The sequence below is a fragment of the Agarivorans sp. QJM3NY_33 genome (assembly GCF_050870865.2).
Taxonomy (GTDB): Bacteria; Pseudomonadota; Gammaproteobacteria; order Enterobacterales; family Celerinatantimonadaceae; genus Agarivorans.
In genome coordinates, this window is the sequence record NZ_CP194039.2 from 4,124,081 (window position 1) to 4,239,423 (window position 115,343).

The window sequence follows — 115,343 nt, forward strand, 5'->3', positions numbered from 1 at the left end:
CGCTATAACACGCAGTCTGCAAAAACAAAAAAAGCATGCTTTAGCATGCTTTTTTATTACATGAGATCCAACCTAGCTCTAACGACGCTCGCGTACCAAACCTTCTTGAATGGTAGAAGCCACTAGCTTACCCTCTCGGGTATAAAACTGTCCTCGAACTAAACCCCTTCCCTGAGACGCCACCGGGCTATCAACCACATATAACAACCAATCATCTAAGCGAAAATCGTGATGAAACCACATACTATGATCAATCGTTGCGGCTTGTATTTCCGGTTCAATAAAGGAGCGGCCATGGGGCTGCAAGGCGGTCGGTAAGAAGTTAAAATCTGAAGCGTAGGCCAGCAGATAACGATGAATACGACTATCATCGGGCATTTGACCATTCGCCTTAAACCATACACAGCGTTTTGCAGCTCGTTTTTCTGGTAATAAAGGGTTAACAAACTCGACCGGACGCATTTCTAAAGGTTTATCACAAATAAATTTGTCGCGCACCGCATCGGGCAGCATCTCTCGTAACTGAAATGCATACTCTTGTTCAGAGAGTAGATCTTCTGGAGCGGGAACCTCTGGCATCGCATCCTGATGCTCAAAACCAGCAGACACCTCTTGGAAAGAAGCCGTCATGTAAAAAATTGGCTTGCCAAATTGAATCGCTTTGATTCGGCGAGTAGACACACTGCGTCCATCACGAATGCTTTCAATATCATATACAATCCGGTGATTCGGATCGCCTGGCCTTAAAAAATAAGAGTGAAATGAATGCACCTGGCGATTTTCGGCTACCGTTTCTTTGGCTGCCGACAATGCCTGTCCCATCACTTGCCCACCAAACACTGCACCAAAACCTAAATCTTGGCTTTGGCCACGAAATAGTCCTTCTTCTATGCGCTCTAAGCTCAAAAGTTCGAGCAGATCTTTTAACACTTTACTCATAATAATCGTAATTTTTGAGGTCAATCGGTGCAATATGCGCGAGAAGTTTGCAAAGATCAACTCAGCCAAAGCGAATAACAGTTAATGTTAAAAACGTAAATAAAGTATCCCGAGACAGATTGTTGGGACGAGCGTCGATGATGTGAGCAGACCTGAAAATAACGGTAGACAGTGCGCTCGGTAAACTTGAAAGCCTCAGCTTGGTCAATTTTGATTCTCGCTTGAAACTCTTAACCAAGAGAAAAACCATATAGACTAGAGATTTAAGTGATTAATGATAACCAGCCCTTTAAGTAAGATAAATAAAAATGTGCGTAAATTGATGAAGATTTCGTTTGCTTTGCTCAGCTTTATTACTGTTTCAATAACGAAACGCATTCCAAAACGACCACTTGCATAGCAGCCTCCCAAACACAAAAAAAAGCAATGGGTTTCACACCCATTGCTTTTTTTAACGAAGCCGAAAATTAAATTATAAGCTCAGTAATAAAGCTCTTAATTGTGCGAAATCTGCAGGCATCTGCTTCGACAGTAAATCTAGATCCGCACGATCGGCAAGCGGTTTAGGAATATCGATTTTGCGCTGCAAGATCTCTTCAACACTTTCCTTAAATTTAGCCGGGTGAGCGGTACACAGAAATAAACCTTGTTCGCCATCCATCAGCTGTTCGCTCAATTGCTGATAAGCGATTGCGCCATGCGGCTCACATAAATAGCCCTGCGCATCCAAAGCTTTAAGTGCCTCCGCAGTCTGTTCATCGGTCATCACCCCCTTGGCTAGGTCACTTAAAGACCAACCTTGAGTTTTAAACAGCTCTTCAACGCGTGGCCAGTTATTGGGCTGGCTCACATCCATCGCATTGGAAAGCGTAGCCTGAGTCGGCTTAGGCTCCCATTGACCAGAAGCAAGATAACGAGGCACCGTATCATTCACATTAGTCGCGGCAATAAAACGCTTAATCGGCAAGCCCATAGCTTTGGCGATTAAACCTGCGGTGAGGTTACCAAAGTTACCTGAAGGCACTGAAACCACCAGCTGTTGCCGCTCTGCTTTACTTAACTGTGCAGCCGCTTCAAAGTAGTAACACACTTGCGCAGCCAACCGGCTAATGTTGATCGAATTCGCCGAATTCAAACCAATCGCAGTTTTTAGAGACTGATCATCAAAGGCCTGTTTCACCATCGCCTGGCAGGCGTCAAAGTCCGACTCAACCGCCACCGTAGTAATATTGCCACCAAGGGTACAGAACAACTTTTCTTGCAATGGGCTGATTTTTCCTTTGGGGTAAAGCACCACCACATTGATATTTTCCATACCGTAAAATGCGTGTGCCACTGCCGCCCCTGTATCCCCCGAAGTTGCCGTTAAAATGGTGGTTTTTTTACCTTCGGAGAACTTGGCCAAACACTGCGCCATAAAACGTCCACCAAAGTCTTTAAAGGCCAAAGTCGGTCCGTGAAATAACTCTAATGCACTGATCTGCTCGGTCACTTTTGCCAAAGGTGCTGGAAAAATAAAGGCTTTAGTGACCATTTCCAATAGGCTTTGTTCAGACAATTCGTTATCGAGTAACGCAGCCAATAGCTTGGCACAACGAGGATGAAAATCGAGTTCAAGCAAACTATCGATATCATCAAAGTGAGGAATCGCTTCAGGGAAAAATAACCCTTGTTGTTTACCTAAACCTTGTTTTACCGCTTGGGTAAAACTAACCTGCTCGTCGTTACATTTTAAGTTGTATAAATTCATAGCGATGTTCCTGTTACTCGAGTGCCTTGTTCATCAATTTTACAGATATGGCAAAATCCATCTTGATTTTGAATAAAATGTTGCTCTAACCAGTCTTTTAGACGCTGCGCCTGTTCCAGCACTGGCGTGACCACAAATACCGTCGGACCTGACCCAGAAATACCACTCGCCAATGCACCACTTTGTGCTGCATAGCTGCGAACGTCAGTAAAACCAGGGATCAATTCAGCCCGATAAGGTTCAGCAATCACTTTGTCTTTTAGCAAAGACGCAGCAAGTTCAGGCTGTTTGCTGTAACTGGCATGAACAAACCCTGCAAGATTTCGCCCGTATTCCAAGGTATCTTGGCGACGATACTGGGCGGGTAGAATCGCCCGAGCTTGGGCAGTGGAAATATTAATGCCTGGATAGGCGACAATCCAATACCAATCCTCAAAATGTGGTATCGCTTGGCTGGTTGCTCCAGCTTGTTGCAGCATCAATTGCATCCCACCGAGATAGCATGGTGCCACATTATCATAATGCACACTGCCACTAATTTGCCCTTCGAGCTCCCCCATCATCAGTAGCATTTGTTCTTTATCGAATGGGAAGTCTAAATAGGCATTCAAGCCTTCTAAGGCTGCGACCACCGAACAAGCGCTCGAGCCTAAACCACTGCCGATAGGCAAGTTCTTTTCCAAGGTCATTTTAACGCACCCCAGCACTTGCCCATGATGCGCTAACAACTGCTGAGCAAAATAATGGTAGCAGTCATAGAGAATATTTTGTTTCGGGTCAGCGGGTAGCTTATGCGCGTAAGGCCCTACATTCTCGATCAACACATCAGCGCCATCGGCCGCCTCAATTTGTACTCGGTCGCCCAATAATTGTCCATCTATCGGTGATAGGGCCGCGCCTAGAGAATCAAAACCAACACTCACATTAGCCGTTGAAGCGGGTGCGTAAACCACAATACTCATGTTACACCTCCTGCTTCCAGTTGAGTGTTCGAAGCACATCGGCGAATACCCCAGCAGCCGTTACCGCCGTGCCCGCACCGTAGCCACGCAAGACCAAAGGAATAGGCTGATAGTAACGGCTATAAAAAGCCAGCGCATTTTCGCCATCTTTTACTCGGTTAAGCGGATCGTCGGCAGCAACCGCCGCCAGCGAAACTTTACAAACGCCTTGATCGATACTACCTAAATAACGCAATACCTTCCCCTCAGCTGCCGCATCCTGTTGTAACTTGGCGAAATACCTGTCAGCCTCGGGGAGGCGCGCCATAAAGGCTTCGGTATCACCACTGGCATCGAAGTTAGGTGGCAGCGCCTGCTCGATTTGGATATCATCAAGGTTTAGTGGCATACCCGCTTCGCGTGCCAAAATCAGCAACTTACGGGCGACATCCATGCCCGATAAGTCATCTCGCGGATCAGGCTCGGTAAAGCCGTTTGCTCGGGCGATGGAAGTCGCTTCAGAAAAACTCATCCCTTCATCTAACTTACCAAAGATGAAAGAGAGTGAGCCAGAAAGGATCCCGTTAAAACGCTCTAACTTATCCCCCGCCTTGAGCAGGTTCTGCAAATTCTCAATCACCGGTAAACCAGCACCCACGTTGGTATCGTATAAAAACTTACGACGCATCGACAACGCAGTTTTACGCAGTTGCTGATAATACTCGAGACTTGAAGTATTGGCTTTCTTGTTCGCGGTCACCACATGGAAACCATTGGCCAAAAATTCAGCATACTTGCCAGCAACATCATCATTACTGGTACAGTCAACGATCACCGGATTAATTAAATGACTTTGTCCCACTAATTCATTCACATTGGCCAGCGTAAACCCACCATTCTCGCTGCAATTGGCCAGTTGCTGCTGCCAATCGTCTAGCGCGAGGCCTTTAGGATCGAGTAATAGTTTGCGGCTATTAGCCAAGCCACAAACGCGGATCGCGATTTGTTGATCTTTTAGATGCGCCTGCTGAGCATGAATTTGCTCTAACAACGCGCCACCCACGCCACCCACGCCAATTAAAAATAAATCGATGTAATGCATGCTCTCAAAGAAATTTTGATGACAAGCTCGGATCGCCTCCGCCACTTTATCTTGGGAAACCACCGCCGAGATAGAGCGTTCGGAAGAACCTTGCGCAATCGCCACAATATTAATCCCAACTTCCGCTAACGAAGTAAAGAAGCGTGCCGCAACCCCTTTACTACGGCGCATGCCATCCCCCACCAGCGAAATAATCGCTAATTGGTCGATGGTCTCAATCGGCTCCAGCAATTGATTGGCTAATTCCAGCTCAAACTCTTCATTTAAAGCCGCTAAGGCGCGGACCGCATCAACACTATGAATACAAAAGCTAATGCTATACTCGCAGCTCGATTGAGTAATCAGCGCCACTGAAACATGACTACGAGAAATGCTTTCAAAAATACGGCCAGCCATGCCCACCATACCTTTCATGCCAGGACCTGAAACCGTCAACATAGTCAGTTCGGCAAGGCTAGATAAAGCTTTCACGGGTAAATCATCTTGCCCTTGGCTTTGTGCGCCAATTAATGTTCCTTCCCCCTGAGGATTAAAGGTATTCTTAATTAGGCAAGGGATATGGTACTGAGCAATCGGGGCAATGGTTTTGGGATGCAGTACCTTAGCGCCAAAATAGCTTAACTCCATGGCTTCTGGATAGCTTAAACTACGTAACAAACGGGCATCTTCAACCAAGCGAGGGTCGCAATTATATACGCCGTCGACATCGGTCCAAATTTCACAGCATTCTGCATCTAAACAGGCCGCTAATACCGCGGCGCTATAATCGGAACCATTACGGCCAAGCACCACGGTTTCACCCTGCGCGTTACCCGCCGTGAACCCAGGCATCAAATAAATTAGCTCTTGCTGAAGCATGCTCTGATTCAAGCGCTGCTTACTGGCCTGAATGTCGACCACCGCCTCCAAGTAGCCCCCCGAGCTGGCCAGCAACTTTTGCTGAGGAACAATGATTTCTGCACTATGGCCACGCACTGCTAGCAGATAACTCATGGTGTGAATGCTCAGTTTTTCGCCTGTAGACAATACCTTAGCGCGAATATTATCTGGGCATTGTTGCAGTAAGGCGACCCCTTTCAGTAACTGGCGTAATTCACCCAACTCTTGGTGAATCATCAACTGCATTTGCTCAATGGCAAAACCTGCATATTTATTCTTTAATTCACCGAGCAATTGCTGGAAGGTGGTTTCAATACGATTTAATAAACCCTCTCCATCGTTGCCGTGACTAACCATATCCACCACTGCAACTAAATCGTTGGTGACTCCCGCTGGAGCAGAGAGTACCACTGCCAATTGTGACTGATGTTGGTTACTTAATACTATATCGGCTGCGCGATTAAAGCGCTCAGCGTCGGCTAAAGATGATCCACCAAATTTTAAAACTCGCATTGTTCCTCCCAAAAAAAAACCCGTATCGTGATTGATACGGGCTTTCTTCAATGTAGTTTATCGCTACAACAAGCCCGTCCCGCATGTGGTGGTGCGGGTAATAATACCGGTGGTTGTGTAAGCAAAATATACTGACATCTGAATAAAAATTTAAATTCCAATTATGTTCATACCATAACCAGCTGGGCTAAAGAGTCAAGTTTTATTTAGCTCAAAACTCATCCAAGTCAACAATCATTTCCGAGATAAAAATTTGAACGCCCGTTTAAATCCTGCCATAGTGGATAAAAAAACAACAATAAGAAAACGCCGATGAAAAACTCGATGGAACACATCGCAGCAGAAACGATGCTGCAACGCTTCAACAGCTTCTACCAATGTTTCTTAGAAGTCACCCGCGGTGCGAAACAACGCTTCGAAACCGCTGACTGGATGTCTGTACAACTCGCATCTAGAGAACGGATCCGGCTATATGATCATCATGTCACCGAAGCGAGGGCAGCCATCAAACAACTAACTGGCCATCTACAACGTAGCGCTCAATTTTGCGCCGCAGTAAAATATCGGTATTCCCAGTTAATTAGCCAACATGAAAATTTTGAAGTCGCTGAATCTTTCTTTAATTCGGTGTATCAAAGACTATTTCATCATCGCTACATCGAAGAAGACCAACTATTTATTCGACCAAGTCGTAGCAGCAAACGCTTTGACTATCAATTACTCACCCATCGTTACCAACATACCGAGCTGCAACAGCTACTGGTCGACTTATTTAAAGACTATGACTTCGCCATTCCATACGAAGACTTATCACGCGATATCAATTTTATCCAACAGCGACTCCAGCAGCAGCCTCAGCTCAAGCAGCAACCATTACACCGCATCACCATGCTGCAGCCAGTGTTTTATCGGAACAAAGCCGCCTATTTGATAGGCCACTATCAAAGCGAAGCGCTGTCTTTCCCCATCGTATTTCCATTACTCAACCAGCAAGCCCAGGTTGCGATAGACACCGTGTTAATCGATAGTGATCAGGTGAGTATTATCTTTGGCTTTGCCCGCGCCTATTTTATGGTCGACGCCCCTGCACCAAGACGAATTGTAAACTTTTTAAAGCAGCTACTCCCCAATAAAACCGATTATGAGCTGTTTACCGCAATCGGCTGTCAAAAACATGCTAAAACCGAATTTTATCGTCACTACTTAAACCACTTACACAACTCCAAAGACCAATTTGAACTCGCCCCCGGAATTAAAGGTATGGTAATGAGCGTATTTACCTTGCCCTCTTATGACGTTGTATTTAAAGTGATAAAAGATCGCTTCACTCCCCCCAAAGAGGTCAGTCGGGCGGTCGTCAAAGAGAAATACCGCTTGGTCAAACAACACGATCGTGTCGGCCGAATGGCCGATACTCAAGAATTTACTAATTTTGAATTCCCTTTAGCCCGCTTTAGCCCTGAGTTACTTGCAGAACTGGAACTCGTCGCGCCGTCTGCGCTCAAAATAGAAAATGACGTACTCACCATTAAACACCTCTATACCGAACGCAAAATGATCCCGCTAAACATCTACCTAGAGCAAGCCGACGAAACGCAAACTCGGCAAGTGATCGATGAATATGGCAACGCCATCAAACAACTAGCCGCAGCCAATATCTTTCCTGGAGATATGTTATTTAAGAACTTTGGGGTCACTCGGCATGGGCGAGTCGTATTTTATGATTACGATGAAATATCCTATATGACGGAGTGTAATTTCAGAGAATTTCCACAATCCCCCTATCCTGAAGACCAATGGGCCGTACATCCTAGCTATTCTGTTGGTCCCTATGATATTTTCCCAGAAGAATTTGCAACGTTCTTGCTAGGGAAACCAGCCGTAAAACAAGCATTTAGAGAATTGCATGCGGAACTGTTTCAGGCCAGCTATTGGCAAAGTTTGCAACGCAACATAGAAAATGGTCAATTTGAAGATGTCTTTCCTTACCGTAGGCATTGCCGATTTATCAACCGTTAGCTACCAACTTTCAAGCCGTGACTCGTTCCGCCATCGCGTAAATATTTTTTGTGATCGACCGTGATCTTCTGTATGAGATCGACCATAATAGTTATTGGGAAAAATAATAATAAGGGGCAGCAGTGACTAAGTTTAGTTTTAAGTATTATTTTGCTGCTCTTTTGATGATCACGGGTCGTTCAGCGTTCGCTGCAATCCCAAATATTGATAACCAATTAAGTATTAGCTACGGTGATGGCCAACATCTACAACTATCAACCCGCAGTCAAATTAAAAACTGGTATGTAACAGGCTATAACAACAAACAATTTATTTACACAGGGCCCCGGGATCAAACTCAATCATGGTTTTTTAACGGCGGTTACCAGCATCAACTGCGTAACGAATTCTCACTCTTTGTCGAAGCAGGGGTGAACAATCAATACGACGATATTGCGACACGTAGAGGCTTTAATCTTTCGACAGGCTTAAATTACCAGCCGCTACGGCACCTATCACTTCAAAGTAAATTGGTACAAATTCACCAACCTGATGATGACACCACCGAACAAAGCCTCGAGGTATCGAGTACATTACACCTACTCAATAACATTGATGTAAAAGCTGTCTATCAAATTGAAGCACAAGATAAGCAAACCCAGCAACAGCTTCAATTTGGTTTAGGTTATCGCTTTTAAGCGAAGCCTTCCGGCAGATTTAAGGCCTGTTCGCTCAGCAAGATCCCATTCTCATCCGCATACAAATACATCCCCGGTAGAATTTTTACACCAGCAAAATTCAGCTCGCAATTAACATCCCCGACACCTTTTCGCTCGGTTTTCATCGGGCAAGCAGCTAATGCCCTTACTCCCAAGTCAATCGTATTAATCGTCGATACGTCTCTAATCGCACCGTGGATGACCACCCCAGACCATCCTTGAAGATAAGCCGAATCCGCGATCAAGTCGCCCATCAATGCATGTTGAATATCGGCACCACCATCCACCACTAATACTCGCCCTCGGCCCGCAGTGGCTAATAACTCTTTGACTCGACTGTTGTCTCGCCAACATCGAACCGTCACCACTTCACCGAAAAAGCAAGTTTTCAATCCATAAGACCGAAAAATAGGGGTTAACAGCTGAACCTGTTGCGGATAGAGATCACATAATTCCGGCAATAAATCTTGCATTCTGATACTCCTTTATCATTTGTTGATATCCCTGTGGATTATCAAACCAACGACTCGCGGTATTGCCGAGACATGAGTATGCTCGGCTTATATCATTACTATCATAGAGATAACAATCACCATCAAGCCAGTAAAAAGCTCTTTGTTTGAAAACCTTTGCTACATATTGCGCATCAATTAACGAACATTCAACAACCGCGCTAAATTCGTAATGATTAAGATCAATAGCGCCTGCAAAGACCCAAGAACAAGGCATTTTATGGACACGCAAATATGTAAGTAAATGACAATCTAACCAGCGATTAAACTGCTGAGATCGGGTAACCCTTTAGGATTGTTCGCGGTAATAACAGCAAGCCCATGATATTTAAGGGCTGTATCTGCCAAAAATATAGTGTTTTTATACAAATTAAACATGTAGTTTATTTTCAGTAATGACGCGTATAAATTGCCATTATGACCATTTCCGATTGATTTGAATCAAATCCGCTTCAAAAAACGTAAGCTTTTTTCAGACTCAAGTTGTTATATCACTGTTAAGCCCATAGAATATGTTCACTGCTTGTAACGAATCATGCATACAGAAGATCTCTTACGCTGACTTACGTCTCGTTTTGAGCACACTATTTGTTTATTTTTTTTGCCATATGAGAAGTTTTAACACAAACTCAACATGGCATTGTAGCTAGTGTTTACTTCATCTTCTATAAAACACCGAACAGTTCGCAAGCCAACTTTTTTCTATATAGCATTGGGGAAGACCATGACACCAAATATTCTAATTGTCGAGGACGAACTGGTCACTCGTAATACGCTAAAAAGCACTTTTGAAGCCGAAGGTTACAACGTGTTTGAAGCGATTGACGGCAATGAAATGAACAGCGTACTTGAAGCTCATTCAGTTCACTTAATTATCATGGACATTAATCTTCCAGGTAAAAACGGTTTATTGCTTGCCCGTGAACTTCGAGATCGTGAACAAATCGCGTTAATGTTTTTAACTGGTCGCGACAATGAAGTTGATAAGATTTTAGGTTTGGAAATTGGGGCCGACGACTACATCACCAAGCCTTTCAACCCTCGCGAATTAACCATTCGTGCGCGCAACCTACTAAATCGTACCATCAATGGACAATCGGCTAATGAAGACAAGGGCTCTGTAGAAGAGTATCGCTTTAACGGCTGGACCTTAGATATTAATAGCCGATCGTTAGTAAGTCCTAACCAAGAAACCTACAAACTGCCGCGTAGCGAATTTCGTGCAATGTTGCACTTTGTAGAAAACCCTGGACAGATTCAAACCCGTGCAGATTTATTGAAGAAGATGACAGGGCGGGAATTGAAGCCGCATGACCGGACGGTTGACGTAACCATTCGTCGGATCCGCAAGCATTTCGAATCAATACCAGAAACACCAGAAATTATTGCAACCATTCATGGTGAAGGTTATCGTTTCTGTGGTGAAATTGAATAAGCAGCTCACTTACAAAAAACCTCGCAGTTTCGCGAGGTTTTTTTATACTTGTGAGGCGCTCAAATAACGAGCAACATGAATAAAGGTGACGAAACTCAGACAACTCACAATCATGTTGCTGAGGTAAAAAATCGTCAATGTTTTGATCGATGTTCTGATTTGTAGTTATTTTTCTACATATTCTTTTGTTATCAATCTTGTATAATATGCGCAGAATTTTTTAACAGCATCCTTAACGGAGAGTCACTTCAATGAAGAAAACAAAAATAGTTTGTACCATTGGCCCAAAAACTGAGTCAGTAGAAATGCTAACTCAATTAGTTGAGTCTGGCATGAACGTTATGCGCCTTAACTTCTCTCACGGCGATTTTGCCGAGCACGGTACTCGAATCAACAATCTACGTGAAGTTATCAAGAACACCGGCAAATCTGCCGCTGTTTTATTAGATACCAAAGGCCCTGAAATCAGAACGATTAAACTAGCTGGCGGCAACGACGTAAGCTTAGTCGCCGGTCAAGAATTCACGTTCACGACCGACCAAACTATTATTGGTGATAAAACTCGCGTAGCCGTTACCTACCCAGGTCTTGCTGCAGACTTAAAAGTTGGCAACATTATCTTAGTTGACGATGGTCTTATCGAAATGGAAGTTATTGCCGTTTCTGATGACGAAGTGAAGTGTACTGTTCTTAACAACGGTGATTTGGGCGAGAACAAAGGTGTTAACTTACCTGGTGTAATCGTACAACTACCAGCTCTATCAGCAAAAGATAAAGGCGACTTAATCTTTGGTTGTGAGCAAGGTGTTGATTTCATCGCTGCATCGTTCATCCGCAAGAAAGAAGACGTTCTAGAAATTCGCCAACTGCTTAAAGAAAATGGCGGCGAAACCATTCAAATTATTTCTAAGATCGAAAACCAAGAAGGTGTTGATAACTTCGATGAAATCTTAGAAGTATCTGACGGTATCATGGTTGCTCGTGGTGACCTAGGCGTAGAAATTCCTGTAGAAGAAGTTATCTTCGCTCAGAAAATGATGATTGAGAAATGTAATCGTGCTCGTAAGCTAGTGATTACAGCCACTCAAATGCTTGACTCAATGATTAAAAACCCACGTCCAACCCGCGCAGAAGCTGGCGACGTAGCCAACGCAATCTTAGACGGTACCGATGCGGTTATGCTATCGGGTGAGTCAGCTAAAGGTAAGTACCCTGTAGAAGCAGTCACTATCATGGCTACTATCTGTGAACGTACCGATGCCGTGATGCCTTCTAACCTAGATCCTGCACGTGATAGCGGTAAATTGCGTATCACTGAAGCGGTATGTAAGGGTGCAGTAGAAGCTTCTGAAAAATTAGCGGCACCACTTATCGTGGTTGCTACTGAAGGTGGTAAGTCAGCGAAGTCAGTTCGTAAATACTTCCCACAAGCAAATATTTTAGCGATTACCACTAACGCAAAAACTGCTGCTCAGCTTTGTTTATCTAAAGGTGTGATTCCTCACGTTGTAGAAAGCATCGATAATACTGATGCGTTCTACATGCTTGGTAAAGAACTTGCGATTGAATCAGGGTTAGCCAATAAAGGCGACATCGTGGTTATGGTTTCAGGTGCACTCGTACCATCAGGCACCACCAATACGTCTTCTGTTCACGTATTATAATCACTCGCTTGATTGCTATCCAAAAAGGCGCCTCAGGCGCCTTTTTTTATGAGTTCTGATCCAAAGGATGAAACCCACTTAAGTGCTCCATGTCCAGCAAAATAGAATCAATTTGTTCCAAGGCTAAAGCATCGATATTCATGGCTCGAGGATAAATAGGTTGATGCCGGTCATCCAACCAATGACTCACCCAGTAATTTGTAGAGAGCAAAAATTCCCGAGCATATTGCTCACTGACTTCCAAGCAACCACGTAAACAAACATCGAGATAAGATTGTAAAATAGGGCTATTCGCTTGAGGGTGCCAATATTCATGAGCCACATAAGTATAAATTTTCACAGCAGCCTGCGGTAAGGGATGTAATAGCTCCAACTGCTGTAAGTTTAAGCAAACTCGCTCATAATCTCGTTCTCGCTCATCTAATTCGGGCAAAAACTTTTCATCAAATGGGATCAATACCCCATTCACCGTTGCTTGCGGCTCAGGACTAATCACCACTGCAGAACGATCATTACCGCCTTTCAAACCGCTCCAATAGCGCTGATAACCATGTAAACGGGCGGCATAAGCCTGTTCCCCTGGAAAAGTTCGTTGCCGACAATCGGCGTCAATTAAACTACCGTAGCCAAATATGTAAATCATTGCACCTTCCTCAGTAAAGCCACTCAATAAATACATTAATCAACGGCGGCACAGCAACCCAGCTAAAGACCTTCATTCTAAGCCCTTGTAACAAATAAACAATGACCAATGAAATAATGACAGCACAGCTTTATCTTATCGGTCATCCGACTAAATCAGGGCCTTTTGTAATATTCACGATCTAATCAATAAACCTTACAAGGTTTGTCGCTTCACATCCTAGCGACGAACTTATTTCTGCCGCTAGCTAATAATCAGCACAAACAGTACCATAGCTCGCATAATCGCAATTTATTTATTGGTAGTTAAGAGGGAATATGGACACAACAACCCGCACCATGCAAGTCAGTAAACGGATAGCCTTAGTGGCACACGACCACAAAAAAGGCGCCTTAATGAATTGGGCCAAAATTCATCAGGACGAACTGAAAAAACACCAATTATTTGGCACTGGCACCACCGGGACTCTTCTTTGTCAACAAGGCTTTGAAGTCACCGCTTTACTCAGTGGCCCAATGGGTGGCGACCAACAATTAGGAGCGATGATCGCAGAAGGAAAGATCGACCTAATGATCTTTTTTTGGGACCCTCTCGACGCAGTGCCTCATGATCCTGATGTGAAAGCCCTACTTCGCCTAGCTGCCGTTTGGAACATCCCCATGGCAACCAATCAGGCAACGGCTGACTTCATTCTCTCCAGCCGTCATTTTAACCAAGAGTTTACTGTTGATGTTCCCGATTATGCTGGCTATCTAAAAGATCGGACTAAATAAGCCAAAGTTAAGCAGCCGTTCTGCCATCGCTATTGTCAGCACGGATCCGAAATAGCTTACCCGAGTGAGTTCGATTGGCCTTATAATCAGCTTGCAAAAAACGAGGACGGATAGCCTTTAAATGCTCTATTTGTTCCTCGTTGAGTTTTCCCACCGGTAAACCCAAAGCCTTGTAACTAAGCATCGGGCGGGCAGCAAGATTGATCATCATATCAACGTTTGTCCGTTGCTCTTGAATGTGTTGCAGCTCCATCGCTTTCAACACTCCATTTTCGAGTAAGTTTTTCACCGCAGGCTCCGCCAAAGGCAGATGAAGGACACTCCGTCGGGTAATCACAAACTCACGTAACACCGCTCGCTCTGAATGGTCTAAACAAGCAATCATCGCAGCTAAACGGGTGTGTTCGCGGCGCTCATTTAAATGTCGCCCCACAGCCGTCGCGATTAATAGTAAGCTACGGCTGATAAAATAAGCCAACCCCACCACACAACTTATAGTAAATACCAAACTTAGCTGAGCATTAAAACCCATTTCGGGTAACCAATAACTCGGGATCAACAATAATAAAGCGCTTGTCACCACTAGCCACGCCATTAAAATGTCTAATATGCCCCAACGCGCAATTAAACGACTGAGAAATTCCATTGTTGCACTCTCCTGCCAAAAACCTGACTCTTCGAGGATAGTGATAGCAAGGCTTATGCCAAACAATGATCAAGCGCTGAGAGATTTCGAGCCAAAGGGGCGGTAAAGCAACAAACTTAAGTCGCGAGCGACTCAGGCACCCTTGCTAATGCAGCTTGCATGACCTCAATGCCTGCGCCTGCTTTATGGGCATTCTCACTCAGGTGGCGTCGCCAGGATCGCGCGCCGACACAACCTTGAAACAAACCCAGCATATGCCGAGAAATATGCTGTAAACGACCGCCGTTAGAAAGATGCTGTTCAATATACGGATACATTAACTGAACCACTTGATGACGCGAAGGCTGTTGCCGCTGAACGCCAAAAATCCGTTGATCCACAACCGCCAATAAATAGGGATTCTGATAGACCTCTCGACCGAGCATCACCCCATCGAGTTGTTCGAGATGTTGCTCAGCTTGCTCTAAACTATTAATGCCGCCATTCACACTTATCGTTAACTGCGGATAATCTCGTTTCACTTGATAGGCCCGGGTATAATCCAAGGGAGGCACATCTCGGTTTTGCTTAGGGCTTAAACCCGACAGCCAAGCCTTACGAGCATGAATAATAAAAGTACTACAACCTGCTGCTGCGACAGGCTCAATAAAATCGGTTAAAAATGAATAGCTATCTTGCTCATCAATACCGATCCGAGTCTTAACTGTCACTGGTATCCTAATGTGTTGTTGCATGGCATTCACACACTCTGCAACCAAGCTGGGTTCAGCCATTAAACAGGCGCCAAAACGGCCATTTTGCACCCGATCCGAAGGACAGCCAACATTCAAATTGACTTCATCGTAGCCCAACTGCTCCGCTTGTTTAGCACACTCCAGCAGATCTCGAGGATTAGAGCCGCCTAATTGCAATGCAAGCGGATGCTCCTGCTCAGAAAAACCTAAATAGTCACCTTTCCCATGTAAAATCGCGCCCGTGGTCACCATTTCGGTATACAACAAGCTATGCTGACTCATCAAACGATAAAAATAACGACAATGCCTATCAGTCCAATCGAGCATCGGGGCAACAGAAAAGCGATGTGCGGGGTATAAGTAAACTTGGGTCATGGGCTCAACATATTAAAAATAATTAAAACAACGACACTAAGTTATTCCCTAGCATCTAAAAGTAGGCGGTCAGGTTTGGAGCCCCCTACTGACAACAAGCGGACGATTATACCCCCCTCTGAACTAACTTGGTAATGTTTGACTCTGTTACGCATCGTTTCACTGATCATAAACATCTCTCAAACAAACTTTTTCTCACCCTATAGCCAACTTAATTCGCTTGATTTTTCACTAAAAATAGCTAGTTTTCATCTATAATGGTGAGAAGACTCGTAAAGTTTTGAGTTAAAGTTGCAGCGCTTCTGATCTCATGCGATTCTTATTAAAACTACTCAAATATTGATTCGTGGCTTAGCGATGCTCTTTATCAGCAAACTAAGACCACCAGTAACAGGAGCGCATTAGCCCTTATGGACGTAAATTTTGTAAATCCTTTTCTCAGTTCTCTTCTTAATGTCCTAGAAACGATGGCTCAGTTGGAGCTAAAACCCGGAAAACCCGGGTTGAAGAAGGATGAGATTGCACGTGGTGATGTCTCGGGACTCATCGGCATGGTAGGCCAACAAACCAAAGGTTCGTTATCGATTAGTTTTGAGAAAGATCTTGCGATTGAGATCATGCGCCGCATGTTAGGCGAAGCTCCGGATTCTATCAACGAAGAAGTGACCGATATGGTTGGCGAAATTACCAATATGGTCACCGGTGGCGCGAAACGCTTGTTAGCCGATAAAGGTTACGATTTTAATATGGCGACCCCTGTCGTTGTATCCGGTCCCTCCCATACCATTACCCATAAAACTGAAGGCCCTAAAGTACTAATCCCATTCACTTCTGTTTATGGCTCAGCCACCATCGAGATATGCTTTGAAAACACTTAGTAAACCAGCCTAAGCGAATAAAAAAAGCCCACTAAAGAGTGGGCTTTTTGTTCTCGAATAAATTTTAGATTTACAAACCTTCGGCGTTCGCTGACAAATACTTAGCAACACCCTCTGGGCTCGCATCCATTGCCTCTTTACCCTGTTCCCATTGTGCAGGACAAACTTCACCATGCTCTTCATGGAAGTTTAGTGCATCAACCATACGTAGCATTTCATCGATATTACGACCAAGCGGTAAATCATTCACTACTTGGTGACGAACTACACCCGCGGTATCAATTAAGAAAGAACCACGGAAAGCGACACCCGCTTCAGGATGTTCCACGTCATAGGCTTTACAGATCTCGTGTTTCACATCGGCAATCAATGGATATTGAACCGCACCAATACCACCATCTTCGATTGCAGTGTTACGCCAAGCGTTATGAGAAAATTGAGAATCGATAGAAACACCGATCACTTCAACACCTTTTGCTTGGAAGTCTTTAAAACGATGATCGAAAGCAATAAGTTCAGAAGGACAAACAAAAGTAAAATCTAGTGGGTAGAAGAATACAACTGCAGCTTTGCCTTTGATATGCTCACTTAAAGTAAAACTATCAACGATCTCACCATTACCTAACACGGCAGCAGCAGTAAAATCTGGAGCAGGACGACCAACTAAAACACTCATTTCATTATTCCTTGTTAAATACGTTACTAATATTCGCTACAAATAATGCACTAATTTACTAAAATAAACGAATTTATCTAATAAATTAATTCGATTGGACTATTTTTTTAAATAAAAGCTCAATAGAGCAGCATTCAACTAATAGTCTAAAAAACATGACTTGTAAATACTATCTAACATAACTGAGTTGAACTCGAGAGCTCAGTTTGGTCACTAATTCATATGCACTGGAACCCACGGCTGCCGCAACAGTTTCTACCGGTAGTTCCGCTCCCCATAACACCACTTTATCACCGACTTGGTCGCAGGCTTCAGGCCCCAAATCAACACATAACATGTCCATCGATACCCGACCAACCACAGGAACCACACGACCATTTACCCACACAGGCGTGCCATTTGGCGCACAACGTGGATAACCATCCCCATAGCCCATAGCCACAACCCCCAACTGAGTGTTCTGCTCGGCATACCAATTCGCACCATAACCAACACTTTCACCTTTCGGCTGTTCACGTACTGCGATCAATTGAGATTGCAAGGTCATCACAGCTTGTAAGTTAAAATCAGCCCCCTGGGTATCAACTTGTGGTGAAATACCATACAGCGCAATGCCAGGACGGTTCCAGTCAGCATGGGTTTGTGGCCATAACAAAATTCCCGCCGAATGAGCGATAGAACGTTCACAATCTAACCCTGAAGACAATTCGCTAAAACTATGAATTTGTCTGCGAGTTAAAGGATGCTCTAAGTCATCAGCACAGGCTAAGTGGCTGATTAATTTATAATCGGGTAAAATATTCGGGCAGGCTAGGATCCGCGACAACAGTTGCTTAAACTGTTGAGGCAAAAAACCTAAACGATGCATTCCGGTGTCCAATTTTAACCAACAATCGAGTGCTTGCGGCAAGCTAATCTGCTCGAGTACAGCCAGTTGTTGTTCACTATGAATAACACAAGAAATATTCTGTTCAGCAAACTCTTGCGCTTGTTTTTCGTCGAAAAAACCCTCTAGAGCTAAAATTTTAGACTCGATCCCCGCAGCACGTAAAGTCAAAGCTTCTTCTGCTCGAGCCACAGCAAAGCCATCGGTCAAATCACGTAAAGCTTGAGCGATCTCGAGCATGCCATGACCATAAGCATTAGCTTTAATCACCGCTAAAATTTTACTGTGTGGCGCGCGCTGCTTTAAGACCAAAAAGTTATGTTGTAGCGCTGAGAGCGACACGAAGGCCTTTACTATATTCATAACAGCCTATTCATCATCAAAGAATTCCCCAGCCCAATTATCAAAGCGCGAAAAATGTCCCTGGAAAGTAAGAGGAACTCGGCCAATTGGGCCATTCCGTTGTTTACCGATAATAATTTCGGCCATGCCTTTATTTGCCGAGTCTTCGTGGTAGACCTCATCACGATAGATAAACATAATTAAGTCCGCATCCTGCTCGATAGAACCCGATTCACGTAAGTCGGAGTTGATCGGACGTTTATCGGCACGCTGCTCCAAACCACGGTTGAGCTGCGATAAGGCCACCACTGGCACATTCAGTTCTTTAGCGAGAGACTTGAGTGAGCGAGAAATCTCTGCAATTTCCAGAGTCCTATTTTCACTTAAGCCAGGCACCTGCATCAATTGTAGGTAATCGATCATGATCATGCTCAAACCACCAGACTCCCGGGCAACCCGACGAGCGCGAGAACGGACCTCAGTCGGGGTTAAACCCGATGAGTCATCCACATACATTTTCGACTTTTCGGCCATTAAACCCATTGTCGAAGACAAGCGAGCCCAATCATCATCGTCTAAACTACCGGTTCTGATTTTAGTTTGATCGATCCGCCCCAATGAGGCCAACATCCGCATCATAATTTGTTCTGAGGGCATCTCTAAGCTAAAAATCAACACTGGCTTATCTTGGGTCATCGCGGCATATTCACACAAGTTCATCGCGAAAGTGGTTTTACCCATGGAGGGTCGGGCCGCCACAATAATCAAATCAGAGCCTTGTAAGCCACTGGTTTTTTTATCCAAATCGGCAAAACCAGTCGAGACCCCTGTCACCCCATCATTGGGCGCTTTGTATAACTCTTCAATTCTATCGATAGTATCTGCGAGCAAACTTTTAACTTCAACGGGACCTTCATTGGCATTGGCGCGCGATTCAGCAATTTTGAATACTTTACTTTCTGCAAAATCTAATAAGTCACTACTCTTACGGCCCTGTGGTTCGTAGCAACTATCGGCAATTTCGTTGGCAACCGCAATCAACTCGCGGGTCACCGCCCGTTCTCGTACAATTTCAGCATAGGCGCGAATGTTAGCCGCACTAGGCGTATTCTTGGCAATTTCACCTAAATAGGCAAATCCACCAATATCCTCTAAATGCTCTTGACGTTCCAGCTCTTCAGAAACGGTCACTAAATCGATGGGCTGGCCAGCTTCGGCCAAACGAGTCATTGCGGCAAAAATATGCTGATGGGCGCGTTGATAAAAGTCCTGCTCAACCACCTGCTCGGCCACATTATCCCAAGCATTATTGTCTAGCATTAACCCCCCCAACACCGCCTGCTCTGCTTCAATCGAATGGGGAGGGGCTTTTAGTTGGTCAAGTTGTGCATCTTTCGGCTTTTTATCTGTATTCTTAAATCTACGAGAGAGCTCGCTGGCTGCCATAATCTATCAATGTGGTTGTTTATTACAGCCGACTATTATGCGCCAATATCAGCATCACACCAAGTAACATTTATCGGAAGTGAAGAAACAACAAAGCCAGCGTAAGGCTGGCTTTGAGACGCAAGGGGGGACTTACATTTTTGAAAAATAGGCTGCTAATTCAGCGATCTCTGCATCATTTAGCAAAGCTGCTTGGGCTTGCATAATCGCAGCTTGCCCTCCATTACGCTGTTTCGCCTTATAGGCGTTTAGCGAAGAGATCAGATACTGCTCGTTTTGCCCCGCCAAATTAGGATACCCCGGAATAACAGCTTTACCATCCGCGCCATGACAAGCCGCACAAATCATGGCCTTAGCTGGGGCGGCATTGGCTGTTGATACGACAAATGAGAGTATCAGCGCCATTGAAAATATCAATTTATTCATTATGTTCCTCATTATTGTTATTGATGAAACCAGGACATGCCAGACACTCTCCACAAGCTTAACCCCAGCTAAATTGAGCTTAGCAAATAATCTAAAATAGCAACAGCTTAAGCCTAACAAGCCGTGAACCAAGCTCAAAAAATTTGGAGTGCCGACGCTTGCAAGCAATCTTCTACATCATGAGTCACCACAATCGCGGGAATATTTAGCGCTTCTATTTTATCTTTCACAAACTGACGAAACTGCTGGCGAAGTGGCGTATCTAATTTACTAAAGGGCTCATCAAGTAATAATAGTTGCGGCTGTGCCAGTAAACTTCTTAACACGCTGATCCGTGCGCGTTGCCCTCCAGAGAGACTTGCAACATCTCGCTGCTGATAACCCGCCATGCCAGCATCAGCCAGCGCCTGCGCAATGATAGATGACGCCGCAGCTTGCTCCCGTTGAGCTAAAGCAAATTGCAGATTCTGCGCCACATTAAAATGCGGAAACAGGAGGTCATCTTGAAATAGCATTCCAACTCGGCGCTGTGCTTGCGGGAGCTTACTAATCTCCCGATTGGCCAACTGAATAGTTCCACTACAAGTAAAATTACCATCCAGCGTGCCTGCTATAGCCGCCAACAAGCTCGATTTACCACAGCCACTAGGGCCCATGAGGGTGACAATTTCTCCCCGCTCCACCCTTAAGTGAAAACCACTTAACAGCACCTGTTTCGCCAAATACAAATTAAAATCATCGATTAACAACATCAGTTCTGCATTCCTCGATAGTGACGATAACGCCATTTAGGCCAAGAAATCACCGCAACATAAACTAATAAAGGCAATAAGCTCTGCCAAATGACCATCACTGCCGTCACCCTCCGGTCGCCTCCAGAAGCCAGCGCTACCGCTTCGGTCGTGAGAGTTGGCACCCGTCCTCCTCCAACAAATAAGGTGGGTAGATACTGCGCGATGCTCACTGCAAAACCAATGGCAAAGGCAAGGCCTAAAGGCTTACTCAGCATCGCCAATTTAACCCGCCAAAAACTACGCCAATAACTATGTGACAAGCTCACTGCTGCTTGCATAAAGCGAACATCAAAGCGACGATAATTATCAGCCAAAGTTAAATAAACGTAAGGTAAAACAAATAGTAAATGCGCCCATACTACCGCAAGCATCGTGCCGTCTAAACGGTATTTGAACAACTGCACCTGAACCCCAAATAAGAATACCACTTGCGGTAATAGCAGTGGCAAATACATGAGCACCGACCACCACTTAGAATATTTGAGCTGTCGCATTTGATATTCTAAGCAACCCACCACTAACAACAAACTGATGCTAGCCGAACTCAACGCGATGATCAGACTATTCAGCAACGGCTGAGATAAATAGCTCCCCGCTTGCAGCCAGTAGTGTGCGCTCCATTGTGCAGGCAGGCTGTCAGGGAAGCGCCAGTGCCAAGTAAAGGACCAAATACTTAACAACAGCAAGCAACTCAGTAATAGCAGCACCAGAAATAGCAATAAGGCCCGAGCAGGCTTCACATTCGAAGCCGCTCTGCGGCGTCCTTGCATACTCAAGCGCAAATTACACCGCAGATATAATTTCTCCAATACTAACGCTAAGGCCAAACTTAAAATAACCAAGCCGAGTAACAATAAGGCTCCGGAGGTTCCCATCAATCGGCGTTCAATATCGCTATCGCTAAGCCATTGCCATATCTGCATCGCAAAAGTAGTCGGTCTACTCGGACCAATGATTTGTGCTACATCAACCACGGTTAAAGAAAATGCGAGCACCGTAAAAAACGCTAACCTCAAGCGAGGCAGCAGTTGGGGGATTAATATGCTTCGCCATAGCTGAACGGTCGAATAACCATAACTTTGGCCTAAGGCGAGACTACGTTGCACCGCAATTTGCGAGCAACTCGCCATTAACACAAACAGTAAAAAAGGTAACTCTTTCGCCCACAGAGCCAAAATTAAGCTGATTCCCCAGCTATCTTGAGTGCTTTGCCACATCGGTGGATAAGCAAAGCCAGTCAACCAAGGGGAAACAAGGCGCATCAACCAACCGCTAGGCGCCAATAAGAATAATAGCGCAATGGCTAAAGCCGCATGAGGAATGGCTAAAAATGGCGCGAGACTGCGCTCCAAAAAACGCCACCAAGAACTCCCATAACAGTGCATCGCCAACCATAATGCGGTAAACAGCGACAAGAGACTTGCCACCCAACCGGTCAGTAACGACAAACCAATCGAAGCCCATAGAGAAGGCTGAGAAAATAGTGCCTGCCACTGAGAAAGATTCGCTTGGTTTTTTCCAGCAATCGGAAAATAATCGAAAGCTGGCAACACCGTCTCGATAAAACCAAATAACAAGGGCACTAACAATAGTCCCCCCGTCAATATAGGAAATATCGCGCTAAACTTACCCCATCCACTTCTCATCTAGAATAACGACGTAACCACTCTGCTTCTAATAACGCAACCCAGCTTGCATGCGGCTCTGCAAGTACTTTAGCTCGATCGGCAGAACTTAAACTGGCCGGGCTTGATTGAGCCTTGGCAAACAACGCGCGCTGCGGCTTGGTCAATTTATTCAAAGACAATACGCTAGGATCTCCCCAATAAGCCAAATCGGCTTTACGCGCTTGCGCCTCTGGTGACAATAAGAAATTCGCCACCACCATCGCCGCAGCGGACGCATCACTATTGAAAGGAATCGCCAAAAAGTGAGTATTTCCCAAAGTTCCATTTTTATGAACATAACTTTCTACTGTATTCGGCAGCAATCCTTGTTTAACTGCTGCGGCAGCATCATTAGGATTAAAACTAAAAGCAATGGTTAATTCACCATCATTCAATAATTGTTGCATTTGACCACTACCGCTCGGAAAGCTCTGCCCCCCCCGCCACAATAAAGGGTGTAATTGGTCTAAATAGGCCCAAAGCGGGGCGGTGAGCGCACTAAATGTTTGCTTATCAACCGGATGATAAAGCCGCTGAGGATCCTCAATTGTTTCTAACAGTATTTGCTTAATGAAGGTCGTCCCATAAAAGCTAGGTGGTGCGGGATAACTGAATAAACCAGGATGCATCTGCAAATAGCTTAATAAAGCTGGTGCAGAATCGGGTGCCTGATTAAGCCGCTCAGCGTCGTAGTAAAAGGTAAGTTGGGCACCGCCCCATGGGGACTCATAACCCTCAACTGGTAGGGTAAAATCAAATTTAAGTGCTGGACTACTTTGATCGGTTAACGCCAGATTGGGTAAGCGTTGACTAAAAGGCCCATACAACAGTTGCGCCTGTTTTAAGCTGCGAAAGTTCTCACCATTCACCCAGACTAAATCAACACTGCCACCATCAACTCGGCCACTGCTTTTTTCAGCTAAAATTCGACTTACCACATTGGCGGTGTCGTTAACTTTCACATGCACCAAGTTAATCTGATAACGCTGTTTCACTTGCTCACCAGCCCAGCGAATATAAGCATTAATGTTATCGGCCCCCGCCCAGGCATTGAAGTAAACGGTTTGTCCTTTGGCCTGCTGCTCAATGTCCGACCAACTCGAATTGGCAAAACTCACTGAACTTATAAAAATGGCTACCACCAGCATCATTAACCGCACGTTCACGCTCCCTGTTATTGTGTTAAATAGCGCGATAATCACATCGCTTTATCTAGACTTCAGCCCTGAGCTGCAGCACGATGGACTCAGCCAAATCATCGCTAAGCAGTTCACAAGCAACTCGAGTTAAACTCACTAATTAAGATAACCGGAGTAATCCCTACAATCTTTCAAAACTTAATAAAATCATAGTCTAAAAACACAAAAACCGCGCCGAGGCGCGGTTTTTAATAGTCGTGGCTGAGAATTTTATTCTGCAGCGACAACTTGTAAAGCAATCGTTGCACTGACTTCACCGTGAACTTGAACAACAATGTCAAATTCACCTGTGTTGCGCAATACACCGTTAGATAAACGTACTTCTGATTTCGTTACTTCAACCCCAGCCGCAGTAATTGCGTCAGCGATATCACGAGTCCCGATAGAACCAAATAGTTTACCTTCTTCACCCGATTTTGCAGAGATAACGATTGCTTCTAGAGCATTTAGTTTCTCAGCGCGAGCTTCAGCTACTTTTAGAGTTTCAGCTAATTTAGCTTCTAATTCAGCACGACGAGTTTCAAAAACTTCGACGTTTGATTTAGTTGCTGGTACAGCTTTACCTTGAGGGATCAAGAAGTTACGTGCGTAACCTGCTTTCACATTAACTTGGTCGCCCAAACCGCCTAAATTAGCGATTTTGTCTAATAAAATAATTTCCATTACCTTTCCTCGAATAATCTCGGTTGAGTTAGGCTAATGCCAAAGATTTACTTATGTAAATCAGTGTATGGCAATAGAGCCAGGTAACGAGCACGCTTAATAGCACGTGCAAGTTGACGTTGGTATTTAGCGCTTGTACCAGTAATACGACTCGGTACAATTTTACCACTTTCAGTGATGTAGTTTTTCAATGTTGTAGTATCTTTATAATCAATCTCTACAACACCTTCCGCTGAAAAGCGGCAGAATTTACGACGACGGAAAAAACGTGCCATAACATTATCCTCGTGATAACAAATCAATTTCAGAAGCATGAAGTACCAATCGATAACTACCGTTGGCCGCTTTGTGGCTATTTAAAAAGCCACTTACTTTTACCTCACACCCCATACTTATATGCGATGAATCTTGCTTCAAAATATCGCCACTTGCGACTACTGCTATTTGGCAATAGGCCTGACGAGAAAATCCAGCTTCTTGCTGCTGCGAACGATGCTCTAACCAAAATTGGCAATGAGCAACACCGGCTGGACTGGTAGAGCGTTTTGGTGCGCGAATTACCCGCCCCTGCAAAACCAACCTATTTTCAGACATTCGTCTTATTCTTCGCTAGCTGACTCTTCGTTAGCTTCAACTACTGGAGCTTCTTCAGTTACTGTAGCTTCTTCACGACGAGCTGGACGCTCATCATCACGACGAGCTGGACGCTCATCTCTAGCTTTAGCAATTGCAGACATTTCTGTCACAGCAGCTTTAGTGCGCATGATCATGTTGCGGATAACAGCATCGTTGAAACGGAAAGCAGTTTCCAATTCATCAATAACTTCTGCGCTGGCTTCAATGTTCAAAAGAACATAGTGTGCTTTATGCAGCTTCTCGATTGGGTAAGCCAATTGACGACGGCCCCAATCTTCCAAGCGATGGATGTTTCCGCCGTTATCATTAATAACAGCAGAATAACGTTCGATCATACCTGGAACTTGTTCGCTCTGGTCTGGGTGGACCATGAATACGATTTCGTAATGACGCATGATTGCTCCCTACGGGTTATAGCCTCGTTCATGGTACAGTCAAACCGAAGAGGCAAGGAACTAAAAATAAAATGACTGTTTTAGGGGCGCTGATTCTATGTGAAGGCGAGAATTTAATCAAGCTAAATTAAAGCCACCGTAAGATTAACTATGCGGTGGCTTTTAATCAGCTTTTATAAAAGAGCGAATTCAGGCCTAACGGCGCTGGCGAACCGCTTCAAACAAACAAATACCTGCAGCAACCGATACATTCAAACTGGATACTGCGCCTAACATCGGCAGTTTCACGAGTTCATCACAGGTTTCCCGAGTTAAGCGGCGCATACCACTCCCTTCTGCGCCCATCACTATCGCCATTGGCCCTTGCAATTTGGTATCGTAAATAAATTGCTCAGCTTCACCCGCCGTTCCCACAACCCACACTCCTAGCTGTTGTAACTCACGCAAGGTTCTAGCGAGATTAGTAACCACGACTAATGGCACGGTTTCGGCAGCACCACTGGCGACTTTACGTACCGTCGCATTTAACTGCACCGAGTTATCTTTCGGCACAATCACCCCCACAACTCCCGCGGCATCGGCGTTACGTAAACAAGCGCCTAAGTTATGCGGGTCCGTAACACCATCTAAGATTAAAAATAATGGTGCCGTCGATGATTCAACCAATGATTTAAGATCGTGCTCATTATATCCGCGACCGGCTTTCACTCGTGCCACAATACCTTGGTGCTGAGAGCTTTCGGCTTTATCGTCCAAAGCCTTACGTGGCATAAATTGCACCGAAGCGCCCAAACGACGCAGCTCGTTCAGTAAAGGAAGTAAGCGTTCATCTTGGCGACCCTTTAAGGCAAAAACTTCAATAATGCGCTCGGGACTGCGTTCTAATAATGCTTGCACCGCGTGCAGGCCATAAATTACTTGTTGGCTCATAATCTGTTCTTCTGTTGTTTAGCGGCTGTGCGCTCTTGTTTTCCAGGGCGTTGCTTGCGTTTTTTCTTCGGCTTTTTACGCGGCTTCGCCTGAGACTCAGGACTTGGCTTGGCTTTTTTTGCTGCCGGATCCCGTTGCTGCCAAGGGCTAAAGCCACCTTTATTCTCCGCACTGCTATCTTGCGTACTGCTCGCGCTGGGCTGACGTCGTTTCCCTTTGTTTTTAAGGTCGCGATGCCGCGGCTTTTTACCTTTTCCTGCACGCTTACTCGTTTCGTCTCGCTCACCGGTTTTAACAAAGCGCTTACCACGCCCACCATCTTTACCTGCACGTGTGGGGCGCTCAAATTCGTCGGCCAGACCATCTTTATTGACCAAGATAAATTCCATCTTGCGATCAGCCATATTCACCGAAGCAACCTTCACTATTAGCGAGTCACCAATACGGAAGCGCTTGCCCGTTTTTTCACCAACTAACAATTGGCGAGCAGCATCATAATGATAATAGTCACCACGTAAAGAGTTGATATGCACTAAACCGTCAATATGAAACTCGTCTAGCCGAGCAAAAAAGCCGAAACCAGTGACCGCAGCAATCGTTGCAGGCAATACTGTACCGACATGGTCAAGCATATATTCGCACTTTAAACTATCAGAGACTTCACGCGTCGCATCATCGGCACGGCGCTCGGTCATCGAACAGTTTTCTCCAAACTTGTCCATCTCATCGACTTGGTAACAATAGCCACCACTGCTCGTCCACTTATTTGTTAAAGTTTGACCAGCCGCTTCAGCAGCCTGTTTATCCACCAAATATTTAATCACTCGGTGTAATAATAAGTCAGGGTAACGACGAATTGGCGAGGTAAAGTGGGCATAAGACTTCAGCGCTAGACCAAAATGACCAATATTATCGGGCTGATATACCGCTTGCATCATCGAGCGTAATAACATGGTTTGGATCAGCTCGAGATCGGGCCGCTGTTGGATCTCGGCGACCAACTTGAAGTAGTCTTTAGGTTGAGGCTCTTCCCCACCAGCCAGTGATAGTCCTAACTCATTAAGAAAACCTTTGAAATTGGTCAATCGCTCTTTTCCAGGACGATCGTGCACTCGATACAAAATCGGCTGTTGATGTTTCCCGACAAATTTAGCCGCCGCCACATTTGCCTGAATCATACATTCTTCGATCATCTTGTGCGCATCGTTACGCGTCAGCGGCACAATTTGTTCAATTTTACGCTGTGCATTAAAAATGAAGCGGGTTTCTTGAGTTTCTAACTCGATACCGCCGCGCTCAGCTCGGCTGATTTTTAATGCGCTATATAAACGGTGTAGCTCTTGTAAATGAGGAACTTGCTGGGCATAACGTGCACTCAAGGCTTCATCACCATCGAGAATAGCGGCCACCTTGTTATAGGTGAATCGAGCATGGGAGTGCATCAGCGCCTGATAAAACTTATAGCCCGATAAGCGCCCTGCCGCCGAAATAGTCATTTCTGCCACCATGCACAAACGATCCACCTCGGGGTTTAACGAGCACAAGCCATTAGATAACTGCTCCGGCAGCATCGGGATCACCTGATCGGGAAAATAGACCGAATTCCCGCGATTGAGAGCTTCTTTATCTAAGGCTGCATCGGGGCGAACATAATAGGATACATCGGCTATTGCCACCCATAAACGCCAGCCGCCAGATTTTTTCGCTTCACAATAAACAGCATCATCGAAATCGCGAGCATCCTCCCCATCGATGGTAACCAATGGTAACTTACGTAAATCAACCCGATTTTGTTTAGCCGCTTCATCAACTTCTTCTTCAAGCTTATTCACCGCCTTAATCACCGATTTAGGCCACTCGTGTGGTATATCGTGATTGCGCAGCGCTACCTGAACTTCCATCCCCGGCGCCATTTTGTCACCAAGAATATCAATGACTTTACCAACAGCAAGCTTCGGAGCCGAGGGACGACTCAACACTTCAATCACCACTACTTGGCCTTGACGCGCCCCGGCAGTATCATTTTTAGCAATTAAAATATCTTGATTAATCCGAGGATCTTCCGGTACCACGTAACGGTGGTTGCCTTCAACAAAATAGCGCCCCACCAGTTTAAGCTTACGCAGCTTAAGCAGCTTGATAACTTGTCCTTCGCGACGACCACGCTTATCAATACTGGATGGAGCGGCCAGCACAAAGTCATTATGAAAAACCTTACGCATTTCTTTGGCCGACAAAAATAGATCCGGCCCTTCTTGAGTCGTATTCAAAAAGCCAAAGCCATCACGGTGACCAATCACCGTGCCAGTAACCAAGCCCAAACGCTCTGGCAAGGTATAAGCGCCGATCCGAGTAGTGACTAATAGGCCTTCTTCTAATAAGTGTGCCAAGGTCGCAGTGAATTGAGGTGCCTGTTCTGGCGTCACTAAAGCTTGTAACCACTCTATAGAAACGGGAGCCATTTCTTGTTCTAGCGCCGCTAATAAACTGACTTTGAGAGTGGCCGATACAGCCTGATTTTGCATTAACTAACCTGCTAAGTTGAGCAAATAAAGGGATATTCCTTATAGAATAGCCCTATGGTAATGCTTTAAGTAAGGCTTTAGTAGGGTTGGTTGCTTGCTTTAGCTTTTTCGACCACATAATCAGGCATTTTTTGGGCCAAAGACGCCAATAATTGACTGGCCTGAAGGTGAGTCTTTTTGTCTGCAATAATCGAATGATGTAACCAACGATAGGCATCTTCGTAATCATAAGGACTGCCCTCGCCCTCAACGTACAAGGAAACCAAGCGCAACTGAGCAGGTAAAAAACCCTGACCAGCCGCTTCACGTAGCAAGGGAATAGCCTTGGTCACGTCTTGTTGCACCAACGTTCCTGTCGCATAATAACGACCCAGTTGTTCCATCGCTGCCGCTAAACCTTGATTGGCGGCTCGCCACATATACATGATACCTAGTTCAGGGTTTGCTTCCACGCAGACCCCCCAAGCCAGCATATCCCCCCATAAAAATTGATAGGCAGGAATTGCAACTTTTTCGGCGCGAGCCTCAATATCTTCGACCAACTGACAATCATCGGCTTTAACGCGAGCCAGATGCTGATTTTTATTAATCCAAGAAATCAGCTCCCCTTGTTTATAAAGCTGAACCGCGTCAATATCAGAAGGGCTAGTGTACTCTGTGGAATCAACTATTTGAGTTGGTGCAGCAGTTTGCTCGGATTCAGCATCCACCGACAAGGGCTCGATAGGTTCAGCCAAAACCGGAGTCGTTAAGCTCGCCAACAGTAACAATGGGGGAAGATACTTGTTCATTTGCCGTTCCTATACCGTTCACCTCTAGGCTATCGGCACTTTGAAACAAAACTAAAGCGACTTTTCAAATACAAAAAAGGAGTGCAAGCACTCCTTGACCTGAATTCGCTAAGATTAACTCACAAATTCAATTCCTTTATCGATATCACCATGTAAGGTATCTAACATGCCATCGATAGCTGATTTTTCAAAGCTGCTAATTTCACCATAAGGTAAAATTTCAACCACGCCTTGCGGACCTAAGCGAACTGGTTGAGCAAAGAACTGAGCGTGCTCACTGCCGCCATCAACATAGGCACATTCAATCACGTCTTCACCTTGCGCAGCTTTCACTAAAGAGAGACAAAAACGTGCTGCGGCCTGCCCCATCGAAAGCGTAGCACTGCCACCACCAGCTTTGGCTTCCACGACTTCGGTGCCCGCATTTTGAATTCGCGTGGTCATGGCAGCGATTTCATCATCGCTAAATTCAATACCGTCTAGTTGCGATAGCAAAGGTAAAATTGTCACCCCGCTGTGACCACCAATCACATTAAGTTTTATATCTGCAGGGTTGAGGCCTCTGGCTTCCGCAATAAAAGTTTCTGAGCGGATCACATCGAGGGTTGTCACCCCAAAAAGTTTACTCTTATTGTAAACACCCGCCTTTTTTAGTACTTCCGCGGCAATAGGCACAGTCGTATTGACAGGGTTGGTGATAATACCAATACACGCGCTTGGGCAAGTCGCGGCAACTTTTTCAATTAAATTTTTAACAATACCTGCATTAATGTTAAATAAATCAGAGCGATCCATTCCAGGTTTACGCGCCACACCCGCTGAAATTAATACAATGTCAGCACCTTCCAAGGCAGGTGTCGGGTCTTCTCCTGCAAATCCTTGTATTGCGACTTGAGTCGGGATATGGCTCAAATCAACCGCAACCCCAGGAGTAACAGGAGCGATATCATAAAGTGAAAGTTCAGAACCCGCAGGTAATTGAGTTTTTAATAGTAATGAAAGGGCTTGACCTATTCCGCCAGCGGCACCTAATACGGCTACTTTCATCCAACTTCTCCATGCTTTTTTATTGTGGTAGAGGGGTAATCTTTAAAGACACACACAAGATAGCGGAATCTATAAAGAAATACAATTTAGCAACATTTTTAAAGCAACTATAAAACACTAAAAGACCGACTCAATCACACTTTAACAACTCGTTTTAGACCTTGGTCTAACTGTATTTGCTACTTAAAATAAGCTTGGTAGATAGCCTGATACTCGCCATTACTTTTTAACACTTTCAATGCATCGTTAATTTTCTGGAGTAAACGCTGATCTTGTTTCGACACAGCAATACCTAAACCACTTGCTGGATAAGTTCTATCAGTTTGGAGCACATATTGTGGGTGTTTTACTAACCAATAATGCGCCGCAGCAGAATCCAGCAGCACAGCATCAATACGATCTTGCAGCAAATCCTGCAAAGCCAATTGATAACTAGGGTAAGAAATAGAGAATATGGCTTTACGTTGGCGACGCAAGAAACGCTGGAAACTGGAACCATTCTGTACTGCAACCACCGACTGAGATGTGAGCTTATACTCAGCTTTGGTAATATAGACTGCGATATTGTCAAAATAAGCGTGGCTAAAATTCACTAAACGCTGGCGAGGCTCAGTAATATCCAAGGCTGAAATCGCAAAATCATAGTGCCCGACCGCCACACTGCCCAATAGACTATCGAAGGGTTGGTGATAAAACTGACACTCTCTTTTCATCTGCATACAGAGGGCCTTCGCGAGATCGATATCAAAACCCACCAGCTGCTTATTTTGGTCAAACGACTCAAAAGGCGGATATGAAGCTTCGGTGACAACCCGTAATGGTAGCTCCTCTGCCTGAGCAAAATGTATCAATATTAAGGATAGAAATAACAAAAATTTGCAGCGCATAAGTGATTACTCATCATGTCTTTACAACTATGATAATGCAGCTTTGCTCACTCGAACAACTCATAGCGAGAACTTCACTACCGAATAGTGTGCCAAACTATGCATTTATATGCACAAAAGGGGAATAAAGTTGATATAAGAGTTAAAGTTGGCGACAATAACTGCGGATTTATAAGCTCGGATCACCGATGAAATATAGCGATAAACAAGAACAGTTAATAAAAGCCTTTAAATCACTGTTAAAAGAAGAACGATTTGGTTCGCAAGCTGAAATCGTTACCGCCTTGCAGGAGCAAGGTTTTGAAAACATTAACCAATCTAAAGTCTCACGAATGTTGAGCAAATTTGGGGCGGTTCGCACCCGCAATGCCAAGATGGAAATGGTTTACTGTTTACCTGCCGAATTGGGGGTCCCGACCGTTTCTAGCCAACTTAAAATCTTGGTTTTAGAAATGGACTTCAACGATGCACTAATTGTCATTCATACCAGCCCAGGGGCTGCACAATTAATTGCTCGCCTATTGGATTCTTTAGGTAAGGCCGAAGGGATCCTTGGCACCATTGCCGGAGACGATACCATTTTTATCACCCCTACCCGTCAAATTGACATTGCTGACGTATTTCAATCAGTCAAAGAACTATTCGAAATCAGTTAGCACCTAATGGCCCCTTCCCCAAACTAAGCTTTGGGGAAGACAAAAGCCGCTAAATGTTCCACCGATAACCAAACTTTAACCCCAGGTTCAGCCTGCCAATGATCGCGCATGCGAGCATGTAAAACCTGCTCTGGTAGCGCGGCTAATCGCAGCCTAAAATGGGTTTCGTTACCCATGGGATGAACTGAAATGATAGTTGCTTCAATCATCTCACTATTTTCGAGTTGATGAACCATGACATCTTTGGCCCGCACGATCACTTCAACTGCTTGCTCGTCGGCAAATTGCTCTGCCGCAAATGAGCCCAGAGCCGTCACCACTTTTCCTTGCCGCACCTTGGAGGAAAATCGATTACTCGGGCCAAATAAAGCGGCAACAAAAGCATTCTTTGGCTGATTGTAGAGTTGTTGTGGCGTGTCATCTTGAATGATTTTACCCTGCTCCATCACGACAATTCGATCGGCAATAAACATTGCCTCGAAAGGATCATGGGTGACCATTAACGCCGGCGTATCACTCTTCTTTAAAATATCGAGGGTTTCTTCTCGCACCTGTTGACGTAAATGCTCATCTAAGGCCGAGAATGGTTCGTCAAGTAGCAGCGTACTTGGCTCAGGAGCAAGCGCCCGAAGTAAGGCGACACGTTGCTGCTGACCTCCGGATAAAGTGTGTGGGAAGCGCTCCAGCAAACCGTTCATGCCCATGTTTGCTAAGCTATCTTGAACCCATTGACGTCGTTGCGGTAGGTCTTGACGAGTAGCGAAACCATATTCAATATTAGCGCGAACAGTCATGTGCGGAAAGAGCGCGTAGTCTTGGAACATCATGCCTATCGCACGTTGCTCAGGAGGCAGATGAATCCCTTTAGCGGGCGCTGCCACTAATTTTTGTTGCAAATAAAGCTCACCGCTTTGCAAACGTTCTAAACCTGCAATCAATCTTAGTAAGGTGGTTTTTCCACAACCTGATGGCCCAAGTAAGGCAACAATTTGGTGGCTATCCACCGTTAAACTAACATCTTTTAGTGCTTGCTGCTTACCGTAGTAATGATTAACTTGGCGTAACTCTATACTCATGGAGGCTAAACTTCCTTATCGACGAGGCTCTGATAAACCAATATTGCGACTCATGATGATCACCGGAATAATACCAGCCAGCAAAATGGTGAGTGCCGCCAAAGCACTCTGTTCTAACTGTTCTAATGAGGCTAAGTCCCACACTTGGGTGGACAAAGTATTAAAATTGAATGGTCTTAGAATAAGAGTGATGGGCAGTTCCTTCATGCTATCGACAAAAACCAACAACATCGCCGTCAGTAAGCTTGGTCTGAGCAAAGGGAAGTGAATACGCCATAAGGTTCTTCCCGAACGACTGCCTAATACCCGCGAAGCATCATCCATCTCAGGGGTGATTTTAGTCAAACTGGCATCTAGCGTTCGATAACTTAAGGCGATAAAACGCAAGGCGTAAGCCAATACCAATGCAGCACTGCTGCCCGTAAATATTAATCCAACCGGATGTTCCAGCCAGGCGATCATCAAACCATCGATGGCGTTGTCTAGTAAACCCAAAGGATAGAGGATCCCTACCGCTAATACCGCCCCCGGAATGGCATAACCTAGAGTCGCTAGTTCAGCTAAACTGCGCATCTTATGGCTTTTCGATAGGCGAACACCGTAAGCCAGCAGCAAACCTAAAGCCGTTGTAAACAACGCTGCCATGGCTGCTAAAGAAAAGCTATTCCAAGCATTACTTAAATATTGTTCCAGGCCAGCGTCAAGATTACCCAAAGCATAATGAATCAGCACCGTTACTGGTAATATAAAACCGAGACCGATTGGCAATACACACAGAAAGGTGGCGAGATAGGCTTTACTGCCAGTTAGCGGCTCAGCAAACATGGCAGTGGATTGGCCAGTCAATTTATAAAACTTGCCCGCATGCCGGCTATAACGCTCTAAAGCAAGTAAAATAATCGAAAAACTAACTAACATTAAAGCCAGTTGCGCTGCAGCAGACAAACTACTCATGTTAAGCCAGACATCGAAAATCCCTGCGGTCAATGTTGGCACCGCAAAAAACTCCACCGTGCCAAATTCATTAATAGTTTCCATCAATGCTAAGGTAACCCCGACAATAATCGCGGGTCTGGCTAAGGGCAAAGCGACTCTAAAAAAACTTTGCGTCTGGCTTTTACCCAAACAACGACTCATCTCATACAACTGCGCTGCTTGCTCAACAAAAGCCGCCCGAGCCAATAAATAGACATAGGGATAAAGCACTAAACTTAGTACTGTAATTGCCCCTTCAATAGAGCGGATCTCAGGAAACCAATACTCGCGCGCTGTCTGCCAGCCAAACAGCAGTCTTAAGCTTTTTTGAACAAAGCCTGCGTACTCAAGCTGATCGGTAATCACAAAGGCTAAGATATAACTGGGCACAGCTAGCGGCAGTAATAAAGCCCACACCAGTAACGACTTTAAAGGGAAATCAAAGCGCGTGACTAACCATGCTGCACCAGTTCCAATGACACTAGTGAATAGTGCAACGCCCAGGCACAGTATTAAGGTGTTTTTTAAATAAACCCAAAATACCGTATCCAATAGATGCTGCCAGATCTGCTGATTGCTTGCCCAGGCTAAAGTGAACAAAGTAGCAATAGGCATCAGTGCCAACAATGCGATAACCAAACCACACCAAACCCAAGGATCGGTCAGCACCCATTTTGCCAAAAAACGCCTCTGCGTAAACTTGGTAACGATGTTCATAGTTTCCTAAATACGATGACGGCGGATTGAATCGCAAAAGCTGACCAAGGGCCAGCTTTGATTCACTAACAAGGAGCTAAGGCTTAAACATGCCTTACAGGTCGAAACCCACTCGATCCACGAGACGAGCAGCTGCAGCACGCTGCTCAGCCACGGCTTGTAAAGAAACTTGGTCAATTTTAAACTGACCAAAACTCTCAATATACTCGTCAGTTTGGATCCCTTGACGAACCGGCTCTTCAAAATTAGCAGTTGCGTATAAGGTTTGCGCTTGTTCGCCCACCAAAAATTCCAGCAACTTAATTGCATTTTGTTTGTGTTTAGCGGTTTTCAGTAAACCCGCCCCCGAAATATTGATGTGCTGACCGCGCCCACCCACTTGTTGATCCAGATATACAACTCGCACCTGTTCGGCCCATTCTTGCTGCTCAGGACTCTTAGTGTTGTAGTACATTTTTCCCATATAATAAAGGTTTGCAATAGCCAGATCACATTGACCTTCAAAAATCGCTTTGGCCTGAGCACGGTCATTCCCCTGAGGTTTACGCGCTAAATTGGCCTTTAAGCCACGTAACCAACTTTCCGCAACAGCCTCGCCATCTTCAGCAATCACTGAGGCGATCAGACCAATGTTATAAACATGTTTACCTGAGCGAGTACAGATCCGCCCCTTCCACTTTGGATCGGCTAAATCATTCAAGGACTGGAGTTCACCTGGAGCGACGCGATCTTTGTCGGCATAAACCACCCGAGCCCGGGTAGTAAGCGCAAACCAAAGATTGTCTGGCTGACGTAGATTGGCAGGAACAACCGAATTTAGGATGGGAGAGTCAACCGCGGCAAATAAACCCGCCGCGCGAATTTCTTCTAAACGACCGATATCGACAGTAAGAACCAAGTCAGCTGGATTGTTCGCCCCAGCGGCTTTAATTTTCTCGACTAAGCCTTTTTCAGCATGCACCACGTTCACTTTAATTCCCGTTTGCTGGGTAAAAGCGTCAGTTAAAGGTAGCAATAAACTAGGTTGACGGTAAGAGTAGAGATTGACTTCCTGCGCTGCAAATGAGGGCTGAGCCAGCAGACTAGTCAACATCGTTATAATTAAAAACACTGAATATTTCACAACACCATCCTTGTCATACAGATATTAAATAAAAACGATTTGCATTTAACTTAATGTTAACATGGGTTCGTTAAATCCACCATCTGCAAAAAACAAAAAAGGCTCGCAGATGCGAGCCTTAATGATAGCATTTAGAATTTAGCTAGAAGACTTAACCGTAACAAACTCAGGATAAGCATCGATACCACAGTCATGCATATCCATACCGCTCATCTCTTCTTCTTCAGAAACTCGGATCCCCATGACCGCTTTCAAGATACTCCATACGATGAAGCTCGCTGCGAATACCCAAACAAAGATGGTTAATGCACCCGCTATTTGACCCGTAAAGCTTGTACCATCATTAGTCAATGGAACAATCATCAAACCAAATAGACCAACCACACCATGAACCGAGATAGCTCCGACTGGATCATCAATCTTAACTTTATCAAAGAACACAATTGAAGCAACAACCAATACACCAGCAACCGCACCAAAAATACTTGCTTCAAGCGCTGTTGGCGTAGAAGGCTCAGCAGTAATCGCGACAAGACCGGCCAAGGCACCATTTAATAACATAGTTAGGTCAGCTTTGCCCCAAGTCAATTTGCAGACGATGAGCGCAGAGATAGCACCAGCGGCCGCAGCAGCATTGGTGTTCAAGAATACCATTGCAACTGAGTGAGCGTTGGCAGCATCGGCTAATTTCAACACCGAACCACCGTTGAAACCAAACCAACCCATCCATAAAATGAAGGTACCAACTGTCGCCAATGGCATGTTAGAACCAGGAATTGGGTTAACCGCACCGTTTTTGCTGTATTTCCCCTTACGAGCACCCAGTAATAAAACGCCAGAAAGTGCCGCAGCTGCGCCCGCTAGGTGAACAATACCAGAACCTGCGAAGTCAGAGAAACCAAGGTCGCCTAAGTTGTATAAACCAAATACATCAGCACCGCCCCAAGTCCAGCTACCTTCTAGCGGATAGATGAAACCAGTAAGAACAGCGGCAAATGCTAAGAATGCCCAAAGCTTCATACGCTCAGCTACAGCGCCCGATACGATTGACATTGCGGTTGCCACAAATACCACTTGGAAGAAGAAATCTGAAGCCGCTGAATAAACACTACCACCGTCAAAGCCTGCTTCTTGCTTAGCTGACAAAACACCCGCCAAATCGAAGGCTTCTATACCAGAGAGGAATATACCGCCGCCATACATGATTGAGTAACCACAAATCAAATACATGATACAAGCGATTGCGTAAAGCGCGATATTTTTGGTTAAAATTTCAGTGGTGTTTTTAGCTCGAACCAAGCCAGCTTCTAACATTGAGAAACCAGCAGCCATCCACATCACCAGCGCGCCACACACCAAAAAGTAAAAGGTGTCCATCGCATATTGCAGTTGATAAATTTCGTTTTCCATAATTATTACTTCCCCGTAATCCTTATTAAATAGCTAGTTAAGTTGTACTTAAATAGCCTCTGCATCCATTTCGCCAGTACGAATCCGTACCACATTGCTTAAGTCGTAAACAAAAATCTTACCGTCACCGATCTTGCCGGTGTAAGCCGCGCTAGAAATTGCCTCGATAATGCGATCGACATTTTCAGAGCTGGTTGCAATTTCCAGTTTAACTTTGGGTAGAAAATCTACTTGGTACTCTGCACCGCGGTATAATTCGGTATGACCTTTCTGACGACCAAAGCCTTTCACCTCTGATACAGTCAAACCATCAACACCTACTTCAGCAATGGCTTCTCGCACGTCATCCAATTTGAATGGCTTGATTATCGCGCTTATTAGTTTCATTTGAGCTCCTCCAAAGAGTCATCGATTAACGTTTCTCATATAAGTACTAACAAACGCCATGCCAATACGATTTTAAGCATTAGATTCAATAAGTTAACAATATATTGTATTCGGATGAAATAGTTGTTCGCACCAATTAGGTGCTATTATTTTTCTGCTTGACCCAAGTTGGGTCACACTGTCGCAGGTATCCATTGACAAGCACTAATTAAGTGCACTTGGCTGTCGTTGATGGAAATATGAGCCAAATAACAAGCTCGAATGAAGTCGCTAAGTCAATCAATAGGAAAGGGTCCTAGATGAAGATCTATACAAAGATCTCAAATAGAAGAAAGGTGACAGCTTCTAGCATAAACCCAGGAGAAAACTGAACCGTCGCAGGAACAATTTAGCACGAGAAAGCAAACGGGGGGGTGGCTTGAACGACTCAAGCATCCAAGTTGAAAAACTATCACAATAAAAATTAGCTTTATTGATGTTCAATCGCAGATATAGTTAGTTGAGGGCTCTGAACCTTAAGACAAGCCCTCAAACACCTCATTAGGCAAACCATCTTCTGGATACCAGTCATAAAATAGTTGCCAGATAACGCCCTTTAATAGCGAATGATGGCCTGTAACAAGGCAATGAAATCTTCATATCCACAGGCACTCTGCGCGGTATCAAGGTTCAATTCATGCTCGAAAGCTTGCGATGACTCGCTGATGCCATCGGTCGATATCGAAATCACGACTTCATCAAGGTTTGCTACAAACCGAAACTCAGCACTATCGATACGCAGTTCATCTAAGGCCTTTAATGATTCAAGCTGTTCAAGCAAATGCTGAACAAAATGCTGATCATGATTAAGCTCACGCTCCAACCACATCGAAAAGCAGCGTTGTTCGTCTCCACAATCAATAAAAAAAACGCCGTCTAAAGAACGGCGTATTGTCAATTCCATAAGTTTTAATCTAATTACATATACAGGGTGTCTGTAAGCTTACCTCGACACGACTATGAAGCAAAGTAGGCACTAACTCATAAGCAGCATTTGGCTTCAGTTTAAAACGAGTCAACATAGCTGATTTAATCTGTTTTTCAAGTAACGCACCATTGAATGGCTTTAATACTAAGCCTTGTACGTCCATTAATACATTAAATCCAAGTAGTTGATTATTAGCTTCAGAGGATACAGCTAATATTGCAATATCAGAACTAAGCAAGCTTTGGCCAGTACGGGTAGTTTTAATCAACTGAGGCCCAGCACCTTGCGGTAGATCCATATCAACAATAATGACTTGGTATTCATTAACCATTAAATGTTCTGGTAAGCGAGCAATGTCGGAAAACGTATCGAGGCCTTTCAGCTCGCCTTCACTTTTCATCGTTCGAACCAATTGGCAAGTTTTCAGATCACTAAGCAATAAAGCCTTCGGCTGAGTCACCACCAACTCAGGTTTACTGCTGGCTTGTTTAGCAAGCGTTTCACAACGCGCAATGTAGCCCTTCTTTGGAATCGTTGCGATAGTTAAATCAGTATTATTTAAAGTGGTAATCACCTTACGTAACTGGGATATGTGCTGATTAATCGTATGGTCGGAAACGCTGCGCCCCCATACGGCGTCAGACAAGTCATCTCTTCCTACAACTTGATTCACGTGTTTACACAAATATCCCAACAGGTGGGTTCTTAATGGTCCCAAGTAGGCACTTTTATCCTTAAACGCAATACTATTTTGACTCATATCTACGGTCAAAGGACCGACTATAACAACATCATTAAAGGACATATTGTTTCCCAAAAGCAAGCAAATGAGCTAGTCAAGTCTAGCTCACCCTTTATACCAGTAAATGCTAAAGTTATCCAACATCGGTAGTGTATAATATCGTTTATTATGAAAATTTTATGATTTATCATTAAATGTTTTACAAAAATATACTATTTCGACAGTAAATCTAATGATTTTTTTATAAATTAAGAAAAAAAAACGCAGCCTTAAGCTGCGTTTTAGTGAACAACGGCATTTAATTTACACTGCGGTTTGAATAATCACCTCATCCGCCACCTTGGTGTAGTCCCCTATTTGATCAAAGTTTAAATAACGATAAGTGTCAGCAGCCGTTGCATCGATCTGCTTCGCGTAAGTTAAATACTCTTCTGGTGTAGGCAACTTCCCTAAAATAGCTGCAACCGCAGCCAACTCGGCCGATGCCAAGTATACATTGGCCCCGGTGCCAAGACGATTTGGAAAGTTACGAGTAGAGGTTGAAACTACCGTAGAATTATCGGCAACACGAGCCTGATTCCCCATACACAAAGAACAACCCGGTATTTCGGTACGTGCGCCTACACGACCATAAATACCATAGTAACCTTCCTCAGTAAGCTGTTTTTGATCCATCCTTGTCGGTGGCGCAACCCACATCCGAGTTGGCAGCGCACCTTTATGCTTATCGAGCAACTTACCTGCGGCACGGAAATGACCAATGTTAGTCATACACGAACCGAGGAAAACTTCATCGATTTTTTGCCCTGCAACGTCTGATAACAAACGCGCATCATCCGGATCATTAGGCGCACACAGTACTGGCTCAGAGATGTCGGCTAAATCGATTTCAATCACTTCAGCATATTCAGCGTCTTTATCTGCTTCCATCAACTCTGGATTAGCGATCCACTCTTGCATCGCAGTCACACGTCGCTCAATGGTCCGACGATCACCATAACCCTCGGATATCATCCATTTCAGCATCACAATGTTCGAGTTTAAGTACTCTATAATCGGCTCTTTCGCCAATTTAATGGTACAGCCCGCAGCACTGCGCTCTGCTGAAGCGTCAGATAGCTCAAAGGCTTGTTCAACTTTTAAGTTCTCTAAACCTTCAATCTCTAAAATACGACCCGAGAAAGCATTTTTCTTACCTTGCTTCTCAACCGTTAACAAACCAGACTTAATTGCCGCATAAGGGATCGAGTGTACCAAGTCTCGTAAAGTGATCCCCGGTTTCATTTCTCCCTTAAAACGAACCAAAATAGATTCAGGCATATCTAAGGGCATCACGCCAGTCGCGGCCGCAAACGCAACTAAACCAGAACCCGCAGGGAATGAGATACCAATAGGAAAACGAGTATGCGAATCCCCACCAGTTCCCACGGTATCAGGCAACAGCATCCGATTTAGCCAAGAGTGGATCACCCCATCCCCTGGGCGTAACGACACGCCACCACGATTCATAATGAAATCGGGAAGAGTATGGTGAGTGGTCACATCAACTGGTTTTGGATAGGCAGCAGTATGACAAAAAGACTGCATAGTGAGGTCTGCAGAGAAGCCCAAACAAGCCAAATCTTTTAACTCATCGCGGGTCATTGGCCCAGTGGTATCCTGTGACCCAACAGTCGTCATTTTAGGTTCACAATATTGACCGGGACGAATACCGTCAACACCACAGGCTTTACCGACCATTTTCTGCGCTAAGGTGAAACCTTTGCTAGAAGCGACAACATCTTGCGGACGCTTAAATACCTCTGAAGGCGCCAAACCCATTGCTATACGCGCACGATCCGTTAGGCCACGACCAATAATCAGTGGGATCCGACCACCAGCGCGAACTTCATCGAGTAATATGTCGGTTTTCAGTTCAAAAGTCGTAATCAGCTGATCGGTTCCAGCTTTTTTTACTTCTCCAGTGAATGGGTAAATGTCGATCACATCCCCCATATTCAGCGCTTCAACATCAAGCTCAATGGGTAAGGCTCCAGCATCTTCCATGGTGTTAAAGAAGATTGGTGCAATTTTTCCACCTAAACAAAAACCACCCGCTCGTTTATTAGGAACATAAGGAATATCATCCCCCATTAACCACAATACTGAGTTAGTTGCCGATTTACGTGAAGATCCGGTTCCCACAACATCACCCACATAAACTAAAGGATGGCCCTTCTGTTTAAGTGCTTCAATTTGTTTCATCGGACCGATATTACCTGCATCATCGGGCTCAATACCATCACGAGCATTTTTCAGCATCGCCAGCGCATGTAAGGGAATATCAGGGCGCGACCACGCATCGGGGGCTGGAGATAAGTCATCGGTATTGGTTTCGCCAGTCACTTTAAATACCGTTAACGTAGACTTTTCGGCGACTTGAGGACGACTCAGGAACCAATCGGCATCGGCCCAACTTTGCATCACCTGCTGGGCAAAAGAATTCCCCGCTTTGGCTTTTTCTTCCACATCATGAAAGGCATCAAACATTAATAAGGTATGTGATAATGCTTTAGTCGCAATCGGAGCGAGTTGCTTGTTCTCGAGCAAACTAATTAAAGGTTGGATATTATAGCCACCTTGCATAGTGCCTAATAACTCGGTAGCGTAACTCGGAGAAACAATAGGTGAGCTAACTTCCCCGGCAGCTACAGCAGCAAGAAAGCCTGCTTTAACGTAAGCGGCTTCATCAACACCTGGTGGAATTCTATTGGCTAATAAATCTAGTAAGAATGCTTCTTCGCCAGCAGGGGGAGCTTTTAATAACTCGACCAATCCGGCAGTTTGTTCAGCATTGAGGGGGTTAGGTACTATACCTTCAATAGCACGCTCTTCGACGTGTTTACGGTAGCTTTTTAGCACGACTCACTCCTTATTGTAATAATGCCCCTAAGGGATATCCGTATTCATATGCCATAGATATGGCTGGCGAACAGGCTAACATTATAGCCTTTTTAACCATAAATTAAAATATAACGCTCATAGCTAAAACGCCAGTAAAATCATTTAACTCTTATATAACAATAGATTAAGATTAATATTATACTTTAGCCACAGAGCTAAAAGTTACAATTTGTTCACATTTAGTGGATTTTTAGAAGTCATTGCCAATAAATATATATAAGGATTGCTGTTGCCGATTATGCCCATAGGACAAGACCACAGGGCCCAATAAGCTGGTATCTAAGGCGACAAAAACACTACCGGCCCAAATTGAACTCCCCAGAGAGATATCTGCGGACTCGTTCCAAACACCACCATTTTCCAAAGAACCACCAACAAACATCGGTGCCTGCAATATCGGGGATTGATAATCGTGCAACTGATAAAAGTACATCAAACCACTCAAGGCCTTATAACGTCCAGATAAGCGTTCATATTGAAAACCCGATAAACGTAAGAAGCCGCCTAAATCTTGGGCGTCAGTTGGAATAATAAAGTCACTACCGGTACTACCGTATTCACCAAACCAATTAAAATGATGTTGATCTTGACCAAAGGGCAATTTCCAGCGCGCCTCAAAGCTAGGCGCAAAAGCACTGGAGTAGTCATCAATATTTTCGTGATCAATATACAAGCTGGCCTCAAATAATTTACCGTCCGTAGGAAAGGCCCAACTATTTAAGGTATCGAAACTAAAGCTGAAGTAAGGCCCGTACAACCAATAATTGGCCGCTGCATTCACACTTGCAGCTTTAACCTCCCCTCGTGTAACCGCGACCCCCATCACCCATTCCTGCCAAGGTCTTCGATTCCACGCCAGCTCGCTAGCTAAATTGGTGTCGCTAAAGTCTGCATCAATATACTCACTACCTTCTATCTCGTCATATAGTCGGCGACTGCGTTTTTCATATTCAGCTGAAAGAGCCCAAGAATAACGCAAATTATCACTCATTGGCGTGTAAAACTCAGTAAAGACTCGTTTTATCTCGCCCATCTCGATTTCGCTTCGCCATTCGGCCCCTAAATCATTTAAGTTGCTTAAGCTAAACCCCAAGCCCAAATTAACCTCGGTTCGATCGACAAAGTTCTCTTGTAAAGCAAACTTCATATCGAAATAGCCAGGTCCCCAACTTTTTTCTTGGGTGTCGAGGTAGATGACATTATCGCCATGGTCGCTACTGATCCGGTAATCAACCCGTTCAAAGGTACCCAAAGCATATAGTTGCCGGATCCGCTGTTCCAATTCGGCCTTCGATAACAACTCCCCGGTTTGCAGCTGCAAACGGGTTAATATCACTTGGTCACTTAAAGCTGAATGATTATTTAACTCAACCCGACTGACGAGGAAGCGCTCATGCAGCTTCAATTGTGCCCGTCGCTGAGCCACCTGTTGTTGATACTTAGCATAGTCTTCAGCTGGTGCAGATAAGTTTAAACGTTTAGCTAATTGTTCGATGTGATCACGCGCGGTCTGCTTACCGCGTTCGACCGCTAGCGGCATCAAGCCAAAGTCAGCGGTATCGATGCCACTCATGTCTGGACTGATTAACAGATCATCAGGACCAAGCAATGCTATTTGCCGCTCGGTGCCGGAACGAGTCAAGAAGGTCGATAGCTGGTCGACCATCGCCATCGCGGTAGACAATTCACTTTGTGGTTTAAGGTGGTCACCAATGTCTACCGCGATAATAATATCTGCGCCCATCTGCTGCAGCACATCGACTGGCAGGTTATTTACAACCCCACCATCAGATAATAACTTACCATCCAGCTCTACAGGACGAAGCGCCCCTGGTACCGACATACTAGCCTGCATTGCCACCGCCAAATCGCCGCGACCTAAGATATAAGGCTGCATCGTCGCCATGTCGGTAGCAACCGCGCGATAGGGAATCGCTAATTGATCGAAACTGCTCAGCGCCTCCAAATTACCACTTGCATCTCTTAATAATTCAGCCATGGTTTGCCCCTGCACTGCCCCCTTAGGCATCTGCAAACCTTGCTTATTCAATCCTATCGGAAGTGGGATCTGATAATTATCTTGCTGTTTCTTGCTGCGTAACGACAGTTCACTGCGCGTCACATCATCCACAAAACCACGAGCCCAATTCAGCGCAAAAGTGCGCTGCTCAATTTCTTGAGCGCTGTAGCCCATTGCTAGCATCGCTCCAAAATACGCCCCCATACTGGTGCCTGCGACATAGTCGATGGGCACATGATATTCTTCAAGTAACTGAATCACACCAAGATGAGCGGCACCTTTTGCACCTCCTCCACTTAAGGCTAAACCGATTTTGGGTCGAGCCATAAGGCTGGACGAGACACTCACCAAAACCAGAAAAACCAAGCTATTGCATAGCGTCCGCATCATTCATTCCTTGAAAATAAAAACAATAAAGGCAGCCGAGGCTGCCTTTATTAAACTATATATTTAGAGGTTTTCGGTCTATTTTTTCTTTTTCTTGGCTTTAGCATTTGGTAAGTCGGTAATACTTCCCTCAAATACTTCAGCAGCCAAGCCAACCGACTCATGTAAAGTTGGGTGAGCATGAATGGTCAAGGCAATATCTTCGGCATCACAACCCATTTCGATTGCTAAACCAATTTCACCGAGTAATTCACCACCGTTAGTCCCCACAACGGCACCACCAATCACTCGACCTGATTCTTTATCAAAAATCATTTTGGTCATCCCATCGGGACAATCAGAAGCAATCGCACGACCAGAAGCGGCCCATGGGAACACCGAGGCTTCGTAGTTAATACCTTGCGCCTTGGCTTCTTTCTCGGTTAAACCAACCCATGCCATCTCTGGCTCGGTGTAAGCAATCGAAGGAATAACTTTAGGATCGAAGAAATGTTTCTTACCAGAAATCACTTCCGCAGCCACGTGGCCTTCGTGCACCCCTTTATGCGCCAACATCGGTTGACCCACAATGTCACCAATCGCATGAATATGTGGTACGTTAGTACGCAGCTGTTTATCCACTTCGATAAAGCCCCGTTCCGTCACTTCGATACCGGCTTTTTCCGCATCTAAGCCAAGACCATTTGGAACCCGACCTACTGCAACTAATACAGCGTCGTAACGCACCGGCTCATGTGGCGCTTGCTTACCTTCGTAAGTCACATATAGACCATCGGTCTTCGATTCGACGGCTATCACTTTCGTTTCTAGCATAATGTTGAACTTGCTTTTCACCTTCTTGGTGTATGCCCGCACTACATCTTTATCGGCAGCTGGAACTAGTTGGTCAGCAAATTCTACAACATCAATTGCACTGCCTAAGGCTCCATATACTGTGCCCATTTCTAGACCAATAATACCACCACCGAGCACTAGCAACTTACCCGGAACTTCTTTCAGCTCTAAAGCATCAGTTGAGTCCCATACGCGCGGATCGTTATGCGGGATAAATGGCAACTTCACAGGACGCGAGCCTGCGGCAATAATCGCATTGTCAAAGTTAATGGTAGTGACACCCTCTTCACCTTCAACTTCTAAAGAGTTTGCGCCAGTAAATTTACCCAATCCTTGTACAACTTGAACCTTACGCATTTTAGCCATACCAGAAAGGCCAGTCGTCAACTGGCTAATCACTTTCTCTTTCCAGGTACGGATTTTATTAATGTCAGTCTGAGGCTCACCAAAAACGATGCCATGTTCGGCCAGCGATTTTGCTTCTTCAATCACTTTAGCAACATGCAATAATGCTTTTGATGGAATACAGCCTACGTTTAAACAGACTCCGCCAAGGGTTGCGTAACGTTCTACAATTACAGTTTCCAAACCTAAATCAGCAGCACGGAAGGCGGCAGAGTAACCTGCAGGGCCTGCTCCTAGTACTACCACCTGGGTCTTAATTTCCTTACTCATCGATGACCTCTTGGTATTGTTATGTTGTTAAGCCGCTGTAGGGTATTTGTATTCGTACATACAGCTCAACTGAGTTTACGGTTAATCACGATAAAAAAGAAGAGCTGGATGCAAAACACCCAGCCCTGCTTACTAAAGTACTAATCGGCGAATATCGCCCAATAAACCACTCAGCGTAGAGATGAAACGAGCACCATCAGCGCCATCAATCACTCGGTGGTCGTAAGATAATGCCAATGGCAACATCAACTTAGGCACAAAGTCTTTGCCATTCCACTTTGGCTTCATCTCGCTACGCGATACCCCTAATATTGCCACTTCTGGCGCATTCACAATAGGTGTAAATTGCGTTCCGCCAATTCCGCCTAGGCTAGAAATAGTAAAACAGCCGCCTTGCATATCTGAAGCCGTCAACTTACCCGCTCGTGCCTTCTTAGAAATCTCAACCAGCTCTTCAGAGAGTTGATAAATACCTTTCTTATTGACATCACGAACAACCGGTACCACTAAACCGTTTGGCGTATCTACCGCAATACCAATATGAATGTACTTCTTCATAATTAGGCTATTGCCATCATCCGATAAAGCCGAGTTAAACTTGGGTAAGCTTTCCAAAGTTTTCGCAGCAGCTTTTAACATGAACACCAACGGGGTAATTTTGAACCCCATTTGTTGCTTCTCAGCAATCACATTTTGCTCTTTACGGAAAGCTTCCATTTCGCTGATATCAGCTTCATCAAACTGAGTAACGTGTGGAATTTTAACCCAGTTACGGTGCAGTGCAGGGCCCGATATTTTCTGAATTCGGGAAAGTGGCACTTCTTCCACTTCACCAAACTTCGAATAATCTACACTTGGCCACGCCATGACGTCCATACCAGAACCGCCGCCAGCCTTGGCGCCCGACTCTAATAGTTTAACGGCTTGCTTGACATAAGCTTGTACGTCTTCTTTAACGATGCGGCCTTTACGGCCCGAGCCTTTAATCTTAGCGAGATCAACGCCAAACTCACGAGCTAAACGGCGGATCACCGGAGAGGCATGGAAGTAAGCGTTATTTTCGACAAATTCGCTGGCCTGCGCCGATGCTGAAGCCGCCACTGGTGCTGGGCTTGGTTTCGCCGCTGCAGGCACTGCTGCTGGGGCGACTGTTGGAGCTGGAGCCTCAGCAGCGGCCGCTTCTACTTCAAACAGCATGATCAACGAACCCGTTTTCACTTTATCGCCAACAGCAACCTTAAGTGCAGTCACAACGCCAGCAAACGGTGCCGGAACTTCCATCGCCGCTTTGTCGCCTTCAACCGAAATTAAAGTTTGCTCCAGTTCAATGCTGTCACCGACCGCGACCGCAACTTCAGTCACTTCAACTTCATCATCACCAATATCTGGAATAACGACTTGTTGTTCTTGTTTCGCGGCAGGGGCTGCTGGCGCAGAAGCTGCAACAGGAGCGCTAGCAGCAGGTACACTACCCGCCACTTCAAATTCCATAATCAACGAACCGGTGGTCACCTTATCGCCAACTGCAACACTAATCGACTTCACGGTTCCGGCGATAGGCGCAGGAACTTCCATCGCGGCTTTATCACCTTCAACAGAAATCAGGGTCTGTTCCGCTTCAACCACATCACCCACTTTCACTGCGATTTCAGTAATTTCTACTTCATCATCGCCGATATCGGGAACATGAACAGGCTCAACCGCACTGGCTGCAGGCTCGGCTGCAACTGGAGCAGCCGCCTCAGTTGAGGCCTCCGCAGCGGTACTACCTGCCGCTTCAAAAATCATAATCAAGCTGTTGGTGGCAACACTGTCACCCACCGCAACTTTAATTTCTTTCACCACACCAGCCTGCGATGCCGGAACTTCCATCGCAGCTTTGTCGCCTTCAACCGAAATAAGCGATTGCTCTAACTCTACACTGTCGCCTACTTGGACAAGAACTTCGGTCACTTCGACTTCATCGGCACCAATATCAGGTACAAAAATTTCAATACTCATATCACTTCGCCCTTACGCGTAGAGAGGGTTAACTTTGTCAGCATCGATGCCATATTTTTCAATTGCTTCAACGACTAACTTCTTATCAACAGTACCTGCTTTGGCTAGTTCAGCTAGCGAGGCAACCACAATATAATCGGCATTCACTTCAAAGTGACGACGCAAGTTTTCACGGCTATCACTGCGGCCAAAACCGTCAGTTCCCAAGACTTTATAGCTACCCGGCACATAGGCTCGAACTTGCTCAGCGTATTGCTTCATGTAATCGGTAGCTGCAATTGTTGGCAAATCACTTAAAGTTTCGGTGATAAATGGAACTTGCTCAGCAGCTTCAGGGTGCAGCATATTGGAACGCTCAATCGCTTGTCCTTCACGAGTTAACTCGTTGAACGAAGTCACACTAAATACATCAGACGCAATATCGTATTCTTCGCTTAATACCTTAGCCGCTTTTAATACTTGCTGCATGATGGTACCTGAACCCAGTAATTGAACACTGGCTTTACTACCCTGATTACTTTCAAACTTGTAGATACCTTTACGAATACCTTCTTCTGCACCTTCTGGCATCGCAGGTTGATGGTAATTCTCATTCATTAAGGTCAAGTAGTAATAAACATTCTCTTGCTCACCGTACATCCGACGTAAACCGTCTTGTAATACAACCGCGACTTCAAAAGCAAAACTTGGGTCGTAAGAAAGACAGTTTGGAATGGTGTTCGCTAATATTAAGCTGTGACCATCTTCATGTTGTAAGCCTTCACCGTTCAAGGTGGTTCGACCTGCCGTGGCACCCAATAAGAAACCACGCGCTTGTTGGTCTCCTGCCATCCAACACATATCACCGACACGTTGGAAACCAAACATAGAGTAGTAAATGTAGAACGGGATCATGGGTACATCGTTAGTGCTGTATGAGGTTGCAGCTGCAACCCAAGAACTCATCGCCCCCAGTTCGTTAATCCCTTCTTGCAAAACCTGACCGCTGGTATCTTCTTTATAGTAAGACACCTGCTCTCTATCTTGCGGGGTATAAACCTGACCACCTGGATTATAGATACCCACTTGGCGGAACAAACCTTCCATCCCAAAAGTACGCGCTTCATCGGCAATAATTGGTACGATATTTTTGCCAATACCTTTGTTCTTCAACATCACATTCAAGGCTCGAACGTAAGCCATCGTAGTTGAGATTTCGCGTTTTTGTTCACCTAATAAGGCATCAAACTCACTCAACTCGGGAATATCTAAAGCTTGGCTAAACTTAGTTAAACGAGTTGGCGTGTAGCCTTTCAATTCGCTACGGCGAGCATGCAAATAATCGTGCTCTGGAGTGCCGGGCTTTAACTCAATGTAAGGCAAGCTAGGTAAATCATCATTGCTCACATCAACACCGAGACGATCGCGGAACTGCTGAACATAGTTCATATCCATTTTCTTCACGCCGTGCGCAATATTCTTACCTTGTGCGGCTTCGCCCATGCCATAACCTTTCACGGTTTTAGCTAGAATAACCGTTGGAACACCTGAAGTATTACGTGCTTTATCAAAGGCGGCGTAAAGCTTAACTGGATCATGTCCGCCACGACGCAGGGCAAAAATCTCATCGTCAGACATGTCTTTAACTAGCTCAGCGGTTTCGCTGTACTTGCCAAAGAAGTGCTCACGCACATAGGCACCATATTTAGCCTTAAAGGTTTGGTAATCACCATCAATGGTTTCGTTCATTAATTGCAATAATTTACCGGAGCTATCTTTAGCCAGTAGGCTATCCCATTCGCTCCCCCAAACAACCTTAATCACATTCCAGCCAGCGCCTCTGAATAGGCCTTCAAGCTCTTGAATGATTTTACCGTTCCCCATAACCGGACCATCAAGGCGCTGCAAGTTACAGTTAATCAAGAAACATAAGTTGTCTAACTTCTCGCGTGCAGCAAAAGAAATCGCGCCGCGTGATTCTGGCTCATCCATCTCGCCATCACCCAAGAAGGCGTATACCCGTTGTTGGGTACAATCTTTAAGACCACGTCCTGTCAGATATTTTAAGAAACGAGCTTGATAAATCGCAGAAATAGGACCCAGACCCATCGATACTGTTGGGAACTGCCAAAACTCTGGCATTAACTTGGGATGCGGATAAGAGCTCAGGCCATTACCACCCACTTCCTGGCGGAAGTTATCAAGCTGTTCGGCAGTTAAACGCCCCTCAACAAAGGCTCGAGCGTAAATCCCTGGAGAAATATGCCCTTGATAATAAACTAAATCACCACCGTCTTGCTCATTACGCGCACGGAAGAAGTGGTTAAAACAAACTTCATAAAAGGCCGCTGAAGACTGATAAGAAGCCATATGGCCACCAAGGTCTAAGTCTTTTTTAGAAGCACGCAATACGATCATAATCGCATTCCAACGAATGATAGAACGAATCCGACGTTCAATCACGCTGTCACCAGGGTATTCAGGCTGTTCACCAACCGCAATAGTGTTGATGTAATCCGTGGTAATGGCCCCGCCAGCGGCAGATAAACCATCAATCTTAGCGTTAGCGATAACCTGCTCTAACAAAAACTGGGCACGCTCTACGCCTTCTTCTTTGATCACAGATTCTATGGCATCTATCCACTCAGCAGTTTCGACTGAGTCGATATCATGCTTCAGTACCTCTGACATGGCTGTTTCCTTATCAGTAATTTATGATTATCCAAACCGAAGCTTGGGCTAAACTTTCAATTGTTTTAAACGACGATTAGAGCGCTCAACTCGGCTCTCTTCTCGCTCGATTTCCAATAGCGTTTCTTCAATAAACGCCAAATGTTTATGTGAGGCTTCACGGGCATCATCAGGTTTGCTATCGAGTATAGCTTGTAGCATCAAGCCGCGGTGGTAACGGATTTTCTCCGCAACATTTGGACGCCGATACAAAACCTGAAAATTGTCCATGATGTTTTTTTCCAACAGTGGGCTTAAACCTCGAATTAAATGAAACAACACTAAGTTATGTGAAGCTTCGGTAATCGCTTCATAAAAACTTAAGACTGCTTTTGCTTCATTGGCCGTATTTCCATCTTGTTGGGCAAGTTCAATTTTCTCATGACAAACTTGGATTTTTTCCAAATCGGCTTCAGTGCCGCGTAACGCAGCGTAGTAAGCTGAAATGCCTTCAACGGCGTGACGAAACTCTAGTAAATCAAGTTGGCTTTCATCATGACTCGCCAACAACTCAAATAAAGGGTCGGTTAAGGCTTCGCGCAACTTTTGTTGTACATAGGTCCCGCCGCCTTGTTTACGAACCACTAAACCTTTTGCTTCTAACTGCTGAATCGCCTCACGCAGAGATGGCCGAGACACGTCAAACTGTTTCGCCAGCTCTCGCTCCGCAGGTAAGCGTTCTCCTGGTGGTAAACTACCTTCTAAGATCATTCGCTCCAGTTGCTTTGCAATCACTTCAGCAAGTTTTAGCGGCTTAATTCGTTGGTAGCTCATCTATTTCCATCTAGTTAATGATTGGTATTACCAATTTACCCGAAGCAAATTAACAAATAGGAAACACCTTGTCTAGAAAAATTGATCTACATCAAACAGCCCCACAACAAAGCCAATTCATTGTAAATGCATTTGTCGTACAAATATACTTGGTCAGACCTTTTTTTGTGATGTAGATCACTACGATGTAACAACAAAACCAAAGATAGGGGGATAATGTGAAATAAATATGTCGTCGCGTTATGCGCCACCAGCAGCCAATCAAAACCTCGGAGTACTTCAACAAGAGCTGGTCGTGTATATTTGTGATTTATTTAAGCACAGCGAGTGCTGCAAATAACCGGATCAAATGAATCCCTTGGGATGAACGCCATCGACTTCACTGCTGCTTAATCTGTTTAATTCGATTTGACTTGTTCACAATAAAAGCTAATCAACAACGAGCGCTTCGCCTGAGGCAAATCAATGCGCTGATCTGCGCCCCCAATCGATAAACAAAATCTACGGCTTGCAGGCTAGAATCCTAAATCAACCATCCACCAATGGTGAGTGCGGCAATCACCGCAATCGCCAATAAGATGCCATGTTTAGCCAGACTCACAAAACGACTGGTGGTTGTCACGCATAACATGTCGCTCACTAAATCGCTATTGGAAAGCTCAGCGGCAACCGCAACCTTGCTTAACCAGTAACCATTACTGTGGTGGCGATCGGTTAATGAGCGCAACCAAATCGGCAGCGCGGGATGGGTATGACCGACCGTTAAATAACACAGACTCGCCAAGCGACTTGGCAACCAATCAATATAATGCATAAACACATTCACCGCAGGAGACAAAGCCTGAACTTCAGTGCTCTTATGCAAATATAAGCTACGACAACAGCCATAAAATACCGCGCCTGCGGGCCCCGCCAGTACATAGAAAAATATCACTGCAAAATAATAACGATAATTTAACCACATCAGTTGCGTTCCGGTGGAGACCGCCAAGGGCTCATTCTCCTCTACTTGATGCATGGGATGCATTTGATTGAGCAATAATTGATTAAATTCGAGACAAGCCTGTTGCTTACCAGCGGCAGCCAAACGTAAATAGTCCCGGTAAGCCTGTTGTAAAGGCGGACAACCTAGCGTAAATAGCGGCACAAAGATCCACAACAACAAACTAGGAATACCAAATAACCAACCGCTTAAGCCAAACTGCAAACCCGCAAGCAATCCGGTAGGGAAGATCACCGTCATCATAATTTGCCAAAATGCAGTCTTACTATCGAAGCGCTGCAACCACCAATGGAAGACATGCTGCCACCACCAATTAGCACCAATCCGTCTGGCCCGCTCTAAACTTAATGCTAATAATAGTGATATTAATGACATCTGATTGATTGCTCTCCATAAATGTCTGCCATGCAAACAAATAGTAAGTCAATTCTCATGGCAAACCAAGCATGCTCATAAAGCCGCGAGATACGCCTCCCAATCAAACGCCTCTCCGGGATCTGATTTTCTTCCCGGCGCTATCTCACTATGCCCAACAATTGCTTGCTTGCTCATTTGTGGATAATGCGCCAATAGTGTTTGAGTCACCGCTACCAGGGCTTGATATTGAGCCTGAGTAAAGGCGCTATGGTCGGTTCCTTCTAATTCAATCCCAATGGAAAAGTCATTGCAAGCTTCCCGCCCACGGTAAATCGATACCCCAGCATGCCAAGCGCGCCGATTAAATGGCACATATTGTTTCAATTGACCATCACGCTCAATCAACAGGTGCGCAGAGACCTCTAAGCCAGCTAAGTCGGCAAAACTCGGCTCAGCACTACAATCTAAAGTACCGCTAAACAGCTGATCAACATAGCCATTGCCATAAACGCCCTGTGGCAAACTGATACAATGCACAACCAATAGGCTGATCTCATCTTCAGGTCGCTGATTATGAAACTGACTTGGTAGCTGCTGCGCCTGTACCAGTTGATGCTGCTGATTAATCTGCAAAACTCTCTCCTTAGCCATAAAACAATAGCGCCTGACAATTTGCTTATCATAAAGCCAATATTTGCCCATGCAAGCTTAAGCCTTCTAAGTTAGAATGCGCTACATGCTAGGGTATATACTCTACAAACCATCATCACTATCGCAACTATCAGAGAATCGATGCATGAACCTCGAACAATTGCGCGCTAATGTCAGCGCAGCCCTCATTGAAGATTTAAGTCACTTAGACCCGCAGCTAGATATCACCGCGGGGCTGATTCCCGAACAACAAGTCAGTAAGGCTAAAATTATCAGCCGCGAAGATGCGGTATTTGTGGGTCGCCAATTTGCCGATGAAGTGTTTCGCCAACTCGGTGGACAAGTCAGCATAGAGTGGTTGGTTGAAGACGGCGACAAGGTTGTCGAAAACCAAAGCCTTTGCTATTTAAGTGGTCCTGCGCGAATTTTATTAACCGGTGAGCGCTGTGCACTCAACTTTATTCAAACCCTATCCGGAATTGCCACGCAAGTGGCAGCCTATTGTGACTTGCTTACTGGCACCCAATGCCAATTACTGGATACCCGAAAAACGCTACCGGGCTTACGCTTTGCCTCAAAATATGCGGTTCGCTGCGGCGGCGGCCATAATCATCGTTTCGGACTGTTCGATGCTTTTCTCATAAAAGAAAACCACATCATGGCCTGTGGCAGTATTAAAGCTGCAATAGACCAGGCGCGCCAGTTGTCACCGGGGAAAAAAGTGGAAGTGGAAGTGGAAAACCTCGACGAGTTAAACCAAGCGCTCGATGCAGGCAGCGATGTGGTAATGTTAGATAATTTCAGCGTCGAGTTGATGCGTCAAGCGGTGGAGCTCAACCAGGGCCGAGCAAAGTTAGAGGCCTCTGGCAATATGACCCTAAGCACCATTCGCCAGTATGCCGAAACAGGCGTTGACTATATTTCGGTAGGCGCTTTAACCAAACATGTCAAGGCGCTAGACCTAAGTATGCGCTTTGTCGTCGAATAAAATCGATTAGTTAAACAAGGCTGTATAAATACATTTACAGCCTCTCAAATCAAAGCCCCGCTAAGATCACGATTTAATTGTCTTTTTCTAAAAATAACTATACTTATAATATTCGTGTGCTTTAATCAGTATAGATTTGCAGCACCGTACAGTAAGGGATGTGGCTGAATTAACGGCGTTAATTTATTGCAACCCGATAATAAAACGGTAGATAAACAACTTAAAACTTGTGTAAAGGAAAGACGCAATGAAAACAGTCCAAAACCTTCAAATCAAAGTAGCCAACAAACAAAGCGGTTTTACGCTCATCGAATTAATGATCGTAGTTGCCATCGTAGCCATCTTAGCGGCGGTCGCGCTGCCTGCTTATCAAACTTATACCAAACGGGCTAAATTTACAGAAGTAATCGCCGCAGCTGGCCCGTCAAAAACCGCTTTTGAAATATGCTGGCAAGGAAATCCCGCGAGTCCAACAGTAGCTGCATTGACACCTTGTGTAACAGCCGCAGATAGAGCTGGCGATACTGCTGCTGGTGGTGACAATGTTGATAAAGTAGAAGCTGCGGCTAATGGTACTGATAAGGTTACGATTACAGCCACCGCTGATGGTATATCAGATGGAGCTTCAGCATCTGCGAATGCTACATTCATCTTAATTGGCACAGCTACTGCCGATGGCCAAGTTAAATGGACTAGAAATACTGGAAGTTGCGTAGCGGCAGGTCTTTGTTAATAAATAAATGAACAAAAGCGAACTCAACGGCCTTGCTTCCAGCTTGGCCGTTTCTTTTCCCGACAAAGAACAGCGCCTCACTGAGCTGTATCAACGCAGTAAGCAAGAGCAACGGGCATTTACCAGCGTATTAGTCGAGAATGAACTGCTCTCCAGCAAACAGCTGGCGGATTTTTGTGAGAGCCAATTTGGCATTCCACTGCTAGATTTAGATGCCATCGAGCTTAGTGAGATCCCGCAGAAATATCTCAACGAGAAATTGATTTTTAAACACCACGTCTTGCCAGTTTATAGTCAAGGACAGACCCTGTATGTGGCGATGGCCGATCCCAGCAATGTGACCGCCCTCGAAGATTTTGGCTTTAGCTTCGGCCTGCACGTCGAAGCGCTACTAGTTGAAGAGAACAAGCTATTTAACGCCATTCAATCGCTAGTCGATGACAGCGCCAACCTCGATTTAGGCGAGATTTCCGATGAGGATATTAACGATTTAGAAGTGAGCGAGGAAGGCTCACGCCTCGATGAGCAGCAAACCAATAAACAAGACGATGCGCCCATCGTAGTTTATATCAATAAGATCTTGATGGATGCGATCCGCCGTGGCGCTTCCGATTTACACTTTGAGCCCTATGAGCATAAATACCGGATCCGATTTCGCATCGACGGACTGTTACACGAAATCGCCAGCCCACCGATTAACCTGGCCAATCGCTTCTCGGCTCGGCTCAAGGTAATGGCGCGAATGGACATCGCCGAACGTCGACTACCACAGGATGGTCGAATAAAACTCAAGACCGGCCGTAACAAGGCCATCGACATGCGGGTGAATTCTCTGCCCACCATGTGGGGCGAAAAAATCGTGATCCGGATCCTCGACTCTTCGGCGGCCAAGCTAAACATCGACGCGCTTGGCTACGATGAGCAACAAAAAAAGCTATATTTAGACGCCTTAGCTCGCCCGCAAGGGATGATTTTAGTCACCGGCCCCACCGGTTCCGGTAAAACCGTGTCGTTGTATACTGGCTTAAGTATTCTCAATACCAGTGAAATTAATATTTCCACCGCCGAAGATCCGGTGGAGATTAACCTGCCAGGGGTTAACCAAGTACAGATTAATAATCGCGCTGGACTAAGCTTTGCCAGCGCTCTACGCGCCTTTCTACGTCAAGATCCTGATGTGGTAATGGTTGGGGAGATCCGCGATTTAGAAACCGCAGAAATATCGATTAAAGCGGCGCAAACCGGCCACTTAGTGCTGTCGACCCTGCATACTAATTCCGCCGCCGAAACCCTGACCCGGATGCTGAATATGGGGGTCCCAGCCTTTAACATCGCATCCTCGGTCAGCTTGATCATCGCCCAGCGTTTGGCGCGACGACTCTGTGAACACTGTAAAAAACCGAAGATAATTGAGGCCCATTTATTACCCAAGATCGGCTTTAATCAAGACCAAATCAGCGCAGGAGTTCAATTATTTGAACCGGAGGGTTGTGATAAGTGTACCGGCGGTTATAAGGGACGAGTTGGGATTTACGAGGTGATGCCCATGAGCAGTGCAATTGCTAAACTGATTATGGAGCAAGGTAATTCCATTCAAATCGCCGAACAGGCAATTACCGAAGGGATGTATTCGCTGCGCATGTCCGCCTTAGAAAAGGCCCGTTTAGGCGTCACCAGCTTAGCAGAAGTCGAGCGAGTCACAAATGTATGATTCACTCACACCACATCACTGATTATTTGATAAATTAAACTTATGTGTTAAGACCCATTGTTCGCAGGGATATTATGGCCGCCACAAGCACCAAGCGTAAAGTCGCCGTTAAAAAAATCAATGCCTTTAGCTGGAGTGGGATTAATCGCCGAGGCGGTAAGGTTAGCGGTGAATATCAAGCCGAAACCATGAACCATGTTCGAGCCGACCTGCGTCGCCAGGGAATCACCGTTACCAAAATCAAGAAAAAAAGTGAGAGTTTTCTTAGCCAATTGGGTAATAAGATCAAACCGATGGACATCGCGGTGGTATCTCGACAAATCGCCACCATGCTGTCGGCTGGCGTACCACTAGTGCAGAGTTTTAATATTATCGCCAAGAGTGTCGAAAAGCCGGCGATGCGCCAACTGATCGGAGAAATTAGCGCCGAAGTAGAATCAGGCACCGCACTTTCCGAAGCCCTGCGTAAACATCCTCGCTACTTCGATGATCTCTACTGTGACCTGATCGATGCCGGGGAGCAAAGTGGAGCCCTCGAGACGATTTATGATCGGGTGGCCATCTATAAAGAAAAGGCCGAATCGCTGAAGTCCAAAATTAAGAAGGCGATGTTTTATCCAGTCTCGGTAATCATCGTCGCCATCATCGTGACCACCATTTTATTACTATTTGTGATCCCCCAGTTTGAAGAAATTTTTGCCAGCTTTAATGCCGAACTCCCAGCCTTCACGGTGTTCGTTATTGGGATCTCACGCTTCCTGCAGGATTATTGGCCGTTTATCTTTGGTGGGATTTTTGCGGCAGGCTTTGGCTATGTGCAAGCCTTTCGCCGCTCGCAGGGGGTGAAAGATGCCACCGACCGCTTTATTTTAAAAATTCCGGTGATTAATCCCATCTTACACAAGGCTGCAATGGCCCGTTTTGCGCGCACCTTGTCTACCACCTTTGCCGCCGGGATCCCGCTAATCGATGCGCTGCGCTCCGCAGCTGGTGCTTCTGGTAACGTAGTCTACCGCAATGCTATCAACGCCATCCGGGTGGAAGTCACCGGTGGGATGCAGATGAATGTGGCGATGCGTACCGTCAACATCTTTCCCGATATGGTGACCCAGATGGTGATGATTGGCGAAGAATCAGGCTCCTTGGATAGCATGCTCGATAAAGTCGCCAATATCTATGAACAGCAAGTTGATGACGCGGTTGATGGCCTCACCAGCTTAATCGAACCCTTGATTATGGCTGTGCTTGGGGTATTAGTTGGTGGTATGGTAGTGGCCATGTATTTACCTATTTTCAAACTGGGATCGGTCGTCAGTTAAAATGCAAGAGTTCATTGAATTTTACCCAGCCTTAGCGCTGGGTTTCTGTTTGTTAGTCGCGCTGTGTATCGGCTCTTTTAGTAACGTGGTGATCCATCGCCTACCGGTGATGCTCGAGCGACAATGGAAACAAGAGTGTCGGCAGTTTTTAGCCGATGAGCTTAATGACGATACGCCAGTTTCTCCCCAAACTTATAATTTGGCGCTACCGCGCTCAACTTGTCCGCACTGTCATCACTTAATTCTGGCCTGGCAAAATATTCCACTCATCAGTTGGTTGCTACTACGCGGTAAGTGTGCCAACTGCAAAGCGCCAATCAGTATCCGTTATCCATTGGTAGAAGCAGCGTGTGCGGCCTTAACCCTAGCCTGCTGGTGGCAGTTTGGTTTTAGCTTGCCATTCATCTTCGCCAGTATCTTTTGCATGCTGCTACTGTGTTTAGCCTTAATCGATTTAGATACCATGTATTTGCCCGACCAACTCACCCTACCCGGCCTGTGGTTTGGCCTGCTGCTGAATCTCGTCGGCGGCTTTGTCAGCCTTGAAAGTGCAGTGCTTGGCGCAGCAATTGGCTATGGTTTCTTATGGAGCTTATTTTGGCTGTTTAAACTACTGACGGGCAAAGAAGGCATGGGCTACGGAGATTTTAAACTATTGGCGATGATTGGCGCATGGTTTGGTTGGCAGGCCCTACCGCTAACCATCCTGTTATCATCACTGATCGGCGCGGGTATTGGCATTGCACTGATCTTGTTCGGCCGACATCAACAACAAAAACCGATTCCCTTTGGTCCCTACTTGGCAATTGCTGCCGTCACCTATCTATTTTTTGGCCAGAGTATTCAAGATTGGTACTTCAACTACATCGGTTTAGCTTGATGGCGGGCCTCATCTCCGAGCATCGCACACGAGGGCTCCGTGCATGATCATTGGATTAACTGGCGGCATCGCCAGCGGTAAGAGTCAAGCATCCGCCCTGTTTGAAGCGCTTGGGGTGGCGGTGGTGGATGCTGACGTTGTTGCTCGGCAATTGGTTGAACCCGGCCAGCCAGCACTAAATCAGATCATCAAGCACTTTGGCCCGCAGCTACAGCTTACGAATGGTCAATTGGACCGAGCCGCATTACGCAAGATTATTTTTAGTGAGCCCGAACAAAAAACTTGGCTGAACCATTTGCTTCATCCACTAATCCGCCAACAAATGCAACAACAGCTTGACGCAGCAGAAGGCCCCTACAAGATCTTGGTTGCCCCGCTACTCCTAGAAAACAAGCTGGATAAACTTGTCGATCGAGTGCTCATGATCGATACGCCAGTTGCCCTACAAATTGCCCGAACCATGGCGCGCGACAAGGTCAATCAAAGCCAAGCCGAGCAAATTATTGGTGCCCAAATGGATCGAGAGGCTAAACTCGCCGCCGCTACAGATATCATCGTAAACGATGGCGAACTGTCGTTATTAGCCGACAAAGTAAAGGAATTTCACCGCATTTACCTTAATCTTGCCAAAAGCCATGACAGTTGAAAGATCAGTGGGTACACTAGTTTAGATAAGTCTTTAACTTAGTGTAATGAATCGTCATGGCCGCACTCATATTCGAGCACCCTTTAAATGAGAAAGTAAGAAACTACTTACGCTTAGAGCAGTTATTTGAGCAACTCATGTTGGCTAAACCCCTGCAACACCCTTTGCAACAACAGCAATTTTTTCGGATTTTGTTTGAAGTTGCCGAAGTTTTAGAACGCTGTGAATGGCGCAGTGATTTACTCAAAGATTTAGCGACTCAAACCGAAAAACTAGATCAATGGGCATCCATGCCAAATGTTGATACCAGCAAAATAGAGCAGCTAATCCTTGAGGTTAAAAGTCTGTCGGTAGCCATCAGTAAACATGTTCGCGTAACCGACCACCTTAAAAATGACCGTTTATTAGCCAGCATTCGCCAACGTTTAGCCTTACCGGGCGGGAATAGTAGTTTTGATCTTCCCTACCTTCACTACTGGCTAAATCAACCACCGTCACAGCTTAGAGCTCAAGTAGAAGGGTGGCTACAACCCTTTCAAATGGTCGTTGAAGCGATTAAGCAGTTGCTCAAACTTGTCCGCGAGCAACATCAAGCCATTGAAGTGATTGCCAACAAGGGCTTCTATCAAGGCGTAGCACAACACTGCGGTCTATTACGGATCGAAGTCGATACCGACTATCAAGCCTATCCAACCGTGAGCGGACATAAACACCGCTTTGCTATCAAATTCATCAGTGCGGCCAATCTAGAAATAGACAATATTCACTGCCGCCTTTATTGCTGTAAGATCAACTAATGAAAAACCAGAACCCCCCAGTAGTTAAATGCCCCACTTGTAACGACGACGTCATCTGGCAAAGCAGTAGCGAGTTCAGACCCTTTTGTAGTGAGCGCTGTAAACTCATCGATTTAGGGGAATGGGCAAACCAAGAGAAAGCCATTCCCGGACAGCATATCGTAGAAGATGAAGATAAACCTGACAGCTGGGAGTTTTAATGCGTAGTAGCTCAGCTCTGATTCGTCTCTAAGCGCCCAATCGCCTGCAAAATAGCAAGATTTGCCTCAGGAAAAGTGTAATCACTCAAATTTTTTGCCATCACCCAGCGTATTTCCTGCTGTTCTGCGCCTTGTGCCTCTCCTGTAAAGCGTTCAATGGTATAAACGTGTAAACACACACGTTTATCGACATAATCGTGCTCAATACGTGTCAACGCTTTACAGCTGCTCACATCAATATCGATCAGCAGTTCTTCTTTTAGCTCACGGGCTAAAGCTTCAAGCACCGTTTCTTCAGGCTCAACTTTTCCTCCGGGAAACTCCCACTTTCCTCCCTGATGCTGCGCTTGGTGCCTTAAGCTCAACAAAATTTGTTGTTGCTTGAAGATAACCCCTACCGCCACATTCACTGTTTTCATTGCTACTCCCAAATTTAGCGCTTAACCGTTGACGGCGCGTCTAAACCAAAAACGACACCGAATTTCACTCTCGTGGCGCATATAGCCAACCGCCCCCAAGAGCTGCGCTCACAAGCACAATCTAAACCGCAGCTCACATCAACAAAAAGGAGAGCCAAGGCTCTCCTTTTTACAGCATAACTATCCTCAAATCAGGATAACTTACCATGGCATTGCTTATATTTCTTACCGGAACCACAGGGACAAGGATCATTGCGTCCCACTTTTTGCCCTTCACGAACAACCGGTTGATTTGATGCCGTTGTTGCTTCATCCTCGAGCTGATTTTGAGCTTGTTGATGACGATACTCCATAGCGCGTTGTTCGGCTTCACGACGTTTCGCTTCCATCGCTTCCACTTCTTCTGGCGCTTGAACCTGCACCCGACTCAAAATACTAATCACATCTAGCTTGAGTGCTTCAAGCATCTGGGTGAATAATTCAAAAGATTCCCGTTTGTATTCTTGCTTAGGATCCTTCTGAGCATAACCACGTAAGTGGATCCCTTGACGCAGATGATCCATCGCTGCGAGATGCTCCTTCCAAAGCTGATCAAGAGTTTGCAACATCACCGATTTCTCAAACTGTTTGATACTATCCGCGCCCACTTTATCAATTTTATCTTGGTACTCTTTCACGGCTGCTTCGATAACTCGCTCACGCAAGCTTTCTTCATGTAACTTATCGTCTTCATCCAGCCATTTTTGAATTGGTAAATCCAGTCCAAAATCACTCTTCAAACGTTGTTCCAACTCAGTGATTTGCCACATTTCGTCGAGAGACTGAGGGGGAATGTATTCATCAAGCACCGCTGAATATACATCTTGACGGATCACTTCGATGGTTTCAGAAATACTTTCACTATCCATAAGATCGTTGCGTTGCTCGTAAACAACCTTGCGCTGATCGTTAGCCACATCATCAAATTGCAGCAAAGACTTACGCACATCAAAGTTACGCCCTTCAACTTTACGCTGAGCATTTTCAATGGCGCGAGTGACCCAAGGATGCTCAATCGCTTCACCCTCTTCCATGCCGAGTTTTTTCATCATTCCGGTAACTCGATCTGATGCAAAAATACGCATCAAGCTATCTTCCATCGAGAGGTAGAAGCGAGTCGAACCGGGATCCCCTTGGCGACCCGAACGACCACGAAGCTGGTTATCAATACGACGGGATTCATGACGCTCGGTGCCAATAATATGTAAACCACCACTGGCTAATACTGCATCATGACGCTGCTGCCACTGGTGTTTAATCTCGGCAATTTGCTGCTCGCTCACTTCCTCACCTAAAGCACTCAGCTCGGCTTGAAGGCTACCGCCCAACACAATATCTGTTCCCCGGCCCGCCATATTCGTGGCGATGGTCACCGCACCAGCCATACCCGCTGAGGCGACAATTTCCGCTTCCTTCTCATGGAACTTAGCGTTCAGCACGTTATGTTTAATTTTTTCTTTGTTTAAAATATTCGACAATAGTTCCGAATTTTCGATCGATACGGTACCGACTAACACTGGACGCTGAGCCTTCACACACTCGCGAATATCCTCAACAATGGCGTGATATTTCTCTTCTGCGGTCAGATAGACTAAATCCCCTTTGTCATCACGAACCATCGGTTTATTGGTTGGTACAACCACCGTATCGAGGCCGTAAATAGATTGAAACTCAAAAGCTTCGGTGTCGGCAGTACCAGTCATTCCAGACAGTTTTTGATATAGGCGGAAATAGTTTTGGAAGGTGATTGACGCTAAGGTTTGGTTTTCATTTTGAATTGCCACCCCTTCTTTCGCTTCCACCGATTGATGTAGCCCTTCGGACCAACGACGCCCTGGCATGGTACGGCCGGTGTGTTCATCAACAATCACGATCTCGCCACTATCACTCACGATATAATCGACGTTACGTTCGAATAAGGTATGCGCGCGTAGACCAGCATTCACATGGTGTAACAGGCTAATATTGGCTGCATTATAAAGTGAATCCCCCTCTTCGAGCATGCCCCGCTCAATCAAGGTTTCTTCGACAAAAATTTGACCAGTTTCGGTCAAATGAACCTGCTTATTTTTTTCGTCGAGGGTGTAGTGACCGTCACCCGTATGTTCTTCAGTATCTTCTTCCTCTTGGCGAACCAAAAGTGGGATCACATCATTAATTTTTTTATAAAGCTCTGAGCTATCTTCCGCTGGACCAGAAATAATCAACGGTGTACGAGCCTCGTCGATGAGGATCGAGTCGACTTCATCCACAACTGCATAATTTAAAGGTCGTTGCACTCGTTGCTCAGGCGCAAAAGCCATATTGTCACGCAGATAATCAAAACCAAATTCGTTGTTAGTACCATAGGTAATATCAGCGGCGTAGGACGCCTTCTTGGCTTCATGGTCCATTCCCGCAATATTCACTGCAACGGATAAACCTAAGTATTCAAATAGAGGGCGATTCCATTCCGCATCACGTTGTGCCAAATAGTCATTCACGGTAATCACATGTACGCCCTTACCGGTAATCCCGTTCAGGTAAGCAGGCAAAGTCGCGGTCAAGGTTTTACCTTCACCAGTGCGCATCTCTGCGATTTTATTATCGTTAAGAACCATGCCACCAATCATCTGGACATCGAAATGACGCATTTCGAATACCCGTTTTGAGGCCTCACGAACCACCGCAAACGCTTCTGGCAAAATTGACTCTAGCGTTTCACCTTGCTCCACCCGCTCTCTAAATTCGACGGCCTTCGCTTTGATGTCTTCTGCTGACAATTTTTCGTATTCGGGCTCTAGGGCGTTAATAGCATTTACTATTTTACGCATCTTCTTGATGGTACGGTCGTTTCGGGTACCAACTATCTTTGTTACTAATTTACTAATCATGAAAAACTACTTCTGCTAAGACGAAATCCAATTTTCTATGCACTGGCTTTGCGATAAATAAATTTACTGGGATTCAGAGGTCGGCCATTTTTAAGCACCTCAAAATGCACATGAGGACCGGTTGAGCGGCCAGTACTGCCCATCAACGCGATCTCGTCCCCTTTATTTACCACATCACCTTCTTTTACTAATACTGCTTTAGCATGCCCGTAACGCGTTACCATTCCGTTACCATGCGCTATTTCAACGAAGTTGCCATAACCAGAACGCGTTCCGGCCCAAACAACCACGCCACTACCCACTGCGTAAATCGCTGTCCCTTCCTTCCCAGCAATATCGACTCCATTATGCACCGACAAGCGCTGCGTAAAAGGATCGAGCCGCGAACCAAAGGGTGAAGAAATCCAAATGCCGGGGCCTTTTGCCGGCCAACCAGAGATAAAACTATTGTCTAATAAATGGAGACTTTGTTGCCAAGATTCAAGCGCGGTAAGAGATTTTTTGTTTTTACCAAGCTGTTGTTCTAGTTGATACAGGCCAAACAACAAATGGCTATCGCGTTCACGACTGCTGTCAATGTCCATCATCGGCCCGCCAATAGGAGGTGTATGAGAAAAATCAAACTCTGCGGCAAGTTCGCTATCTTCCACTAAGCGAGCGCCAAGGGCATTCAAACGGGTCATCTCGACTTGCATTTGCCCCACTCGAAGCGCTAACCCACGATAACGCTCACGTAATTGTTGCTCAAACTGATGTAGCTTTGGTTCCGCTTGTAAACTATCCAACTGACTAATCAACCGCGCCTGTTGCTGTGCTAAGTCTCGATACTGTTGAACACCCCACAAACCAATACTGGACAATAGCAGTGCCAGCAGAAATCCCAGCCATAATAAACGGAAGGGATTTACGCGAATGGTTCTGGTCTCGCCTTTATGGGCGTATACTAAACTTAAGTTCATATTGAAAATATACTAATTATTATGTCCAAGCGACAACACCAACCGATTTCGATTAATCGTCTGTTTCATCAGAAACAATTTTCGCAAATCGAACAGCCCTTACAACGCCGACTTCAGCTGCAACAACTGGGCAGCGATATTTTGGCACACTACAAACTACAGCAATGCCGTATCGTTAATATGCGTCAAGGAGTCGCTATTATCGAAGCACCGAGTTCCGCTTGGCTCACTCGACTAAAACAGTTCCGATTTGAACTACTGAGTGACTTACGCAAAGCTATCCCGGGGGTTGTCAGTTTAGAATTAAAAATAAATCCGGAGTTAAAGCACATTAAACCAGAACCTGAAGTAAAAAGCACTGGAAAACGCCAGCTAAGCGCTGAAGCAGCTAGACATATCACAGAATTATCCAAGCATGTGCCTGATGAACTGAAGGAAAAGTTGAAAAAATTAGCGGCGCTGAGCGGAGAGAGTTAGCCAGCGCCGACCAAATAACTAGAAACTGAATACCGGCAGTTGGTATGCAGCAGGCGCTTCGGACTTGTCTTCAAAAGTGACAATTTCCCAAGCATGTTGTTGCTCAAGCATTGCTCGAACCAGATTATTATTCAAGGCATGACCCGATTTATGTGCTCTTAAGTGACCCAAGATGGGTAAACCAGCCATAAACAAATCACCCACCGCATCGAGTAACTTGTGTTTAACAAACTCATCTTCATAACGAAGGCCATCTTCGTTAAGAATCCGGTAATCATCCAGCACAATTGCATTTTCTAATCCGCCACCTAGGGCTAGATTTTTAGATTGCAAATACTCAATATCACGCATAAACCCAAAGGTTCTAGCACGGCTGATTTCTTTCACAAACTTATCGGCAGAAAACATCATCGAAATCGCCTGATTACGGCCTTCCATCGCAGGATGATCAAAATCAATAGAGAAATCGATTTTAAAGCCGTCGTTGTTCGGCAGTAACTCGGCCCACTTATCTTCATGTTCAACACGAATAGCTTGTTTAATTCGAATAAACTTCTTCGCCGCAGATTGTTCTGTAATACCAGCCGATTGCAATAAAAATACAAAGGGGCTAGCACTACCATCCATCACTGGAAGCTCTGGCGCATCGACATCAATAATTAAATTATCCAAACCTAGGGCTGCAATTGCCGCCATTAAGTGCTCAACTGTTGAAATACGGTTACCCGCATCATCAATCAGACAAGTACAAAGCATGGTGTCGCGTACCAATTCTGCTTTTGCCGGGATCGTGACAACCGGATCCAAATCGGTACGATTGAACAGGATACCGGTATTCGCTGGCGCGGGACGCAAGACGATCGTGACCTTGTGCCCAGAATGCAAACCGATCCCTGTCGCTTGTACTGACTTTTCAAGAGTCCGTTGTTTAAGCATAAAAATTCCTCTGCTTTACGACCAAATAAATGTTAATGGTCGGACATCTTAGCATAAGTTTGAAATACACCACAAACTTTTGGCTAAATCTCCAGCATTAACCAACAGATTAATCTGCCTGACGACGCAAAAATGCTGGGATATCTAAATAATCACCATCACTACTCGCCCGACTAGGTTCCGCATTTACCACCGCAGCGGATTCATCCATCATCGGTGCAGAATCGGCTGGTAAGGTACGCGTAACTGGTTCCGCATTCACCGCTTGTTGTGGTTTAACAATAGAAATATCAGGGCGGCGTTCTGCACCAATACCAGTCGCAACCACGGTCACTCTTAATTCATCGCTCATTTCTGGGTCAATCACGGCCCCAACCACAACAGTCGCATTCTCAGAGGCAAAACCTTTCACGGCGTTGCCCACCGTTTCAAACTCTTCAATGCTCATATCGAAACCAGCGGTGATGTTGACCAAAATGCCACGCGCACCAGCTAGATCTACGTCTTCCAACAAGGGGCTAGAAATAGCAAGCTCGGCAGCTTCTTCAGCGCGGTCTTCACCAGAAGCGATCCCGGTCCCCATCATTGCAGTGCCCATTTCACGCATCACCGTGCGAACATCGGCGAAATCCACGTTAATTAAGCCAGGGCGAGTAATCAACTCGGCGATCCCCTGCACGGCACCTAGTAATACGTTATTTGCGGCCTTAAAAGCATCCAGCAGAGACACCCCTCGACCCAATACTTTTAACAGCTTATCGTTAGGGATCGTAATTAATGAATCAACACTCTTACTCAGCTGCTCAATCCCCTGCTGAGCATAACTGGTGCGTTTTTTGCCCTCAAAACCGAAAGGTTTAGTTACTACCGCTACGGTTAAGATCCCTAGCTCTTTAGCCACTTCCGCAACAATCGGAGCGGCACCAGTACCAGTCCCGCCTCCCATTCCGGCAGCAATAAACACCATATCTGCGCCTTGTAATTGGCTCATGATCGCATCTCGATCTTCCATCGCTGCTTCACGACCTACTTCAGGGTTTGCACCCGCCCCTAAACCTTTGGTGATGGCCCCACCAATTTGTAAGGTATTATCGGCACCAGAGTTACGTAGCGCTTGCGCATCGGTATTGATCGTGATGAATTCCACCCCTTCAATCGACTGCGCCACCATGTGCTCAACGGCGTTACCGCCACCACCGCCAACACCAACCACTTTAATAACCGCTTCATCGGTATGACTATCCATAATCTCAAACATAGTTCTCTCTCCGCTTTATTTTCGCCAATTAGCAAAAACTAAAATTCACCTTTAAACCAACTGTGTAAACGCTTCGCGATATTACCAACGCTGCTTATATTTTTCGCTTCAATTGGCTTTTCAGTTTGATTTTCCATTCCGTAATGTAACAAGCCTACAGCTGTTGAGTAGGTAGGCGCTTGTACATATTCGGTAAGACCAGCTACTTTATTGGCAGAACCAACTCGCACCTGACATTGTAAAATTTTCTCGGCGCATTCAACAACGCCCTCTATCTGTGCTGCACCACCGGTTAAAACCACACCGGCACCCAACTGCAATTTAGTACCTTGCGCTTGTAAATCATCCGCAAGCTCATCCAGCTTGACTTTAATCATCGCAAACAGCTCACTATATCGAGGTTCAATCACCTCCGCCAAAGTTTGCCGTTGCAAGCTACGAGACGGACGTCCTCCCACACTGGGGACTTCAATGGTATCGTCTCGACTCACCATACTGCCTAAGGCGCAACCATAACGAACCTTGACGGCCTCAGCATCATTTAATGGCGTACCAAATACGGTCGCTATATCACGAGTCACCGAATTACCAGCAAATGGAACCACTGAGGTATGACGCAAAGCGCCGCTAGTATAAACCGCAATATCCATGGTGCCAGAGCCAATATCAACCACACACACACCAAGCTCTTTCTCGTCTTCAGTAAGCACCGCATAACTTGAAGCCAAGGCAGAAAAAATCAGTTGATCGACTTTAAGATCACAACGCTCAACACACTTCACGATGTTCTTCACCATATCGTTATGGCAAGCAATAAGATGCACCTTGGCTTCCATACGAACTCCCGATAAACCAATCGGGTTTTTGATACCTTCTTGGAAATCGATGGCAAACTCTTGCGGCAATACATGCAAGATGCGGTGTTCATCGGGCAGTTTCACCGATTTAGCAGTGTGGATGGCGTTATCCACATCATCCTGAGTCACCTCTTCATCACTAATCGGCACCATGCCTTTTTCATTTAAACAACGGATGTGGCGTCCCGAGACCCCCAAATACACCGAGCTAATCTTGCAATCGGCCATTAACTCCGCTTCTTGCAGTGCTCGCTGTACGGTTTTAACCACCGAATCAAGGTCGTTAACCCCGCCTTTATCCATACCCTTTGCCGGATGACTGCCTACACCGATAATGCTCATCTCGTTGCTCGGCAAGACCTCACCGATCAATGCGGTGATTTTTGCGCTGCCAATATCGAGGCCAACGATCAGTTTTCTATCCGTTACTTTGGTCATTAATTACCAAACCTTCTTGTTTCTTCCAACCTACGGCAAAGCCGGTGTCATAACGTAAATCAACATAAGCGACTGCCGCATTCTTCAACTGCGGGTAAATATCGACAAAACGTTCAATACGATTGAACTTATCTTCTTTTCCTAAATGCAGTCGCATACCACCAGCCAGTTGTATTTGCCAAGCATGGCGCTCATTTAACGCAAGGCTTACAATATTTAAATTTCGACTCTGCAAACGCTGTTGCAATTGTCGAAAGGTGCTCAATACCATTTCAGCCTGCTCATCCGGACCACTTAAAGATACCAAGGCCGTTTTTACACGTTGCTGTGGCGCATCAAATATCTGACCTTGCTGATTAAGCAAAGCGGCATTATTCCAACGAGCAACGACTTGCTGCTCTTGTAAAGCGATCGATAACTTATCTGGCCACTGCTTACGTACCGTAACCTGCCGTACCCAAGGCAAGTGTTCAATCTGTGCTTTCACTTGCGACACATCCAAGCTAAAAAAATTGCCAGCCTCAGGTAATGCCGCTAAGGCATGCTGTAATTCTTGATCTAATACATACTCGCGCTGACCCGATACCAATAAGCGATTCATCGGGCTAAGCCGTTTATCACTCACCCCTCGATATACCGAGTAAGCCGCATAACTCAATACTAAAATAACCGACACAAAAAAGGTCACTCCCGCCCAATAGGCCCAAAGTTGCTTTTGTTGATGGGTCATTTGCATAATTAATGCGCCAAATCCAAAATACTCGCGACTAACTGATCAAAGCTCAGGCCTGCCTGTTCAGCCGCCATCGGTACTAAACTTTTTTCGGTCATTCCCGGGGACGTATTCACTTCGAGTAAATACCAATTCCCTTGTTGATCAGCCATCAAGTCAACTCGTCCCCACCCTTCACAGTCAGTGGCTTTAAAAGCTTGCATCGCAATCTCTGCCAATTGTTGCTCTTGTTGCGCGTCCAAACCGCTTGGGCAAAAATACTCGGTGGAAGCGCTTTGATACTTCGCCTGATAATCGTAAAAGGTATGCGGTGTTTGCATCCTAATCGAAGGTAATACCCGCTCCCCAACAATGGCTACCGTATATTCAGCACCGCTAATCCACTGTTCGATTAGTACTCGAGAATCATATTCAAAAGCACTCACTATCGCTTGTTGCAATTGCTCAACCGTCTCCGCCTTGGCCATTCCAATGCTTGACCCCTCTAAAGCGGGTTTAACAATCACTACTCCCGATAACTGTTGCAAAATATCTTCCGCCTGAGCAGCTTGATAAGAGGCTTGATCAACAATCCGATAAGCAGCCGTAGGCAGACCAAGAGTTTGCCAAATTTGCTTACAACGGATTTTATCCATCGCCAAGGCAGAACCAAGTACCCGACTGCCGGTATACGGAAGCCCCAGATATTCTAAGGCACCTTGCAAAGTACCGTCCTCACCACCTCGTCCATGCAAGGCAATAAACACATGACTATAGTGATTCTGTTTTAGCGTGTTTAGATCAAAACCTTGAGTATCGATACCTTCCGCATGAATACCTGCTCGAAGCAAACCCGATAACACCGCGCGCCCCGATTTAAGTGATACTTCACGCTCGGCTGAATCACCACCAAACAGCACCGCCACTCGTTTCATAACTAAACTACCCATTAATTATTCTTCATTCTATTGATGTTGAGCTGCAGCTCACCCAAGTGCCGCGCCAAGACGCCAATATTACCAGCACCTTGGGTTAATACGACATCACCATCTTCGATCACGTCAGCAAGCAAACTCGCCAATTCATCGGGTTGTTTCACATAAATAGGCTCTAAACCTCGTTGGCGTAGACTACGGCATAATGAACGACTATCCGCACCAGCAATCACATCCTCACCTGCCGAGTACACTTCCAAAAGCAATAAGCTGTCCACTTGAGCCAATACATCCACAAAATCTTCGTATAAATCACGCGTACGACTATAACGGTGCGGCTGAAACGCCATCACCAAACGCCGCTCTGGCCAAGCAGCTCGCGCCGCTTTCAGAGTTGCCAATACCTCGGTTGGGTGGTGACCATAATCATCCACCAACAGAGCAGAACCATTGCCGGTGGCAAATTCACCATACTGCTGGAATCGACGACCAATACCTTCAAAACCATTCAAAGCATCAATAATCGCCCGATCTTCGATACCATCTTCGCTCGAGACCGCGATTGCAGCCGCCGCGTTAAGCGCATTATGCTGCCCCGGCATATTAAGCTCAATCTCTAAGGCTGGACGACCAATGCGCTGCACCGTAAACGAGCAACGGTCACCTTGTTGCACAAATGCCTGAACCCGCACATCCGCCTGCTCTGAAAAACCGTAAGTAATAATATGTCGACCAATTTTAGGCAATAGCTCCTGCACGCCAGGATCATCAATACACATCACCGCCACGCCATAGAAAGGCAGGTTATGTAAAAAATCGATAAAGGTGGCATGCAGCTGAGCTTCATCACCACCATAAGTTTCCATATGGTCTGGTTCAACATTGGTGACCACTGCAACCATCGGCTGCAAGTGCAAAAATGAGGCATCACTTTCATCAGCTTCGGCGATAAGGTAACGGCTACTGCCCAAGCGTGCATTGGTACCCGCGCTATTTAGCAAACCACCAATCACAAAGGTGGGGTCACGGTCAGCCTGCGCATAGATACTGGCAAGCAAACTAGTCGTAGTGGTTTTACCATGGGTGCCCGCAACGGCAACGCCATGCCGATAGCGCATCAATTCAGCCAACATTTCTGCGCGACGAACCACCGGAATCCGAGCAGCTCTTGCAGCAACAACTTCTGGGTTATCGTCTCGAATCGCAGTTGACACCACCACCACGTGTGCCCCCGCAATGTTGCTTGCAGCATGACCAACATAAATTTCAGCACCGACCGTCAGCAAACGATCCGTCATTGTATTTTGCGCCTGATCCGAGCCTGAGATTTGATAACCTTCATTAGCCAATACTTCGGCAATCCCCCCCATACCTGCACCTCCAATCCCCACGAAGTGAATCCGCTTCACCTTGCGCATCTCTGGGATCATGGTCCGTAATTTGGCTAATTCAATTTTACTCATCTAACTACTCTTCATTAAGTCTTGGCAAACTGCGGCGACTTTCTCTGTCGCATCAATGGCCGCCTGCTTTCTCGCATTACAACCATAACGATGGCGCAATCCCGGATCAGCAAATTCATTTAATATCGTCGCTATCCGCTGTGACGAAAAATCGCTTTGAGCCAACAATTGGGCAGCCTCTGCATCCACCAAATATTGGGCATTTTTAGTTTGATGATCGTCCACCGCATAGGGAAGCGGAACAAAAATCGCAGCTAAACCCGCGGCCGCCACCTCCGACACCGTGAGCGCGCCAGCGCGACAGAGTATCACATCCGCCCACTGGTAAGCTGCTGCCATATCATCAATAAACTCGACTATTTTCGGCGCTTGACTCAAGTGTTCTTCAAGCTTGGCATCCTGATAGGCTTGTTCGGCACTTGCCAACTTATTTTTACCCGCTTGATGACAAATACGAAGATCTAAACCACTGGCTTTAATTCCAGCAGCCAAATGCTGATTAAAAACTTGCGCCCCTAAACTTCCGCCAATCACTAGCAGATTATAATCGCGACTTTCACTTAAGCTTTTTTCAGGTAATGCCAATACCGCAGGTCTCACCGGATTACCCACCACTTTGCCCTTAGCGAGAGCACCAGGAAAAGCAATCAAAGTCTTAGTGGCAATTTTGGCCAACATTCTATTGGTTAATCCGGCGGCCGCATTTTGCTCATGTAATACCAGAGGTTTTCTCATCAACCATGCCGCTATTCCACCGGGTCCACTGGCAAAGCCGCCCATGCCAAGCACCACATCAGGTTGCAAACGCAGCATCAGCAACAGCGCCTGCCTTATCGCATTCAACAACTTAAAAGGCGCGGCTAGCTTACGCAACAGGCCATTGCCACGAACCCCCTTGATACTTATAAAATCAATAGCATAGCCATGTTTCGGTACCAACTGAGCTTCCATTCGTTCGGCGGTTCCCAACCACGATATCTGCCAACCTTGCTGACACAGATGATCCGCTACCGCCAAACCAGGAAATACATGACCACCAGTCCCGCCGGCCATAACCAATAACTTGGGACGCTTCTGTTCAGCCATGAGAGTCCCTCGTATAGGCTTGGCAACGAGCCAAACGGAACTCATGGTCAATGCGCAATAACACTGCGACCGCTATCGACATCACCAACAAACTGGAACCGCCATAACTCACCAAAGGTAAGGTTAAGCCTTTGGTCGGCACCAAGCCCGATGCAGCCCCCACATTCACCATCGTTTGAAAACTAAACCAAATACCAATGCCGCAAGCTAAGTAACCCGCAAAAGCTTGTTCTGCTAATAAAGCCTGCTTGCCTATTTTCATCGCTCGGCTAACCAATAAAATGAGTAACAGGAGTACCGCACAAACCCCCACAAAACCAAGTTCTTCCGCAAGCACCGCCACCACAAAATCGGTGTGGGCTTCAGGTAAGTATTCAAGTTTTTGAATTGAGTTCCCCAAACCTTCCCCCAACCAATCTCCGCGACCAAAGGCCATCAGAGATTGCGTGAGTTGATAACCGCTACCAAAGGGATCTTGCCAAGGGTCCAAGAACGAAGAAACTCGACGCATTCGATAAGGTTCGGCAATCACCAAAGTCACCACCGAAACCACACCGGTAAACATTAAACCAAAGAACTGGATCAGCTTCGCGCCAGCTAAAAACAACATGCCCACCGTCGTCACAAACATCACAATCACGCTACCCAAATCGGGTTGCGCCAATAGTAAAACAGCCATCAGAAAAAACACCACTAGCGGCTTTAAGAAACCTTTTAAATTCTCTCTTACCTGTTCATGACGGCGAACCAAATAACCAGCCAAGTAGGTAAACAGCGCCAGCTTTGAAAACTCAGCGGGCTGGATATTAATCGGACCAAAACCTATCCAGCGACTACTACCGTTAATATTCCGCCCCACCAATAACACCAACACCAGCGCGAGCCCCGCCAGCAGCAAAAATGTTGCGTTATGTGACTGCCACCAGGCGATCGGGATCTGCACCACCACCGCCATCGTCGCTAAGCAGATCAGTAGGTAGATACCATGACGCTTGGCAAAACGGAACGGATCGTCATTGATGGCAATACCTTCTGGGATAGAAGAAGACGCCACCATCACTAAACCAAATACCATCAAACATAGCGCTAACCACAATAAGTGACGATCGAATAACTGTGGTTCGGCACGCGCTGCAGGCTCCACCTGAAACCGACTGACCAACAGTTGAAATCCTAAGCGTGGTTTAGCAAGTAAATTCATAGCGCCTCCACCAATTGGCAAAAGTGCTCACCGCGCGCTTCAAAATTACGATACATATCCAGACTGGCACAGGCAGGCGATAACAATACCGTATCACCAGCTCTAGCTTGTTCAGCGCACCAATTCAACGCTCCAGATAGGTCATCAACTAAGACGACTTGCGGATCCAATTGTTGAAAACGCAACTTATCTCGACCAAAGGCAACCACCCCTGCCACTTCAGAAAATGCAGACTTAAGCTCACTTAAATCGCCAGCCTTACTATCCCCGCCCACAATCAACCAGAGTTGAGCCGCGCTATCTTTCAGTCCGATGAGCGCCGCCAAAGTGGCGCCAACATTGGTGGCCTTAGAATCATTAATCCACCGGATATCTCTTTTACGAGAAACCAATTGGCAGCGATGGGTTAAGCCAGCAAACTGCTTTACCGCGGCTAAGCAAGCTTGCATGGGAATGGCGAGCGACTCAGCTAAGGCGAGAGCTGCCAGTATATTGGCATAATTGTGGGTTCCAACTAAGGCCAAATCGCTAATATCAAGCAGTACTTTAGTTCCGCGAAGTAACTGTTTTTGATCGCAGCTAAGACAAAAGTCGGCAGGCTGAGTGACAGAAAAACTAAGTCTATTTTCAGTCGTGGTAATTGGTGTCGATTGAACATCATCCAAGTTCACAACTGCGGTCATCGCGTGCTGATAAACTTTTTGCTTCGCTGCAATATAAGCATCTAAATCATCATAGCGATCCATATGATCTTCGCTAACATTGAGTAGAGTGGCCGCTGCCGTCTGCAAATGTTCAGTGGTCTCTAATTGGAAACTTGATAACTCCAATACATATAGCTGCACCTCATCATTGAGCAAATCCAACGCGGGCACGCCAATATTACCGCCAACCGCCACCTTAAGACCGGCCTGTTTAGCCATTTCGCCTAGCAGTGTAGTAACGGTACTCTTGCCGTTAGAGCCAGTAATCGCCACCACTGGTGCTGCCGCATAATGACTAAACAACTCCACATCACCGATCAAAGCAATGCCTGCTTTGGCAAGGGTTTGTAGAACCGGGTGGGCCAAGGCAACACCAGGACTGACAATCACCACATCACAATCGAGTAATTGAGCCAGAGGCAGCTCGCCACAAATTACTGGCAATTCAGTGGGCAAATTAACCAAACCCGGTGGCTCTGCTCGGGTATCACAAACCAAGGGAGAAATCCCGTGACGCAGCAAAAAACGGACACTACTGAGTCCGCTAGCACCAAGGCCAACCACCGCATATCGCTTTTGTGACTGTAATTTACTCACCAACCCACTCAATCCTATCTGTTATCTTACTTTTAAAGTCGCAAGACCAATCAACACTAAAATCAATGAAATAATCCAAAAACGCACAATCACTCGAGGCTCAGGCCAGCCTTTCAACTCATAATGATGGTGAATTGGAGCCATACGGAAAATCCGCTGACCACGCAGCTTATAAGAGCCAACCTGTAAGATCACCGAAACCGTTTCCATTACGAACACGCCCCCCATAATCACCAACAGCAACTCTTGGCGCACCAGCACCGCAACCGTACCTAAGGCTGCCCCTAAGGCAAGCGAGCCAACATCGCCCATGAATACTTGGGCTGGATAGGTATTAAACCAAAGAAAGGCTAAACCAGCCCCGACCATCGCGGTACACACCACCACCAATTCACTGGCGGCAGGAATATAAGGAATGAACAAATAACTTGAGAAATTAACATGTCCGGTAAGATAAGCGATTAAGGCAAAGGCCGAGGCCACCATCACACTGGGCATAATTGCCAAGCCATCTAAACCATCGGTTAAGTTAACGGCATTACTGCTACCAACTATGACGAGGTAAGTCAGGGGAATAAATAACCAGCCAAGCTGTGGCATCACATTTTTGATAAATGGCAACACCAACTGGGTATGCGCTGCTGAATCTGCGCTCCAAAATAGGTAAAGCGCCACCACTAAAGCAACCACCGATTGCCAAAAATACTTCCAGCGCGCGATTAGGCCAGCTGGATCTTTGCGGATCACTTTGCGATAGTCGTCGATAAAACCAATGGCGCCGTAACTGCCAAACACAAACAGCATCACCCACACGTAAGGATTGTCTAAACGAGCCCACAACAGGGTCGATAAAAATACCGAAGCGATGATCAGAACGCCGCCCATGGTCGGTGTCCCAGATTTACTTAAATGAGATTCAGGACCGTCGTTACGTACCGTTTGTCCAATCTGCAAACGTTGTAAACTACGGATAAGCTTCGGTCCCATCCACAGGCCAAACACTAAGGCAGTTAAGATACTCACAATCGCCCTAAAGGTTAAATAACCAAATAGCGAAAATCCGCTGTAATATTGCTGCAGATATTCAGCTAACCAAACTAACATTCGAAACCCTTCTTATAATATTGTTGTAAGTGCTGGACCACCGTTTCCATTTTGCTTGAACGAGAACCTTTCACCAATATCAAACAAGCCTGATTAGGCGCCTGATTCAAGTCCTCAATCAGCTGCGAAATTAAATGCTCGTGGGAGTCAAAAACCAGCTCTGAACGTCCTAAATCGGCCAGCGCCGACTGAAAAGACGCGCCATAAGAATACAAGCTAATGTTTCTGTCAAGTGCTTGCGCAATTAAGTCTTTGTGCGCCAGTTCCGTTTGCTCGCCCATTTCTCCCATGGCGCCAGCGATAAGCAAGCGCTTACCTTCAAAACTGGCTAAAATATCGACAGCCGCCTTAAATGAAGCGGGATTGGCGTTATAACTATCATCAATCAACTGAAGCTGTGGACTAAGCGTCTGCACATTCACCCGCCCAGGGACTTCCTCCAAGTCGGCCAAGCCTAATTTCACCTCGCTTAAACTCGCCCCCATCGCGATAGCCAAAGCAGACGCAGCCACCGCATTCTTCACATTATGTTGACCCGCAAGGTTTATCTGCACTTGCACTCGACCTTGGGGTGTATTGAGGGTGAACCGACTTCCCGAGAGACCCAATGAGTGGATCTCACTGGCGTAAAAATCAGCATTCGGCTGATCCAAAGAAAATAGTTGAACCTTGGCTGGGCTGGCCGCATCCATCAGCGGCTGCTGATAATCAGCGCCAGCTTCACAGATCGCCACTTGGCCCTTCGCCAAACCAACAAACAACTCTGATTTAGCGCGTAATACCCCCGTTTGATCGCCAAAACCTTCAATATGCGCGGCTGACACATTATTGATCAGTGCTGCCCACGGTTTCACCAAGGCCACGGTATAGGCAATTTCACCCATATGATTCGCGCCCAGTTCAAGCACACCCACTTGATGTTGTTCGGTGGCTCGCAATAACGACAGGGGAACACCGATGTCATTGTTAAAATTACCTTGAGTAGCTAACACCGATTTAGCCTGCGCTAAAATCTTTGTCGTCATTTCCTTCACGGTAGTTTTGCCATTACTGCCAGTGATTGCGCAACAAGGCAAGCTCAATTTTTCACGTAAATAACTCGCGAGCAAACCTAGGGCTATTCGGCAGTCAGCGACCACTAATTGCGGTACATCGAGCGGCAGAAGCCGTTCCACAACCAAAGCAATAGCACCTTGTTCGAGGGCTTTACCAGCGAAGTCATGGGCGTCGAAACGTTCACCGCTTAAGGCGACAAACAGACTCTGTGGCATCGGCTTACGAGAATCGGTATCAACCCTCAGTATGGTCTGATCATCACCGATTAGTTTAGCTTGCAAGGGCTTGAGCAGCTCAGACAGCTTCAATGGGATCATTGTGTCCTCCCGACTAAGCTTTGTACGACCGCCCGCTCGTCATAATCGAGAACTTGCGCAGCAATAATTTGATAACTCTCATGGCCTTTTCCTGCCACCAAGATGATGTCTTGTGAACCACTTTGCTGAATGGCCTGTTGAATCGCGACGGTCCGTTGATGTTCAACCGCGACTCGCTCAGGGTGACAAAAGCCCGCCATGATATCTTCAACAATCGCCACCGCATCTTCGTAACGAGGATTGTCATCCGTCACGATGACTTGGTCAGCTTTTTGCTCGGCAACCGCCGCCATTAAAGGCCGCTTGCCTTTATCACGGTCGCCGCCACAACCAAAGATACACCACAACTTCCCGCGACAATGTAAACGTAAGGCCGTCAAGGCTTTATCTAATGCATCCGGAGTATGCGCATAATCCACCACTACCGAAGATTTTCCGACAAACAACTCCATCCGACCCGGTACTGCATTTAAACAAGGAAGTAATTCCATTAGTTTTGCTAAATCGACCCCAAAGTGGTGAAGACAAGCAATCGCACTGAGCAAGTTCTCGGCATTGAACCGCCCCAATAGGGGACTGTGTAACGCAACCCGTTCATGGCTTGCCTCGGGACTTAGCAAGTAACCACGAACACCGCGTTCACTAAAGTGTAAATCAGCGATCTGCCATTGTGCTCTGCTATCTTCTAAGGACAAAGCTTGGGCATCAGGGTAATGCTGCAGTAATTGCTTTCCGAAACCATCGTCAGCATTAATCAGACGACACTGCAAACTTGGCCAGTCAAACAAGGCCTGCTTAGCACGGCCATATTCAGCCATACTGCCATGATAATCGAGGTGGTCGCGACTGAGATTGGTAAAAATAGCGACCGAGAAAGGAACACTTGCAACCCGTTGTTGTACCAAACCATGGGAAGATATTTCCATCGCCACTAATTGATAGCCCTGTTGCTGCATCTCACTCAACTGACGTTGAATCGTAATCGCATCAGCGGTGGTATTATGGCTCTGCTCGAGCTGACCAGGCTTACCATTTCCCAAGGTCCCCATCACTGCAGCTTTAATACCGCTTAAATTGGCCAGATTAGCAATCAGATGAGTGACAGTACTCTTACCATTGGTTCCAGTCACTCCGACCAGATTTAAGTGATTCCCCTCAGGAAAGTATCTGGCAGAGGCTAACTGAGAGAGTTGCTGACTTAAACGCCAGAAGGCAATACAGGGGATCTCTCCACGCCATTCAATTTGACCATGCTGTTGTTCAGTATCAGCTTCAACGATCACAGCTACGGCACCCGCAATAATGGCTGCATCGATGTAATCACGACCATCGACCTGATGACCATGAATAGCCACAAATACATCGCCAGAACGAAGCTCACGACTATTCAAGGATAAGTGCTCAAAGCTCAGCTTAGGCGCCTGAGTCACGGCAAATTTTGCGAGTAGTGCTGATAAATCAGGTTTCACTATCAACGCCCCCACTCAACTTCACAATACGACCGTCATCGTCATCTGGCGCGACATTTAAATATTGCAATCCAGCCTGCATCACTTTAGAAAATACTGGTGCCGCAACCACGCCACCGTAATAGCTGTCCGTTTTGGGCTCATTCACAAACACCACGACCGCAAGCTTAGGGTGACTCGCAGGCGCGACTCCAGCAAAGATCGCCACATAATCATCACCATAGCCACCACGAATCGCTTTACGGCTAGTTCCGGTTTTACCGGCGATACGAAATCCAGGCACAGCAGCTTTAAGCCCTGTGCCACCTTCATGGACCACAGACTCCATCATCTGTAACACCGCTTTGGCAGTGGATTCTTTAAAAACCCGTTCACCCGGCGCCGCTTTTTGTAACTTAATAATCGATGCGGGGCGAAATATGCCACCAGCGCCAATCGTGGCATAGGCTTGTGCCAATTGGAGCGGCGTGACCATTAAACCGTAACCAAAGGACAAGGTTGCCAATTCAAAATCAGACCAGCGTCGACGTTGTGGCATCAATCCAGCCGATTCCCCCACCAAGCCTAAGCCTGCACCATTGCCAAAACCGACGCGATAAAATGTATCCAGCAAACCCTCAACACCAACTTTTAGTGCCAACTGGCTGGTTCCAACATTACTCGACTTTTGAATCACTTTAGTAAGACTGATTTCACCATAATTATGAGAATCACGGACTCGACGGCCACCAATGCGCATCCACCCGGGATTGGTATTGATCATACTATTGGTTTTAACATGACCAGCTTCCAATGCTGCAAGTACCGATAAGGGTTTGACCGTCGAACCTGGTTCATAACTGTCGGAGATCGCGCGATTACGATAGCGATAACTTTGAAATTCATTGCGATTGTTCGGATTAAATGAAGGACTATTGACCATTGCCAAGACTTCACCGGTGTCGATATCTAATACCACAACGCTCCCCGAAGTCGCTCGGGTATCAGCCACTGCTTTCTTCAACTCACGATATGCTAGGGCTTGAATACGCTGGTCAATGCTCAAGGCAATATCTTGCGCTTGCTTGGCTTGATGGATAACCGCAAGATCTTCAACCACACGACCCAGTCGATCTTTTCGAACTTGGCGCTTACCCGGTTCACCGGTAAGCCAGTCGTCGTAACTTCCCTCAATCCCTTCCAGACCATGGTCATCAATATTAGTAAAACCAACCAAGTGAGCACTCACTTCGCCAGTAGGGTAGAACCTTCTTGATTCAGGTTTGAGATAAACACCTTTGATTTTGAGTTTATCAACATAATTCGCTACTGCGGAACTTACCTGTCGCTGTAAATATACAAAACGCCGATGCGGATCGCTGACACGGCTCTGTAAACTAGCGACATCGGTCTCTAACACCTTGGCTAAGGCGGCCCAAGCTTCACCATCTGCGAAGCTATTTTGCTCAACCACATGCTTCGGATCCGCCCAAATAGCACGAACAGGTACACTTACCGCAAGTTCGTTACCAAAACGATCGGTAATCACACCTCGTTCCGCATAACCGGTTTTGGTACGAATAGAACGTAAATCCCCTTCGTAGATCAGTTTATCCGGTGCGATCACCTGAATATAAGCGGCACGACTTACTAGGGCAGTAAATACCAAACAAACCACGACCATCACTAGCACAAAGCGCCAATGGATGAACAGTCCTTGTTTATTTGCCTTATTGCTCATTACTTACTAATTACCACTTGTTCTTCTAACTTGGGTCGATGCATCGCCAAACGCTTTCGAGCGATACTCTCTATACGGCTATGTTCTGCAAGTGTATTTTGTTCAATGAGTAGGTGCCGCCACTCCACATTGATTGCATCGCGATTCATCATTAAACGTTCTCTTTGCTCAACAAACATCCGCGTATGATGGGTTGTCCAAACCACTGCAAAAGCAGAGATCACTACCAGTATCAGTAGCCCTAGCTGCTGCTTATGACGCCAAAAATCTTTCAGTATCGCCCGTAACAGATTGGGCTGGCGGTTAACTTCGCTCATTACAAGCGACGAGCTATCCGCAATACCGAGCTACGCGAGCGCGGATTAACTTCAATTTCGGCAGCACTCGGTTTAATCGCTCGCCCAACACTTTTTAAATAACGACCGCTGGCTAACTGTTGTTCAGTTAACGGAAATCCTCGCGGGAATTGCTCACCCTTCTCTTGTTTTCGAATAAAACGTTTGACCATCCGATCTTCTAAAGAATGGAAGCTAATCACAGCCAGACGACCATCGGTGGCTAAGCAGTTCATTGCACCTAATAAGGCCTTTTCGATTTCATCAAGTTCACTATTGATATAAATACGAATCGCCTGAAAACTGCGGGTCGCAGGATGTTTATGTTTATCTTTAACCGGACAAGCTAAATCGATAATTTTGGCGAGCTGCAGGGTACTGGTTAGCGGTTCCAATTGACGCGCGTTAACAATGCCGTGTGCGATCCGCTTGCCAAATTTTTCTTCACCAAAGGTTTTAATCACCCAGGTAATGTCTTCTTCCGCAGCATGGGTGAGCCACTCTCCAGCCGTTTGGCCTCGCGATGTATCCATCCGCATATCCAAGGGACCATCACGTAAAAAGCTGAAACCTCGCTCTGCATCGTCGAGTTGTGGCGACGACACCCCTAAATCCAGCAATACACCATCAATCTTTTTAGCTAAACCTAACTCGCTAATATATTGCTCGATGCCAGAAAAGGGACCATGAACAATCTGAAAACGCGGATCATCGGCAAATTGTTTCGCTGCTTCAATCGCTCGAGGATCTCTATCGATAGCGATCAAACGCCCCTGCGGCCCAAGCGCCTTTAAGATCTCACGGCTATGGCCTCCTCGACCAAAAGTACCATCGACGTAAATACCATCTTTTTTGATGGCTAAACCATCAATACACTCTTGCAAAAGTACCGAGGTATGGGCAAATTCATTACTCATATTAAAGTGAAAAATCTTTTAGGTTATCGGTTAACATATCAACATCCTCATCTAAGGCGATATCGGCAGCAATCTGTTGCTGCCATTGCTCTTCAGACCACAGCTCAAACTTATTGAGTTGGCCGACCAGCATAATTTTTTTCTGCAAACTCGCATGTTGGCGTAGTGGAGGGGGGATCAACAAACGGCCATTTTTATCCATCTCACAATCATCCGCATAACCTAACAACAAGCGCTGTAAGCGACGCTCAGCTGGATTCATACTTGATAATTTCTTCAACTTCCGCTCAATCTCTTCCCACTCGGCCAGTGGATAAAGTAATAAACAGCGATGATTGATATCAATGGTGCACACCAACTGCCCTTGGCACTCTTCAATCAACCACTCACGATAACGCGTGGGCATTGTCATTCGCCCCTTCGCATCGAGATTGATTGAACTTGCGCCGCGTAACATCCGGTGTTGACTCCCCTCACATGCTAATATCAGATTTAAAGGGGTAATAGATCCACTATGATCCACTTTATCCCACAATTCACTAAGTTTAAGGACGAGTCTCCCCCTTTGCAAGCGACCATGAGCAAGAAAATGAACAAAATTCCACCAAGGATTCAAAGACCTCAGCTAAAGGGCTGATATACAAAGCAACCGGGCCTACAAATGAGTAAAAATAAATCGTTTTATTTAGTAAAAAGTTATCAAGACTAGAATCACAAGGGTCAATGTCGGAGGGGATAGCGAGCATTTACTTATCAAAAATTAAAAAAGCCCCGTTTTAGCAACGGGGCTTTTAAAGAAGTAGGAGTTGGCCGATAAGCCGGGTTTTGTCGTGAACAATCATTCGTCTAGGCCGTTAATCGCTTAACGGCTCAAGCAGCCTACCCGCCCCCAACGCGGGTCGCGCCTTAAGGGGGCCTATTTGGCCTTGCTCCGGGTGGAGTTTACCTCGCCACAAACTGTTACCAGTTGTGCGGTGCGCTCTTACCGCACCCTTTCAGCCTTACCTGTATCAACCCTTTCCGAAGAAAGAGTCGCCATCGGCGGTCTTCTCTCTGCTGCACTTGTCGTAGGCTTGCGCCTCCCAGGCGTTACCTGGCACCCTACCCTATAGAGCCCGGACTTTCCTCCCCTTCGCCCGTTTGCCACTCCCGAAAGAGTACACAACGACGAAGCAGCGATTGTCTAGCCAACTCCGGTGGCGGACTATAGCAAACTCCTGCACTTAAGAATAGCGCTTTCTCCGCCCTTACTTCGAGTGATTTAGGCCATGTTCGTAAAGCGCATTTTTCTTTAAACCATAAATTTTAGCAGTGAGAGCGGCGGCTTTTTTTAAAGGGAGTTCTTGTTGTAACAAACTCAAGGTATCTAGCGCTTCCACAGGCAAGCCCTGAGTGGATTTGTCAAAACCGGCCACGATCAAGACCATCTCACCTTTTTGCTGATTTGGATCGGCCTGTACCCATGCCAGTAATTCAGCAGCAGCTAAAGATTTCACCGTCTCAAAGGTTTTCGTCAGCTCACGCGCCATCACGACTTGGCGCTCCTCACCCAAACATTGAACAATATCTTTTAAGCTTTCGACAATACGATGTGGCGACTCATAAAAAACCACGGTACGAACCTCTTGACGTAACTCAGCCAATCGAGCTTGACGCGCATTACTTTTCGCCGGCAAAAATCCTTCATACAAAAAACGGTCGGTGGGTAAACCGGCGACAGATAAAGCTGCAATTGCAGCGCAAGCACCAGGCAACGGCACCACCGTGTAGCCTTTGGCACGAAACGCTGCCACCAGGTGATAACCCGGATCGTTAATCAGTGGTGTGCCTGCATCCGAAACAAGCGCAATGTCTTGCCCTTCCAACAAACATTTCTCCAACCAAGCGATTTTTTGTTGCTCGTTATGATCATGTACTGCCACACAACGAGTACCAATTTCGTAGTGAGCCAACAGACGACCTGTATTACGAGTATCTTCTGCAGCAATCATCGACACGCTCTTGAGTACGTCTAATGCACGCAAAGTAATATCGGCTAAATTGCCAATTGGAGTTGCAACAATATATAAAGTTCCAATTGCGGACATAGGGAGTACCTCTCGTTAATTCGGCCCCTACTTTAATGAAAAGACGGGCTAGCCTCAATCTTTCAACACCGCGATTGTGGATTATTTGTCGCGAGCCTCTTACTATATGCACTATTGAAACGATACTGGTGGTATAGACTTTGAAAACGAACCTGATTTCAGCACTACGTTATGTCAGTTTAACGGTGGTGCTTTTATTAGCGGCTTGTAGTACTGGCCCAACAAAACAACCGATTACAGCTATACCTCTACCGTCCTTAGCTTCAACTTTAGAGCACAATGCTCAATTTTATTTAGACCAGGCGGCTATCGCAGAGTTACAGCATACTTATGATTGGGAATTACTCGCAGCGAAGGCTTACTACCAGCAGGGCTTATACCAAGCTGGTGATGCGATTGTTTCATCGTTAAAGGCTCAAACCAACAGCCCACAACGTATCGCTGCGCTTCGCTTAGTTCAAGGCTACGCTCTGCAGCGTCAAGGCCACTATTCCCAAGCCTTAGAATTATTAGACTTTGACCCGATATGGGATTTGCCTCGTGATTACTGGCAAAGCTATTACCAAACGCGTGGTGATATCTTTAAACAACAAAACAACCCATTAGCCGCTGCAGGCGCTTATATAGAACTGGACCGTTATTTACCAGAAGCGCTGCGCGCCACAAATCATCAAGTGATTTGGCAACAACTCAAACCACTCACCGCATTTACCCTTCGTAGCTTCCAACAGGTCTCTAGTGACTTAAAAAATGGCTGGTTAGAGATTGTGGCTATCAGCAATGAGCCTAAACCATCCCCTGCGGCTCTAATTGCCGCATTGCAGCAGTGGAAACGTGACTATCCTAATCATCCTGCTCTCGATTATATTGATGGAGATCTAGCAAAAGCTTTAAGCATTGAACCCTATTCACCGAAGAAAATTGCGGTGCTCCTCCCCTTGTCTGGAAAATATAAAAATAACGGTTTAGCGCTAAAAGATGGCTTGATTTCGGCTTACTTAGACCAACAGCAAAATAACGCAAGCGATACCCAACTGATATTTTTTGATACGCAAACACAAGCCATGGCAAATTTATATGCACAATTGGAAGAACAGCAAATCAACTTTATCCTCGGTCCGCTGCTTAAATCTCAATTAACCAATCTACTTACGCTACAACCAACTATTCCGCTGCTGGGCTTAAATGATGTGCTCAGTAGTAACACCGAACAACGCTTTTTCTTTCCTTTGTCTCCCGAAACAGAAGCCAAACAGGCTGCACAATTCATGGCTCAGCGAGAAGAAACGAACCCTTTGTTATTAGTCCCTCAAAATAACTTAGGAGAGCGTATGGCAGAAGCATTTAGCCAGCAATGGCAAATGCTTTCTTCCGCGCCTGTTGATGTGGTGTATTACGCCAATCGTAGCCAATTACAGGCGGCCGTAACCAAATTATTGCATACCGACCAAAGCCAACAGCGCATCAATCAATTTAAACAAATAATTGGTCAAAACCTGAAAACCGAACTGCGCTCGCGCAGCGATGCACAAGCCTTATATTTAGTTGGCGATAATACCGAGACTAAACTCATCAAAGCCTTTATTGATGTAACGGTGAGTCCCTTTGCTATGAGCCCACGCTTATATGCAAGCTCTCGCAGCTATAACAAAAATGACCAGACCAGCGAGAACGAACTTGATGGTATGCTAATCAGTGAAATGCCTTGGGCGCTAGATCTACAATCGGTTAACGCAATTCGTTACCAACAGCTTTGGCCCAGTTCAACAGATACTCAAAAACGGCTTTACGCTTTGGGTTATGATGCCTTCAACCTAATTGGTCAATTAGCCCAAATGCGCGGCTATTCCGACTATCAATTTCAGGGACTTACTGGCAACTTAAGTGTTGATCCAAAAGGTCTCGTTGCTCGACAGCTGATCTGGACTCAATATGAAAATGGCAAACTGGTTCCCTTGGACATCCAAGCAAAACCAAAATCCCTTGAATAGTGGGCAACAAGCAGAACAGCAAGCAGCTCGTTACCTAACACAACAAGGTTTAAAGCTGATTGAAAAAAATTATCACTGCCGCCGCGGCGAGATAGATTTAATTTGTAAACAAAACGATATTTGGGTATTTGTCGAAGTAAAGTATCGTAGTGCGAATACTTTTGGAGGGGCGGTCGCGGCCGTTGACCAACATAAGATCCGCCGAATTATACTAAGTGCTCAATACTACTTACAGCAACAAAATTTAAACCAATTTGATACAGCCATGCGTTTCGATGTGATCGCCATACAAGCACAAGCTCCCTATCTAGAATGGTTCCAAAACGCATTTGGGGAATAAACATGCAAGAACGTATTAAAGAGATATTCCGAGAGAGTATTCAAACCAAAATCGCTGCTGCCGAAGCGCTACCAGACGCCATCGAAAAAGCAACCATTATCATTGCTCACGCCCTGCTAAATGGGAATAAATTATTAATTGCTGGCAATGGTTCGGCGGCTGCCTTAGCCCAGCAATTTGCCGCAAGTTTAGTAAACCGTTTTGACACCGAACGCCCAAGCCTCCCAGCCTTAGCCCTCAACACCGATAATTCCTTATTATCAGCAATCGCCAATGATTATTCGTTTGACGAAGTATTTGCCAAACAAATTCGCGCCTTAGGACAACAAGGTGATGTACTGGTTGCTATTTCTGATTCTGGTAACTGTCGTAATGTAATTAAAGCAATGGAAGCTGCGGTGAACCGCGACATGAGCATTATCGCTCTCACCGGAAAAGATGGCGGCGAAATGGCCGGATTACTGAGCGAGCAAGATGTTGAAGTTAGAGTCCCAGCAGAGCAAAGCATAAGAATAAACGAGGTACACCTGCTGGCCTTAAATAGTTTATGTGACTTAATCGACCGAACCTTATTCCCCCAACAAGAGGATTAGAGAATGTTGCGAATTATCGCCATTGTAGTACTAGCAGGCCTATTACAGGCCTGTGCTGGAGCAGTCGTTGTAGGGGCCAGCGTCGCCGCTGGTGCGGCGACCGACCGACGAACCATCGGCACCCAAATCGATGACCAAACCATTGAATTACAAACCCTCAGCGCACTGGGTAAATCAGAAAAAATATGGCAAGAAAGTAAACTTTCGATCGTCTCTTTAAGTGGCCGAGTTTTGATTGTTGGACAGACTCCGAGTCAAGAAAATTACAACCAAATAACTCAAATCGTTCGTGCCACAGAAGGTGTTCAAGAGGTATTGAACGAAGTTCGAATCAAAGATCCTGTGTCGTTAAGCACTCGCAGCAATGACGCTTGGATCACCACTAAAATCAAGCTAAAAATCTATGGTGATAATGAATTAGCACCGGGAAAAATAAAAGTAATTACCGAAGATAGCGAAGTGTTTTTGATTGGATTTGTCACCGAACAAGAACAGAGTTTAGCAATTAATATTGCCCGTAATGAAGCCGGTGTGAGCAAGGTAGTGAAATTATTTGAACTGGTGATAGACGATTAAATAATCGCTAAGCAATAAAAAAGCGCCAATAGGCGCTTTTTTTATTTTACGATGGTTAAGCTTGGCTTTTTAGGTGCGTCGTCAGTCCTTTTTTCAGGCGACTCAGCCTGTTCAGCAGATTCGACTTGCTCCGCCTCATAAGCGGCTTCCGGCTCAAATACCATGCCGGCACCATTTTCACGCGCATAAACCGCAACCACTGCCGACATAGGTACATAAATTTGAAATGGTTTACCGCCAAAGCGGGCATTAAATCCCACATGGTGCAGGTCCATATCAAATGCTACGACTGCCGAAGGTGCAATATTTAACACGATTTGACCATCGTTCACAAACTGAGTAGGGACTGTCACATTCGCCTGTGTCGCGTCCACAACCAAGTGTGGCGTAAGCTCATTGTCTAACAACCAATCAAAAAACGCCCGTAACAAATACGGTCGATTTGGCGTCATTTCAATATTCATTAGCCAAGAAACCCATCGCGTATTTCACGTTCGGAATCAGTCAATGAAGCTTGGAAAGATTCACGATCAAATACCCGGATCATATACGATTTGATTTCTTTCGCACCGATACCTTGTAGTTCAATACCTAAAGTCGGCAAACGCCACAATAAAGGTGCTAAATAACAATCTACGAGGCTAAACTCTTCGCTCATGAAATAAGGCATCTCAGCAAACACCGGAGCGATAGTTAATAGACTTTCAGTTAATTGTTTACGTGCAGCATCCGCATTTTGATCTTTCTCAATTTGCGCCACTAGGCTGTACCAATCATTCTTGATGCGATGCATCATCAAACGACTAGAACCACGAGATACGGGGTAAACAGGCATTAATGGTGGATGAGGAAAGCGCTCGTCCAGATACTCCATGATGATCTGTGATTGGTATAAAACTAATTCACGATCAACCAAAGTAGGAACTGAGCTGTACGGATTCAGATCAATTAAATCTTCCGGCAAGTTATCCGGGTCAACTTGATTAATCTCTACGCTGACGCCTTTTTCGGCTAAAACGATGCGTACCTGATGACTATATAAGTCGTTAGCACCAGAGTATAGCGTCATTACCGAACGCTTATTGGCAGCTACAGCCATTGAACCCTCCAAAAACCATAAAAAAAAATACACAAACGGCAACAGCATAACTGCTGTTGCCGATCACTGAACACTCGCTTACGACTTAATGTATGTCGCGCCAGTATTCTCTCTTCAATAAATAACTAACGATGAAGAAGATAAATAAGAAACCCAACACCCAGTAACCCAAGCGCTTACGTTCAAGTTGAATAGGCTCAGCAGAATAAACTAAAAAGTTAACTAAGTCTAAAACCGCTTGATCATATTCATCATTACTCATCTCGCCGCTACCATCAGATTCGATGCCAACATAGACGTGATGTTCTTCACCATCGATCATTTTCTGCTCATAGACCGCGCTAGGCACCCCTTGCAGCTCTTGCAAAACATGCGGCATGCCGACACTTGGGAAAACTATATTGTTCACCCCAAATGGGCGGCTCTCATCAACATAAAACGAACGTAAATAAGTATAGATCCAATCTGCACCTCTGACTCGAGCAACTAACGTTAAGTCAGGTGGCGCAGCGCCAAACCATTTGGCAGCATCTTTCTCTGGAATAGCATTTTCCATTAATTGGCCCGGTTTTACCCCGGTGAAAATCAAGTTTTCTTGCATTAAATTAATAGGAATACCCAAATCTTCGGCCACTCGATTATATCGTTGGTACTGAGTACTGTGACAGCCGAAACAATAATTCATGAACAATTTGGCGCCATTTTGTAATGAGGCTTTATCGCTTAAATCATAATTGGCTTCATCTAAGTGTTCATTGCCGCCAGATGCAAATGCTAAACTAGGAACAAGTAACACGAATGCTAAAAAAAAGTTCTTCATCATTTGGTCACCCTGTCTGGAAGTGGCTTGGTTTTTTCGTTTTTACTGTAAATCCACAGCAGTAAAAAGTAAGCAAAATAACCAAATGAAGTGACTTGCGCCAATACCGTTAAAGCGGGTGTCGATGGCAAAGCCCCCAGAACGCCCAAAATCACAAAACAAATAATAAACTGAGCAATATTCAATTTATGCAAGGTACTGCGATAACGTATCGATTTCACTTTACAGCGATCTAACCACGGCAACACAAACAGGATCACAATGGATGCCCCCATCAAGCCAACTCCCGCCAACTTGTTCGGCACCGCCCGTAAAATTGCATAAAACGGGGTAAAATACCAAACGGGTGCGATATGAGGCGGCGTTTTCAACGGGTTAGCGGCTTCAAAGTTTGGCGCTTCCAAGAAATAACCTCCGCCATCGGGGAAGAAAAACATCACCCAACAGAAGAAAAATAAGAAACCAACAATGGCGGCTAAATCTTTAACCGTAAAATAAGGATGGAAAGGAATACCATCTTTCGGCCAACCATTCTCATCTTTGTTCGCTTTGATCTCGATACCATCGGGATTATTAGAGCCAACTTCGTGTAAGGCGACAATATGCAAGAACACCAACATCACCAATACTAATGGTAAGGCAATCACATGTAAGGCAAAGAAGCGATTGAGCGTGGCCCCAGAGATTACATAGTCACCTCGGATCCACAGGGTCAAATCGTCGCCAATCACCGGAATTGCGCCAAACAGTGAAATAATCACCTGCGCGCCCCAATAGGACATTTGTCCCCAAGGCAGTAAATAACCCATAAATGCTTCGGCCATCAACACTAAGAAAATTAACATGCCAAACAGCCATATTAATTCACGAGGTTTTTGATAGGAGCCGTAAATCAAACCACGATACATGTGCAGATAAATCACCACAAAGAAAGCCGAAGCCCCGGTGGAGTGCATGTAACGTAATAACCAGCCGTAATCGACATCACGCATGATGTATTCGACCGATGCAAATGCCCCATCACCCGATGGGTTATAGTTCATAGTTAACCATATCCCAGTAAGAATTTGGTTAACTAACACCACCATGGCAATGAAGCCAAAAATATACCAAAAATTAAAGTTTTTCGGTGTTGGATACTGACCTACGTGCTTATTGTAGGTTTTCGTCAACGGGATCCTTTCGTCGATCCAAGCGATAAGTGCTTTCATCTTATGCTTCTCCCTGGTCCAAACCAACTAAAACGGTTGTCTCATCAATGTAATAATGAGGAGGAATAACCAAATTTAGGGGGGCAGGTACGCCTTGAAATACACGTCCAGCCATATCAAATTTAGAGCCATGACAAGGACAGAAGAACCCGTATTCCACGCCTTCTACTTGTTCGGCGAAACTGCCCGGCAAGTAGGTAGGAGAACAACCTAAATGAGTACAAATCCCGACACTAATAAACAACTCGGGCTTAATAGAACGGTACTCGTTGGTGGCATAATCGGGTTGCTGAGGTTCCTCTGATTGAGGATCCCGTAACTTATCACCAATAGTGCTTAAATTATCCAAAACAGCTTGAGGGCGTTTCACCACCCAAACAGGTTTTCCGCGCCATTCAACACGAAGTAACTGTCCTGGTTCTATTTTACTAATATCCACTTCCACTGGTGCACCTGCTGCTTTAGCTTTAGCACTAGGGTTCCATGAACTGATAAAAGGTACTGCGGCAAACGTTGCACCTACACCACCGACAACAGCTGTTGTCCAGGTGAGGAAACGACGTCGGCCAGCGTCGACTGGAGCGTTGCTCATCCAATGTCTCTCCGGTAAGGATCCGCGCAATTATTGTAATTTTCCTTGCGGCTTACTGCACAAGGTAGCGTTTTTCTGCTACTGGTTGCATTTACGTAGTACTACATTATTGCAGATAAATGCGAACAAAATAGTAATAAAAAACACACAAATTGACAAGGGAAATCAAAGATTTTAACGTTTCAGAATGAAGAAAAGCCCGGCATAGCCGAGCTTTTTGTAACATATCGTGTGATAGCAATTAACGTTTAGAGAATTGCGGACGACGACGTGCTTTACGTAGACCCACTTTCTTACGTTCAACTTTACGAGCATCGCGAGTAACGAAGCCAGCTTTACGTAATTCAGGACGTAGACTTTCGTCATATTCCATAAGTGCACGAGTGATACCGTGACGGATAGCACCAGCTTGACCTGTAGTACCACCACCTTTAACAGTGATGAGCAAGTCAATTTTCTCTGACAATTCAGTCAACTCTAGTGGTTGACGAACAACCATACGAGCTGTTTCACGGCCAAAGTAAACTTCTAAAGTGCGGTCGTTTACTGTGATTTTACCACTACCTGCTTTCATAAATACGCGAGCAGTAGAGCTTTTGCGACGGCCAGTGCCGTAGTATTGATTCTCAGCCATTATTAAAATTCCGTAACTTAAATGTCTAATACTTGTGGTTGCTGAGCCGCATGAGTGTGCTCAGGTCCAGCGAATACTTTCAGTTTACGGAACATTGCACGGCCTAGAGGACCTTTTGGCAACATACCTTTCACTGCAGACTGGATAACACGCTCAGGTGCTTTCTCAATCAACTTTTCAAAGCTAATTGATTTCAAACCACCAGGGTAACCAGTGTGCGAGTGGTAAATTTTACCTTTCGCTTTGTTGCCTGTTACGGCTACTTTCTCTGCATTAACAACGATGATGTAATCACCAGTATCAACGTGAGGAGTATATTCAGCTTTATGCTTACCGCGTAGGCGAGAAGCGATTTCAGTTGCGATACGACCCAGAGTTTTACCATCTGCATCAACAACATACCAGTCGCGTTTTACGCTTTCTGGTTTGGCTACAAAAGTTTTCATTTGTATATATAACCCAAAATAACTGTTACACACGTGTTTGTGAAACCACAAACGTGAAAATAGCCACTCATTATATCCCTTCGAATACGGAGTAAGCTGGACTGTTAGTATCACCAAATCGGTGACATGTAACGTGGGGTTGCAAGATTATAGGGGAAGTACAAAAAAAAACCACCCCTAATCGACTTTATTTACGGTAAATGTTCTCTCTCAAGATATTCGTGGGATTGCATTTCTTGTAAGCGAGATAAGCAGCGTTCAAACTCGAAACTTAAGCGTCCCCCCTGATACAGTTTTGACATTTCGACTTCGGCAGAAATAATCAAGGCCACATGACGCTCATAAAACTCATCAACCAGGGCAATAAAACGGCGTGCTGCATCATCATTTTTAGCGTTCATCGAAACCACCCCAGACAACAACACGGTATGATAAAGCTTAGCCAATTCAATATAGTCAAGTTGACTACGAGCCCCTTCACATAGCTCAGCAAATTCCAGATGTATGACGCTGTCGGCTTCGTTGACAAAACCAATCATCCGCTGATTAATTTCAATCTCGCCTAAATGTTGCCTCGGCTCATTGGACAATTGCATAAAGTAATGAGCCAAATTTTGCTCCGCCGCCTCACCTAAAGGGTAGTGATATATCTCTGCTTCGGTAAGCGTACGCATTCGATAATCATGACCGCCATCCACATTAATAACCTGACAATGCTCTTGAATCAGAGTTATCGTTGGGAGAAAGCGCTGACGTTGTAATCCATTTCGATAGAGCTCTTCTGGTGGGATATTAGAGGTTGCGATCAAGGTAACCCCTTGCGCAAACAAGGCCTCAAATAAAGTTCCCAATAACATTGCATCGGTAATATCTGATACAAAAAACTCATCAAAGCAGATCACTTCCGCCTCTGCTCGGATCCCGGCAGCAACCGCTAACAGCGGATCTCGATGGCCAGCAAGTTGCTTTAAGTCTTGATGAATTCGTTGCATAAAACGATGAAAATGCACCCGCATTTTGTTTTCAACAGGCAGACAGTTAAAAAAGGTATCCATTAAATAGGTCTTACCTCTACCAACGCCGCCCCACATATATAAACCCTTGACCCTTGGCTTATTTAGCTTTGGAGGGCTCACAAAACGCTTTTTAAATTTGCCAAATAATGATGGCGACTCGATTTCAAGCTGAGTATTATCAGTTAATTGCTGAAAAATCTGCTGAAGTTGAGCAACTGCATAGGCTTGCGCCTTGTCATGGATAAAATCACTGCGCTGTAAATCTTGTTGGTATTGAAGCTGTGGTGTCATCCTTTCCCTATTCCTAAAACCCACTAAAATTAGAGCAGAATTGATAGTACCATGTGAAAGCATTCTCAAGTATATTGAAAGTTCATCAAGATCAACAAAGGAATAATATGAGCGCAATTAGCAGTATAATTTTTCTTCTTATTGGTGTCGCTATTGGCTTCTTCCTTAGTCGTGTCGCGTCTAAGCCTGTTGTTAACGATGCCAAAATGAAACAAGAATTCGAGAACAATAAAGCCGAATTAGACAGCTATAAGGAACAAGTTCAGCAACATTTTTCTGCCAGTGCCCAGTTATTAGAAGACATGGCCAAGCAATATCAAGGCATGTATGAGCATATGGCGAGTCAATCGAAAGCTTTAATCGGTGATGAAGTCGCTCAACCGCAATTATTTGCCGACTATCAGCAAAAGTTAGAATTAGATGACACGGTGGCGACAGAAACAGAAGCACAACCTAAAGACTACTCTAACGAACCATCAGGTTTATTTACCGAAGCGCAACGTAAAGCGGGCTAATTCGTTGAACTTTATTAGCTAAGCTAGATCTAACAGATCCAGCTTAGCTTAATATATTTGTCTATCGAGGGTATTTATGCACTATCGCACCAAGAAATTCGCTATCTTGTGCTTATCATTAGTTTTTGGATTTAATACACTACCAGCGCAAGCCGCGTTACCCATGGCCGTTGGTGAACAAGAGCTCCCCAGCCTAGCGCCAGTCTTAGAGCAAGTGACCCCAGCAGTAGTCAGCATTTCGGTCGCAGGGACCAAAGTCTCGCAACAACAACTTCCAGAATTATTTAAATATTTCTTTGGTCCAGGAGAAGCCCCAAGCAGTGCAGAACAAAAGCAGCCTTTTCAAGGCCTCGGTTCTGGGGTGGTGCTTAACGCCAGCAAAGGTTATGTGATCACCAACTATCATGTGATCCATCAGGCCGACGAGATTGTCGTCAGCTTAAAAGATGGCCGCAGCTTCGATGCCAAAGTATTAGGCAGTGACCGCCAAACCGATATCGCACTACTGCAAATTGAAGCTGATAACTTAACCGATATGAAACTCGCCGATTCTGATGAATTGCGGGTCGGTGATTTTACCATTGCCATTGGTAATCCCTTCGGCTTAGGACAAACTGCCACCTCAGGTATTGTGAGTGCTTTAGGTCGCAGCGGTTTAAATATTGAGCATTTAGAAAACTTTATTCAAACCGATGCTGCAATTAATAGCGGTAACTCTGGCGGAGCTCTCATCAACTTACGTGGTGAACTGATCGGTATTAACACCGCCATTATCGCCCCCAGTGGCGGCAATATTGGGATAGGATTTGCCATTCCCAGTAACATGGTGAGCAACCTTAGCGCTCAGATCATTGAATTCGGAGAAGTACGCCGTGGGATATTAGGCGTGACAGGTGGTGAGCTTAACAGTGATTTAGCAAAAGCCTTTGGTACCGACTCCAAGCATGGCGCCTTTGTGAATCAAGTCATGCACGGTTCAGCAGCCGACAAAGCTGGTGTGAAGGCTGGCGATATTATTATCGCGGTTGATGGTAAAAAAGTGAAAAGTTTCGCTGAATTACGCGCTAAAATTGGCACCATGGGCGCAGGGAAAAGTATCCTGATTGGTGCGATTCGGGATGGTAAACCGATTGACTTCAAAGTCACTTTGCAACAGGCCGAAGAGCAAAATATAAATGCTAAAATTATGCACCCAGCCTTAGATGGTGCAAGTCTTAGCTCTACCGACAAAAACGCACCAATGGCCGGTGTACTGGTCAACAAAGTAGAACGAAATTCGCGGGCTTTCGCCAATGGTTTTGAGCAAGGTGATATCATTATCGGTATCAACAAAACTCGCATTTCCAGTATCGCTGATTTACGCGAATTACTCGAGAGCGAGCCAAGAATCTTGGCGATAAATATCCAGCGCGGTGAAGAAAACCTCTATCGGATCATTCAGTAAGCCTGCTCCACGCAATCAACAAAGGCGACATATTGCTCGCCTTTTCTTTTGTCTGCACAAGTCGCGTGCTATGCTGGGTTGGTCGCTGGAGAAGAACAATTGTTAGCTATAATCAAGTATTTACTCAAACCCGCAATTTTTGGTTTAGCCATGGCTATCGGCATTCTATTTGCTTTCCCTGAATTTAGGGAAAATAGTAAACAGCTGTTAAATGACTATACCGAAACCCCACTCGGTAGTTACGCCCTCGCTTCGAGACGAGCTGCCCCCGCAGTCGTTAACATTTACACCCGTAGCTTTCTACAATCTTACGTGAAGGCCGATACTCAATTGGAATCTCAAGGCTTAGGCTCTGGGGTGATTATGTCTAGTCAAGGTTTCGTACTGACTAATCTCCATGTCATCGCAAATTCCGATCAAATTGTCATCGCTTTACAGGATGGACGCATTTTTAATGCTGAATTAGTCGGAGGTGATGTTGTGACTGACTTAGCGGTGTTAAAAATCGATAACTCTTCTGACTTACCCGTCATCCCACAAGATGATCAACTAACCACTCAAGTCGGCGATATCGTTCTCGCCATCGGCAATCCCTATAATGTAGGTCAAACGATCACTCAAGGGATCATTAGTGCGGCTGGACGCAGCGGCATGAGCTCTACCGGTCGACAAGACTTTTTACAAACCGATGCCGCAATTAACCGTGGAAACTCTGGGGGTGCATTAGTCAATACCCGTGGCGAACTGGTGGGGATTAATACCTCTGCTTACCACCTAAACGATGCTACAGATACCTATGGGATTAGCTTCGCTATTCCTTATTTGCTGGCTAAAAAGATCATGCAGAGTCTGATTAAAGATGGCACTATCGTGCGTGGCTATCTGGGTTTAGACGGACAAAAAATCACCCCACTTCTCGCTTCTCGCTTAAAATTACACGATACCCAAGGGGTCATTGTAAGCGGTGTAGATCCTGTGGGGCCAGCCAGTAAAGCAGGCATCCAAGCCAACGATATTCTAGTCAATATTGCCGGCCAAGAGATTGTCTCAATCAAACAGGCGATGGATATTGTTGCCGAAACCCGACCGGGTAGCGAAATTCGAATACGCCTATATAGAAACGGGGAACAACTAGAGCTCCCCGTGACCGTAACCGAATTAAAATTACCAACCCGGCCTAAGAACGTTCATTAAACCGCGTAATATTGGCTCCTAGCCGCGCAAACTTAGTTTCGATGTCTTGATAGCCCCGGTCGATATGATAAATCCTATCGACCACGCTCTCACCTTCTGCAACTAAGGCTGCTATCACCAAGCTCGCAGAAGCACGTAAATCGGTAGCCATCACCTGTGCACCACTGAGTTGCTCGGTGTGCTTACAAATCGCCGTATTACCCTCCAGCTCTATTTCGGCCCCCATGCGCGTCAATTCAGGCACATGCATAAAACGATTTTCAAAAATCGTCTCGGTGACATGACCAGTTCCCTGAGCGAGAATATTCAATACTGTAAACTGGGCTTGCATATCAGTAGGGAAGGCCGGGTGAGGTGCTGTTTTCACATTCACAGCTTTAAGCTCGCAGCCTTGCATATCCACTTCAATCCAGTCCGAACCACTGCTAAGCTTAGCGCCAGCTTCCGCTAACTTCGCCAATACCGCATCCATTAATGCGGGATCGGTATTGGTACAACGGACTTTTCCACCCGTCACTGCAGCGGCCACCAAGTAGGTCCCCGTTTCAATCCGATCGGGGAGTACACTGTACTCACCGCCATGCAACTGCTCCACACCTTGAATCACAATGGTATCACTTCCGGCACCTTGAATATCCGCCCCAAGAGTGTTTAAAAAGTTAGCCAAATCAACCACTTCAGGTTCACGGGCTGCATTCTCAATAATCGTTTGACCCTCAGCGAGAGCCGCCGCCATCATCAAGTTCTCGGTGCCTGTAACACTCACCATATCCATAAAGATCCGCGCGCCTTGTAATCGGCCAGAAACTCGCGCTTTTACATAACCATCTTCCACATTCATATCGGCTTGCATCAACTCTAAGCCATGAATATGCAGATTTACCGGACGAGCTCCAATTGCACAACCACCAGGCAAGGATACATCGGCCTCACCATAGCGAGCGACTAAAGGGCCAAGCGCCATGATTGAAGCACGCATAGTTTTGACCAACTCATAAGGCGCAACAAAGTCGTTGGCTTTACCCGCCTTCACTGTGACAGTTTCACCATCGACCAGCACTTCACGGCCCAAATGCTGTAACATCTTACAGGTGGTGCCAATATCTCTTAACTGAGGCACATTGTGTAACACCACTTGCTCTTCACATAACAAGGTAGCAAACAAGATCGGTAGCGCGGCATTTTTTGCCCCAGAAATAACAACTTCGCCTTGTAAACGACAGCCGCCTTGTATTCTAAATTTATCCACTTCAACTCCTACTACAGTTGGCCAAATTTTTGTTGTTTTTGCCATTCATCAGGAGTGAAAGCCTTAATCCCCAAAGCGTGAATTTCGTTACTCGCAATGTAGTCTTTCAATGGTGCATATATCGCTTGTTGCTTTTTAACCCGCGATAATTCCTGAAACATGGTACCCACGGCAATCACCTGAAAGTGATTGCCTTCTCCAGTTACCTGCACATGTTCCAGTTCAAGCGTTTGCATTAATATCTGTTCAATTTGTTCGGCTTGCATAATGACGCTCCGCAAAAGTGCTTTATTTTTCAAACTGCAGCAAAGGATTAAGTTCATAGAGCTCAAAAAGTTGCTTCGCCTGCTCTGGGCAGTGTTCGATTTTTAAAGGATGACTAGGTTCTGGTTTTAAGGCGGTGATAATAGCGGCTATTCCAGCAGAGTCAATCCGCTTTAACTTGGACAAGTCGAGCGTAGCGGCCTTACACTCGGCCAGTAGCGGCCACTGACTAACAACCTGAGAAACCGTCCAGTCACCGCGGATCGTTAAGCGTTGCGGGTCAATTTGTAAAATTGCACTCATTTTGACGGCCCAACAGATTCAAAATTCTTTTTCTCTAAGAGTTCAATCACTTCATCCACACTGCTAGAGCGGATCAAACTGTCTATTTCTGATTGTTTGGTCGCCAGCAAACTAACGCCTTCCGCAACCAGATCATAAGCTAACCATTGATCTTTATTTCTCAGCTTTCTAAATTTAAAAGACAAGTTGATCGGAGGCCGCTCACCATCAATAAATTGAGCTTTTACGGTGACCTTAGTTTGCCCCTCGACCGCTCGTTCCGGTTCAATGAGTACTTTCTGTTGTTTATACTGAGCTAATGCTTGGGTATAAGTTGCAACTAAATACTCCTGAAATGCCTTAATGAACCTAGCACGCTGTTGTTCATCAGTTTTTTTGAGGTGTTTACTCAATACCACCAACGCGGCGTAGCGATAATCAATATGAGGCATCAGCTGCTGACGCACAATATCTTCGACTTGCTGATCCACGGTAGAGCTATCTCGGTCAATTTTAGCCAAGCGACTAAAAGTTTGCTCAGCAACGTAGTTCATCAAACGGTAAGGGTTTTGATCCACATTTTCCGCTTGGCTTGTGGCACTAAACAAACTCGTCAGCAACAGCAAAAATACTACTCTCATGGTCATCATTACTTCTCCTTGGCTGAATATAAAAATTGGCCAATCAAATCTTCCAACACCAACGCTGATTTAGTATCTTCAATCAACGCACCATCATTGAGGTGCTCAATACCTTCAACGACAAAGCCAGGGGTGAGACCAATGTATTGCTCTCCTAACAAGCCCGCGGTAAGGATCGAAAGAGAACTTGTCTCTGGGTAAAAACCGTATTGGCGATACATATTCAAAGTCACCTTTGGCATATAATCATCAACATCAAGTTCAATCGCTTCAACTCGACCAACCACGACCCCTCCCACTTTTACTGGCGCGCGTACTTTAAGCCCTCCAATATTGTCAAACTTAGCATACAGCGTATACAGATCATTACTGCTACTAAACTGACTATTCGCAATTTTCAACGACAAGATTAATAGCGCAGCGAAACCCAGTAATACAAACAATCCAACCGACAACTCAACTTTATTTACTTTCATGTTATTCCCTAAACCTAGCTGCCAAACATTAGTGCAGTTAATACAAAATCTAAAGCCAAAACCAGCAACGAAGCATGCACCACACTTCGCGTCGTCGCCTGGCTAATCCCCTGAGCACTAGGGGTTGAGTCGTAACCATTGAATAATGCTACCCAAACCACCGTAATCGCAAACACCGCACTCTTGATAATCCCATTACCAATATCTTGGCCAAACTCTATGGATGCTGCGGTAATCGACCAAAAGCTGCCGTTATCGACCCCCAACCATTCCACGCCAACTAAGAACCCGCCCCAAATACCGACCAAATTAAACATCAGCGTTAATAAGGGCATGGCAATAAACCCAGCCCATAAACGCGGCGCTATCACCCGCTTAAGTGGGTCAACGGCCATCATCTCCATGCTGGATAATTGTTCAGTAGTTTTCATCAAGCCAATTTCTGCGGTGAGCGCAGAGCCAGCCCGCCCAGCAAACAACAAAGCGGTCACCACCGGACCAAGCTCCCGAAGTAGCGATAACGCAACCATAGGACCAAGACTGGTTTCGGCACCAAAATCGACCAAAATATGATAGCCCTGCAGAGCCAGAACCATCCCAATAAATAAACCTGAAACCAAGATAATGGGCAGTGACTGCACCCCCACCACATAGATTTGATAGATCGTATCTTTCAGCAATTGCCGACTTGGCCAGCTCGATAAGGCATGCCATAACATTAAGCTCGCTCGGCCGAGCGAGGCGAAGCGTAATAGGGTCTTACGACCTAATAGCGCAATAACGTCAATCATAAGGCCGCCTTAAGTGCTTGTGCATAATCGTCTGCTGGATAATGAAAAGCCACCGGGCCATCGGCTTGACCATTGAGAAATTGCGCCAAACGCGGATTCGGATTTGACGCAATTGCTTCGACGCTACCTTGGGCTAATACGCTATGGCCATCAATTACAAACACGTAATCAGCGATACTAAGAACTTCACTCACATCATGAGAAACTATCACCGAGGTCAATTGTAAACTTTGGTTCAAGCCTTGGATCAATTTAATCAATACCCCCATTGAGATGGGGTCCTGACCAACAAAGGGCTCATCGTAAAGAATTAGCTCGGGCTCCAAGGCAATCGCTCTTGCTAGCGCCACTCGACGCGCCATTCCGCCCGACAAATCACTCGGCATCAGCTGCGCGGTGCCACGTAGACCCACGGTTTGTAACTTCATCAACACCAAGTTTCGCAATACCACTTCCGGTAACTGAGTATGTTCTCGTAAGGGAAACGCGACATTCTCAAAAACATTAAGATCACTAAACAAAGCACCACTTTGAAATAACATGCCGATCCGTTTACGTAACTTGAATAATTCGCGACGTTTCAGCTGATGCACATTTTGCTGGTCGATCAGCACTTCACCCGACTGCGGCTTTAGCTGCCCAGCAATCAGTTTAAGTAAGGTCGTTTTACCGATCCCGCTAGGCCCCATAATTGCGGTAATTTTACCGCGCTGAATACGCAAATCGAGGCCTTCAAAGATAACTTTGTCACCGCGCTGAAATGCTAATTGTTTTACTTCAATCAAATTTTTAGCCACTCCATCAGCAATCTTGACTGTTCAAGGCTGCCATATTATTGAGATAATTGATGACACTCAAGGTTAAACTCTTCCCTTTTGTCAGGAAAATGTTGACAATGCTTGCTATTTTGTCCGCATCACTGATATTTGTTGATCCAAGGAAACCCATGTTCGTTGAATGTTTATTATTAGTTGTTGGTTTAGCGCTCTTAGTTTGGAGTGCTGATCGTTTTGTTTTTGGCGCTGCCGCTATTGCTAACAATTTTGGTTTACCGCCGATGATTATTGGCCTAACCATCGTCGCCTTGGGCTCCTCTGCCCCAGAAGTTATGGTTTCAGCAACCGCCGCCTTAGAAGGCAAAATGAATACCGCAGTGGGAAATGTAATCGGCTCCAACATTACCAATATCACTTTAGTTCTCGGCGTGACCGCCTTATTCAAACCTTTATTCGTTTCATCATCAACGTTATTTAGAGAATTACCGATGGTGTTAGCCGCCACGGCATTTGCTGGTTGGATATTACATGACCAACATCTTGGATATATAGAAGGTACCTTATTATTGACGATATTTGTAACCATGATGGCCTTTCTCATCATCGGCTCGCTACGTCAACGTAACAACGCCAAACTAGATCCAATGATGGAAGAAGCCGCTTCGGAAGTCCCCAAAGATGTAGCAACCAGCAAAGCTTTGTTGTGGCTTGCGGTTGGTTTAGTATTATTGCCGATAAGTGCTGACATATTAGTCGGTTCAGCCTCAGAAATCGCGCGCTATTTTGGGATCAGTGATTTAGTGATCGGCTTGACCATCATCGCCATCGGCACCAGTCTGCCAGAACTAGCTGCTTGTATCGCAGGGGTCATCAAGAAAGAAGATGACCTGGTTCTGGGTAATATTATCGGCTCAAACCTATTCAATATTTTAGCCGTATTAGCGGTCCCCGCAATGCTCGCCCCCGGTCCAATTGACGCCCTTGCTGCCGAACGTGACTTCTATGTCATGATGGGGGTAACCTTATTACTGTTTGTGATGTCAATGAGCTTCTTTGGCAGAAGTCGCAAAATATCACGTTGGGAAGGCGCAATATTATGCTGCAGCTTTGTTGCCTATCAACTGTTATTATTCTCGGCTTAAGCGACTATTTTTATTCAGCATTATTTGAGGGAAATTGAGTGTCAATTGATTATATCGCCACCGCTAAACAGGTTTTAGAAATCGAAGCTTTGGGCATCGAAAATCTGCACCAATACTTAAACCAAGATTTTAGTGCAGCCTGTGAGTTAATCTTAGCGGGTAAAGGTAAGGTCATCCTTACCGGGATGGGGAAGTCGGGTCATATTGCCAATAAAATAGCCGCGACTTTAGCGTCGACCGGGACCCCAGCTTTTTTTGTGCACCCTGGCGAAGCCTGTCATGGTGATTTGGGCATGATATCCGCCGATGATATTGTTATTGCGCTCTCAAATTCTGGAGAGTCAGAAGAGATCCTCTCCTTATACCCGGTGTTCAACCGTATCGGTGTACGCTCAATTGCACTCACCAGTAACCCTCTCTCAAGTATGGCAAAATTGGCCGACTACCACCTGTGTGTTGCCGTTCCCCGTGAAGCGTGCCCTCTCGGCTTAGCGCCAACCGCTAGCTCTACCGCTACGCTCGTCATGGGAGATGCTTTAGCCGTGGCGCTACTCCAAGCTCGAGGCTTCACTGCCGATGATTTTGCACTATCTCATCCGGGTGGCAGTTTAGGCAAAAAACTGCTATTGAGTGTTCACGACATTATGCTCAGCGGGGAACAAATTCCTTTAGTTGTAGTCGAACAAACTATTCGAGAAGCACTATTTGAAATTACCGCCAAAGGTTTAGGTATGGTTGGCGTCGTCAATCAGCAGCAACATTTAGTCGGAATTTTTACCGATGGAGATTTACGCAGGATCCTAGATCAGCGTATCGATATTCATGAAACGCCAATTGGTCAAGTGATGACACACAACCCTAAAGTAATAGAAGATGATTGGTTAGCCTTTGATGCGCTTAAACTGATGAAGAAAGACTCAATTAACGGTCTATTTGTGCTCCATCAACAAACCGTAATTGGCGCTTTTAATATGCACACCTTACTGCAAGCAGGAGTCTATTAGTGAGTGTTGAAACGCCCTACGGTGCGGTCACCCAGCAAAACTACAGTTTAGCCAGAAATATAAAATTGCTCATTTGTGATGTCGATGGCGTATTCTCCGATGGTCGGATCTACCTCGGTAATGATGGCGAAGAATTAAAGGCCTTTCACACCCATGATGGCTTTGGTATTAAAGCATTACTCAATGCAGGTATTGAGGTTGCGATTATTACCGGCCGCCAATCAAATTTAGTCAGCACCCGCATGCAAGCTTTAGGTGTGCAGCATATATTTCAGGGCCAGCAAGATAAAATGCAAGCCTATCGACAATTACAACAAAAGCTAAGCTTAAGCCCCGAATACTGTGCCTATATCGGCGATGACGTGGTCGATGTTCCAGTCATGAATGCCTGTGCCTTAGGGGTTGCTGTATATGACGCCCATCCATTATGTAAACAAGCTGCCAAATTAGTGACTAAAACCGCTGGGGGTTATGGTGCAGTGCGGGAATTATGCGATTTAATTCTTCAGGCACAAGGACAGCTACAAAATGCTCAGGGCATGAGTATATGAATAAACCCACTTGGTTTTTTGCGGTTTTATTTATGGTGGCTTTGGTGCTTTGGCAGCTCAGCCCGTCAGATACCCAACAACTGACCGAAACTCGCGAAATCAATAAACCCAATTTTATTGCCGAACAGCTATACAGTGTTAGTTTTGGCGAACAGGGAAGGCCCCGCTATCGTATTTATGCCGAACAGATGGCGTATTTTGAGCAACTCAAGCACACCACTTTCAGCCAACCAAAAATCTTGGTATATCCCGATCCCAAACAACCTGTATGGCAAATCGTGGCCGATCAAGCTACAGTACAGCAGCAACACACGGTCATGTTAAATGACAATGTAGTAATTAAAAACTTGAGTCGCAGCAAATACGTTCGTGACTTAATTACAGACAGCTTGGAAATCGACCTGCAAAACGAAACCATGCATAGTGATAAACTCGTTACCGTTTATGGCCCATCCTACGAATTATATGGACGCGGAATGAACGGTGATTTAGCCAATGAAATAGTGACTTTATTAAATGATATCGAAGCGGTTTACCACAATCCACAAGAATAAATTAGCCTTTTTAGCAAGCCTGTTACTCATCAGTTGGGGGGCTCAAGCGCTTGAAGACGACTTCAATAAACAAATTGTCGTCGATGCCGACCGTCAACAGGTTAATATCAAAGAAAATCGCGTCACTTTTTATAGTAATGTCGTCGTGACTCAAGGCTCGATAAAAATGCGCGCCGAAGAACTGAGCGTTATCGGAAGTGAGCAAAAAGGCAGCGAAGTGATGATAGCAAAAGGCAAACCAGCCACCTTCTATCAGCTCTTAGATAATGGTAAGCCCATTGAAGCAGAGGCGAACGAAGTGCGTTACGATTTGAAGACTCAAACGCTTACGCTTACTAACAATGCACTGCTGAAGCAAGAAGAAAGCTTAGTCAAAGGTCAAATGATTAAATACAGCATTAACAAACAAGAAATGGTTGCTCAGGGCGACCAAAACAATCGGGTGACCACCATTTTCTTACCCCAACAACTCAACAAAGTTGCCCCCAAGGCCACGCCTCAACCATGAGTACCTTAATTGCAGAAAACCTTGCCAAAAGTTACAAGGGGCGCAAGGTCGTTAAAAACGTGAGTCTCAATGTTGAAACTGGAAAAATTGTCGGTTTATTAGGGCCCAATGGCGCTGGAAAAACCACCACTTTTTATATGGTGGTTGGTTTAGTCCCAAGGGACCAAGGGCGGATCCTAATTGACAACGAAGATCTGTCAAGTACCGCCATGCATACCAGGGCTCGCAAAGGCATAGGTTACCTACCGCAAGAAGCATCTATCTTTCGTCGCCTCTCGGTAGAAAAGAATATTTTAGCGGTCTTAGAAACACGTAAAGACCTCGATAAACAACAACAAATGGGCGCGCTCGATGACTTACTTGAAGAGTTTCATATTGGTCATATTCGCAAGAATTTAGGCATGAGTCTGTCGGGCGGTGAACGTCGCCGAGTAGAAATTGCCCGCGCTCTAGCTGCCGCACCTAAGTTTATTTTGCTTGACGAACCCTTCGCAGGCGTGGATCCTATTTCTGTTATCGATATAAAAAAAATCATTGAACATCTTCGTGATCGCGGTCTGGGTGTATTGATCACCGACCACAATGTAAGAGAAACACTAGATGTTTGTGAGCACGCCTATATCGTTAGCCAAGGCGAACTGATAGCCTCAGGAAAACCTGAGGAGATACTTAAAAATGAGCATGTGAAACGAGTTTATCTCGGTGAACAATTCAAGCTATAGTTAAAGTATGTCCTCAAACGCGATAATAAAAAGAAGGAACAGCGGTAATTAATGAAAGCATCTTTGCAGTTGCGTCTTGGTCAGCAATTAACCATGACCCCCCAGTTACAACAGGCCATACGCTTACTCCAGCTTTCGACGCTGGATCTGCAGCAGGAAATCCAAGAAGCTTTGGAGAGTAATCCTCTGCTAGAAGCAGATGAAGCGCAAGCAAATGACGCAGACTCGGCTGAATTTAAATCAGCCAGCGAGCAAAATAGTGATGCAAACAATAGCCAAACGGAGATCGATAGCAGCCAGATGGAAACTGGCGATGCGATTAGTCAAGATACCGTCGCAGACGATCTTCCGGTTGACTCAACTTGGGATGACATTTACAGCGCGAGCTCGGCTCCTGCCAGCTCTTCATCCGGTAGCAGCAGTGATGACAACGACATGTTGTTTCAAGGTGAAACCGTTGACTCCTTACAAGATCACTTGCTCTGGCAAATGCGCCTCACGCCTTTTAGTGAAATAGACCAAGCTATCGCCCTCGCCATCATCGACGCAGTCGACCAATCAGGTTACCTGACACAAGATTGTGAGCAATTACTTGAGGGACTACGTTCGATTGAAAATAATGATTTAGATGTCGAGTTAGATGAAATTGAAGCAGTACTTAAACGTATTCAGCACTTCGATCCAGTTGGTATTGCTGCCCGCTCTCTACAGGAATGCTTACTCATCCAATTAAGTCGTTTCAGCGAACAAACACCTTGGCTGAATGAAGCGAAAGACATCGTATCGAATCATATTGACGTATTAGCAAATCGAGATTTTCGTTTATTGGCCCGTAAAACCAAGTTAAAAGAGGAGCAGCTACGCGAAGTGATGCGGCTGATTCACACCTTAGAGCCAAGACCTGGTAATGCCGTCGAACCAAATCAAGCCCAATACGTAATTCCCGATGTCTCGGTGATTAAACGTCAAGGTCGCTGGGTGGTTGAACTCAATCCTGACGCGATGCCAAAACTACGCATCAATTCACATTATGCATCGATGACTAAAACCTCGACCAACGCCAACGATACCCAGTTTATTCGCAGCCATCTGCAAGAAGCAAAATGGTTCATCAAGAGTATTGAAAGCCGTAACGAAACCCTACTGAAAGTCTCTAATTGCATCGTGCATCACCAACAAGCTTTCTTTGAATATGGTGAAGAAGCCATGAAACCGATGGTATTGAATGATGTTGCCGAAGCGGTTGAAATGCATGAATCCACGATCTCTAGGGTCACGACTCAAAAATTCATGCATACCCCTCGCGGGATCTTCGAACTCAAATACTTTTTCTCTAGCCATGTGGCTACCGATGGTGGAGGAGAATGCTCCTCAACAGCCATTCGTGCATTAATTAAGAAACTGGTTGCTGCCGAGAATACCAGTAAACCACTCAGCGATAGTAAAATCGCTGATATTTTGGCAGATCAAGGCATCAAGGTGGCTAGGCGTACGATAGCTAAATATCGTGAGTCATTGGCTATTCCACCTTCTAACCAACGTAAGAGCCTTATTTAAAGGCCACTATAAAGGGGACGACATCTATGCAAATTAACCTTACTGGACACCACGTAGAAATCACTGAGTCTTTGAGAGAATATGTCCACACTAAGTTTACTAAGCTACAACGACGATTCGACCAAATTAATAATGTCCATGTTATTCTCAATGTCGAAAAACTGAATCAGATTGCCGAAGCCACTATACACCTAAATGGTGGTGAATTATTCGCCACTTCAGAACACGCTGATATGTACGCGGCCATCGATAGCCTCATCGATAAGCTCGATCGCCAAGTCATTAAGCATAAAGAAAAACTCACCAAACATTAGTCATAGTAATGCAAATAGATAAAGTACTAAGCTTGGACTGCACCCAAAGTGCAGTCCAATGTTCGTCAAAAAAACGAGCATTGGAATTGATCAGTGAACTAGTTGCGAAGCAACTCGACACCACATCTAAAAGTATATTTGAAAGTTTATTAAATCGTGAACGCATGGGCAGTACTGGCATTGGCCAAGGCATCGCGATCCCTCACGGTAGAATAGGCAATCAATACCATGCGACCGCAGTATTATTACGCTGTACTCCGGCGATTTCCTTTGACGCCATTGACAATCAAGCCGTTGATTTAATATTTGCCTTACTGGTTCCCGAAGACCAATGTCAACAACATCTAAATACTCTCGCTCAAGTTGCTGAAAAACTTAATGATAAGCAAATATGCAAACAACTTCGTACAGCACAAAGTGATGACGAATTATACACGATCATGATAGCCTAAGACTCTAATCGTTATTAGGGGTTATCATGGAACTGATTATCGTTAGCGGGCGCTCCGGTTCAGGTAAAACGGTCGCACTACGAGTATTAGAAGATTTAGGTTATTACTGTGTCGACAATTTACCAGTCGTATTATGGCGTCCTTTAATTGAACACCTAAAAAGACAGTACACCAAAGTCGCCATTAGCATCGATGTGCGAAATTTACCTGATGAACCCTCACCCATCGGTCAACTAATTCGCGATGAAGGCTCTGAGCTTAACCTATTAAGTATTTTTCTCGACGCGAAAGATGATGCACTGATCCGCCGCTACAGTGAAACTCGGCGGGTTCATCCACTGAGTCAAAACGACATGTCTCTAGCCAAGGCCATAGAATCTGAAACCGCCCTGCTCGCCCCCATTTCTCGCAATGCTGACCTAAGAATAGATACCTCGCGTTTATCCGTACATGAATTGAGTCAGCTCATTCGATCGCGAGTGACCGGAGAACAACAACAGCAATTAATTATGGTGTTTGAGTCCTTTGGCTTTAAAAATGGCGTACCCAATGATGCCGATTACCTATTTGATGCTCGCTTTTTACCGAACCCGCACTGGCAAGAAGAACTACGACCTTTATGCGGTCTCGATCAAGCGGTTAAAGATTATTTAGCCAAGCAGCCTCTTGTAGAGCAGTACATCCAGCAAATCGCTGATTTATTAGGATCTTGGCTGCCGCATTTAGAAGCCAATAATCGCGCCTATCTGACCATCGCAATTGGTTGTACTGGCGGACAACATCGTAGTGTTTATGTCGCCGAACAACTGGCTGAACACTTTAGTCAAAAACGTAAGGTGCAGCGGCGCCATCGAACTTTGGAACATAAACTTGAAACTCACTAGACAAGTCGTCGTAAAAAACAAACTGGGCTTACACGCTCGCCCAGCCACCAAACTGGTCGAATTGGTACAAGAATTTGAAGCTGAAGTAAGTATTATTGACGGGGAAAAAACCGCTTCGGCTGCCAGCGTGATGGGATTGCTGGTATTGGCAAGCGCTCAAGGCAATACCCTCACGATAATCTCTGAAGGTAACGATGCAGAGGCTGCTCTCGATGCCATACAACAACTCGTTGAAGCAAACTTCGACGAGGAATAACGCGAATTTATTGATGCAACTGCTACACTAAGTCCTGTTGCATTTTTAGTGAATATTTATATCGTAGCGGACAAGGCAGAGCCTATCGCGTAGAAACAGCACTGATGCAGGTACTCAAGCCGTAAACTGTGACACATGTTACCCAAAGGGTTCCGCTGAAAACCTTTGTACCATCCGCGACAGGTTCACCCGCTCTAAAAGCGTGGTTTAATCTTTACACGACTATAAGGACCGCTTATGCCTGAAGAGATGGAGTTAAATCCTAATCAACACAAACGCCTACAGGAGCTAAACCAAGCGCTCGATAGTGGTATGTTTGTGCATGTTAGGCGAATGCTTCATCAGATGCCGCCTTGTGATGTCGCTCTACTATTAGAATCTAGCCCTCCCGCAGGTCGAAAAGTATTATGGCAACTCACCGATCCGGAAAAGCACGGTGAGATCCTCGAAGAATTAAACGAAGATGTCATGGAAGGGGTACTCCAATTAATGGCCCCCGAAACCCTTGCTGCAGCGACCGAGGGAATGGACACCGATGATATCGCCTACGTGCTTCGCAGCCTACCCGATAGTGTCTATCAAGAGGTATTGTCGCAAATGGATGGCCAAGACCGCCATCGAGTCGAAGCTGCGCTCGCTTATCCAGAAGACACCGCTGGCAGTATCATGAATACCGACACCATCACCCTGCGGGCAGATGTCAGTATTGATGTTGTATTGCGCTATTTGCGGCTTAGGGGCGAACTTCCTGAAGCAACGGATGCACTTTATGTTGTCGATGAGAATGATTTACTACTCGGCGATATCCCACTATCAACCTTGCTCACCGTTAATCCAAGCGTCAACGTCAGAGAGGTAATGGATAGTAATGCTGAAACCATACCGGTCGCCATGGATGAAGATGACGTGGCTTCCCTGTTTGAACGCCACGACTGGATATCTGCCCCAGTAGTTGATGAACAAGGGCGCTTGTTAGGCCGAATTACCATCGATGATGTGGTGGATATTATTCGTGAGCATGCGGAACACTCGATGATGGGGATGGCGGGGATGGACGATGACGAGGATACCTTCGCCCCGGTCTTAAAAAGTACTCAACGGCGCACCGTCTGGCTAGCGGTGAATCTTTGTACGGCTTTAATTGCAGCGTCGATTAGCAATATGTTTGAATCAACGATTGAACAATTGGCAACGCTAGCGATCTTAATGACTATTGTTCCTAGTATGGGTGGCATCGCTGGCAATCAAACTTTAGCGCTCGTGATCCGTGGGCTTGCGGTGGGCCACATTGGCGAGGGCAACTCTCGCTGGTTGATCGGTAAGGAAGCCGCAATCGGTATGTTAAATGGCTTAATTTGGGCGAGTGTTATTTCGGTAGTGATCACCCTATGGAAAGGTGACTGGACTTTAGGCATTATCATCGCTGGGGCGATGTTCATTAATATGTCCTTAGCCGGATTAGCTGGGGTTAGTATTCCCTTATTAATGAAAAAATTTAATATCGACCCCGCTTTAGCGGGGGGAATGGCCTTAACCACCATCACCGATGTGATGGGCTTGTTCTCCTTTTTAGGTATGGCCACCTTAGTATTAGCTTAAGGCAGGAGTATCTAAATCGCAGCTCCTACTAAATATCAATCAGCCTAAGCGCTGACGAAAAATTTATCTTTGAAGCAAGCTTGAGCTGTATTTTCGGAGAAAACAAAGCGGCATACCACAGGCCGCTGTTAAAATGCTTATCTTAAACAGAAATAGACGCTGAAAGAGTAACAAGTACTAGCTACCCGCAATCTTCATCGAAGAAATCAATATTGAACCGGTTTGAATTGAGCTTTCTTTATCGAAGTCATCCGCAATGGCAACTATATTGGCAAACATCTCTGGCAAGGTACTGGCTACCGTAATCTCATGTACCGGAAAAGCAATTTCACCATTTTCAACCCAATAACCAGCCGCGCCTCGAGAATAATCACCGGTGACCAAATTAACGCCTTGGCCCATCAGCTCTGTCACCAATAAACCGGTTCCCATTTGCTTCAGCAAATCAGCCCGATTGATCCCACTGTGCTGCACTAACCAATTATGGATCCCACCAGCATGACCGGTACTTTGCATACCCAGTTTACGTGCCGAGTAGCTGGTTAACAAATAGCTCTCTAAACGCCCATCAGCAATAATATGGGTCGCTTTCGGGGCCACGCCTTCGCTATCAAAAGGAGTACTTGATAAGCCTTTTTTAATAAAAGGATCCTCGTAGATCGACAACCAACTAGGGAACAGCTGACTGCCCAAACTATCGAGTAAAAAAGACGAACGGCGATACAAATTACCACCACTAATCGCCCCCACGAGGTGGCCAAATAAGCCACTCGCGACCTCTTGGTCAAACACCACCGGCACCTCACAAGTCGCTATTTTACGACTACCGAGGCGACCTAAGGTTTTACTAATCGCCTTGTCGGCCAGTTGTTGAATACTGTCTAAATCGGCAAAATCACGCGCCACGCTATAGGCGTAATCACGCTGCATCTCTTTATCACCTGCGATCAACATGCAACTAATGCTATGGCGGCTGGTTGGATAGCCTTCAACAAAACCATGGCTGTTTCCATAAACCTTCACCCCGTAGTGACTATTCACATTCGCCCCGTCACTGGCCTTAATCTGCGAATTGCTCAAAGCTAAGCCTTCACATTGCTTGGCTAATTCAATAAATTTTTCAGGCTCCAATGGGTGAGGATGAAATAATTCTAGATCCGCAATATCTGTTGCTAGTAATGCTTTATCTGCAATCCCTGCCGCTTTATCCGCCGATGTATATTGAGAGATATCATAAGCCGCTTTCACCGCATTAGTGATAGCTTCTGGACTCAGATCTGAGGTTGAGGCACTGCCCTTACAATTCGCCGAATACACCGCAATCCCCAGCGCACCGTCATGATTAAACTCAAGGGTTTCCACTTGTTGATCACGAGTCGCAACACAAATTCCCGTTTGTTTCGAAATCGACACTTCGGCTTCATCCGCGCCAAGCTGTTTTGCTTGCTTAATCGCAAACTCAACAGCTTGTTTTAATTGACTGAGTTCTTGGCTCGATTGTTTTTCAGGGCTCATTTTGATTTTTTAATTTCCATGTATGGCCCTCGGGCCTGTTGAACTATAGCGGTCAATTTTCGTTCGAGATCTTAGGATGTTATCCCAGCTCAAGTGATGCAGCTTAGCATTCTAAGCAAACACCTCGCAACAATAAGTAAACGCCTTACAACAAAGAGTCAAAGGTTTTAGCCAAAGCCATGATCCAGCGTTTATAAGCGCTTACTGCTTGGCACAGAGAGACAAGCTAACAACAGCCAAAGCGCCGTTCAAAAATCCACCAGCCAAGTCCCAAATGTAAGCATTAAAGATAAACCCTCTTCACCACAAAACTCATCGAGCGGCCATAGCCAAGAACTGGTAAGATATGCGAAAAGTTCTATGAGTAACAGAAAATGAGTAATGACCCGTCCTTTACAGACGAAGATGAGTGGATTAGTAAATCAGAAATCAAGCGTGAAGCCGATAAACTGAAAAAATTGGGTGTCGAATTAGTGGGTTTAACCAATCCACAAATAGAGACTATCAGCATGAGCGCAACCTTAAGAGAAGCAATTGCCCTTGCCAAACGTTTGAAAGATAAACGAGAAGCGGCACGCCGCCATATGAATTACATTGGTAAAGTACTAAGAAGCGAAGACATTGAAAGCATCAATGCTGGCTTAGATAAGATCCGCAACAAACACATTTATCAAGCACAGGCCCAGTTAGCTCTAGAGAAACGGCGAGAACAGCTGATAGAAGAAGGGGATCCTGCGATTAATGCCTTAGTCGAAAAAAATCCAACGTTAGAGCGTCAAAAATTGCGCCAGTTGGTCCGCCAAGCCAAAAAAGAATTAGAGCAGCAAAAACCAGCTAAGGCTCACCAGGACTTGCTTAAATATCTCAAATTACACTCTTAAAAAAAGGGCCAAGGCCCTTTTCATTTATGCAGTGCCACCAACGGTAAGCTGATCAAGTTTCAAACTCGGCTGGCCAACCCCCACAGGAATGCTTTGTCCTTCCTTACCACAGACTCCAACCCCTTGATCCAAACACAGGTCATTCGCCACCATCGACACTTGTTGCATCGCTTCAGGGCCACTACCAATTAAGGTTGCCCCTTTTATTGGCGTAGTAATCTTACCATCTTCAATGAGGTACGCTTCCGAAGCCGAAAAGACAAACTTACCCGAGGTTATATCCACCTGACCTCCGCCAAAATTAGGCGCGTAAATACCTTTTTTCACCGAAGCGATGAGTTCTTCAGGCTCACTTTCACCACCTAACATATAAGTATTGGTCATGCGAGGAAGCGGCAGATGTGCATAAGACTCTCGGCGTCCATTTCCAGTCGACTGAGTATCCATCAGTTGAGCATTATGCTTATCTTGCATATACCCTTTCAGAACACCGTTTTCAATTAATACATTATATTGCCCAGGCGTACCTTCATCATCAATACTCACCGATCCCCGACGGTTGGCAAGCGTACCATCATCAACAATAGTACATAATGGCGAAGCTACCTGTTGTCCGATACAACCAGAAAATGCCGAAGACCCTTTACGATTAAAGTCACCTTCCAGACCATGTCCCACCGCTTCGTGCAGTAACACACCTGGCCAGCCAGCA

113 protein-coding genes and 1 other RNA gene (2 of these 114 running past the window's edge) are annotated in these 115,343 nt (G+C 45.6%); 37 read left to right on the forward strand and 77 right to left on the reverse strand.

The window, feature by feature from the left end; genetic code table 11:
• Positions 1-8, forward strand: the 3' end of a protein-coding gene (gene grcA, locus ACRRSY_RS18450; RefSeq protein WP_432460100.1) for an autonomous glycyl radical cofactor GrcA. It extends 373 nt beyond the left edge of the window; only the last 8 of its 381 coding nucleotides appear in the window; its start codon lies beyond the left edge, outside the window; its stop codon occupies positions 6-8.
• 70 nt (positions 9-78) lie between these two features.
• Here grcA and tesB read toward each other — a convergent pair whose 3' ends face one another.
• The 4 genes from tesB to thrA all read right to left on the reverse strand — a co-directional run bounded on the left by tesB (position 79) and on the right by thrA (position 6,124).
• Positions 79-939, reverse strand: coding sequence for an acyl-CoA thioesterase II (gene tesB, locus ACRRSY_RS18455; RefSeq protein ID WP_432451783.1), 861 nt, complete (start codon positions 937-939; stop codon positions 79-81).
• A 472-nt stretch (positions 940-1,411) separates the two neighbouring features.
• Positions 1,412-2,689 (reverse strand): threonine synthase, encoded by a 1,278-nt coding sequence (gene thrC / locus ACRRSY_RS18460; RefSeq protein ID WP_432451782.1) that lies wholly within the window; start codon positions 2,687-2,689, stop codon positions 1,412-1,414.
• Positions 2,686-3,651 (reverse strand): homoserine kinase, encoded by a 966-nt coding sequence (gene thrB, locus ACRRSY_RS18465; protein ID WP_432451781.1) that lies wholly within the window; start codon positions 3,649-3,651, stop codon positions 2,686-2,688. Before thrB ends, thrC begins: the two co-directional genes overlap by 4 nt.
• 1 nt (position 3,652) lies before the next feature.
• Entirely contained in the window at positions 3,653-6,124 is a 2,472-nt protein-coding gene (gene thrA, locus ACRRSY_RS18470; protein ID WP_432463784.1) for a bifunctional aspartate kinase/homoserine dehydrogenase I, read from the reverse strand.
• Positions 6,125-6,436: 312 nt separating this feature from the next.
• On the opposite strand from thrA, the gene aceK reads away from it, so the two are divergent.
• Positions 6,437-8,143 carry a bifunctional isocitrate dehydrogenase kinase/phosphatase gene (aceK, locus tag ACRRSY_RS18475; protein ID WP_432463785.1) on the forward strand — a complete coding sequence of 569 codons (1,707 nt, stop codon included), beginning with the start codon at positions 6,437-6,439 and terminating at the stop codon, positions 8,141-8,143.
• 122 nt (positions 8,144-8,265) lie between these two features.
• Positions 8,266-8,820 (forward strand): hypothetical protein, encoded by a 555-nt coding sequence (locus ACRRSY_RS18480; RefSeq protein WP_432451778.1) that lies wholly within the window; start codon positions 8,266-8,268, stop codon positions 8,818-8,820.
• Here the strand turns inward: ACRRSY_RS18480 and ACRRSY_RS18485 are convergent.
• Entirely contained in the window at positions 8,817-9,314 is a 498-nt protein-coding gene (locus ACRRSY_RS18485; RefSeq protein ID WP_432451777.1) for a putative 4-hydroxy-4-methyl-2-oxoglutarate aldolase, read from the reverse strand. The genes ACRRSY_RS18480 and ACRRSY_RS18485 overlap by 4 nt on opposite strands.
• A gap of 763 nt (positions 9,315-10,077) precedes the next feature.
• On the opposite strand from ACRRSY_RS18485, the gene arcA reads away from it, so the two are divergent.
• Positions 10,078-10,788, forward strand: a complete 711-nt coding sequence (gene arcA, locus ACRRSY_RS18490; protein WP_432451775.1) for a two-component system response regulator ArcA — start codon at positions 10,078-10,080, stop codon at positions 10,786-10,788.
• 251 nt (positions 10,789-11,039) lie between these two features.
• A complete protein-coding gene (pykF, locus tag ACRRSY_RS18495; protein ID WP_432451774.1) occupies positions 11,040-12,452 on the forward strand; it encodes a pyruvate kinase PykF in 1,413 nt (470 codons plus the stop codon).
• Positions 12,453-12,498: 46 nt separating this feature from the next.
• Here the strand turns inward: pykF and ACRRSY_RS18500 are convergent, their stop codons facing one another.
• Positions 12,499-13,095 (reverse strand): gamma-glutamylcyclotransferase family protein, encoded by a 597-nt coding sequence (locus tag ACRRSY_RS18500; protein WP_432451773.1) that lies wholly within the window; start codon positions 13,093-13,095, stop codon positions 12,499-12,501.
• Positions 13,096-13,412: 317 nt separating this feature from the next.
• Here ACRRSY_RS18500 and ACRRSY_RS18505 point away from each other — a divergent pair, with 317 nt between their 5' ends.
• A complete protein-coding gene (locus ACRRSY_RS18505) occupies positions 13,413-13,868 on the forward strand; it encodes a methylglyoxal synthase (protein WP_432451772.1) in 456 nt (151 codons plus the stop codon).
• A 7-nt stretch (positions 13,869-13,875) separates the two neighbouring features.
• On the opposite strand, the gene ACRRSY_RS18510 is transcribed toward ACRRSY_RS18505, so the two are convergent.
• Positions 13,876-14,514: a super-infection exclusion protein B gene (locus ACRRSY_RS18510; RefSeq protein WP_432451771.1), complete on the reverse strand. Its 639-nt coding sequence runs from the start codon at positions 14,512-14,514 to the stop codon at positions 13,876-13,878.
• Positions 14,515-14,630: 116 nt separating this feature from the next.
• A complete protein-coding gene (dusA, locus tag ACRRSY_RS18515) occupies positions 14,631-15,623 on the reverse strand; it encodes a tRNA dihydrouridine(20/20a) synthase DusA (protein WP_432463786.1) in 993 nt (330 codons plus the stop codon).
• A 410-nt stretch (positions 15,624-16,033) separates the two neighbouring features.
• Here dusA and ACRRSY_RS18520 point away from each other — a divergent pair, with 410 nt between their 5' ends.
• Positions 16,034-16,501: a chemotaxis protein CheX gene (locus tag ACRRSY_RS18520; RefSeq protein ID WP_432456089.1), complete on the forward strand. Its 468-nt coding sequence runs from the start codon at positions 16,034-16,036 to the stop codon at positions 16,499-16,501.
• A 70-nt stretch (positions 16,502-16,571) separates the two neighbouring features.
• Here ACRRSY_RS18520 and ACRRSY_RS18525 read toward each other — a convergent pair whose 3' ends face one another.
• The 16 genes from ACRRSY_RS18525 to ACRRSY_RS18600 all read right to left on the reverse strand — a co-directional run bounded on the left by ACRRSY_RS18525 (position 16,572) and on the right by ACRRSY_RS18600 (position 31,811).
• Positions 16,572-17,177 (reverse strand): peroxiredoxin C, encoded by a 606-nt coding sequence (locus ACRRSY_RS18525; protein WP_432456088.1) that lies wholly within the window; start codon positions 17,175-17,177, stop codon positions 16,572-16,574.
• A 169-nt stretch (positions 17,178-17,346) separates the two neighbouring features.
• Positions 17,347-18,426 (reverse strand): alanine racemase, encoded by a 1,080-nt coding sequence (gene alr / locus ACRRSY_RS18530; protein ID WP_432463787.1) that lies wholly within the window; start codon positions 18,424-18,426, stop codon positions 17,347-17,349.
• Positions 18,427-18,432: 6 nt separating this feature from the next.
• The gene (gene dnaB, locus ACRRSY_RS18535) at positions 18,433-19,851 is read right to left on the reverse strand and encodes a replicative DNA helicase (RefSeq protein ID WP_432460107.1); all 1,419 of its coding nucleotides are present in this window, start codon (positions 19,849-19,851) and stop codon (positions 18,433-18,435) included.
• A gap of 132 nt (positions 19,852-19,983) precedes the next feature.
• On the reverse strand, positions 19,984-20,277 hold the full coding sequence (locus ACRRSY_RS18540; protein WP_432456085.1) for a c-type cytochrome: 294 nt from the start codon (positions 20,275-20,277) through the stop codon (positions 19,984-19,986).
• A 134-nt stretch (positions 20,278-20,411) separates the two neighbouring features.
• Entirely contained in the window at positions 20,412-21,029 is a 618-nt protein-coding gene (locus ACRRSY_RS18545) for an ATP-binding cassette domain-containing protein (RefSeq protein ID WP_432463788.1), read from the reverse strand.
• Entirely contained in the window at positions 21,029-22,717 is a 1,689-nt protein-coding gene (locus ACRRSY_RS18550) for an ABC transporter permease (protein WP_432463789.1), read from the reverse strand. Before ACRRSY_RS18550 ends, ACRRSY_RS18545 begins: the two co-directional genes overlap by 1 nt.
• Complete coding sequence (locus tag ACRRSY_RS18555) at positions 22,714-23,889, reverse strand: ABC transporter substrate-binding protein (RefSeq protein ID WP_432464732.1); 1,176 nt, start codon at positions 23,887-23,889, stop codon at positions 22,714-22,716. Before ACRRSY_RS18555 ends, ACRRSY_RS18550 begins: the two co-directional genes overlap by 4 nt.
• Before the next feature lie 258 nt (positions 23,890-24,147).
• A complete protein-coding gene (rplI, locus tag ACRRSY_RS18560; protein ID WP_432460112.1) occupies positions 24,148-24,600 on the reverse strand; it encodes a 50S ribosomal protein L9 in 453 nt (150 codons plus the stop codon).
• 47 nt (positions 24,601-24,647) lie between these two features.
• Positions 24,648-24,875, reverse strand: a complete 228-nt coding sequence (gene rpsR, locus ACRRSY_RS18565) for a 30S ribosomal protein S18 (protein ID WP_137673721.1) — start codon at positions 24,873-24,875, stop codon at positions 24,648-24,650.
• 4 nt (positions 24,876-24,879) lie between these two features.
• Positions 24,880-25,194 (reverse strand): primosomal replication protein N, encoded by a 315-nt coding sequence (priB, locus tag ACRRSY_RS18570; protein ID WP_432456081.1) that lies wholly within the window; start codon positions 25,192-25,194, stop codon positions 24,880-24,882.
• Positions 25,195-25,199: 5 nt separating this feature from the next.
• Positions 25,200-25,631: a 30S ribosomal protein S6 gene (gene rpsF / locus ACRRSY_RS18575; protein WP_432460113.1), complete on the reverse strand. Its 432-nt coding sequence runs from the start codon at positions 25,629-25,631 to the stop codon at positions 25,200-25,202.
• 195 nt (positions 25,632-25,826) lie between these two features.
• Positions 25,827-26,564: a 23S rRNA (guanosine(2251)-2'-O)-methyltransferase RlmB gene (gene rlmB, locus ACRRSY_RS18580; RefSeq protein WP_432464733.1), complete on the reverse strand. Its 738-nt coding sequence runs from the start codon at positions 26,562-26,564 to the stop codon at positions 25,827-25,829.
• Positions 26,558-29,086, reverse strand: a complete 2,529-nt coding sequence (gene rnr / locus ACRRSY_RS18585) for a ribonuclease R (RefSeq protein ID WP_432463790.1) — start codon at positions 29,084-29,086, stop codon at positions 26,558-26,560. Before rnr ends, rlmB begins: the two co-directional genes overlap by 7 nt.
• A gap of 77 nt (positions 29,087-29,163) precedes the next feature.
• Entirely contained in the window at positions 29,164-29,877 is a 714-nt protein-coding gene (locus ACRRSY_RS18590; protein ID WP_432456078.1) for a tetratricopeptide repeat protein, read from the reverse strand.
• 114 nt (positions 29,878-29,991) lie between these two features.
• A complete protein-coding gene (mdh, locus tag ACRRSY_RS18595) occupies positions 29,992-30,924 on the reverse strand; it encodes a malate dehydrogenase (protein WP_432456077.1) in 933 nt (310 codons plus the stop codon).
• Positions 30,925-31,103: 179 nt separating this feature from the next.
• A complete protein-coding gene (locus ACRRSY_RS18600; RefSeq protein ID WP_432456076.1) occupies positions 31,104-31,811 on the reverse strand; it encodes a transporter substrate-binding domain-containing protein in 708 nt (235 codons plus the stop codon).
• Positions 31,812-31,999: 188 nt separating this feature from the next.
• On the opposite strand from ACRRSY_RS18600, the gene argR reads away from it, so the two are divergent.
• A complete protein-coding gene (gene argR / locus ACRRSY_RS18605; RefSeq protein ID WP_432456075.1) occupies positions 32,000-32,467 on the forward strand; it encodes a transcriptional regulator ArgR in 468 nt (155 codons plus the stop codon).
• Between the two features lie 23 nt (positions 32,468-32,490).
• On the opposite strand, the gene ACRRSY_RS18610 is transcribed toward argR, so the two are convergent.
• The 15 genes from ACRRSY_RS18610 to ampD all read right to left on the reverse strand — a co-directional run bounded on the left by ACRRSY_RS18610 (position 32,491) and on the right by ampD (position 54,200).
• Positions 32,491-33,543: an ABC transporter ATP-binding protein gene (locus ACRRSY_RS18610; RefSeq protein ID WP_432456074.1), complete on the reverse strand. Its 1,053-nt coding sequence runs from the start codon at positions 33,541-33,543 to the stop codon at positions 32,491-32,493.
• A 15-nt stretch (positions 33,544-33,558) separates the two neighbouring features.
• Positions 33,559-35,235 carry an ABC transporter permease gene (locus ACRRSY_RS18615; RefSeq protein ID WP_432456073.1) on the reverse strand — a complete coding sequence of 559 codons (1,677 nt, stop codon included), beginning with the start codon at positions 35,233-35,235 and terminating at the stop codon, positions 33,559-33,561.
• 94 nt (positions 35,236-35,329) lie between these two features.
• Complete coding sequence (locus ACRRSY_RS18620; RefSeq protein WP_432456072.1) at positions 35,330-36,358, reverse strand: extracellular solute-binding protein; 1,029 nt, start codon at positions 36,356-36,358, stop codon at positions 35,330-35,332.
• 138 nt (positions 36,359-36,496) lie between these two features.
• Positions 36,497-37,768, reverse strand: coding sequence for an ammonium transporter (locus ACRRSY_RS18625; RefSeq protein ID WP_432456071.1), 1,272 nt, complete (start codon positions 37,766-37,768; stop codon positions 36,497-36,499).
• A 48-nt stretch (positions 37,769-37,816) separates the two neighbouring features.
• On the reverse strand, positions 37,817-38,155 hold the full coding sequence (locus tag ACRRSY_RS18630; protein ID WP_016400812.1) for a P-II family nitrogen regulator: 339 nt from the start codon (positions 38,153-38,155) through the stop codon (positions 37,817-37,819).
• Between the two features lie 595 nt (positions 38,156-38,750).
• Positions 38,751-39,098: a YacL family protein gene (locus ACRRSY_RS18635; RefSeq protein ID WP_432456070.1), complete on the reverse strand. Its 348-nt coding sequence runs from the start codon at positions 39,096-39,098 to the stop codon at positions 38,751-38,753.
• Positions 39,099-39,108: 10 nt separating this feature from the next.
• A complete protein-coding gene (locus tag ACRRSY_RS18640) occupies positions 39,109-39,927 on the reverse strand; it encodes a winged helix-turn-helix domain-containing protein (RefSeq protein ID WP_432456069.1) in 819 nt (272 codons plus the stop codon).
• Positions 39,928-40,167: 240 nt separating this feature from the next.
• Positions 40,168-42,765 (reverse strand): bifunctional aconitate hydratase 2/2-methylisocitrate dehydratase, encoded by a 2,598-nt coding sequence (acnB, locus tag ACRRSY_RS18645; protein ID WP_432456068.1) that lies wholly within the window; start codon positions 42,763-42,765, stop codon positions 40,168-40,170.
• Positions 42,766-42,997: 232 nt separating this feature from the next.
• Complete coding sequence (locus tag ACRRSY_RS18650; protein WP_432463791.1) at positions 42,998-45,217, reverse strand: patatin-like phospholipase family protein; 2,220 nt, start codon at positions 45,215-45,217, stop codon at positions 42,998-43,000.
• A 75-nt stretch (positions 45,218-45,292) separates the two neighbouring features.
• Entirely contained in the window at positions 45,293-46,723 is a 1,431-nt protein-coding gene (gene lpdA / locus ACRRSY_RS18655) for a dihydrolipoyl dehydrogenase (protein WP_432456066.1), read from the reverse strand.
• Positions 46,724-46,855: 132 nt separating this feature from the next.
• Positions 46,856-48,724: a pyruvate dehydrogenase complex dihydrolipoyllysine-residue acetyltransferase gene (aceF, locus tag ACRRSY_RS18660; RefSeq protein ID WP_432463792.1), complete on the reverse strand. Its 1,869-nt coding sequence runs from the start codon at positions 48,722-48,724 to the stop codon at positions 46,856-46,858.
• 12 nt (positions 48,725-48,736) lie between these two features.
• The gene (aceE, locus tag ACRRSY_RS18665) at positions 48,737-51,394 is read right to left on the reverse strand and encodes a pyruvate dehydrogenase (acetyl-transferring), homodimeric type (protein ID WP_432456064.1); all 2,658 of its coding nucleotides are present in this window, start codon (positions 51,392-51,394) and stop codon (positions 48,737-48,739) included.
• Between the two features lie 48 nt (positions 51,395-51,442).
• Complete coding sequence (pdhR, locus tag ACRRSY_RS18670) at positions 51,443-52,207, reverse strand: pyruvate dehydrogenase complex transcriptional repressor PdhR (protein ID WP_432456063.1); 765 nt, start codon at positions 52,205-52,207, stop codon at positions 51,443-51,445.
• Positions 52,208-52,730: 523 nt separating this feature from the next.
• Entirely contained in the window at positions 52,731-53,585 is an 855-nt protein-coding gene (gene ampE, locus ACRRSY_RS18675) for a regulatory signaling modulator protein AmpE (RefSeq protein WP_432463793.1), read from the reverse strand.
• 75 nt (positions 53,586-53,660) lie between these two features.
• Entirely contained in the window at positions 53,661-54,200 is a 540-nt protein-coding gene (gene ampD, locus ACRRSY_RS18680) for a 1,6-anhydro-N-acetylmuramyl-L-alanine amidase AmpD (protein WP_432463794.1), read from the reverse strand.
• Between the two features lie 163 nt (positions 54,201-54,363).
• Here ampD and nadC point away from each other — a divergent pair, with 163 nt between their 5' ends.
• The 8 genes from nadC to yacG all read left to right on the forward strand — a co-directional run bounded on the left by nadC (position 54,364) and on the right by yacG (position 61,492).
• Positions 54,364-55,206 (forward strand): carboxylating nicotinate-nucleotide diphosphorylase, encoded by an 843-nt coding sequence (gene nadC / locus ACRRSY_RS18685; RefSeq protein WP_432463795.1) that lies wholly within the window; start codon positions 54,364-54,366, stop codon positions 55,204-55,206.
• A 247-nt stretch (positions 55,207-55,453) separates the two neighbouring features.
• Positions 55,454-55,939, forward strand: a complete 486-nt coding sequence (locus tag ACRRSY_RS18690) for a pilin (RefSeq protein WP_432463796.1) — start codon at positions 55,454-55,456, stop codon at positions 55,937-55,939.
• 7 nt (positions 55,940-55,946) lie between these two features.
• A complete protein-coding gene (gene pilB, locus ACRRSY_RS18695; protein ID WP_432463797.1) occupies positions 55,947-57,650 on the forward strand; it encodes a type IV-A pilus assembly ATPase PilB in 1,704 nt (567 codons plus the stop codon).
• Between the two features lie 74 nt (positions 57,651-57,724).
• Positions 57,725-58,969, forward strand: a complete 1,245-nt coding sequence (locus ACRRSY_RS18700) for a type II secretion system F family protein (RefSeq protein WP_432463798.1) — start codon at positions 57,725-57,727, stop codon at positions 58,967-58,969.
• A 1-nt stretch (position 58,970) separates the two neighbouring features.
• Positions 58,971-59,849, forward strand: a complete 879-nt coding sequence (locus tag ACRRSY_RS18705) for a prepilin peptidase (protein WP_432463799.1) — start codon at positions 58,971-58,973, stop codon at positions 59,847-59,849.
• Between the two features lie 43 nt (positions 59,850-59,892).
• Positions 59,893-60,495: a dephospho-CoA kinase gene (gene coaE, locus ACRRSY_RS18710; protein ID WP_432463800.1), complete on the forward strand. Its 603-nt coding sequence runs from the start codon at positions 59,893-59,895 to the stop codon at positions 60,493-60,495.
• 56 nt (positions 60,496-60,551) lie between these two features.
• On the forward strand, positions 60,552-61,292 hold the full coding sequence (gene zapD / locus ACRRSY_RS18715; protein ID WP_432460126.1) for a cell division protein ZapD: 741 nt from the start codon (positions 60,552-60,554) through the stop codon (positions 61,290-61,292).
• A complete protein-coding gene (yacG, locus tag ACRRSY_RS18720; protein ID WP_432456053.1) occupies positions 61,292-61,492 on the forward strand; it encodes a DNA gyrase inhibitor YacG in 201 nt (66 codons plus the stop codon). Before zapD ends, yacG begins: the two co-directional genes overlap by 1 nt.
• 11 nt (positions 61,493-61,503) lie before the next feature.
• Here the strand turns inward: yacG and mutT are convergent, their stop codons facing one another.
• From mutT to ACRRSY_RS18735, 3 genes are all read right to left on the reverse strand, one after another.
• Positions 61,504-61,911 (reverse strand): 8-oxo-dGTP diphosphatase MutT, encoded by a 408-nt coding sequence (gene mutT, locus ACRRSY_RS18725; protein WP_432460127.1) that lies wholly within the window; start codon positions 61,909-61,911, stop codon positions 61,504-61,506.
• A gap of 191 nt (positions 61,912-62,102) precedes the next feature.
• Positions 62,103-64,823, reverse strand: coding sequence for a preprotein translocase subunit SecA (secA, locus tag ACRRSY_RS18730; RefSeq protein ID WP_432460128.1), 2,721 nt, complete (start codon positions 64,821-64,823; stop codon positions 62,103-62,105).
• A gap of 35 nt (positions 64,824-64,858) precedes the next feature.
• Positions 64,859-65,782: a M23 family metallopeptidase gene (locus ACRRSY_RS18735; RefSeq protein WP_432463801.1), complete on the reverse strand. Its 924-nt coding sequence runs from the start codon at positions 65,780-65,782 to the stop codon at positions 64,859-64,861.
• A gap of 21 nt (positions 65,783-65,803) precedes the next feature.
• Here ACRRSY_RS18735 and ACRRSY_RS18740 point away from each other — a divergent pair, with 21 nt between their 5' ends.
• Positions 65,804-66,259, forward strand: a complete 456-nt coding sequence (locus ACRRSY_RS18740) for a DUF721 domain-containing protein (protein ID WP_432460130.1) — start codon at positions 65,804-65,806, stop codon at positions 66,257-66,259.
• An 18-nt stretch (positions 66,260-66,277) separates the two neighbouring features.
• On the opposite strand, the gene lpxC is transcribed toward ACRRSY_RS18740, so the two are convergent.
• The 18 genes from lpxC to rsmI all read right to left on the reverse strand — a co-directional run bounded on the left by lpxC (position 66,278) and on the right by rsmI (position 85,451).
• Positions 66,278-67,195 (reverse strand): UDP-3-O-acyl-N-acetylglucosamine deacetylase, encoded by a 918-nt coding sequence (lpxC, locus tag ACRRSY_RS18745; protein ID WP_432456048.1) that lies wholly within the window; start codon positions 67,193-67,195, stop codon positions 66,278-66,280.
• A gap of 109 nt (positions 67,196-67,304) precedes the next feature.
• Entirely contained in the window at positions 67,305-68,453 is a 1,149-nt protein-coding gene (gene ftsZ / locus ACRRSY_RS18750) for a cell division protein FtsZ (protein WP_432456047.1), read from the reverse strand.
• 38 nt (positions 68,454-68,491) lie between these two features.
• Entirely contained in the window at positions 68,492-69,748 is a 1,257-nt protein-coding gene (ftsA, locus tag ACRRSY_RS18755) for a cell division protein FtsA (protein ID WP_432460131.1), read from the reverse strand.
• The gene (locus tag ACRRSY_RS18760; RefSeq protein WP_432460133.1) at positions 69,729-70,484 is read right to left on the reverse strand and encodes a cell division protein FtsQ/DivIB; all 756 of its coding nucleotides are present in this window, start codon (positions 70,482-70,484) and stop codon (positions 69,729-69,731) included. Before ACRRSY_RS18760 ends, ftsA begins: the two co-directional genes overlap by 20 nt.
• Before the next feature lie 2 nt (positions 70,485-70,486).
• Positions 70,487-71,410 (reverse strand): D-alanine--D-alanine ligase, encoded by a 924-nt coding sequence (locus ACRRSY_RS18765; RefSeq protein ID WP_432460134.1) that lies wholly within the window; start codon positions 71,408-71,410, stop codon positions 70,487-70,489.
• Positions 71,410-72,858 (reverse strand): UDP-N-acetylmuramate--L-alanine ligase, encoded by a 1,449-nt coding sequence (gene murC, locus ACRRSY_RS18770; RefSeq protein WP_432456043.1) that lies wholly within the window; start codon positions 72,856-72,858, stop codon positions 71,410-71,412. The genes ACRRSY_RS18765 and murC overlap by 1 nt, the downstream gene beginning before the upstream one ends.
• Positions 72,859-73,944, reverse strand: coding sequence for an undecaprenyldiphospho-muramoylpentapeptide beta-N-acetylglucosaminyltransferase (gene murG / locus ACRRSY_RS18775; protein WP_432460136.1), 1,086 nt, complete (start codon positions 73,942-73,944; stop codon positions 72,859-72,861).
• Positions 73,937-75,145, reverse strand: coding sequence for a cell division protein FtsW (ftsW, locus tag ACRRSY_RS18780; RefSeq protein WP_432460137.1), 1,209 nt, complete (start codon positions 75,143-75,145; stop codon positions 73,937-73,939). The genes murG and ftsW overlap by 8 nt, the downstream gene beginning before the upstream one ends.
• The gene (gene murD / locus ACRRSY_RS18785) at positions 75,142-76,446 is read right to left on the reverse strand and encodes a UDP-N-acetylmuramoyl-L-alanine--D-glutamate ligase (RefSeq protein ID WP_432463802.1); all 1,305 of its coding nucleotides are present in this window, start codon (positions 76,444-76,446) and stop codon (positions 75,142-75,144) included. Before murD ends, ftsW begins: the two co-directional genes overlap by 4 nt.
• 21 nt (positions 76,447-76,467) lie before the next feature.
• Positions 76,468-77,550 (reverse strand): phospho-N-acetylmuramoyl-pentapeptide-transferase, encoded by a 1,083-nt coding sequence (mraY, locus tag ACRRSY_RS18790; RefSeq protein WP_432456039.1) that lies wholly within the window; start codon positions 77,548-77,550, stop codon positions 76,468-76,470.
• Positions 77,544-78,923, reverse strand: a complete 1,380-nt coding sequence (locus ACRRSY_RS18795) for a UDP-N-acetylmuramoyl-tripeptide--D-alanyl-D-alanine ligase (RefSeq protein ID WP_432463803.1) — start codon at positions 78,921-78,923, stop codon at positions 77,544-77,546. Before ACRRSY_RS18795 ends, mraY begins: the two co-directional genes overlap by 7 nt.
• Positions 78,920-80,392 (reverse strand): UDP-N-acetylmuramoyl-L-alanyl-D-glutamate--2,6-diaminopimelate ligase, encoded by a 1,473-nt coding sequence (gene murE, locus ACRRSY_RS18800; RefSeq protein ID WP_432463804.1) that lies wholly within the window; start codon positions 80,390-80,392, stop codon positions 78,920-78,922. Before murE ends, ACRRSY_RS18795 begins: the two co-directional genes overlap by 4 nt.
• Positions 80,382-82,112: a penicillin-binding transpeptidase domain-containing protein gene (locus ACRRSY_RS18805; protein WP_432456036.1), complete on the reverse strand. Its 1,731-nt coding sequence runs from the start codon at positions 82,110-82,112 to the stop codon at positions 80,382-80,384. Before ACRRSY_RS18805 ends, murE begins: the two co-directional genes overlap by 11 nt.
• Positions 82,112-82,429 carry a cell division protein FtsL gene (ftsL, locus tag ACRRSY_RS18810; RefSeq protein WP_432456035.1) on the reverse strand — a complete coding sequence of 106 codons (318 nt, stop codon included), beginning with the start codon at positions 82,427-82,429 and terminating at the stop codon, positions 82,112-82,114. The genes ACRRSY_RS18805 and ftsL overlap by 1 nt, the downstream gene beginning before the upstream one ends.
• On the reverse strand, positions 82,429-83,364 hold the full coding sequence (gene rsmH / locus ACRRSY_RS18815) for a 16S rRNA (cytosine(1402)-N(4))-methyltransferase RsmH (protein WP_432456034.1): 936 nt from the start codon (positions 83,362-83,364) through the stop codon (positions 82,429-82,431). The genes ftsL and rsmH overlap by 1 nt, the downstream gene beginning before the upstream one ends.
• 1 nt (position 83,365) lies before the next feature.
• Complete coding sequence (gene mraZ / locus ACRRSY_RS18820) at positions 83,366-83,821, reverse strand: division/cell wall cluster transcriptional repressor MraZ (RefSeq protein WP_432456139.1); 456 nt, start codon at positions 83,819-83,821, stop codon at positions 83,366-83,368.
• 341 nt (positions 83,822-84,162) lie between these two features.
• An RNA gene (gene rnpB, locus ACRRSY_RS18825) (RNase P RNA component class A) lies at positions 84,163-84,559 on the reverse strand.
• A gap of 52 nt (positions 84,560-84,611) precedes the next feature.
• A complete protein-coding gene (rsmI, locus tag ACRRSY_RS18830; protein ID WP_432456033.1) occupies positions 84,612-85,451 on the reverse strand; it encodes a 16S rRNA (cytidine(1402)-2'-O)-methyltransferase in 840 nt (279 codons plus the stop codon).
• Between the two features lie 140 nt (positions 85,452-85,591).
• Here rsmI and ACRRSY_RS18835 point away from each other — a divergent pair, with 140 nt between their 5' ends.
• The 4 genes from ACRRSY_RS18835 to dolP are packed head-to-tail and all read left to right on the forward strand — an operon-like array spanning position 85,592 to position 88,951.
• Complete coding sequence (locus ACRRSY_RS18835) at positions 85,592-87,442, forward strand: penicillin-binding protein activator (protein ID WP_432460140.1); 1,851 nt, start codon at positions 85,592-85,594, stop codon at positions 87,440-87,442.
• Complete coding sequence (locus tag ACRRSY_RS18840) at positions 87,384-87,782, forward strand: YraN family protein (RefSeq protein ID WP_432456031.1); 399 nt, start codon at positions 87,384-87,386, stop codon at positions 87,780-87,782. The genes ACRRSY_RS18835 and ACRRSY_RS18840 overlap by 59 nt, the downstream gene beginning before the upstream one ends.
• A gap of 2 nt (positions 87,783-87,784) precedes the next feature.
• Entirely contained in the window at positions 87,785-88,375 is a 591-nt protein-coding gene (locus ACRRSY_RS18845) for an SIS domain-containing protein (protein WP_432456030.1), read from the forward strand.
• Positions 88,376-88,378: 3 nt separating this feature from the next.
• Positions 88,379-88,951, forward strand: a complete 573-nt coding sequence (gene dolP, locus ACRRSY_RS18850; protein WP_432463805.1) for a division/outer membrane stress-associated lipid-binding lipoprotein — start codon at positions 88,379-88,381, stop codon at positions 88,949-88,951.
• Between the two features lie 41 nt (positions 88,952-88,992).
• Here the strand turns inward: dolP and ACRRSY_RS18855 are convergent, their stop codons facing one another.
• The 8 genes from ACRRSY_RS18855 to zapE form a co-directional block, all read right to left on the reverse strand.
• Positions 88,993-89,403 carry a ClpXP protease specificity-enhancing factor gene (locus ACRRSY_RS18855; RefSeq protein ID WP_432461083.1) on the reverse strand — a complete coding sequence of 137 codons (411 nt, stop codon included), beginning with the start codon at positions 89,401-89,403 and terminating at the stop codon, positions 88,993-88,995.
• A gap of 11 nt (positions 89,404-89,414) precedes the next feature.
• Positions 89,415-90,050, reverse strand: a complete 636-nt coding sequence (sspA, locus tag ACRRSY_RS18860; protein ID WP_432456028.1) for a stringent starvation protein SspA — start codon at positions 90,048-90,050, stop codon at positions 89,415-89,417.
• A gap of 85 nt (positions 90,051-90,135) precedes the next feature.
• The gene (locus ACRRSY_RS18865; RefSeq protein ID WP_432456137.1) at positions 90,136-90,870 is read right to left on the reverse strand and encodes a cytochrome c1; all 735 of its coding nucleotides are present in this window, start codon (positions 90,868-90,870) and stop codon (positions 90,136-90,138) included.
• Entirely contained in the window at positions 90,870-92,081 is a 1,212-nt protein-coding gene (locus ACRRSY_RS18870) for a cytochrome b (RefSeq protein WP_432456027.1), read from the reverse strand. Before ACRRSY_RS18870 ends, ACRRSY_RS18865 begins: the two co-directional genes overlap by 1 nt.
• A gap of 1 nt (position 92,082) precedes the next feature.
• A complete protein-coding gene (gene petA, locus ACRRSY_RS18875) occupies positions 92,083-92,673 on the reverse strand; it encodes a ubiquinol-cytochrome c reductase iron-sulfur subunit (protein WP_432456026.1) in 591 nt (196 codons plus the stop codon).
• 241 nt (positions 92,674-92,914) lie between these two features.
• Complete coding sequence (gene rpsI, locus ACRRSY_RS18880; RefSeq protein WP_432456025.1) at positions 92,915-93,307, reverse strand: 30S ribosomal protein S9; 393 nt, start codon at positions 93,305-93,307, stop codon at positions 92,915-92,917.
• 17 nt (positions 93,308-93,324) lie between these two features.
• A complete protein-coding gene (gene rplM, locus ACRRSY_RS18885) occupies positions 93,325-93,753 on the reverse strand; it encodes a 50S ribosomal protein L13 (protein ID WP_432456024.1) in 429 nt (142 codons plus the stop codon).
• A gap of 191 nt (positions 93,754-93,944) precedes the next feature.
• Positions 93,945-95,060 carry a cell division protein ZapE gene (zapE, locus tag ACRRSY_RS18890; protein ID WP_432456023.1) on the reverse strand — a complete coding sequence of 372 codons (1,116 nt, stop codon included), beginning with the start codon at positions 95,058-95,060 and terminating at the stop codon, positions 93,945-93,947.
• Between the two features lie 107 nt (positions 95,061-95,167).
• Here zapE and ACRRSY_RS18895 point away from each other — a divergent pair, with 107 nt between their 5' ends.
• The 3 genes from ACRRSY_RS18895 (at position 95,168) to degS (ending at position 98,213) form a co-directional block, all read left to right on the forward strand.
• Entirely contained in the window at positions 95,168-95,575 is a 408-nt protein-coding gene (locus tag ACRRSY_RS18895; protein ID WP_432460142.1) for a YhcB family protein, read from the forward strand.
• 76 nt (positions 95,576-95,651) lie between these two features.
• Positions 95,652-97,019, forward strand: coding sequence for a Do family serine endopeptidase (locus ACRRSY_RS18900; protein WP_432456021.1), 1,368 nt, complete (start codon positions 95,652-95,654; stop codon positions 97,017-97,019).
• A gap of 99 nt (positions 97,020-97,118) precedes the next feature.
• The gene (gene degS / locus ACRRSY_RS18905) at positions 97,119-98,213 is read left to right on the forward strand and encodes an outer membrane-stress sensor serine endopeptidase DegS (protein ID WP_432456020.1); all 1,095 of its coding nucleotides are present in this window, start codon (positions 97,119-97,121) and stop codon (positions 98,211-98,213) included.
• On the opposite strand, the gene murA is transcribed toward degS, so the two are convergent.
• The 7 genes from murA to ACRRSY_RS18940 are packed head-to-tail and all read right to left on the reverse strand — an operon-like array spanning position 98,197 to position 102,701.
• Complete coding sequence (gene murA / locus ACRRSY_RS18910; RefSeq protein ID WP_432456019.1) at positions 98,197-99,462, reverse strand: UDP-N-acetylglucosamine 1-carboxyvinyltransferase; 1,266 nt, start codon at positions 99,460-99,462, stop codon at positions 98,197-98,199. The two genes, degS and murA, sit on opposite strands and share 17 nt — an antisense overlap.
• A gap of 11 nt (positions 99,463-99,473) precedes the next feature.
• A complete protein-coding gene (locus ACRRSY_RS18915) occupies positions 99,474-99,728 on the reverse strand; it encodes a BolA family protein (protein WP_432456018.1) in 255 nt (84 codons plus the stop codon).
• Between the two features lie 22 nt (positions 99,729-99,750).
• On the reverse strand, positions 99,751-100,029 hold the full coding sequence (locus tag ACRRSY_RS18920) for an STAS domain-containing protein (RefSeq protein ID WP_432463806.1): 279 nt from the start codon (positions 100,027-100,029) through the stop codon (positions 99,751-99,753).
• On the reverse strand, positions 100,026-100,658 hold the full coding sequence (locus ACRRSY_RS18925) for an MlaC/ttg2D family ABC transporter substrate-binding protein (protein ID WP_432463807.1): 633 nt from the start codon (positions 100,656-100,658) through the stop codon (positions 100,026-100,028). The genes ACRRSY_RS18920 and ACRRSY_RS18925 overlap by 4 nt, the downstream gene beginning before the upstream one ends.
• A complete protein-coding gene (gene mlaD / locus ACRRSY_RS18930; protein WP_432456015.1) occupies positions 100,658-101,125 on the reverse strand; it encodes an outer membrane lipid asymmetry maintenance protein MlaD in 468 nt (155 codons plus the stop codon). The genes ACRRSY_RS18925 and mlaD overlap by 1 nt, the downstream gene beginning before the upstream one ends.
• Before the next feature lie 14 nt (positions 101,126-101,139).
• The gene (mlaE, locus tag ACRRSY_RS18935; protein ID WP_432456014.1) at positions 101,140-101,916 is read right to left on the reverse strand and encodes a lipid asymmetry maintenance ABC transporter permease subunit MlaE; all 777 of its coding nucleotides are present in this window, start codon (positions 101,914-101,916) and stop codon (positions 101,140-101,142) included.
• Complete coding sequence (locus ACRRSY_RS18940; protein WP_432456013.1) at positions 101,913-102,701, reverse strand: ATP-binding cassette domain-containing protein; 789 nt, start codon at positions 102,699-102,701, stop codon at positions 101,913-101,915. The genes mlaE and ACRRSY_RS18940 overlap by 4 nt, the downstream gene beginning before the upstream one ends.
• 161 nt (positions 102,702-102,862) lie before the next feature.
• Between ACRRSY_RS18940 and ACRRSY_RS18945 the strand changes: the two genes are divergently transcribed.
• The 12 genes from ACRRSY_RS18945 (at position 102,863) to mgtE (ending at position 112,235) form a co-directional block, all read left to right on the forward strand.
• Positions 102,863-103,834, forward strand: coding sequence for a calcium/sodium antiporter (locus ACRRSY_RS18945; RefSeq protein WP_432456012.1), 972 nt, complete (start codon positions 102,863-102,865; stop codon positions 103,832-103,834).
• Between the two features lie 38 nt (positions 103,835-103,872).
• A complete protein-coding gene (locus ACRRSY_RS18950; RefSeq protein WP_432456011.1) occupies positions 103,873-104,838 on the forward strand; it encodes a KpsF/GutQ family sugar-phosphate isomerase in 966 nt (321 codons plus the stop codon).
• Positions 104,838-105,389: a 3-deoxy-manno-octulosonate-8-phosphatase KdsC gene (kdsC, locus tag ACRRSY_RS18955; RefSeq protein ID WP_432456010.1), complete on the forward strand. Its 552-nt coding sequence runs from the start codon at positions 104,838-104,840 to the stop codon at positions 105,387-105,389. The genes ACRRSY_RS18950 and kdsC overlap by 1 nt, the downstream gene beginning before the upstream one ends.
• Positions 105,386-105,943 carry an LPS export ABC transporter periplasmic protein LptC gene (gene lptC / locus ACRRSY_RS18960; protein ID WP_432456009.1) on the forward strand — a complete coding sequence of 186 codons (558 nt, stop codon included), beginning with the start codon at positions 105,386-105,388 and terminating at the stop codon, positions 105,941-105,943. The genes kdsC and lptC overlap by 4 nt, the downstream gene beginning before the upstream one ends.
• Positions 105,906-106,451, forward strand: coding sequence for a lipopolysaccharide transport periplasmic protein LptA (gene lptA, locus ACRRSY_RS18965; protein WP_432456008.1), 546 nt, complete (start codon positions 105,906-105,908; stop codon positions 106,449-106,451). The genes lptC and lptA overlap by 38 nt, the downstream gene beginning before the upstream one ends.
• Positions 106,448-107,173, forward strand: a complete 726-nt coding sequence (gene lptB / locus ACRRSY_RS18970) for an LPS export ABC transporter ATP-binding protein (RefSeq protein WP_432456007.1) — start codon at positions 106,448-106,450, stop codon at positions 107,171-107,173. The genes lptA and lptB overlap by 4 nt, the downstream gene beginning before the upstream one ends.
• A 51-nt stretch (positions 107,174-107,224) precedes the next feature.
• Positions 107,225-108,730: an RNA polymerase factor sigma-54 gene (locus ACRRSY_RS18975; RefSeq protein ID WP_432456006.1), complete on the forward strand. Its 1,506-nt coding sequence runs from the start codon at positions 107,225-107,227 to the stop codon at positions 108,728-108,730.
• A 26-nt stretch (positions 108,731-108,756) separates the two neighbouring features.
• On the forward strand, positions 108,757-109,044 hold the full coding sequence (hpf, locus tag ACRRSY_RS18980) for a ribosome hibernation promoting factor (RefSeq protein ID WP_432456005.1): 288 nt from the start codon (positions 108,757-108,759) through the stop codon (positions 109,042-109,044).
• A gap of 8 nt (positions 109,045-109,052) precedes the next feature.
• A complete protein-coding gene (ptsN, locus tag ACRRSY_RS18985; RefSeq protein WP_432456004.1) occupies positions 109,053-109,496 on the forward strand; it encodes a PTS IIA-like nitrogen regulatory protein PtsN in 444 nt (147 codons plus the stop codon).
• A gap of 26 nt (positions 109,497-109,522) precedes the next feature.
• Positions 109,523-110,380 (forward strand): RNase adapter RapZ, encoded by an 858-nt coding sequence (gene rapZ / locus ACRRSY_RS18990; protein ID WP_432456003.1) that lies wholly within the window; start codon positions 109,523-109,525, stop codon positions 110,378-110,380.
• Positions 110,367-110,636 carry an HPr family phosphocarrier protein gene (locus tag ACRRSY_RS18995; protein ID WP_432463808.1) on the forward strand — a complete coding sequence of 90 codons (270 nt, stop codon included), beginning with the start codon at positions 110,367-110,369 and terminating at the stop codon, positions 110,634-110,636. The genes rapZ and ACRRSY_RS18995 overlap by 14 nt, the downstream gene beginning before the upstream one ends.
• Before the next feature lie 237 nt (positions 110,637-110,873).
• Positions 110,874-112,235 (forward strand): magnesium transporter, encoded by a 1,362-nt coding sequence (mgtE, locus tag ACRRSY_RS19000; protein ID WP_432456001.1) that lies wholly within the window; start codon positions 110,874-110,876, stop codon positions 112,233-112,235.
• A gap of 177 nt (positions 112,236-112,412) precedes the next feature.
• Here the strand turns inward: mgtE and pmbA are convergent, their stop codons facing one another.
• Positions 112,413-113,750 (reverse strand): metalloprotease PmbA, encoded by a 1,338-nt coding sequence (gene pmbA / locus ACRRSY_RS19005; RefSeq protein WP_432456000.1) that lies wholly within the window; start codon positions 113,748-113,750, stop codon positions 112,413-112,415.
• 374 nt (positions 113,751-114,124) lie between these two features.
• Here pmbA and yjgA point away from each other — a divergent pair, with 374 nt between their 5' ends.
• Complete coding sequence (gene yjgA, locus ACRRSY_RS19010) at positions 114,125-114,631, forward strand: ribosome biogenesis factor YjgA (RefSeq protein ID WP_432463809.1); 507 nt, start codon at positions 114,125-114,127, stop codon at positions 114,629-114,631.
• A 24-nt stretch (positions 114,632-114,655) separates the two neighbouring features.
• On the opposite strand, the gene tldD is transcribed toward yjgA, so the two are convergent.
• Positions 114,656-115,343: the 3' portion of a metalloprotease TldD gene (gene tldD / locus ACRRSY_RS19015; RefSeq protein WP_432455998.1), read on the reverse strand. 758 nt of this gene lie beyond the right edge of the window; 688 of the gene's 1,446 nt are visible here — the last part of the coding sequence; its start codon lies off the right edge, out of view — the gene reads right to left on this strand; it ends in the stop codon at positions 114,656-114,658.

What these genes read in the sequence shown, in the direction of transcription:
- tesB (WP_432451783.1), bottom strand. Translation starts at nt 939, where the DNA reads ATGAGTAAAGTGTTAAAAGATCTGCTCGAACTTTTGAGCTTAGAGCGC.
- thrC (WP_432451782.1), bottom strand. Translation starts at nt 2,689, where the DNA reads ATGAATTTATACAACTTAAAATGTAACGACGAGCAGGTTAGTTTTACC.
- thrB (WP_432451781.1), bottom strand. Translation starts at nt 3,651, where the DNA reads ATGAGTATTGTGGTTTACGCACCCGCTTCAACGGCTAATGTGAGTGTT.
- thrA (WP_432463784.1), bottom strand. Translation starts at nt 6,124, where the DNA reads ATGCGAGTTTTAAAATTTGGTGGATCATCTTTAGCCGACGCTGAGCGC.
- aceK (WP_432463785.1), top strand. Translation starts at nt 6,437, where the DNA reads ATGAAAAACTCGATGGAACACATCGCAGCAGAAACGATGCTGCAACGC.
- ACRRSY_RS18485 (WP_432451777.1), bottom strand. Translation starts at nt 9,314, where the DNA reads ATGCAAGATTTATTGCCGGAATTATGTGATCTCTATCCGCAACAGGTT.
- arcA (WP_432451775.1), top strand. Translation starts at nt 10,078, where the DNA reads ATGACACCAAATATTCTAATTGTCGAGGACGAACTGGTCACTCGTAAT.
- pykF (WP_432451774.1), top strand. Translation starts at nt 11,040, where the DNA reads ATGAAGAAAACAAAAATAGTTTGTACCATTGGCCCAAAAACTGAGTCA.
- ACRRSY_RS18500 (WP_432451773.1), bottom strand. Translation starts at nt 13,095, where the DNA reads ATGATTTACATATTTGGCTACGGTAGTTTAATTGACGCCGATTGTCGG.
- ACRRSY_RS18505 (WP_432451772.1), top strand. Translation starts at nt 13,413, where the DNA reads ATGGACACAACAACCCGCACCATGCAAGTCAGTAAACGGATAGCCTTA.
- ACRRSY_RS18510 (WP_432451771.1), bottom strand. Translation starts at nt 14,514, where the DNA reads ATGGAATTTCTCAGTCGTTTAATTGCGCGTTGGGGCATATTAGACATT.
- dusA (WP_432463786.1), bottom strand. Translation starts at nt 15,623, where the DNA reads ATGACCCAAGTTTACTTATACCCCGCACATCGCTTTTCTGTTGCCCCG.
- ACRRSY_RS18520 (WP_432456089.1), top strand. Translation starts at nt 16,034, where the DNA reads ATGGACGTAAATTTTGTAAATCCTTTTCTCAGTTCTCTTCTTAATGTC.
- ACRRSY_RS18525 (WP_432456088.1), bottom strand. Translation starts at nt 17,177, where the DNA reads ATGAGTGTTTTAGTTGGTCGTCCTGCTCCAGATTTTACTGCTGCTGCC.
- alr (WP_432463787.1), bottom strand. Translation starts at nt 18,426, where the DNA reads ATGAATATAGTAAAGGCCTTCGTGTCGCTCTCAGCGCTACAACATAAC.
- dnaB (WP_432460107.1), bottom strand. Translation starts at nt 19,851, where the DNA reads ATGGCAGCCAGCGAGCTCTCTCGTAGATTTAAGAATACAGATAAAAAG.
- ACRRSY_RS18540 (WP_432456085.1), bottom strand. Translation starts at nt 20,277, where the DNA reads ATGAATAAATTGATATTTTCAATGGCGCTGATACTCTCATTTGTCGTA.
- ACRRSY_RS18545 (WP_432463788.1), bottom strand. Translation starts at nt 21,029, where the DNA reads ATGTTGTTAATCGATGATTTTAATTTGTATTTGGCGAAACAGGTGCTG.
- ACRRSY_RS18550 (WP_432463789.1), bottom strand. Translation starts at nt 22,717, where the DNA reads ATGAGAAGTGGATGGGGTAAGTTTAGCGCGATATTTCCTATATTGACG.
- ACRRSY_RS18555 (WP_432464732.1), bottom strand. Translation starts at nt 23,889, where the DNA reads ATGATGCTGGTGGTAGCCATTTTTATAAGTTCAGTGAGTTTTGCCAAT.
- rplI (WP_432460112.1), bottom strand. Translation starts at nt 24,600, where the DNA reads ATGGAAATTATTTTATTAGACAAAATCGCTAATTTAGGCGGTTTGGGC.
- rpsR (WP_137673721.1), bottom strand. Translation starts at nt 24,875, where the DNA reads ATGGCACGTTTTTTCCGTCGTCGTAAATTCTGCCGCTTTTCAGCGGAA.
- priB (WP_432456081.1), bottom strand. Translation starts at nt 25,194, where the DNA reads ATGTCTGAAAATAGGTTGGTTTTGCAGGGGCGGGTAATTCGCGCACCA.
- rpsF (WP_432460113.1), bottom strand. Translation starts at nt 25,631, where the DNA reads ATGCGTCATTACGAAATCGTATTCATGGTCCACCCAGACCAGAGCGAA.
- rnr (WP_432463790.1), bottom strand. Translation starts at nt 29,086, where the DNA reads ATGCAAAATCAGGCTGTATCGGCCACTCTCAAAGTCAGTTTATTAGCG.
- ACRRSY_RS18590 (WP_432456078.1), bottom strand. Translation starts at nt 29,877, where the DNA reads ATGAACAAGTATCTTCCCCCATTGTTACTGTTGGCGAGCTTAACGACT.
- mdh (WP_432456077.1), bottom strand. Translation starts at nt 30,924, where the DNA reads ATGAAAGTAGCCGTATTAGGTGCCGCTGGCGGAATAGGTCAAGCCCTT.
- ACRRSY_RS18600 (WP_432456076.1), bottom strand. Translation starts at nt 31,811, where the DNA reads ATGCGCTGCAAATTTTTGTTATTTCTATCCTTAATATTGATACATTTT.
- argR (WP_432456075.1), top strand. Translation starts at nt 32,000, where the DNA reads ATGAAATATAGCGATAAACAAGAACAGTTAATAAAAGCCTTTAAATCA.
- ACRRSY_RS18610 (WP_432456074.1), bottom strand. Translation starts at nt 33,543, where the DNA reads ATGAGTATAGAGTTACGCCAAGTTAATCATTACTACGGTAAGCAGCAA.
- ACRRSY_RS18615 (WP_432456073.1), bottom strand. Translation starts at nt 35,235, where the DNA reads ATGAACATCGTTACCAAGTTTACGCAGAGGCGTTTTTTGGCAAAATGG.
- ACRRSY_RS18625 (WP_432456071.1), bottom strand. Translation starts at nt 37,768, where the DNA reads ATGGAAAACGAAATTTATCAACTGCAATATGCGATGGACACCTTTTAC.
- ACRRSY_RS18630 (WP_016400812.1), bottom strand. Translation starts at nt 38,155, where the DNA reads ATGAAACTAATAAGCGCGATAATCAAGCCATTCAAATTGGATGACGTG.
- ACRRSY_RS18635 (WP_432456070.1), bottom strand. Translation starts at nt 39,098, where the DNA reads ATGGAATTGACAATACGCCGTTCTTTAGACGGCGTTTTTTTTATTGAT.
- ACRRSY_RS18640 (WP_432456069.1), bottom strand. Translation starts at nt 39,927, where the DNA reads ATGTCCTTTAATGATGTTGTTATAGTCGGTCCTTTGACCGTAGATATG.
- ACRRSY_RS18650 (WP_432463791.1), bottom strand. Translation starts at nt 45,217, where the DNA reads ATGATGCGGACGCTATGCAATAGCTTGGTTTTTCTGGTTTTGGTGAGT.
- lpdA (WP_432456066.1), bottom strand. Translation starts at nt 46,723, where the DNA reads ATGAGTAAGGAAATTAAGACCCAGGTGGTAGTACTAGGAGCAGGCCCT.
- aceF (WP_432463792.1), bottom strand. Translation starts at nt 48,724, where the DNA reads ATGAGTATTGAAATTTTTGTACCTGATATTGGTGCCGATGAAGTCGAA.
- aceE (WP_432456064.1), bottom strand. Translation starts at nt 51,394, where the DNA reads ATGTCAGAGGTACTGAAGCATGATATCGACTCAGTCGAAACTGCTGAG.
- pdhR (WP_432456063.1), bottom strand. Translation starts at nt 52,207, where the DNA reads ATGAGCTACCAACGAATTAAGCCGCTAAAACTTGCTGAAGTGATTGCA.
- ampE (WP_432463793.1), bottom strand. Translation starts at nt 53,585, where the DNA reads ATGTCATTAATATCACTATTATTAGCATTAAGTTTAGAGCGGGCCAGA.
- nadC (WP_432463795.1), top strand. Translation starts at nt 54,364, where the DNA reads ATGAACCTCGAACAATTGCGCGCTAATGTCAGCGCAGCCCTCATTGAA.
- ACRRSY_RS18690 (WP_432463796.1), top strand. Translation starts at nt 55,454, where the DNA reads ATGAAAACAGTCCAAAACCTTCAAATCAAAGTAGCCAACAAACAAAGC.
- pilB (WP_432463797.1), top strand. Translation starts at nt 55,947, where the DNA reads ATGAACAAAAGCGAACTCAACGGCCTTGCTTCCAGCTTGGCCGTTTCT.
- ACRRSY_RS18700 (WP_432463798.1), top strand. Translation starts at nt 57,725, where the DNA reads ATGGCCGCCACAAGCACCAAGCGTAAAGTCGCCGTTAAAAAAATCAAT.
- ACRRSY_RS18705 (WP_432463799.1), top strand. Translation starts at nt 58,971, where the DNA reads ATGCAAGAGTTCATTGAATTTTACCCAGCCTTAGCGCTGGGTTTCTGT.
- coaE (WP_432463800.1), top strand. Translation starts at nt 59,893, where the DNA reads ATGATCATTGGATTAACTGGCGGCATCGCCAGCGGTAAGAGTCAAGCA.
- zapD (WP_432460126.1), top strand. Translation starts at nt 60,552, where the DNA reads ATGGCCGCACTCATATTCGAGCACCCTTTAAATGAGAAAGTAAGAAAC.
- yacG (WP_432456053.1), top strand. Translation starts at nt 61,292, where the DNA reads ATGAAAAACCAGAACCCCCCAGTAGTTAAATGCCCCACTTGTAACGAC.
- mutT (WP_432460127.1), bottom strand. Translation starts at nt 61,911, where the DNA reads ATGAAAACAGTGAATGTGGCGGTAGGGGTTATCTTCAAGCAACAACAA.
- secA (WP_432460128.1), bottom strand. Translation starts at nt 64,823, where the DNA reads ATGATTAGTAAATTAGTAACAAAGATAGTTGGTACCCGAAACGACCGT.
- ACRRSY_RS18735 (WP_432463801.1), bottom strand. Translation starts at nt 65,782, where the DNA reads ATGAACTTAAGTTTAGTATACGCCCATAAAGGCGAGACCAGAACCATT.
- ACRRSY_RS18740 (WP_432460130.1), top strand. Translation starts at nt 65,804, where the DNA reads ATGTCCAAGCGACAACACCAACCGATTTCGATTAATCGTCTGTTTCAT.
- lpxC (WP_432456048.1), bottom strand. Translation starts at nt 67,195, where the DNA reads ATGCTTAAACAACGGACTCTTGAAAAGTCAGTACAAGCGACAGGGATC.
- ftsZ (WP_432456047.1), bottom strand. Translation starts at nt 68,453, where the DNA reads ATGTTTGAGATTATGGATAGTCATACCGATGAAGCGGTTATTAAAGTG.
- ftsA (WP_432460131.1), bottom strand. Translation starts at nt 69,748, where the DNA reads ATGACCAAAGTAACGGATAGAAAACTGATCGTTGGCCTCGATATTGGC.
- ACRRSY_RS18760 (WP_432460133.1), bottom strand. Translation starts at nt 70,484, where the DNA reads ATGCAAATGACCCATCAACAAAAGCAACTTTGGGCCTATTGGGCGGGA.
- ACRRSY_RS18765 (WP_432460134.1), bottom strand. Translation starts at nt 71,410, where the DNA reads ATGGGTAGTTTAGTTATGAAACGAGTGGCGGTGCTGTTTGGTGGTGAT.
- murC (WP_432456043.1), bottom strand. Translation starts at nt 72,858, where the DNA reads ATGAGTAAAATTGAATTAGCCAAATTACGGACCATGATCCCAGAGATG.
- murG (WP_432460136.1), bottom strand. Translation starts at nt 73,944, where the DNA reads ATGGCTGAACAGAAGCGTCCCAAGTTATTGGTTATGGCCGGCGGGACT.
- ftsW (WP_432460137.1), bottom strand. Translation starts at nt 75,145, where the DNA reads ATGAATTTACTTGCTAAACCACGCTTAGGATTTCAACTGTTGGTCAGT.
- mraY (WP_432456039.1), bottom strand. Translation starts at nt 77,550, where the DNA reads ATGTTAGTTTGGTTAGCTGAATATCTGCAGCAATATTACAGCGGATTT.
- ACRRSY_RS18795 (WP_432463803.1), bottom strand. Translation starts at nt 78,923, where the DNA reads ATGATCCCATTGAAGCTGTCTGAGCTGCTCAAGCCCTTGCAAGCTAAA.
- ACRRSY_RS18805 (WP_432456036.1), bottom strand. Translation starts at nt 82,112, where the DNA reads ATGAGCAATAAGGCAAATAAACAAGGACTGTTCATCCATTGGCGCTTT.
- ftsL (WP_432456035.1), bottom strand. Translation starts at nt 82,429, where the DNA reads ATGAGCGAAGTTAACCGCCAGCCCAATCTGTTACGGGCGATACTGAAA.
- rsmH (WP_432456034.1), bottom strand. Translation starts at nt 83,364, where the DNA reads ATGAGTAATGAATTTGCCCATACCTCGGTACTTTTGCAAGAGTGTATT.
- mraZ (WP_432456139.1), bottom strand. Translation starts at nt 83,821, where the DNA reads ATGTTACGCGGCGCAAGTTCAATCAATCTCGATGCGAAGGGGCGAATG.
- rsmI (WP_432456033.1), bottom strand. Translation starts at nt 85,451, where the DNA reads ATGTCCGCAATTGGAACTTTATATATTGTTGCAACTCCAATTGGCAAT.
- ACRRSY_RS18840 (WP_432456031.1), top strand. Translation starts at nt 87,384, where the DNA reads ATGAAAATGGCAAACTGGTTCCCTTGGACATCCAAGCAAAACCAAAAT.
- ACRRSY_RS18845 (WP_432456030.1), top strand. Translation starts at nt 87,785, where the DNA reads ATGCAAGAACGTATTAAAGAGATATTCCGAGAGAGTATTCAAACCAAA.
- dolP (WP_432463805.1), top strand. Translation starts at nt 88,379, where the DNA reads ATGTTGCGAATTATCGCCATTGTAGTACTAGCAGGCCTATTACAGGCC.
- ACRRSY_RS18855 (WP_432461083.1), bottom strand. Translation starts at nt 89,403, where the DNA reads ATGACGCCAAATCGACCGTATTTGTTACGGGCGTTTTTTGATTGGTTG.
- sspA (WP_432456028.1), bottom strand. Translation starts at nt 90,050, where the DNA reads ATGGCTGTAGCTGCCAATAAGCGTTCGGTAATGACGCTATACTCTGGT.
- ACRRSY_RS18865 (WP_432456137.1), bottom strand. Translation starts at nt 90,870, where the DNA reads ATGAAGAACTTTTTTTTAGCATTCGTGTTACTTGTTCCTAGTTTAGCA.
- ACRRSY_RS18870 (WP_432456027.1), bottom strand. Translation starts at nt 92,081, where the DNA reads ATGAAAGCACTTATCGCTTGGATCGACGAAAGGATCCCGTTGACGAAA.
- petA (WP_432456026.1), bottom strand. Translation starts at nt 92,673, where the DNA reads ATGAGCAACGCTCCAGTCGACGCTGGCCGACGTCGTTTCCTCACCTGG.
- rpsI (WP_432456025.1), bottom strand. Translation starts at nt 93,307, where the DNA reads ATGGCTGAGAATCAATACTACGGCACTGGCCGTCGCAAAAGCTCTACT.
- rplM (WP_432456024.1), bottom strand. Translation starts at nt 93,753, where the DNA reads ATGAAAACTTTTGTAGCCAAACCAGAAAGCGTAAAACGCGACTGGTAT.
- zapE (WP_432456023.1), bottom strand. Translation starts at nt 95,060, where the DNA reads ATGACACCACAGCTTCAATACCAACAAGATTTACAGCGCAGTGATTTT.
- ACRRSY_RS18895 (WP_432460142.1), top strand. Translation starts at nt 95,168, where the DNA reads ATGAGCGCAATTAGCAGTATAATTTTTCTTCTTATTGGTGTCGCTATT.
- ACRRSY_RS18900 (WP_432456021.1), top strand. Translation starts at nt 95,652, where the DNA reads ATGCACTATCGCACCAAGAAATTCGCTATCTTGTGCTTATCATTAGTT.
- ACRRSY_RS18915 (WP_432456018.1), bottom strand. Translation starts at nt 99,728, where the DNA reads ATGCAAGCCGAACAAATTGAACAGATATTAATGCAAACGCTTGAACTG.
- ACRRSY_RS18920 (WP_432463806.1), bottom strand. Translation starts at nt 100,029, where the DNA reads ATGAGTGCAATTTTACAAATTGACCCGCAACGCTTAACGATCCGCGGT.
- ACRRSY_RS18925 (WP_432463807.1), bottom strand. Translation starts at nt 100,658, where the DNA reads ATGATGACCATGAGAGTAGTATTTTTGCTGTTGCTGACGAGTTTGTTT.
- mlaD (WP_432456015.1), bottom strand. Translation starts at nt 101,125, where the DNA reads ATGAAAGTAAATAAAGTTGAGTTGTCGGTTGGATTGTTTGTATTACTG.
- mlaE (WP_432456014.1), bottom strand. Translation starts at nt 101,916, where the DNA reads ATGATTGACGTTATTGCGCTATTAGGTCGTAAGACCCTATTACGCTTC.
- ACRRSY_RS18945 (WP_432456012.1), top strand. Translation starts at nt 102,863, where the DNA reads ATGTTCGTTGAATGTTTATTATTAGTTGTTGGTTTAGCGCTCTTAGTT.
- lptC (WP_432456009.1), top strand. Translation starts at nt 105,386, where the DNA reads ATGAATAAACCCACTTGGTTTTTTGCGGTTTTATTTATGGTGGCTTTG.
- lptA (WP_432456008.1), top strand. Translation starts at nt 105,906, where the DNA reads ATGATATCGAAGCGGTTTACCACAATCCACAAGAATAAATTAGCCTTT.
- lptB (WP_432456007.1), top strand. Translation starts at nt 106,448, where the DNA reads ATGAGTACCTTAATTGCAGAAAACCTTGCCAAAAGTTACAAGGGGCGC.
- ACRRSY_RS18975 (WP_432456006.1), top strand. Translation starts at nt 107,225, where the DNA reads ATGAAAGCATCTTTGCAGTTGCGTCTTGGTCAGCAATTAACCATGACC.
- hpf (WP_432456005.1), top strand. Translation starts at nt 108,757, where the DNA reads ATGCAAATTAACCTTACTGGACACCACGTAGAAATCACTGAGTCTTTG.
- ptsN (WP_432456004.1), top strand. Translation starts at nt 109,053, where the DNA reads ATGCAAATAGATAAAGTACTAAGCTTGGACTGCACCCAAAGTGCAGTC.
- rapZ (WP_432456003.1), top strand. Translation starts at nt 109,523, where the DNA reads ATGGAACTGATTATCGTTAGCGGGCGCTCCGGTTCAGGTAAAACGGTC.
- mgtE (WP_432456001.1), top strand. Translation starts at nt 110,874, where the DNA reads ATGCCTGAAGAGATGGAGTTAAATCCTAATCAACACAAACGCCTACAG.
- pmbA (WP_432456000.1), bottom strand. Translation starts at nt 113,750, where the DNA reads ATGAGCCCTGAAAAACAATCGAGCCAAGAACTCAGTCAATTAAAACAA.
- yjgA (WP_432463809.1), top strand. Translation starts at nt 114,125, where the DNA reads ATGAGTAATGACCCGTCCTTTACAGACGAAGATGAGTGGATTAGTAAA.